Source organism: Brevibacillus fortis, assembly GCF_003013395.1.
GTDB classification, from domain to species: domain Bacteria; phylum Bacillota; class Bacilli; order Brevibacillales; family Brevibacillaceae; genus Brevibacillus; species Brevibacillus fortis.
In genome coordinates this window covers 1-114,625 of record NZ_PXZM01000033.1, presented here as the reverse complement: position 1 = coordinate 114,625, position 114,625 = coordinate 1, and the positions used below count along the sequence as shown (strand labels likewise).

Genomic DNA, 114,625 nt, shown 5'->3' with positions numbered 1-114,625 from the left:
AGGCCGAAGCGTAGACTGGAAATGCACTTCTTCCCCCTCCCCCCCCTTTTTTTCACAACTGTTGCTGCAAAGCCTCCGGCTGAAACCAGATCTTATGAAAGTCCAGCCACCCCGATGAGTTGATCGACACACCTCGCAAAGACTTGTGAAAGAACGTAAGCGTCTTTTTCTGAACCAGATACAAGACAGCATCGTTTTCCTTGATCATCACCTCGATCTTGGCGAGATGGTGTTCCCTCGCAAGTCTGTCTGGCTCCTGCAAAGTCAAACAAATCTCCTTGTTGATCGCCCGAGCCAAAGCTTCATCGAATGCGGGGAGAAAGTAATTTTTTTGCAAGTACATCTCCAGCTCACTTATTTGATCATTGCTGAACACATTTCCGAACAACTGACAGTCATGTTCGGGTAAACAATCGCGATTCGCGAATTCAGACGGGTCTCTCACATCGACTTCCATGTGAATGCCGTAAGAACTGCATCGATCTTGAATCCAAAGCGCGTCTTCTTTATGGTAGGGTGTCGTCACGAGACGCAACGTTTCTCCCTGGTAGCCGCTTTCCTGTAGCAGGGACATTATTTCAGCATGGCAGAGCTGCTCGTTTTCCCTTGCTCTCACTTCCCTTAAAACAGGGTGATACGTGCGGAACCCTTTTGCTGGGTAAATGCGGTCTCCACCCAAATCGGCAATCATTTGATCCCGATCGATTAGCTGATCAAGCGCCTGACGGAATTTGAGGTGATTGTGCGGGCCGCTTTTCCATTGGTTAAAGACGAGCAAATTACAGCAGGAAAAAAATGACTCCAAATCACACCAATCCTGAGCGTCTCGGATGACTGCTTCTTTTAATGCTTGTGCTTTCGTCTGAACACCGTGTGACACCATGACAGACGCCCAGTTTGGTTCTTTTAAGCGACCCATGTCCAACTCGGGAAAGATCAAGATTTCCACACGATCTAACTGAGGTCTCCCAAGAAAATGGCCAGGAAATGCCTCTAGAATACAGATCCCCTCGTCAAGACGGACCAGTTGAAATGGCCCTGTTCCAATTGGCTTTTCTCCGAAGACTCCCTCATCCTTTCGCACGATTTCCTCGGGAACAATGCTTGCAGGAATCGTCGCCAACAGCCGCAGTAACAAGTAATTTGGTTCTTTTAACAGGATGCGCACAGTTCTGTCGTCAATGGCTATGAGTTGTTCTATGTCACGAAACATCCAGCTTGCTTCATACTGGTCTGGATGCAAGCGAAGCCGGTTCAGGGAAAAAACCACATCATGAGCAGTCAGTTCCCGTCCGTGATGAAAAAGCACGTTCTTTTTCAAATAAAAGGTCCATTCTGTGGCATCTTGGCTGCTCTCCCACGCGTGGGCGATAGAGGGCAAAATAGACCGACTGTTCTGATCATAATGGACGAGCGTATTGAAAATTTGTCCCGCCAGATGTGCATCGAAGTGGTAGTAAACCAAGCCAGGGTCCAGCGTCACAATCGTGCGGTACACGGGAAAGCGCATGATATCTTGGGAACGGTTCGATACCGATTGGCGTAAGAAGCCCATTCCTTCCGAAAGCCAATCCATGATCTGGTCTTTGACGGCTGCTTGGCCGTAGCGATTCATGAGCTCCATTGCTTCTTTGACGTCGCCCTTGTCTATTTGCAGCTTGACCTCAGCGAGGAGGATCTCATCGTAATCAGCATGAAGCGTCATGAGCGAGGCATTCCCTCGCCCGCGTCCAGCCTTCCATTCGATCCAATTCAGCCCCGCTAGTTTACGGACAATCAGCTTGGCGTAGCGGGGTGTACAATGCCAAATCCCAGCTAATTTTTCGATGGTGACAGGGAACGGCTTCCCGATGTCTTCTTGTTGAAAAAACGAACGAAGCTCTAAAAAATGCAGAACGGTAACCATGCAGGCCCCCATTTCTCAGATGAAAATGCATTCTCTAAAAGGTGATCGGATTCGTGCAAACCGAACCCTTTTTCCCCTTTTTCTAGTTCCATATACTGAAGATAACACGAGAGATAACAAACGGGAATGAGAAAGAGAGATGGGGAGAATGAGATTTCATCCGGTGGCATGGGGTGTCATTATCGGAACATTTTTGTCACGCACAGGCTTTTTTATGACGCTTCCGTTCTTGGGCATATATTTAGGAAAGGTAAAAGGAATTGATCCGGCGATAGTGGGCTCGATCCTGGCACTCAGCTTGCTGGTTGGAACGATCAGCAGCTTTGCTGGGGGAGCACTGTCAGACCGATTGGGCAGATATCCAGTGATGATCACTGCGATGGGAGCTTGGAGCATCGTCTTGATCGGATACGTTTTCGCGACGGAGACGTGGATGTTTTTTGTTTTAAGTGCTTGCAACGGTCTTTTTCGAAACGTATTTGAGCCGACAGCCCGCGCCCTGCTGGCGGATGTCACGCCGGATGATCAGCGGGCAGCTGTTTTCAACGCTAGGTATTTCGCGATTAACCTGGGTGGAGCAATCGGTCCGTTAATCGGCTTGCAACTGGGTGCAGGGAGCACATCCTTGTTGCCATTCCTCATCACGGCCATCATTTTTGCCGTGTACGCAGTTGTATTGGTGGTATTTATGGTCATGTTCAAAGAACAGCTCAAGAAGGATGTAGTTGCTGAACCGGTCACTATGAATCAGATGGCACGCATTGTTTTTACGGACAAAGTGTTTCTTTACTTGTTGCTCGGGAATTTGTTCGTTGCTGGTGCCTACTCCCATCTGGACACCACACTCTCCCAGTACATTGGGCATGATCGAATAGAGGCGTATTCCTTTTTATTTGTAGTGAATACCATCTCTGTTTTGGCACTTCAATATCCGCTCGCCAAGTTTATGAAGCGGTACTCATCAATGACCGCGTTGAAGCTGGGCTGTCTATTGTTTGGGCTGGGGCTGTTCGGTTTTGGGCTATTTACGGATTTGTTTTGGCTCTCCGTGTCGATGGTAGTATTTACGATTGGCGAAATCTTGTGCTTTGTCGTCGGAGATATCCTGATCGGAGAGATTGCTCCCCAGCATTTGCGTGGAGCGTATTACGGCGCCAGCGGTTTTGCCTTTCTTGGACAGAGTGTTTGTGCGTGGATCGGCGGGGTGCTGCTCCAGGTACTCGGCTTTGGACAAGGGCCGCTCATCTTCGCCACTCTCATGCTGTTGACCTTTATCGCGCTTCCGTTCTATCAGCGTGGCCAGTACTTATGGGAGCAGCGGCAACATCAAACAAAAAGCTGTGAAAAATCTTCACAAGTTATCATTTGAACAGGGGTGCTAAAATGAACAACATTCAAAAATTCAACGCGCTACATCAGACGGACGATCTCTTGTTTTTAGGGAATGCCTGGGACGTACTCTCGGCGCGATCTCTAGAGAAAAGCGGCTTTCAAGCAATTGGTACGACGAGTTGGGGAATCGCGGCGTCTCTTGGGTTCGCAGATGGGGAAAAGATCGATTTTGCTCTCCATCTGGCGATTATCAAAATGATTGTAGACCACGTCCACATCCCGGTTTCAGCAGATATCGAAGCAGGCTACAGTGAAGACGCTGATACCATCGTAGAAAATGTGTTGCGAACGGCTGACTTGGGCGTTGCTGGCATCAACATCGAGGATTCGTTTAAAACCAAGCCGGGGTTAAAAGAGACACGAGTGCAGGCAGCTCTGCTGCAAAAAATGAGAGTTGCTTTGGACAACCGCGGTTTTCAAGGGTTTTATATCAATGCGCGAATCGATACGTATTTTCGGAAGGATGATCCTTTCGAGGAAACGATTTCGCGAGGAAAAGCTTATGTGGAAAGCGGTGCAAGTGGCATATTTGTCCCCGGGCTATGTGCGGAAGAAGAGACGAGAAGTATTGTGCAACAAGTGCCAGCACCGCTGAATGTCTTGTCGCGGCCGAATTTGACGGACACAAATAAGCTGGCGGAGCTGGGCGTGAAACGATTCAGTATCGGTAACGATTTCTATGACCACATAGCCGCATACGCGAGTAAAAGTGCTGAACGCCTCATTCCCGAGAAAAACAGCAGGGCGCTCTACGAGGGATAATCTATGGAACCAGCGTGAAGCGAAATCATATTGCCAGAATCCCCCATCTTTCGTTATCATTTTTTGAGAGGAAAGATAGGGGGCTATGTCATGAGGCAGGTAGAACGAGAAAGAGGTCTAAGAAAAGGCACGATCCTGCAAAAAGCCTATCGAATCAAAAAGACCATTTCCACAAGTGAGTTGTCGAATGTGTATGTGGTCTACCATATGAAAAGCAAGCGGACTCTCATTCTCAAAGAGTTTTTCCCTCAATCATTGGCTATGCGAGATTTGGATCACGTAAAGGTTATGTGTCGCATGCCGTCATTAAAAAGCAAATTCGAGATGCTACTAGAAAGCTTTTGGCAGGAGGCATCCCTGCACAAAGAACTGAAGCATGCAAATATCATCGGATATATCGACCATTTTGCCGAAAATGGCACAGGTTATCTCGTCGTGGACTATTGCAAAGGGAAGACGCTGGATGAGTATGTATTCGCCCAAGCTGAGCTTGATGTGGGAGCATTTCTTCATCAGACGGTACTTCCGTTGTTTGACGGATTGGACTACTTGCACAAAAAAGGCATCATTCACCGCGATATCAAGCCTAAGAACATCTTGGTCACCGAAGCTGGCCAGCCTGTGCTGATCGATTTTGGCTCTGCGATCTACTTCGTGAGTGATGAACCCAAGCCGATTGTGACCACAGAAGGATATTCACCGCTTGAGTTTTACTCGGGTCAATCCAAGCAGGGAGTAGTCTCGGATATTTACAGCCTGGCTGCCACGCTGTATTACTGTCTGACCAAAGAGCGCCCAGTTGATGTGGCGGCAAGAGTTATTGAGGATCACTTGCCATCGCTTCGAACGATCAATCCTGAGGTTCCGCTGCTATTGGCGAATGTCATTATGTGGGGATTGGCCGTTGACTCGAAAAAAAGATGCCCCACACTCAAGCTGTTTGCGACAGCGATTCGTGCAGAGCATCTACTATGGAAGGGGAAGACGCGCTTCTCTCTTAGGAAGCTTCCTCACTAGATGATTTCTTAAAGCGAATTTCGATCTCCGTCATCCGATCCTCGAAGGTAACATACACCTTGTCGTTGTATTGGAGGACGAGCTTTTTATGTCGGGGCATGGCTTCCTTGCCCCGCTCAACTGTGCAATGACTATGATTGACCAAGAGCAGTGTCTGATTTTTTCCTGGCTGGAAGTAAATCTTCTGTGCTTCAGGCAAATGCTCATTCACATCCAAACTGGTGAACAGCTCCTGCAACGTGATCCGCTGTTTCTTGCCAAAGGAGGCGAGAGGCCAAAACTTGACAGGGATGTCGTTGCCGCTTGCTGTATGCAGGAAATATCCCTCAAGACGACCCACAAAGGCAGGCTTGGGACGTGTAAGCAGGTAAACACCGTAGCCGATTGCCGCTACGAGCAATACAATCATGCCGATGGTGATGTAGCGATCCCAGACCGAGTGCACGGTAATGACGAGCGGCCCTGTAACGCTTGCACCTTCCGTATCCGTCGCGGTGATGGTGATTTCTGATGTACCGCTTTTCTCTGGTGACAGCTTCAGAGCCGCGTCTTGAATCGTAGCGACGAATCGCTCGTCCGGATCAGCCGTGACGATCGTATAGGTCAGCTTGTCGTTATTGGCGTCTGTGAAGAACGAGCCCAAATCGATAGCCTGCTCTCCGTTTTCCTTCTCGATCGTCAAGGTATTTACCGAAGTAGCAACTGGCGCGATATTCGTAATGTCATATACGGTTGTAGCCGTCTCACGATAAAAGTCTGGGCCGTTCATAAAAATTCTCCACTCATATTTGCCCGTATGAGGGAAGACGTAGTCGACTGTAAAACGATCGCTAAGGTTCTTCATCGGGATCTTTTCTTCTTTTTTCCCCGCGAGATCGTTTACGATCAATTCTGCTTGCATGGATGCGTACACATCCTTGTCATCCAGTCGTTTGCCCCCCTCCAGATGCTGGAGATAGGTAGTGAACGTAGCAGGATTCCCCTTGATAACAGGTTCAGGCTTGACCTCGAAACCAGCCGTCAAACTGTAATTCCCCAGTAAATTGATTTTCACCAAATCCCCGGGTTTGCCTCGAAATTTTACGAGATAGTTCCCTTTCTTCGGCTTTTCTATTTTCATCAGCGAATATTTTTTTGATTTCATAAAATGAACATTTTGCGATTGATAGTACACTTGCGATTCCAGCAGCGGATTGTTGGACAACAGGATGATGTTCGCTTCCTGCATGCTGGCGTTAGGAATGGTCACAGTCACTTCCTGCAAGCCCCCGGTAGCTGTCATGGCTGCCACCGATACGAGCTGCGATTGAATATGCTTGGCAAAAATCTGATTGAAGATTTCAGGCAAATCATCCGTACTTTGTGTGACGAAGGAAGTTCCGTCGGTAGCTTCGGCGATTTTTTTCAATTGTTCCTTTTGAACGGAGCCATCGCTATTGAGGCCAATCGTATAGATTGGATAGCCTTGCGCTTTTGCTTTCGAGATAGCTGTCTCCACGTCCCTGTTGGAGCCTGCTATACTCCTGCCACTCGCATTTTGCCGCAAATCTGTTCCCCCGTCTGATAGAAGGATCAAAAATGGCTTGCGAGCCGGGTCCTTTGCTTTTTCAATCATCTCTGCCCCTCTGCGCAAACCAAGCCCTAAATCGGAATACCCGGAGTATCGCAAACCTTGAATCGTTCGCTTGAGCTGTTCCCGATCCCTTGCTTCGGCCATGCTCGCTAGAGACTGAGCTTGTACAATCCGATCATTATAGGCGACAAAGCCAATGCGGGTACGCGTGGCTTCACTCATGTCAATAAACATGCTCATGACTTCTGCGGCTGTTTTGCCAGGGTCGGTTTTGTTCATGGAATTACTCGTATCAATGACAAAGACCGCGTCCACTCCCGCATCTGCTGTTCCATTTGCCCCCGCAGAAAGGGGAGCGGACAAGAAGAGCATGGGGAGGAGCAGTCCGATGACCACCATTCGAAAAAGTGGCGGTAGAGAGAGGGTTGACTGACGATTTTTGTACATACATTCACCTTTTTTCTGAAAAAAATTTTAAAAAAGTTCATGACTTACTAAAATGGGACGATTTACCTATAAATGTTTCTTCGTATAAAAGATCGGTATCCTATTGCCGATGTATATAAAAGTTAATTACAGCCATTTATGTAAATATGATGTGAATGCATATGTCTCCCCAGCGGCAACTAGGGAGAATGATCTATCAGTCCTTGTGCTTCTTTCCTAGTAAAAGAGTGGACAAGGCAAGGTTCATCACTATTTTTCCGAAGAACTTAGGAAAGGAGACTCGGTGTCTTCAGCATAAAACGCAAATCCAAGAAAAGGAAGATTTGTGGCATAAAATGGGTCTAAATGCTGGGAATGGTCATCTAGACATAGGAAATTTGTCGCAATTTGCGGAATGTTGACAAATAATGCGGGCTACGTTTAATTTAGAGGCAAGATTTTTTGTTTGTTTTTGGTATAAATGTCACGGATTTCGTTTTTATTCGAGAAGTAGGACTCATCATCTATCAAGTAGGACTAAGTGGTTATGCAGACAACAGAAAGGGGCCATTTATGGACATTATTAACCAGACCAACCGAACCATGCTGTTCGAAGAGATCAACCCGGAAAAATTGGACCTGATCACCATTGTTGGAGATGTAAAAGGCATCGACAGTCTCAGTGACGACAAGATCAAAGAGATTAACGAGCATCTTCTCGTACGCAGCTTCGATGAGTTTTTGGACAAGTTCTCTCCAAGTGTGTATTCGTTCTACAATGCAGCGAACCAAAAGGTCATGTACACCTTGAAAAAGCCTGATGGAATTGCAGAGGATGCGATTTCCGAAATCAAGATCGATCAGAGCAACGACTTCTTGAAAATGCTGTTTACCCTGATCGACACCAAGCGCAGCCAAGGAATCACCAATGTGGATTTCAAATTCGAGAATTTGCTCGATATGATTTCCCCGAAAAAAGTGATGGATGACATCCGTCAGGTGCGCAAAGAGATTCACTACTTGTACGGTCATTACGAAAAGCTCGATGATGGCGATCCGAAGAAGCTCGATCTCGGTGACAAGCTGAACACGATGTTCGAGGATGCCAGCAAAAACTACAACAACGTCATGGCGATGCTACCGTTGGCGATTGAAGATATCAAAACACGACTGCTCTTGGGCGGCGCACAAGAGGAGAACCAATCCGAAGCGATTCAGATCGGTATGCTGACGATTGGGGAAGACGGTGAACTGAAGATCATCGAGGCACCGAAGAGTGACAGCCGTGAGCTGATGGTTCTCGATGAAAACAGCGGAAACGGACTGATGAACGTTTTCGAAGAGGATTACGAGTCGATCACTGAGACACCATCCTCCTATGTAAAAGATCTCGTGGTGCGCACCTTCTGCCCGCTGCCGACGGTACATACCGAAGTCAACATTGAGACAGAAGTACAGAACTACAATACGTATCTGGAGTTCTACAAAAATGCCAAGGACGACTTCGTAAAAACGGTGAAGCCTTTGGTTGAGAAAATTTTGGGCGTGAAGATGTACTTCGATCAGTACGTGACCAAAAACAAAGGCATGCAGCCTGCGATGCTGATCACAAACACGAAGCTCGACATGCTCGTGAAGTCCAGCAACATTCCACGCTTGGAGACATACCTGAACACAGTCAACGCGAAAAACGACTTCACGGATACAATCTGGTTCGGAATCGTTCCATCTGTTGATATGGATTCCGCCGGAAAAGCAACAGTGACCCGCGAGCGTTTCCGTGGTAACGAAAAGGTCGTCAAACAGGACGGCAATACGATGGAATCGCTCACCATGCTGCTCCAGGTCGTCAAGGACTTCAAGGTACAAGTGTTCTTCAGCTTCAGTACAGGTGAAGAAACGACCTTCAACAGCATGGCGACTGCGGGCATTGATAAATACATCGACAAGTGCGGAATCTTGGTGCGCAAAGAATTCAGTGAATTCGCGATCCCTTGCATTCCGAACTTCACGATTATTCCGAAAGACAAATCAGGAGTTGTCATCGACAGCAGAATGCTGCAAACCGAAGACGGCGTGAAGCTGTCCCAGGAAAAAGAAGACATCCTGAAGCTCTGGATCGAGGGAGTCTATGTCGGTGCGAGCTATGTAGCCGCAGGTGTTGTAGCAGCGTACCAATGTCCGGAATACTTGCGCGAAGCATTCAAAGTGGTTAGCCGCGAATATCCGGGTGTGCGCTTTGACATCGAAGCAGGTGAAAATGGACTGCGCGCTGTCACTACAATGGCCAAAGAAATCTCCGGCTTCACGAATAACATCAAAGATTCCATCAATCGCAAAAACTTTGGATTCGTCTTCTCTTCGGAAAATGCACAAATCCAAGGCAAAGATATCAAGCGAATTACGGTGTACAAGGCACGCAGCCTCGCTATGGCAGAGGACGGCTTTGATTCCATCTACAAAACACTGGTCAGTACTTATATCGAGCGGATTCTCCGCTTCCAGACTGGTGATTTCAAACACGACAATATCGTGAAGTTCTTCAGTAACAATCCGAGCAGCCAAAAAAGCAAATGGCTCGGCACGCGCGGTTTCGTGAACTCCATCATTCACGATGGTGATGACATGAGCTACATCATCGATGACAAGAGCAACCTGTGCCATATCGATCTGGTGTTCAACGGCAATGTGAAAAACCTGGAGGTCACCATCACCAAAGGAACGACTCCGGTCAAAGCATAGCCCCCGCCCTCTGGAGAGCTGTTTATGAAACTTTTTGACACATTACGCAGGTGGTTAGAGGTGTGTTTTCCAAAACGCACCCTTACACATAAGCCTCGAAGCCAATCAGGTAATTCGAGAGCAAGATTTCATTTCAAGGAGGTTTTATTCATGGGTTTTCGACTCAAAGTAGAAGGTTCTGAAACAATTGAGCTGGGCATGGACAACATTCAGACAGTGAAGTACGACACTGACACGCCAGACGATTCCAACGCGCGCTCGACAGATGTGGGTGCAACACTGAAACTGACTGGTAAAATCATCACGGCAACAGATGGTGACAGTGCGGATGACACCATGAAGCTGGCTCTCTGGTCTTTGGTACCAGCAGAAAAAGCGGATTGCTACCGCAAAGTGACACTGGAAGTAATCGCTGCTGATCAAGTGATCCGCAAAATCTACTTCCCGAACGCATTCGTAGTAGATTACAACGAGACCTTCGGTGATACCGAGGGTGTAGGAACATTCAGCATCTTCATCAAGCAAAAGAAAGACAAAACCGAACTCACAAAAATCGAAGGCGGCTACGCTGTTTAGGTTTTGAGAGAAGTAAGGTAGGAAGAGCCGTACCTCGAAAGCCGTGTTCGAGGTACGGCTCTACAAAATAAACAAAATCATTGCCAGACAGAGGGTGCGCGCATGAAAAATTATTATGAGATTCTGGGGCTAACCAAACAAGCTTCCACGAATGACATCAAAAAAGCATACCGACAACTGGCAAAGCAGCATCATCCGGATGTCAATGCCGGGAGCAGTGAGTCAGAGCGAATCTTTAAAGAAATTACCGAGGCCTATCAGACATTGCAGGACCCAGCCTTGCGTGAGGCATACGATGCACGTTACGAAGCTTTTCAGCAGAAGAAACAACAGACAGGCCATACAAGTGGCAAGAAACAAGGGCAAAGCAAACAGCAGCAAGCACAGTCTGTACCAGGTGTGAACTTCGAAGATTTGGGAAGCACCTTTGAACGATTTTTTGGATTTAATCCGAAGACAGGCGAGATGAATGACAGCATGAAGTCCGGCAAAAAAAATCCACTGGATACGACGGATATGTTTGAACAGTTTTTCCGCATGAAGAAAAAATAAGATGGAAAAATCGGGCTTGGATGACAGCTCTTTCATGACATAGAGGTAGTAGCAACCTGCTCCTGTCTTTGGATGGATGTCTATACATACACCATTCGCCCAAAGCTCGGAGCATTTTTCTTAAAAGGAAGTTCAAAAATTCGTCTTTTGATCACGAGCATTCATAGGTAGTTGATTGGGGGTAAACATGTGGCGAAGAAAAAAGGGTACCAAAAGTCCATCAGAGTGAAGCTCATAGAGCTGCTGATTTCCATCCTTGTGATTAGTGCACTTATTTATGTCTTTAGTTATACGGACAGCAACACTCTGAAAATTTTTACAGGAATTGCCTTCGGACTCTTTTTGTTTGGAGTCATTATCGTCAAATTCGGAAGCCCCGACGAACCGGAGCCAAAGAAAGAGGATGGCGTCACCAAACTGGTTCTATTGGATGAAGAGGGAGAGAGCGTAAAGGAGTGGTTCATCCAGGGGGAGACATCCCTTTTGATTGGCAAAAGCTCTTCGCAAAACGAGGTCGACATCGACTTGGCGGACGCGGAATACGCAGCCTTGATCAGCAAGCAGCATGCGGTTCTGAATCAAGCTTCCGGGAACTGGTTCATTGAGGATATTCATTCCAAGAACGGTACAGGCATCAAGCAACCGAACAAACGCGACAAGAGCAAGCTGGAGATTGAACAACCGCATAATGTAAAGGCTGGCGACATTATTTACATAGCGAATACCCGCTTGTTGCTGAAATAGCATCGGGTAATCATCGTTTTTACACACATACATATCGTCCTTGCACGGAACGAAACGGGGGAGCAGAAGAATGAGTTTGACAAGATGCGCGAATGGTCACATGTTTAGCACCAGAAAACACGGAAGCACCTGCCCTTATTGCAGCATGGTCGTTGAGCCTGGGGCGAAACCGGATAACAAAGCACCAACGAGAGTGGCAGAAGACGATAAGACGATGCCGTACCTGGGGGAAACAGAAGGGATCGAGCCTGTTACCGGTTGGCTGGTATGTATTGAGGGGCCGCAACAAGGTCAAGATTACCGCATTATGGCGGAGAAGAACTTCATCGGTCGCGCAGAGGATATGCACATTCGAATCGTCGGAGACAACACGATCTCTCGTCGCAATCATGCAGTGATTGTCTACGATCCGAAAAAACGCAACTTTTACTTGCTCCCGGGTGACGCGTCTGGGCTTGCCTATCATAACAATGAAGCGGTTTATACGCCAGTTGAGCTCACTGCGTACGATGTGCTCCAGCTCGGAAAAAGTACCTTTATTTTCATCCCGCTGTGCGGTGTTCACTTCGAGTGGGATAACTCCAACAAGGGCAAGGAATGATGAGCATGTTTCAACAGGGCGCAATTCCGTATCTGGTCGTCCTTGGCGTGATCATTGCCATTACTCTTTTGTTTCGTCTGCGTGCAGCTTGGATCCGGCAAGAAAAGAATCCCGTCATCCAGATTGGAAATGGACAGACGATCGGCAGACGCGAAGAACAGGATGATTACTTTTCTACAGCCACATCATCACATGGGACGATTGCGGTCTTGGCGGACGGGATCAGTGGGCTGGCTAACGGCAGACTTGCATCCACGCTTGCCGTGACCACGTTTATCCGTGAGTTTACAAAGCTAGACAACCCGAAGCACATGTCCCTGTTCTTTTCCCGTGCTGCTTCCCTTGCCAATTCGGAGATTTTGCAGGCGCTAAGAGGAAGTCGGGGTGGAACCACGCTGGTTACTGGCGTCATCGTAGAGGACAAGCTGTATTGGGGAGCGGTTGGGGACAGTATCATTACCGTTTTCCGGAATGGCGAATTCATCCCGATCAATCAAAAAGACATTTATGAGTCGGTGCTTGAGGCGCGTTTTCTGTCCGGGGAGATTACGAAGGACGAGGCATTGGAGCATCCGCAGAAAAAACAGCTGATCAACTACTTGGGGTATGAAAACTTTCAAAATATTGAAATTGGCCGTGAGCCGTTTCCGCTTGAGAAGGGAGACAAGGTCATTCTGTGCAGTGACGGTGTCTACGATACGTTAACCGAGATGGAACTGGAGCAGATTTTGTTCCAAAAGATCGCTGCCTATGACGCGGCTGACCAAATCATTGAAGCGGTGGAAAGCAAGCAAAAAGCCAATCAGGACAACGCAACCATTCTCATCCTGGAAAAAGGCTGGTAACGGGGGAGCGGGTAGTACGAATGAGAAAGGACAACAGTGAATTCATTACCGGGTTTCTATCCGAATCAGGCAGCTTCGTTCGCAATAAGGATTACTTTGCCTACGCACAGCTGGATGATATCGCGTGCTGGGTAATCGCCCGCGGATTGGACAACGATCAGGAAGTAGAGAGTGCGGAGTTGGCGGCCAAAAGCGTTCTGGGCTACTTTTTGCAGAAGCCGTCCATTTCGCGTTATCGCATACGCCGCTATTTGCAGGAGGCCCATCGTGTCCTGCAAGCTGAGAGCCATCGCGTCAGACTAAAAGCGAGTTTGACCGTAATCGTAACGGACTATGCCAGAGTGAGATACGGAGTGGCTGGTAACACCAGACTGTATCATTTTCGCAATGGCCGACTGCAATGGCAGAGCAAGGATCAAAGCCTTGCCCAACAGATGGTGGATGGGGAGGAAATCGCAGAGGACGCGCTTGATCAGCATGAGGAGCGACATAATCTCTTGAGCTATTTGGGGACACCCAATGAATTTCGCCCGTTTATCTCCAAGAAGCTTCCGCTCTATGACGGTGATGTTTTTCTGCTTGCTACCCCAGGTCTGTGGGAGAAGGTAAATCCTGCTGAAATGCAGGACGGGCTTCAAGAGGCGACTGATCCTGAAACCTGGATCGATACGCTGGAAGACGTGCTTTTGAGCAAGCAAGAGCATGTCATCCAAAACTACACGGCTGCCGCTATTTTTGCAAACAAAATATTCAAAACCGACCCGCAAAAAAAATGGCGGATTATTAAACGGGTGGCACTTATCCTTCTCGTGCTCGCATTGGCTGGAGGCGGAGCTCTGCTGTTCAAAATGAAGGAAGCGGAGCGCATAGCAGATGCAGCGACAGGGATGTTCGAGCATGAAACAGCCGGAGACGCTTTCATTGCGGAGAGCGATTATCCCAAGGCACTCAAAGCGTACAGCGATGCCCGAAATGCTGCAAATATCGTCAAAAACAAAATCCAAGCCAGCCTCTTGGCTAAAAAAATCCGCATTACCCAGTTGATCGTGGATGGAGATGCGGCTGTAAAAGATGAGCAGTACGCCAAAGCATTGGATAAGTACGACAAGGCGCTCAAGGAAATGAAAGGGCGCGAAGATTTTAACGAACCGGAGATTTTGGAGAAAAAAGAAAAGACGCAATCGTATGTGCTCGTCATGCAGTGGAAAAAGGAAGGCGATCTCCTGTTTGAGGCACAGGATTACGCTGGTGCGGAAGCCTATTACCAAAAGGCACGCAAACTGGCGCTGGAAACGTCTTTTGTGACAGGAGAAAAGGAGCTTCGCACCAAGCTGGACGAGGTAGCTTCCAAAAAGACTGGCATCGATAAGGAAAAGAAGACGCTCGACGGTGACAAGCTGGAAAAGCAAGGCGACGAGAGCTATGCGGCGCAAGACTTCGAGGGAGCGATCCAATCGTATACGATGGCGCAGGAAATTTATCAGGAGATTGGTGTGTTGGAAAAAGTTTTGGCGATGGAGCGTAAGGTGACAAAGGCAGAGGAGAAGCTGAATCCGCCTGCTGCTCCAACTTCGGCAGGCCAGCCACCTGTGCAAGGAGCGAGTGCTGCGAATCAATCTCCGACAGTTCCGGTTAATCAAACGGCACCGGTTAATCAGACAGCACCAATTAACCAAACAGCTCCAATTAACCAAACAGCACCGGTCAATCAGACAGCTCCGGTCAATCCGGTGGCTCCAACATATCAGCCAGTTCCGGCGCCCCAGGTAGTGCCGAACAATCAACCAGTCCCGCCAGTTAAGACAGCTCCGGCGACTCAGCCAGTTCAGACACCGCAAGCTAATCCACCAGCTACAGCTAATCCGACACAGGAGGAGGCAGCGACAACGCCATGAAAGAGATCGTACTAGATCGTTTGAACAAAATGGAGGAGCTGGAGCAGCGCAGGTTGCTCAAGCAGATCATGAACGGTGTCTTCCTCAACCTGGTCGAGTATCAGGAGGAGATGCAAAAGAAGCTGGAGGAGCGTGTTTTTTCCGAGATCGAGGATAAGGAAGAGAAGCATGACATCTACGTGACACTCTGTCATCGTGATGACTTTGACCCGATCCACGAGTATTTGTACCCGATGATCCCTGGCGATGAGGAAAAGAAGGTATGTGATCGCAAAGAGTTGGCGGTCAAGCTCAGCAACCAGGAAGAAGCGGTCATGATGACGATTTTTTTAGAGTGTGAGTACGACAAGATTATTGCGCTCATGATGAGCAAGCGAACCTTCAAGGGCCGCCTGAACACAGCAGGTAACCACTTTCCAATCGAGGTGCGCCTCCAACAAAGTCGCGTGTATATGGATGAGATGGAAAAGCTGTACAACATGTTTCAAAAGAACGGGATGCCGTGGAAAACGGTGAATCACCCTTACGCCAGCAAGTTTTTCGATGTCATTCTGGTTGCCTGTGAGGGCACGTTTACAGAAGACGAAGAAATACTGGAAATGTCGATTACCCTCGATGAGTGGGAGCCTTACAAAAAGCTGGACGTCATCCCGCTGTGGAACATCGAGCGTTTGGCTTTAAAAAACATCGGCTTTCCTGTACCTGCCATTGATCGGGTGAACTTCGAGCATGTCCTGTCGTTACGCAAGACGGGGAGTGAGCACGGGTATTTAGTGGATGGAGATGAAGAGCTGATTCGCTATATCAAGCGGTCCCCGGAGGAGCTGACGATTGTATCTCCTCAGGAGAAGTCGGGAGTTTGGAGCGTTTGCAAAATTACGCAGCCTGTCACGACCCGTATCGGAAGACTCGACTACGAATTGGTGTCCAATCGCCGCAAGAACAGCTTCATTGGGAGCTATGCGCGGAAGCAGGCGATAACCGTACGGGCCAAAGGGGAGATTATTCGAATCGTCCATTCCTTTGAGGCAGCTGATCAGCTGGAGCTAGTGAATGTCGAGATTCGGGACAAAAACAGTCGTCCTCCTGCCACATATGGTTTGAATCCGTTCATTAGCGATAATGTCCGCGTAGAAAATGACAAGAAGATCATGGCTCTCGGCTTTCGGAGACGCGGTGCGAACAGCTTTATTCTTCAAGATATGATGAGCTTTCTCGTCTCCGAGGTTCAGATGTATTTTCCGGAATACAAGTGTGAAGGAGAATGGGCTTGAATTACATCTGGGATTTGGTTATTCGTGCAAAACGCGCCGGGATCGCCCAAAAAGACATCCAGTTCAAAGCAGCCAAGGTGTATTCGCCCTACATGGAGCTGAGTCATGAGGCCATCAACGCCAAAACGGTGGACAAAACAGTAGAGGTGAATCCGTACTACCGCTTCGACGATATTTTCCGTGACCTTTTTGATGCCAACTACTTGGACGATACAGAGCTTCGGCATACCTTGTTTGATGTCATCGTCCATTTGCTGGCCGAGATCGATCTGTCGCAAGGGATGAACAAGCGTGAATACCACATTCGCTTTGTATTGCGTGATTTGGAAGCGGGACTGTTCGGCAGTCAGGTACAGGGAAATATCCGACTTTTTACTAAAGAGGAACGAGAGATTATCGCGGGCAATATTTTGCGCTTGTACGAGACGGGCGAAGCGGTGTACCTGCTTAAGGATACGATGCGAAAAATTTTCTCTCACTCTACCATATACGCCAATTGCGAAGAAAAAGATGAGCTGCTGATTTATGTGGGGCAATCGGAGAGTGAAACCGCACATGCCAAGCTCGCATTAATCAAGGATATTTTTCTGCCGGTTCGGTTCCATACAGAGATTTATTGGCGAAACCACTTCGGCATTTTGGATGTTGAAGAAACGATGCTAATTGACAGTGTTGCACTGTACTAGAGGTTTTTGACCGATTGACCCCAACGGACATCGGGAGAGAGGAGAGTTGGGATGTCTACCTATTCATACAAGCTTCATATGCAAAAAAGCAGTGGGGATGGCAATCATCGCAATCATCCAGGCGAAGCTACCTACACACGGGACGAGCTGATGGAGATGACGACCTTTCAGCTCCGCAATATTTGTTACAAGGAAAAGCTGGTCGGCACTGTCGTGAACAATCTCGATCGGGAAGGACTGCTGCAAACGATTCTGCGTTTTCGCGGCGCAGAAGAAAACCTCCTGATTGAGCGTGTTGTTCCGGGTGGAATTGAACGCCTCGAAGCCGTACTCCACAAATATTTGAACACACCTATGCCAGGTGTAGATGCGATCAAAATCCCAGCGAAGATGACCTTGTACATGGGTCTTTCCATTGACAAGCTGGACAACTATCGGGTTGAATCTGCCAAAGACTTGTCGGAATCCAATGTGCTTTTGGTAAACGACCATATGGAGCTATGTGGCATTTTGCATCTGCGCAAAGACGATATGGGAGCGGGGCATTTTACGCTCTACGCTCACCAAGATGCCCACTTAAGAAAAACCGTCAATCAAAACTACAGTCTGTTCTTTTTCCGCAAGCAGGATTCGGAGTATTTGTACAAGGCGTATTATCAGGACCATCCATTGCCGCCTGTCAATCTCCACTACTACAAAGTACCAGTGACTGACCTCGAAATCAGGGAGTTGGAAGAGACGGATGCCGTTTTGGCCATTGATTTTGGTACTTCCTCCACGACAGCAGGTACCTTTCTCGACCATCAGTATGTCAGCTCCCCTTCCAGCAACGACTTGTTGAATGGACGCATCCGCTTGAATGCGATCAATTACGTCTCCTTCCCCGATACGACACAAAAAATAGAGGAATGGATCGAGGTGCTGCCGACGGCTGTTAGCGTGGCGGATTGCTCTTCCCCACATGATGTTCGCTTTCACATCGGCTATGAAGCACTTCGGCACATGAAAAAGAACGGATACAGCACGAACGCAACCGTGTTTCAAGGTATCAAGCGCTGGGTGAACAGCTATCACAAGATGGAAGAGGTCATGGACAGCCAAGGAAATACCGCGACTGTCAAACGAAGCGACATCCTGCGCCAGTACCTTCTTCACGTCATTCAAATGGCCGAGCATCAATTCAAATGCCGCTTTCGTCATCTGCATATCACAAGTCCGGTCAAGCTGAAAACACAATTTCTGGAGATGTTCACCGAGATTTTACCTGAGTATCGCATCGAATCAGATCACGCCCTCGATGAAGGTATGGCCGTCCTGTTTAACACGATTGCCGATCAAATTGACAAAAACAGTTTTCTGGACGGTGAGACGTATCAAGCGCTCGTCATCGACTGTGGCGGAGGAACGACCGACCTGTCATCATGCCATTTCCGGATCGAGGACGGACACATCTCCTACCGCATTGATATCGATACGACCTATGAAAACGGCGACACCAATTTTGGTGGCAACAACATTACGTATCGCATCATGCAATTTATGAAAATCGTCTTCGCGGACTATTACGGCAAAGGGCGGCAAGTGACCGACATCGACCAAATCATCGACATCCCTGGTTCGGAAATATTCCGGTACGTGGATGAATATGGCGTAGACTCCGTCTATGAACGCTTCGAGGCGAAATATCGGGAAGCTGAGACGATTTTGCCGACTCGCTACAAGGAGTATGAAAACAAGAGCCGCGATGAATATCAGCGTGTACGCAACAATTTTCACTTTTTGTGGGACCTCGCTGACCATATGAAAAAAGAGTTTTTCCGCCAGACAGGCATTCTGCGCAATCGCTTCACAGCCGATACGGAAAATCGTCAGGAGCCTGATCTAAAGCTGACGGCAGTCGAGCGATGGGTGTTGTCGATACGGGAGGACGGTCGCTTCCGGGATGTGTTTGAATTTCCCGATGTTGTCTTCAACGCTAAAGAGATCAATCACCTGATCAAGGCGGATATTTACGAGATTTTACGCGTCTTCCTGGATGATTTTTACCAGCAGGGAAGACTGGCAGAATTCTCAATCATCAAGCTGACCGGGCAGTCGTGCCGCATTGATGTTTTCCGTGAAGCGCTCAAAGAATTTGTCCCTGGACGCAGTATCGAGTTCCGGCAAAAGTCGGAGGATGCGGGCAAGGTGCCAGATCTGAAGCTGTCTTGCTTGCGTGGAGCACTGCGCTATCAAAGCGCCAAAAAAGCCGGATTCATCGAAGCGAACATTACGAATCATGCGCCGATCGTCCCTTATTCCGTGACCGCCTTCACCCATAACAAGCAAGAGAGAGTGCTCATTCACAGTCAGGAAAAGCTGAGTCTCGTGCATGGTTCCATCTCGCGTCCCTACGGCGTGAGTGAGGTTGAATTTTTTCTCAAGGAAAGCGACGGCCAACTGCGGCAGCGGTATTTGTACATGGATGATCCTGCTCAGTACAAAACGGTGCTGTATGAAGATATCGCGAGCAAGTACGGTACACATATCCCGCAGGATGAGACTGACTCGATCCAAAATGGCGAGTCGAAATACTTCGTTTTTGCGAGCGGCAGCGAGTGGGGATTCCATGTCGTGCCAGTGGCTCGGCTAAATGAACAGCTCTCCTTGGGGAAAAAGGTATTCTTTGCGTTTGAGAGTGACTTGTCTGAGCTGGATTTCTTTGACGGGCTGAAATGATCAAATAAACAGGCAGCTTAATTGAACAGGAAGGGGGAACAGCGGTGTTTTCCCATCTCTATCCCAATTTTCATAAAGGTCGAATTCTCAAGCGAGAGATGCTTGAAAATCTGCGTGATTACCCGCGGCATTTTGTAGATTTGTACTTTCAGGATGATACAGACGGCATTATTTCCGGGATGGATGTAACGATAGGCGAAGGGCACCTCACTGTCAGCAGAGGAATCGTCAAGCATCAAGGGCGGGTTTACTTGTTCGACCGCGAAGAGCGTGTCCCTTATGAGGCTACAGGTATGGAGACAGTGCTCAAGATTCGTTTTCAAGAGGAGACTTCGCTGACCGACTATTACGTTTACGAGACGTCCTATGTTCTCGAACAGGAGATAGAGTCACGCCAGAATGAAAGGGAGTTGGGGCGCTTCAAGCTCAAGCAAGGGGCAAGGCTTCGCGGAGATTATCAGGATTTATCCGATATGGCAACCGAATTCAATACGTGGAATATCGTGCATGTCGAATATGCCGGGCGAAACGAACCAACGCTTGCTCCCTGCATCCTGCGGTATTTTGCGGATGAAATGTTGAAGACTGTCACCAATCACCCGTATGATCTCGCCTTTGTCATGCAGGCCATGAATGCGGACAGAGTAGAGCGGGGGCTCATTCTTCATTATATAGGCAACAGACTGGGGACTGGTTATCGCGAGTACACGAACCTGCAGATTCTCAAATACCTCGCACGTATATTGGACGACGCCAAGAGCGGCGGAAGGTCCTCAAAAACGGAGTGGAAAACAGGCGGGCGTCAGCGGGTTATTGTCGATTAACGAGAGGATGGTGAATGGTAATGGAGCGCATGGATGAAAGCATTATCGGCATGATGAATGAGCTTTCCGATGAGGATACACAGCCAGCAGCCATACGTTTTGGTCCAAAGGGTAAAAACCGACTGGATGTGGTGAGCAAATCATTTATTACGGTCGGGGAAGAGCGAATTCCTATGGAGGATAAGCTCGTCCTTGACGATCTCGTACAGATTAGACTCCCGAAGACATTTTCCATCATGAGTCCAGAAGTAGCAGCTCTGAAGTATCCATCGGAACGTAGACCTTCACTGATTTATACAAACGAAACGGCTTCAATCAATCTGGCTTTTACTTATACCGAGAGCAAGCTGACCGAATCTCCTGAACAGCTGCGAGCTTTTATGGATGTCATGAAGCAGATCTTGCGGAGGACACAGCCTCTCGCTCGTTGGCAGGAGGAAGGCATACGCGAGATTGCGGGGAGTCACATCGGATTTTTCGAGTTTGTCGCGCCCGCACTGGATACGGACATTTACAACCTGATCAGCTTTGTTTCGCTACAGGGACGCGCGCTTCTCTGCACGTTTAACTGCACGGAGCAGGAGCTGTCAGACTGGAAGCAGGTAGGCTGGGGGATCATGGATTCCTTGTCGATCGTGTCTACAGAGTCGGATGAAAATGCGAAGGGAGAAGGGAACCTATGAGTCTTCCTGTCATTGCCTACAACAATTTGCAAATCTCTCCTTATCAATTGACGCATCTGGTGGAACTGACGATTACGAAAAAGATCAATGAGCATGCCCGCCTGACATTTACGGGGATCGTACCAGAAGAATTGAAGGACAGCTATGTAGAAATGACGGAAGCACAGACCCCTATCGAAATCAGTCAGGTAGATAATGATGGCAACGCCACGCCGCTTTTTGCCGGGATCGTGCTGGAGATTGGGGTCAAGGCCGTACGGGACGTTTATTACCTGTACGTCGAGGCTGTCTCTCCTACATACAATCTCGATGTGAAGCGCAAGAGCCGTTCCTTCCAAAACAAAGCGATGACCTACGGTGCCCTCTTGAAAACAATCGCTGGGGAATACCCGGGGATGGATATCATGGACATGGCCTCTAATGGCGGGAAGCTGGGCTCCTTTACCATGCAGTATCAGGAGACGGATTGGCAGTTTCTCAAGCGGCTTGCTTCACGTTTTCAGACTGGGCTGATGCCCGCATCTGTTTTTGAAAAGCCGAAGTTCAGCTTTGGTGTGCCAGAAGGTGCTTCCAAGGGCAAGCTGGACGATTTTCACTATCGGGTACGCAAAAATTTGAGCGAATACCGCCATTCCTCGGAAAACGGGGTTAAGGGCGTGGATGAAAATGACTACATCTTTTACGAGGTAGAGACGGATCGTGTGCTTGATTTGGGCAATGGTGTGGATTTTAAAGGGAAGAGTCTGTATGTGTATGAGGCCTATACCGAGATGAAGAAAGGCTTGCTCAAGCATAAGTATTTGCTTGCGTCCAAAAAAGGAATGAGCCAAAAGCCACTCCACAATTCGCTCATTGTAGGCGCATCGGTGCAAGGGAAAGTCATTGAGGTCTCAAAAGACAACGTCAAAATCCACCTCGATATCGATGAGAGTCAGAGCAAGAGCGAAGCGCACTGGTTCCCGTATTCCTCGGTTTATACGGCTGAAGGAAACAGTGGCTGGTATTGCATGCCGGAGCTCGATGACTACGTGCGCGTCTATTTTCCGAGCAACAAGGAAAGTGACGGAATTGCGATCAGCTCTGTCCGGAAAAATTCAGACGAAGGCGAAACGAACAAGCTCGGGAATCCCGATATCAAATACTTCCGTACGGCCAACGGCAAAGAGCTGATGTTCAGCCCGTCGGAGGTATTGCTCAGCGCAAAGGACGGGGAAATCCTCATTCGCATGACCGACGCGGACGGCATCCAGATTTTCAGCAAGAAAAATATCAAGGTCGTCTCCGAAAAGGACATTTTGATGGACTCTGCCACGAAGGTGATTATCTCGGCGAAAGAGGAGATCAGTCTCACCTGCAAGGAGAGCAACATCAAGATGGACGGAAATACAAGCATCGTCGGGCAGGAGCTTAAAACCAATTGACACACATGGTTGCCACGCGGGTAACCGTGTGTTTGGTGTATGCAAAAACGGTGAGAAGAAGGGGGGATTGGCATGGAGAGAGAGGAAGCCTTGCAGCATTTCAAGGAGCACGAGGTGCCGAAGAGAACCATCGCCAGCCTGCATGCCTTGGATGCTTATTATCAGGCCAATAAAGAGAGGCTGGCAAAAGAATTTCTCTGTTCATTTGAAGCAATATGCCAACGCGTGGTTGATAAGCAGGCGCAAGGGATAAAGGGCAAGCTGGCGTATTTGACCTACTCCATGCTGCGGACCGAGCTGCTTTTGGGAAGTAGTCATTATTTGCTGGAAGCCACGGACAGCAGTTGGTTTTTTGATCCGGTGGAGTGTCAAACCACCTATGATGCGAGCTGGGCTTTCCGCTTTTTGGATCGGCTCGCAGACGAATGGAGCGAGGCTGCCAGAGCGTATGCCGGACAGATAAGTGTTCCCGATATCGAGCGAATCAAGCTCGTGGAAGCAGAGAAATTTCATCAATATGTCGTCCACCTGATCCGTTATGCCATGGTGCAGGCTGTTTGGCTGGAGGTCTTCCAAAAGGTGGACAAGGAGCCGGAGCTGGAGGTGCGTGTCGGAGAATATATGGATCAAAGCGAGATCGTGTACGGTCTGGACACCCGCAACAAAGATCCCGAGATGATTCGTGCGTGGCTGGAAGAAAAGCAAGAGCTGGAATACGGCTACAAGGTTTTAGGTGGCCTCGACTTGGCAGAAGGACAATTCGACGGTTTGGACCTGCGCTATTCGGACTTGTCGGACAGTCAGTTAACAAATGCAACCCTTCGTGAAAGTGTACTGGTTGGAACGAGATGGCATCGTGCCCAACTGCAAGCGGTTGATTTAGGCGACAGTCTCATTCACGGAGCGGATTTTACCGGAGCGAATCTTTTAGGAGCGAGTTTTCGTGAGGCATCCGGGCCAAGGGGGCTTTTGGAACCAGATGCGTGGGAGATGCCCGGCTTTGATGGCGTCTTGTTTGTCGGAGCGAACCTGACCGGCACTGATTTTACCGGGGCTGACCTGCGTGGCGCGGACTTTTCGGATGCGAATTTGACCGGAGCGAATTTTAGCGGAGCGCTTCTGGAGGGAGCCATATTCCCGGAGGATGTCAAAGAGTCGGTTCTATTAGATGAGCTTCAGGAGCGACATGTCATTTGGCGAGAGGGGAGTAAGGCATGAATTATTTCATCTTGTCACAGGACGAGCGAATCTCGAGTGCGGTGGAGCCAACAGGCGTCTTTGACGTCATCCGGCAGGAGTGGCTCACACCTGATTATCAGGAGGAGCTGGACGAAGCGATCATTCAGTTCGACATCAAGCAAAAGAGAGAGAACGACTACTTGGATTTTATCGACAGACCGATCCCGCTTTATTCCAATCGCTTAAAGACAATCATCCACAAGTTCGCGCCGAAGCTGTTTGTCAAATCCGTTGTGCTGGTGGACATGGAGCGGATCAAGCAGGATTTGTACTGGATGATGATCCTGCCGCGTGTGAACTGCCTGTCCGAGCAAAGCGAGTTTCATAAGGACGGCTCACTCAAAAGGCTGGTTCTCAATCCAGAAAAGATTGGACGCCATACAATTTTTCAAATCGAAGGGATTCGTGAACCGTACATCATCATCGATTTGCGGCTGGCGGAAGCTTTGCTGCGAAGGGACTTTTTCGGTATCCGTTTGAAAAAAGTGGAGCAAGCGGGGAGGAGAATGAGTCATGCCCATGATTGAAGATGTCAACGTAGTGCCTTCGTCCGGACCGAAGAAAAGCTACGTCGTGGCAGGAGCCATTCTCACGTGCGACTACGGAAGCCAGAAGAACAAGCTGAAAACGCCGTTTAGTCATGGCGTGTACATTCGCAACCAGGCACAAATGAACGTGAATGACTATATGCCGCAAGTGAACATCATGCCGTTTGGCAAATGCAAATGCGAGAAAAATCCAACGGTCGCAGCTGCTACCGCGGCCAACAACGGCGTACTCAAGCCGATGCCATGCGTTCCCGTAGTTACGATGCCCTGGATCGAAGGCAAGGCAGATGTACTCGTGGAGAACCATCCCGCCCTGTTAAACACCAGCACGAACATGTGCATATATGGAGGCTGCATTCGCATCGAAGACGACGGACAGGAGCAATCGTGAGGGGGATTGTATGAATACGACAGAGAAGCTGGCTGGATACGAGAATATCCAGTTGGACTCACCCTTTGAAATCCAAAGCCTACAAGATGTCAGAATCGTGAAGAGAGTCAATGAGCACGCCAGATTGTTCGTCACCGGAATCATCCCGGAGGAGAAAAGCGACCGCTACATCGAGATGGCGACGAGCGAGGATGCCGTCGCACTGAATCTGGTGGAAAACGGTGCGCTGACGAAGACGCTGTTCAAAGGACTCGTGGATTCCGTCAGTGTGAATTTCGTTCACGGCGTGTACCATTTGGAGCTGGAAGCAGTCTCGCACACGCAGCGAATGGACGGTCAGCGCAAGCTGCGCTCTTTTCAGCATAAACAAATGACGTATGCCAGTCTGCTGGATGAAATCACGAAGGACTATCCCGGCTCGGATTATTTGGACCATGCTTCGAACGGAGCGCCGCTTGGGACCATCGCGATCCAGTATCAGGAGACAGACTGGCAGTTCTTGAAGCGACTGGCCTCTCGTTTCGGCTCCATCCTCGTCGCAGAAGCTGTCGCGGATACGCCCAAGTTCTGGTTCGGCTTGCCCGAGGGACGCACTGCCCAATTGACAGACGCCAGCTACACCGTCAGCAAAAGGCTGTCGCCCTATATGGAAACGACAGAAAACGGCTACGCGGCAGGAATGTCAGAAAACGATTTTCTCACCTATGAAGTCGAAAGCGGACAGGTCCTCCAGCTCGGAGACCGCGTGAACTACCAAGGCAAAGAGCTGGTCGTCGCCGGGGCCACCACGAGGATCGACCATGCCCTGATGATACATACCTATCAGCTCATGCCCGAAGCAGGCATCCGGCAAAATCCCATCCGCAACGACGACATCTGCGGCGCCGCACTGGAAGGCAAGATCATCGACATCCAAAAGGACACCGTCAAAATCCACCTCGACATCGATCCGAAGCAGCCCAAGGCAGAGGCGAGCTGGTTCCCGTATGCCACCGTCTACTCGGCAGAGGGCAACAGCGGCTTTCACTGCATGCCGCAAATGGGCGACTCCGTGAAGCTGTACTTCTCCACGCCAGATGAAGAAGGGGCTATGGCGGTCAGCTCCGTGCGAAAAGGTGGAGGCAGTACTGCGAAGACGGGCAATCCCAGCATTAAGTACTGGGGAACCAACTTTGGCAAAGAGCTAATGTTGGGCGGCAAGGAGCTCGTTCTCACAGCCAAGGAGAGCGAAGAAGGCAATATTTTTATCAAGCTGCATGAAGAGGATGGCATCGAGATTCACAGTATGCATCCGATCGTATTTTCCTTGGAAAAAGATATGGAGATTACGTCAGATACGAAGGTCGAGATCAAGGCCAAGGAAGCTATTTACCTCATGTGCAGCACCAGCAGCATGATTTTGGACGGGGAAGTGGATCTCCAAGCGCCGAAGATTGAGATGGTTGGGCTGACGAAGGCGCCTGTGGTTGTGGAGGATTTGCCGCAGGAGGAAGAAGAGGAAGAAGTCGTTGAGGAGGAGCAGGAGGAAGAGGATTCTGGATGGGGTGGATTTCTGGATGGTGTACAGCTAGCGTTGGATGTTGTGGGACTCATTCCGGGTCTGGGAGAAGTAGCTGACCTAGCGAATGCGGGTATTTCCCTCGCGCGTGGGGACTATGCAGGAGCGGCATTATCTCTGGCAGCGTGTATTCCCTTTGCAGGATGGGCGGCAACCGGAGCCAAGCTAGGAGCCAAAGCACATAAAGCACTAAAGGGAACGAAAGCAGGACAGAAAGTGCTTGAGGTAGCAGACTCAGCAGCGGATGTTGTGAAGAACGTAGCAAATGCCGTTGAAAGTACCGTAGGGAAGGTCTGGACGGCTGCCCGCAAAACACTAGACGAGATGGATGTGATGCAAGCCGTCCAGCGAATCAAGGAGCAGTTGCACGCCAGCATCATGGCTGCAAAAGATGCTGTCATCAACAAGGCAACACAGATGAAGGAACAGCTCATGCAAAAAGCGAGGAAGCTGCGCGATGATATGCAAGAAAGCTTGCAGAATTTAGCGGACAGTTTGGGCCCTCAGTTACAAGTGGCGGAAGGGTTTCCAGTAAAATTCTCGAATAAAAAAGATGTGGTGGAGCTTCCACGAACCGAGAATCAGCGGAAGTGGGACGAGACTTTTGGAAGGCCGAATGAGCCGAAGCCGAATCAAAAGCCACCGGAGAAGCCGCCTGAGGGGACGGGTAATGGTGGTAAGGGCGAAAAGCCTCATTTATATGATGCAGATGGGAAATATACTGGAGGAAGAACACAAGCAGAGTTGGACGATTTGGCACACGATCCAGCTCATGCTGGTTCGACAAGGCAGATTGATATTGATAAAGGAAAACATGAGGCAAGGGTTGGGTTAGAATTAGAGGAGGCAAGAAAACTAGATGGACCTATAACTAGGGATCCATCTGGAAAGGCAGAATTCATAGATGCCAAAGGGCAAGCATGGGATGTTAAGTCCTTTAATTCAAATTATCCGCCTAAAAAGGGTGGTTATAAACTTACAAGCGCCATGAGGTCAATTAATAAATCTCTAAGTGAAGGTGAAAATGTGATACTTGATGTCTCTAATTTAAGTATCGAAAACAAAGCAGAACTTTTGCAAGAAATTACAAATCAAGGCTTAATGAATAAAGTCGTTATATGGCCTTAGGCGGTGATAATGAATGGATTTATTTACAAAGTTAAAAAAATATACTGAGTTTTCAATGGGTCTATCAAAAGAAGTGTGCGAACTTATTTATCAAGATACTTCTTTTGAGGGAATAGTGTTTACGGGGTATGATTTAAACAATAGCAGTTTTTTAGAAGTAGTATTCAACAGTTGTGACTTTTCAAATGTATATTTAAGTGGAGCATCACTGTGCGGTAGTACCTTTAATAGGTGTGAATTTTTGGGGAATATATTCAGGAAAGGTAATGCTGACTATTCGAGCTTTAATTCAACAGTTCTCAAAAACTTAGATTCATTTAGAACTACTTTTTATGAATCTCAATTTTTCGATGTGAAAGTTTCTAATTCTAAACTTGAACTAACTTATATGGATGACTCAACATTTTCAGAAGTAGAATTTGAAAACACAGAGTTTTTATCATCAACATTTAATAATTCTACTTTTAAAAATGTGAAATTTATCAATTGTTGCTTTGAAAATACGAAATTCCTAAATATCACTGGTTTTGATGAGGTGCATTTTGTAAATTCAAGTATTACAATAAATGGAGAGTTGAAAATTGGTTTATCAAGTCATGAGATGAAGAATCTATTGAATTTTAGCATTTCTCAATAAGAATCAATTAATAAGTAAACATGAAGATTCTCAGCGTAGAAGAAGGGTCTGTCAAGAATTTAGTGTAAACCCATGTAACCTCCAAAAAACATGAATGTACAATACAATCAATTTACAAACAAGAAACAACTTGATTATCAAACTGTTTAACTTTCAAAGGCTGATGCCATCTTTCAACAATAAGATGGAATCAGCCTTTTTTGCATGTTCAAAATCAAATGAGCGAAGGTGCGGGTACGGCAGTGACTGCGGCAAAGCTAACGACGAAAGCATTGAAAGTCACAAAAGCGATGTCCAAGGCAACAAAAGCGGTCAAGGCAGCGGACAAAGCACTGGGTGTATCGAAAGCGGTAAAGGCGACGGCTAAAAGGCAAGGTCGTCACTGCTGCGCGGAATATTCAGGAGAGCTTGAGCAAGCTTGAGGCTGTGCAGAAGCTGAAGAAGAGTATGCTCGGCAAGTTCATGCAGGCTACACGATTACAGAAAAAGTAGAATCCATTACGAACGTCTATGGTGAAGCCACTCGTTATGAGTATGACAAGGAATGGCAAATCATTGGAGTGGTAGATCCAACCGGGGCGAAGACCAGCATCGAACGCGATGCCATGGGCAGAGTGACGTCTGTCACCGATCCTTTGGGGAACCGTCAGCGCTATGAATACGATGCGGCGGGACGTTTACTGGCTGTCTATGATGCAACCGGACAGAAAGTGAGCGGGCTCACCTATGATGGTGCAGGCAATATTCTTGCCCATATAGACGGACTCGGACGAACAACCCAATACCAATTCAACAAGCTTCATCAAGTCATTGCCACAACGAATGCGGCTGGACAAAAAAACAAGTTCTCCTATGATGCAGCCGCAAGACTGACAGAGGTATTGGAAAATGAAACAGCCGTCTACAAGCAGCAATACGACGGAGAAGGCCGCCTAATGAGCTATACTGATGCCAATGGCAATGCCACCACGCTCTCCTACGATGCCAGTGGTTTGCTTTTAGCTGAACGCAATGCTACTGGAGAAGGAACGACCTACCGCTATGACAAGCGCGGATGGTTGACCGACAAGACCAATGCGCGCGGTCAGGAAACGCACTACCGTTACGATGCAGCCGGACAGCTCATTGAGCAGCAGGACGAAGCGGGGACTGTTCGCAGGACTTTCGACGCCGAGGGTCGAGTGGTGAGAGTCAAGGAGGACGGAAAAGAAACCAAGCGCCGTACCTACGATCTTTTGGGACGAATCGTCTCCAGCACAGATCAATATGCAAATACGCTACAGTACACCTATGATGCGGGAGGCAGACTGGCAACGCTCGTCTATCCAGATGGCAAGACGGTTCGCTATACGTACGATCTCGCAGGGCAATTGACCACTGTCACAGACTGGGCAGGTCGTGTCACAAGGTACACGTACGATGAAAATTACCGCCTCATCCGTACAGAGAGACCTAACGGCACCGTAGAACAGCGTCACTATGACGCAGCCGGACAGCTTCTCCGACTTTGGGATCAAAATGCGCAAGGCGTCATGCTCCAGCAATATCGTTTTGTGTACAACGAGCTCGGGCAGATCATACAAGAGGAAGAAAAGCAGTACACCTATGATGCACTCCGGCGCCTGACGAGCGGAGCCATGGCAGGACGAAAGATTCTCTATACCTATGATCAGGGCGGGAATATTACCGCAATCGGGGATTCAGGTTCGAGTCCTGCTATGACGATGACGTACGCCAAGGACAACCGACTAGACACGGTAGATGGTCAACCCGTTCAGTATGACGAGGACGGCAACCTTCTACTGCTACCGGGCAAGCAACAGCCAGATGCGTATGTGTACGATGCCCGCAATCGTCTTGTTCGTGCCGGACAAGCTCGCTACACCTATGATGCTGAATACGTGCGCACCTCTATGACCTGGAACGGTAAGACGACACGGTATGTGGTCGACCAGAACGCTGATTTGACCCAGGTTCTCATGGAACTGGAGGAAAATGGAGCAGCCAAAGCGTATTATGTATATGGACTGGGGCTTATTGGTCGCGAGGATGCGCAAGGCGATTATTTGTCCTATCACGCGGATACGCGCGGAAGCACGACCCTGTTGACCGACGAGCATGGTCGAGTTACTGACCGTTATACCTACGGATTGTATGGAGAACTGGAAGAGCACGAGGGTAGGACAAAACAGCCGTTTTGCTATAACGGCCGCGATGGAGTCATGACCGATCCGAATGGGTTGTATTACATGCGGGCGCGGTATTACCATCCGGGGTTGAAGCGGTTCCTGAATCGAGATGTGCTCCAAGGGGATATGACGGACGGGCAGACGTTTAACCGTTTTGCATATGTGAATGGGGATCCGATTGGGTTCATTGATCCGTTGGGATTGATGAAGTGTAAAGAAGAATCAGAAGTATATTATAGAACAATGTCGGAAAAACATTATAAAAGATTGGAAAAAACAAATATAATGCCTGGTACAGGTGAAACTTTTATTTCACCTACCAAGGAGTATGCAGCACAGTACGAAGGAGTACTAGTAAGGTTTGAACTTAAACCTGGTACTACGGCAAAATTAGAGGAAATAGGTTTGAAAAACGATTCTCCAATTACAAATGTTAAGTATCCAGAAATGAAAGAAATCAGTAGCGTCTCCAAATGGAATGAGAAATATGCACACTTTAAAGGGGAGGGTCTCTCTGGTAAAAAAGGGATAGGAAAACCCCAAATAAATATAGGCCTAGGAAAAGGAAAAGCATTGGATATTTTTAATGATAATATTACTAGTTTTGAAAGGATAGAAAAATGAATCAAGAACTAAGAATACTAATAAATAAACTTATTGGCGGTGAAATAACAGATCTAGAATTTTTGGATTTGTTCAAGGGAAATATAGAAATAACTAGCTACTTTGACAAACTGTTAGAAGTGATTTGTATAGAAAAAAATAAAAATGACCTAGGATTACTATTTTATATAGGATTTACATTCGATTTGTTTGATGAAAGACATTTGGAAATGTTAAACCAGTTAATTACTGAAGCTTGGCATAAGGCACATGAGGATATTGCTGGCTTGCTTCAATATTTTCAATCAAATTCATCGGTAGAAAGTCTTTATAAAGCAGCATTAACAAAATTTGAGTATCTTCATTACACAAATGCCCTTGCCGTAAAATGTATTTGGGCTCTAGGTGATATAAATACGCCAGAGTCTAAAGAGAAATTAGAACTCTTAAGTAAATCAAAGGAAAAAGAAATTAAAAAGAATGCTTTACACCAATTAAAAAGAATCACTAATAGTATAAAATAATTACCAAAGTGAACACATTTATGAAATATTCGAAAAAGCGACAGGTGATTTAGTTACTTGTCGCTTTTTGAAATTTTTTATACGCAAGAACAACTACTTGATCGGATCGTTTTGCTTGAAATTATTGTTCCCTATGGAGATATTTTTGAAGGTCGAGATATCGGATTACTCTTCGATTGCATCTGGGACGAAGAAAATGGTCTAGGACTCCGGCTTTTAAATGAAGAAGTAACAGAAGTCGGCTACCAGGATGTTGCCATTTAAACTTTCACTTGAATAGTTTAAAAAGCTTATTCCCAATTGAATGGTAAGGTGGAATAAGCTTTCCTTGTATACTGAAAATCTGACTCAGAGGTCTAGGCCATGCTTGGAGGTTTTTGAAACATGGAAAAAATCGTCGATGAAACATTACTGGATAACGATGATGATATAAGAATGTATGAGGGCCAGCCTTTCACAAGGACTGGGTATGTAAATTATCCGAACGGCGTTATTTTTGGATCAGAATAAAAGTGGAACATGATATCATTCTGCAAGTGGATGTAGATTACACCAAGAACGGTTATATCGATTAGCTTTCAATGAATCGAAATCCAGCTCGGCCCAGGCCTTTCCTGGTTTTTTTGTGTTCTCCCAAATCCCACACTTTCCCCTTACTTTTCACGAGGTTATCCCGAACATTCCCAACGCTCGTACGGTACGATTGGTTTGTAAGAAACAAGAGAAGACAGGGAGTGTTCACACATGAAAAAAATGCTTTCCGTATCTGTAATCGCAGCGAGCTTGTTGGTAACGAGTGCCGTAGGAGCTTTTGCGGCTGAGAAAGAAGGGAAAGAAGCAGGGTGGAAGAGCCTGCCTGAAGTTCAAGCACTAAAAGCACTGCAAGTGGAGCAAAAAGCTCTCCAAGATAAACTGAAAGCTCAAACCCAAACCAACAAACAGGCATGGGACGTTCTTTGGGGCGATGTAACGCCAGAAGTACGTGAAACAGTGAAAAGCGCGCTGGCAGAGACAAAGCCGCTGCGTGAAGAGAACAAGGCGCTGTCTGCTGAATTGAAGGAAGCGAAAAAAGCAAAGGATAAAGAAAAGGTAGCGAGCATCAAGGCTGAAATCGCCGCGAACCATACGGCTATCGAAGAAAAACTCGCTCATGTCCAAACTGAATTGGCGCAGGTAAAAGAGAAAAAAGCTTCTTTCAAAGAGATGAACCAAGAATTGAAGCCAATTCGAACAGAAAAGAAAGCGAACAAAGAGCAAGCGAAAGAACTGAAAACAAATGAGAAAAACACAGTGAAAGAAGCGAAGGAAGTATTCAAGGCAGGAGACAAGGAGCAAGCAGCTGCATCCTTGCAAGAGGCTGCTGATCTGTTGAAAGAACTGATCGAGGTACAAAACGAGATTTTGGAGCAAAAGCAAGCGATTACCGAGATTATTCAATAAGGAACGTCTACCATAGTAGTGAAGGCCCGTGGCACGCAAGCGGGCTTTTTTCATTCCCCAATTCGTTAAACTCCTTTGAAACAACTAAGGCTTCTACCAACCCGAAAAGGAATGGTACGAAAGCCTTTCTCTTTGCCTCAAAATCATTCCATTCAGGACTAACGACCCATTCATAAAATCCCAAAAAATACCGATTGTTAGATAGTGTGTAAAATAATGGTCTTAATTGGAAGGGTGAATCCATTTCCCTAGAAGTATCGGAGGGATGGGGTTCATCTGGCAAGGAGGGGATACCATGAGCAATCGAACACTCACTTATGGAGATATACAAGTCTCGCCCTATGAATTTACTCATTTGCAAACCCTGAAAGTCGTGAAAAAGATGAACGAGCATGCGCGACTGACGCTCACGGGGATCATTTCTGAAGAGCGAAAAGATAGCTACGTGAACCAAACAAATGCGCAAACACTGATCAACGTGGCACTAGCGGATGAATCGGGCAAGCCGAAAACATGGTTCCAGGGCATCGTCTTGCGCGTCCAAGTCAAAGCGGTTCGCGGTATTTATTACTTGTCGCTTGAGGCAGTTTCTCATACCTATTTGCTGGATGTCAAAACGAGAAAGCGTTCGTTTCAAAACCCGGCGATGACCTATGCGGGGCTAGTGAAAACAGTTCTGTCCGGGTACGGAAAAGCTGATTTTATTGACTCTGTTACGAATGGCAAGGCTTTGAATACGTTTATCATGCAGTATGAAGAAACCGATTGGCAGTTCCTGAAGAGGATGGCGTCGCGCTTTTATACAGGTTTGATCCCGACAACGGCTTTTGACATTCCCAAGTTTTATTTCGGTTTGCCAAAGGGTCAAGATAAAGGAAAGCTTGCCGTTAGTCATTATACGGTGCACAAGCGTGTCGGGGATTTTCAGAGTGATGCAGAGAACAAGGTTCCGGGAATCGATGACCAGGACTATACCGTGTATGAAGTGCAGAGCGAACGAGTGCTAGAGGTCGGCAATGAGGTGAACTTCAAGTCCAGACCACTTGTTGTCGGAGAAGCGGTTACGGAGATGAAGGAAGGCATTGTCACGCACACGTACAAGCTTTTTCCGCGTCTAGGTCTGGCGCGTAAGAAGCAGTATAACCATGCTATCATCGGGGCGTCCATCCAGGGGCGGGTGCTGCAAGTGCAGAAGGACAATGTGCGGGCCAAGCTGGACATGGATGATCAGCAGGATCAGAGCACGGCATATTGGTTCCCTTACTCCACGATCTATGCCTCCGAGGATCAAACGGGTTGGTATGTCATGCCAGAGCTGAACGACCAGATTCGGATTTATTTCCCGAGCAAAAAAGAAGAGGACGGTATCGCGATTAGCTCTGTTCTCAAGGAAATCCCAGATGACAAGCCAGCGGCGCCCCAAAAGAAATCCACGCCGAAAAGCAATCCAGGTGGAGGTGGAGGTGGCGGGGGAGACCGAATGAAAGACCCTGCTGTAAAAACGTTTCGTACCAAGTATGGCAAAGAAATCGTGCTGGCTCCTGACAAAATTGTGATTACGACAGGAGATATGTCGATCACGATCAGTGATACGAGTGGAATCGATATCAAGAGCAGCCAGAACGTGAATATTACAGCGAATCAAGACATAAAGCTATCGGCTGCTTCTCTTCATATTAGTGCGGATAAAGTAGAGCTGAGTGGAAAAGGAAATACGATCAAACTGGAAGACAAGATCGAGATGAAAGGTTCGGAAATCAAGATGAACTAGGGGGCAATTACATCAATGAAGAAAGAGGAAGCTCTCCAGCATCTGCACGATAACACCTTCCGGTCAGCGTTGGCTGAAAGTGTAGCGGCACTTGAGCGTTATTTCCAGCAAAACAAGGACCAGCTCGTATTGGAGTTCGTGGAGTCTTTTCGGCAAATGCTCCAGCATATTGACTTCATGCAGAACAACCAGGAGCTTCCCCCTGTCGGGTTTATTCACTACTCGATGCTTCGGACATCGGTATTGGATGGCACGCACACATTTTTGATGGAGGCTTATACGGAGCAATGGTACTGGGAGCCCGTGGAATGCTATGCACGGTATGATGCAGCATGGGTTTTGCAAGAGGTGTCCACGCTCATTCAGCTACTGGACGAACGCCGAAAAATGTACATGGGGATCATACACGCTGCTGATGTGGAGCATATGGTGCTAAAGGAAATGGAACTTTTCTGTCAGTTTGTCACAGCGCTTGCCCGAGTAGCGATTCCGGAAGTCATCCAACTACCTGAGTACCAACAAATTAGGAAAGCAGATCGTCTGTACATACGAGTGGGAGAATTCAAAGACATCAGTGAAGTGGTGTACGTAGAAGAGCGAATCAAGCGGGAGGAGAAGGAGAGCAAAAGCCTGCTTGGGCAATCGAAAGGAACGTTTTGCACCCATGAAACGTTCGCCCACATGGACTTGCCGCGAAGCAATGTGGATGCAATGGATTTGCGCTATTGCGATTTTAGTGGCAGTGATTTTACAGACAGTCAGTTCCGTGAGTGTATCCTATTCGGAACAAGGTGGGTAAGGAGCAAGCTTCAACGCGCAGATTTCAGCCATTCGCTTCTTTGTGATGCCGATTTTCGTCATGCTGACTTGAGCGGAGCCATCTTTTCTTATGCCGAGGGACAAGGAGTCAGTGCGGACGAGCTGCATCGTGTACCGGGCTTACTCGGTGTCCAATTTGCATATGCTGATTTGGAAGGAGCGGATTTTCGCCATTCTCGTCTGTATCATGCGAATTTTCAAGGAGCGAATATGCAGAATGCCGTTTTTTTCGAGAAGGACCGGGAGCGCTTTTCATTGAGTGAAACGCAAATACAGCAGATTGAGTGGAAAACGGAATAAAGGAGGCGGGATGACATGCGCGATTATTATTTGCTAGCAGATGACGGTCGAATGGCTCAAAAGGTCGTACCATCGGGTCTGGGGCTGCAAAAGGAAAACAGCTTCGAGCAACTCCCGCCGATATCCGTTCTTGAGGTTAACACGGATGGGACTCATGCCTACACAGATTGGTTAGAAAAGCCTCTACCGATGATTTCGGAGCGGATGAAAACCATTACTGCCAAATACAATCCGAGTGTACAATGGAAGCGCGTCGATATGATCGACAGCGAAACCAATCAACGAAACGTCTACTGGGCCATGCAAGTACCTGCTGTAGATTGCCTTTCCATGGAGACTGCGTTTCATTTGAATGGAACGGTAAAGAGGCTTGTATTGGATACCGATAAGATAAAGGTACATCATTTCTTTAAAGTTCAAGGGATTTTGGAGCCGTATATCGTGGTGAGTCTGGATGCTGCGGAAAGCTTCCTTCGCAGAAGCTTGAACGGATTTGTTTTGCAGAAAGTGGAGCAGGTGATGCGGAGGGAGCTATGACAATCTACTGGGATGAAAAGATTTTGGATGTATGGAACAGCATCCAGACACAGCGTCAGCTCGCTGAAATGGAAGAACAGCAGATGCAATTGACGCTTGCGGAGTGTCTGGATGGCGTGCGAAAAGGCTACTTGGAGTACGAAGGACGCAGGTTCGAATTCGCGGAGAGTGTCCTCTTTGACGGGAAGCTCGGCATTCAGTTGCCCCGTTCGATGCAGCTCATGCCGAGGGGGCGCGGGTCAAATCATCAGCACGAGCAGCTTACCTATAAAGAGGAAGATAGCGCGGTCATGCTCGGTATGAATCATATGGCACATCTGTTGCCGATGAGTGGAGTGGAGTCGTTTGTGCAGGCGATGACCGCACAAGTCAAAAAGGCACAGGCAGGCTTGCAGGTCGTACATAACGAGCTTATCGAGCTGGATGGATGCAGAATTGCCTGCAGCGAGTTCATCATTCCTATCGAGGACAAGTCGTACTATCAAATCTTGTTCGCAACATCGGTAAATGGGCGTGCACTACTCGGGAGCTTTCATTTTGAGTCCGAAGAAGTGCTCGTGTGGCAGCCTTTGGCCCATGCGTTGATTCGCACGCTTCGGGTAGAGCAAAATTTGATCATGACGTAACTAGGAGGTTTCCAATTGGAACAGCAGCAACAGCAATTGCAAGTGAGCGTGCCTGAAAATGAGCGGGTGATGTCGGTCAAGGATTGGGTAATTACTTTTTTAATTATGATGGTGCCCGTGGTCAATCTCGTGATGTACTTTGTTTGGGCATTTGGCAGTGAAGGCAACTTAAACAGAAAGAACTGGGCAAAAGCGAACTTGCTGATCCTAGGTGTTTGCATCGCTTTGTACTTGAGCGTCTTCTTTTTACTTATGATCTTGGCATTCATTGGAGCAGCAGTTGAACAATAGCTGGAGCGGTGGATTGGCAAAAAACATGGAGGGTATAGAATGGATCACCAAACGTATGTGGAAGGAAGCGTAGCGGAAAACGAAAAGGTCATGACGATGAAAGATTGGATCATAGTCTCGTTGTTCATGATGATTCCGATCGCGAATATTGTTTTGTTATTTATGTGGGCTTTTGGTTCAGATGGAAATCTGAATCGTAAAAACTTTGCCAAAGCTAGCTTGTTGTTTATGGCCATTCTATTGGGTTTATACTTCGTCTTTGGAACGATAACCGCAATTATCACGTTTATTATAATCGCCATGGAAGGGCAATAAGGGACAATACTAAGATGTCTACAAGGCATATTCCAACTCGAATCACCGAGGAGGAATATGCCTTAATTTTTTGACCAGACCATTACACCAGCTTTGCTTTTTTGACGTGCTTTTTCATCAGCAAATTGCCAAAATAGCAGCCGAGCAATCCGCCGACAAACGAAATCGAGCACATGAGCAAGATCATGCTAGGGGTTTCAAAGTAATAGAGCATCGCAGAAAGCTGCTCGGGTGTATAGCTTTTTTCCAAGGTCGCGAGATACGATTCGCGGAAGAATATAAGCGGGACAACCCCGCAAAGCGAATAGCCGACATAAAAAACAGAATAGCTGATCGCATTGCGCACAGGATGAAGATAAGAGCCTTTTCCCCACAGGATCAGTTCGCAGATGAGTCCAATAACAGCTAAGGTAAGTAAGTAATTCGCGTAGCCAAAACCGACAAAGTACAATCCAGTCAAGACAGCTGTAAAAAATAGAGTCCCAGGCTTGGCGATTTTATTAGACATGACCATATAAATTGGACCATTGAGTAGTGCGGTAAAGCCACCAACCAGTAAATGAGAAACTACGGTAATAATCGGGGCAATGGTCATCAGTATCAGCATGACAACGTTAAAGATCGCGAGTGTAATAATATCGCGCATGGTCCATCTGCTGCTTTGGGCAGCTAACGACGTTTGGGCTTGCATGTAGTAACATCCTCCCTCAGACATAAGTAGCCGATCAGCTTTACTAACCTTCTCTACTTGCGAACCCCCTTTTGTAGATATACTGGAAAACAGTTTGCTAACCAAGCAGGTGTCGTACGTACGGTTGTCAGTATAAGAACACAATATTGATAATGAGAATCGTTGTCAAAGTAAGAAAAGCCCGAATTTCAATATTTTGGCATATATTTCGAGCTTTTTCGCCTATTATCTCTATATTTTTCCGTTTTTCTAGAACAATCGCCAAAATATTACAAGGAGGTGGAATTGCAAAATAATCATTCAGGTGAAGGTAGGACGAGATAAACGGGGAAAATCGCTGGAATATACCAGAAAACGGAAAAGAGAGGCCTTGTATATATTTGGCAATTATGCATGAGAATCATTATCATGTACGTTGTATCAAATCGTTTTAGCAAGAGACGCAATCGAGGAGGAACAATAAGCATGGATACGAGAACGAAATCATGGCTGCTTACTCAGCCTCAAGCAAAAGACAGCATTCGCCTGTTTTGCTTCCCTTATGCAGGGGGAGGGGCCTCTATTTACAGGGGATGGGCGCAGGCTTTTCCTAGTGATGTCGGTGTTTACCCGGTTCAACTGCCAGGGAGGGAAAATAGAATTGCCGAGCGAGCGTACGCAGATATGGGAGTGCTGGTGGAGGAGCTGGCTCAATTGATTTATCCGTATTTGGATCGCCCGTTTCTATTTTTCGGTCACAGTATGGGAACGCGTATCGCCTTTGAGCTGGCGCGTACCGTACGGAGCAAATGGGGGCGTCTTCCACTTGGCCTCATCGTTTCAGGAGGACGTGCTCCACACTTCCCGGAGCCAAAGCCTATTTACCATTTGCCTGATGATGAATTTGTTGAGGCACTGCGACGTTTTTCCGGGACACCAGAGGCGATCCTGCAAAGCAAGGAGCTTATGGAGTTGTTCATGCCACTGTTGCGTGCGGACTTTACTCTCGACGAAACATACGTGTATGCGGAGGAGCCCCCGCTTGATTGCCCGATTGCTGCGTATTGCGGGACAGAGGATCAGGAAGCCACGCAGGAAGAAATGGAGGCGTGGGCTAGTCATACAAGTGCCGGATTTACGTTGGAAATGGTAGACGGCGGGCATTTTTTCCTGACGACAAACAAAGAGGTGCTCCTGAAATCTGTAACCAGAATGATCGGACAATACCGGAGTGCGGCAGCAGGAAAAGGGGAGCGCTAAAGGGATGCAGCATATGCAACAGGTGCAAATAATCCACTTGTCTGAGAGGACAAAATCAGCGCTAGAGGAATCGTCTTCACTGTTCTTAGCTAAAGGGGAAGTACATATTTGGCTGACGTTTATGCAGGCATGGGAACACAGTATGCAGGAGCTGGAAGGCATGCTGTCTGCCGAAGAACTCGATAAACGGGCACGATATCATTTCGACGCAGACAGGAAGCGTTATGTTGTCGCACATGGACTACTGAGAAGGATGATTGGGCGTTATCAACGGATTTCTCCGCGCGCGGTTCAATGGGAGTGCGAGGAGAATGGAAAACCGTTTTTATGTGGACCAAACAGTGATTCCGAAGCACTTTATTTCAATCTGTCGCACTCGCATGAGCTTGTGGCGGTCGCTTTTTCACGCGATCGCCTTCTCGGCGTTGACGTGGAGCATTTGCGACACATCCCGGAAATGGACCAACTCATGGGCTACTTTCATCCTGCGGAGAAAGAGAGATTCTTACGATTGCCTTCTGGGGAGAGACAGCAGGCCTTTTTTGAGTACTGGACAAGCAAGGAGGCTTTTGTCAAAGCGACAGGGGAGGGCCTGAGCCGTCCTCTCGATTCTTTTTTCATGGAAAAACAGGATGGCAGCTTCAAGGTAAACGGAGATGGAATCAGGAGCGGGGATTGGAAAATTTACGGGTTTATGCCTGCCAGAGGCTATGCGGGAGCAGTTGCAATCGGGATTGGAAGATCGTAAATCTGAGTAGGTAAAATGAGAATGTTCTATTATACTGATAAACTTTATCGGGTTTAATGAGACTATATAAGTGTGTAAGAATATGGAAATCTTACAATGAGAAACGAAGAAATCGTGAGAAAACGGAAGATAATCCAACCTATTTTTCCCAAATGTAGAAAAAACAGCTTACGGATGAAATTGACAATGAGAATCACTATCAATATCTTGTTGTTAGACAAACCAACATGATGAATGCAACGACAAGGCAGTACTCTGCATGACCCGGCTTCGGGCGCAAAAAGCGACCCGCAGTTACACAGGAGGAGGACGGAATGAGAGTAAGTACGGAGTGGTATGAGCAAGCTGCAATAACTTATGAACAGCGTGGGTATTGGGAGCCGCTGACACTTGGGCAGCAATTGCGCAAATGGGCGGAACAGTACCAGAACAAAGAAGCGCTGGTGGAGGACGAGGAGAGGCTCACTTATAGCGAGCTAGACAGCAAAGTGGATGCGCTTGCTTCTGGTTTTTATCACATGGGAATTCAAAAAGGCGACAATGTAGCTGTCCAGCTTCCGAATCGAATTTCTTTCGTACTGACTTGCTTTGCCCTGTTTCGCATCGGCGCTGTGCCGATTCTCGTATTGCCTGCCCACAGAGAGGCTGAATTGGACGGGATTTTTGCACTCGCGAAGCCAGTTGCCTACATCCTTCCAACGACGTTTCTCGGTTTTGATTACACGAAGATGGCAGAACATTTAGTCAAAAAACATGCGTCTGTCAAATTTGTCATGACGGATGGCGATAGTTCGATTGGGAAGAACTTGGCAGAAATTAGCGGACCGCCAATCGAGCTGGAAGCCCCTTCGTACAAAGACACTGCGCTATTGCTGTTGTCTGGCGGTACGACAGGGATACCCAAGCTGATTCCGAGAACCCATGCGGATTACGTCTACAATGCAAAAGCAACCGCAGCTCGTTGCCAACTGACAGAACGAAGCGTCTATCTCGCAGTTTTGCCGATTGCACATAATTTCCCTCTGTGCTGCCCGGGTATCTTAGGCACACTGTCCGTTGGCGGCAAGATCGTGCTATGTAAAACAACCAGCTGCGACGAAGCTTTTCCGCTGATCGAGAAGGAGCGTGTGACGATTACCGGCCTCGTGCCTTCGATCGTGCAAGTATGGCAGGAGGTACTGGAATGGGATACATCAAGTGACTTGTCGAGTCTGGAAGTCCTTCAGGTTGGAGGCTCCATGCTGGATGATAATCTCGCCAGCCGCATCACGCGAGAATGGAAATGCAAGCTCCAGCAAGTATTTGGAATGGCCGAGGGGCTCATCTGCTGCACATCACTGGATGATCCAGAGTCGATCATTACCAGCTGCCAGGGCCGTCCGATTTCCGAAGCGGATGAAGTGCGAATCGTGGATGAGCATGGAAATGATGTCGCGCCAGGCGAATACGGAGAGCTGATTGTACGGGGACCGTATACCATTCACGGCTACTACAGAGCGGAGGAACAAAACCGCGAGAGCTTTACGCCTGATGGTTTTTACCGCTCTGGGGACAAGGCTAGGATCACGACAGAAGGAAATATTCAAATCGGTGGACGGATCAAAGAGCAAATCAACCGAGCGGGCGAAAAAATCATGCCGGCTGAAGTAGAGTCGTACCTGCGCATGCACCCAGCTGTTAAAGACGCTGCACTGATCACACTTCCCGATCCAGTGCTGGGCGAGAAAAGCTGCGCATTTTTGATCACCGACGACGAAACGATCAGCCTGGCGGTCATCCATGCCTTCTTCCAGGAAAAAGGAGTGGCGCGCTACAAAATGCCAGACCAAATCGAACTCATCGATTACTGGCCGCTGACGAGCGTCGGAAAAGTCAATAAAGCCAAGCTAAAAGAATTGGCGTTAGCGCCAAAGTCCGAGACGAAACCAGCAGAAATCGCTTATCTGGAAGAGACATTTGCTTTTGCGGGTGATCCGCATATGGCAGCGGCCCTGATTGCAGAGCGCAGTGGGTATGAAAACTACCTGCTCTATGAAAACGGAGACGAGCTGTCGCTAGGAATGGGGATTCATGCGCTTCTTTACGTAGATGGGGAGCAGACGACTTTAACTTATCGCAACGAGACTTTCCGTTTCGACAACAACGAGCTTAGTGAGACGCTGGAAAAAGCAATGGCACAGGTGCCGATTCAAAACTGGCGCGCATATGGAACCGTCAATTTTGGCATGGCGCGTTATTATCAAGGCTTGCCGCTAAAGCCTGAAGAGGATTGCTTGCTCAAGCTGTTTATTCCGGAGGTCGAGCTGCGCTTCAACAAAGGTACGGTCCTATTGCGAGCCTTGCATGAAGAGAAGCGGAGCGAATTCAGCGAACTCCTGCGCGACCTGTCGATGAATTCGCAAGGCGAGCAACAGCTGACCCAAAGAGTGGACAAACCGAAGCTGTTCGTCCCTCAAGCCGATACATACGACGCTGAAGCCTACATGCAGAATGTGGCGGAAGGTGTACGAGAGATTCAGGAACGCAAATACCACAAGGTCATCTTGTCGCGAAAAATTCCGCTTGATCACGAGCTGGATCTGGTTGCGAGCTATGTTGCTGGCAGACGAGTGAATACCCCGGCACGCTCTTTCCTCGTTAGCTTGGACGGTCTCGGTGTGGCTGGATTTAGCCCGGAGACGGTTGTAGAGGTCGATAGCGACGGATGGGTGAGTACCTTCCCACTCGCGGGAACACGGGCAAAAGGCAGCAGCGAAGAAGAGGCGAACAGGCTCAAGGAAGAGCTGCTAAATGACCCGAAGGAAATTGCGGAGCACGCTGTTTCCGTCAAGCTGGCATTCGAAGAGCTAAATAGTGTTTGCGATTCGACGACGATCGTCTTGAACGATTTTATGTCAGTAGCGAGCCGAGGAACCGTTCAGCATATCGCTTCTCGCTTGAAAGGGAAACTGAAACAAGAATGCAATTCGTGGGATGCCTTCCGCGCATTGTTCCCGGCTGTTACCGCCTCGGGAATCCCGAAAAAAGAATCGATTGAAGCGATTGGCAGATTGGAGACCGTGCCACGAAGCCTATACAGCGGGTGCGTCATGACATTTGACAGCGACGGTGCGATGGATGCGGCTCTCGTGCTGCGAACAATTTATCAAAAGGACAACCAGGCTTGGCTGCATGCTGGAGCTGGTGTCGTCGAAATGTCTTTGCCGTCCAGAGAACTGGAAGAAACGCGTGAAAAGCTGAGCAGCTTCTCCAGGCAGCTGGTTGGAAGGGAATAGGGGCTTGCACGAGAGAGGAGGGAACGAGGATGTCCAAAATGCTCAATGACAGTCAGATTGCAAGTCCCGCCGCTTCCTTGAGCTATGAGGAGATGAAGAGGCAAATTCAGGCGCTGCTACCCGCGCCTGTCGCGTTTTCCGATGATCAAAACCTGATCGAGCTGGGGCTGGATTCCTTGCAAATGATGAGGATGGCCAACAAATGGCGCAAGGAAGGCGTGAAGGTTACATTTGCCGAGTTGGTCGGTGCTCCTACCTTGCGTGATTGGCAGGCGTTGCTGCAAAAAAGCAGCGCCTCGCTTCCACGTGTGGACGAAAGGAAAGCAGATGTGGAAGTAGAGGTGAATGTACCCTTCCCGCTCACCGATGTGCAATACGCTTACTGGATTGGACGCCAGGATGATCAGCCTCTCGGAGGAGTCGGGTGCCACGCGTACTTGGAAATCGATGGTGCGGGCGTGGAGCCGGATCGATTGGAAACAGCGTGGGGCAAGCTGCTGATGCATCATCCGATGCTTCGAGCCAGATTTTTGGCGGATGGACAGCAAGAGGTGATGAGTGTCCCGATGGCCACTGGTGTACCGATCCATGATCTGCGGTCTTTTTCTGAGGACGAATTGGCAAGGGAGCTAGACCGTATACGAGATCGGCTGTCTCATCGTCGTCTGGCGGTGGAAGCGGGAGAAGTAGCCGGCTTGGAGCTGAGCTTGTTGCCAGAAGGCCGTACCCGCATCCATTTTGATCTGGATTTGCTGGTCGCTGACGTACAGAGTCTGCACATCGTATTACGCGATTTGGCGGCAGCTTATGCACGAGACATCCAGCCTGCTGCCCCGACCAATTGGAGCTTTGCCCATTATCTGGAGCAAGAGGCACAACGCCGGGCACAGGACAGACAGGAAGCAGCCCGCTATTGGCAGGAGCGCCTTTCCACATTGCCGGGAGCGCCAGGCTTGCCCCTGAAAGAAAAGCCGGAAATGATCAAGTCGCCTGTTTTTACACGACGAACGCATTTCATGAAGGCAGCCGATTGGGCCATTTTGCAAAAACGATCCGCAGCACATCGCGTCACTCCAGCGATGGTACTGTTAGCGGCTTATGCAGAGGTACTGGATCGTTGGAGCACCCAGTCGCAGTTTCTCATCAACATTCCGTTATTCGATCGCCAAACCGGAGACGCGGGAATCGAAGACGTCGTTGCCGATTTTACCAATCTGCTACTGCTAGCAGTTGACATGCGGGAGCCATCCTCTTTTCTTTCGCGTGTGCAATCTGTACAATCGCAATTTCATCAAGATGTGGCACATGCCGCTTATTCCGGGGTACAGCTACAGCGCGACCTAGCGCGTGTCCGTCGGGGAGAGCGGGATTTTGCCCCGGTGGTGTTCGCGTGCAATTTGGGTACGCCGCTGATCAATGACGAATGCCGAGACACATTGGGCAAGCTCTCTTACATGATCTCGCAAACGCCGCAAGTATGGCTCGATTTCCAGTCGTATGAAATGGACGGAGGACTCCTGCTGGCGTGGGATGCGGTTGATGAGCTGTTTCCTGACGGGATGATTGACCAAATGTTCGGCGCCTTTTGCCAGCTGATGGATTCCTTGGCGATGGAGGACAATGACTGGCAAGCTACATCCGTGCTGCTTCCCGGTTTGGAACAGAAGAGGAATGATCAGGCTGTAGACGCTTCCCAATCGCAACAGAGTCAATGCTTGCACAGCGCATTTTTTGCCTATGCAAGAGAGAATCCGCAAGAGATGGCCCTAATCGATAGTCATGCTTCCGCTACTTATTCGTATGGCGAGTTAGCGCAGTACGCACTGCAGATTGCAGCGTATCTCCAAAAGCAAGGTGTTGAAGCAGGAGACCCTGTGGCAGTCAGCCTACCGCGCGGAATCGATCAAGTGGCGGCGGTTCTCGGTATCGTGGCACGAGGAGCATGCTACGTCCCAGTCGGAATTGGGCAGCCTTCTACAAGGCGTGAGCGCATTCATCAAAAAGCGGGGATTCGCTATGTGCTTACGGATACGGAGCTGGTGCAGACGCTTGTGTGGCCGGAAGATGCTGTTGTTCTGTCCGTTACGGATGCGTTGAATGTCTCACCGCTGGCTGAACCCGTGCCGATTTCTTTTGACAGTCTTGCCTACATCATCTTTACTTCTGGCTCTACGGGTGAACCAAAAGGGGTAGAAATCAGTCATTCCGGGGCGTGGAACACCATTTCAGAAATAAACAGACGCTATGGAATTGGGCAAACGGATCGGATTTTGGCGGTTTCCTCGCTTGATTTTGACCTGTCTGTTTATGACCTGTTCGGATTGCTCAGTGTAGGCGGTTCGATTGTACTCATTGGCGAAGAGTTGCGACGGGATGCAGCTCATTGGGCGAGATTGGTCGACCAGCATCAGGTGACGCTGTGGAACTCTGTGCCTGTGCTGCTCGATATGCTCTTGATCGCTGCGGAGAGCGGACTGTACGAGAGTTTACCACTTCGGCTGGCGATGCTTTCCGGGGACTGGATCGGTCTCGATTTGCCGCAACGCCTGAACCAGCTCGCACCGAACAGCCAGCTTGTGGCGATGGGGGGAGCGACAGAAGCATCGATCTGGTCCAACTTTTTTGATGTTACGTTGCCCTTGCCCGCTCATTGGACATCGATTCCGTACGGTCGACCGCTCGCGAATCAGGCTTATCGGGTTGTCGATGCCCATGGACGTGATTGCCCTGATTGGGTAGAGGGGGAATTGTGGATTGGCGGAGCAGGTGTGGCAGTAGGCTATCGGGGTGATCCTGCGCTGACCGCAGAGCGCTTTGTCAACTGGAACGGTTCACGCTGGTATCGGACTGGTGATCTCGGACGCTACTGGCAGGATGGGACCATTGAATTTCTCGGGCGCAAGGACTTCCAGGTGAAAATTAGGGGGCATCGCATCGAGCTGGGTGAAATCGAATCGGCTATGAAGCAGCATCCGGGGATTCGTGATGCAGTTGTGACAGCAGTAGGTGATCCCCGCGAGAATAGGCAGCTGGTTGGGTATGTGGTGCCTGAACGGGAAAGTGAATCAGCGCTGTTTGATCGTGTAGAGGCAGAACCGAAAAAGAGCGAAGAACTGTGGGCAGATGTTCTGGAGACGGGGCGTGTGCAGACCTTGTCGGAGCATTTTGCAAGCATCAAACCTGAAGATTTCTCATCGTTTTGGGCGTATAAGGAGCAACTTGCCGTTCGATTCATCTACCGCGCATTGGAGATGGCGGGAGTGAATTTTGAACCACACGCCACATACTCTCTCGATGATTTGATGCAGAGCTGCAGGATTCAAGAACGTTATCGCGGGCTGGTCAGACAGTGGCTTCAATCATTGGAGGACGAAGGTTTTGTCCGTAAAGACAAATCGGATGTTTATAGCATCACGCAGGCGAGCCTGACTGAATGGCTGGAAAAGTCGCAAGTCTCTCAAGTATCGCCTGCATGGGAACAACAAGCACAAGCTCTTGTGCGTTACTTGGAGCAAGTCAATGACAAGAGTGTTGCGCTTTTGCGTAGTGAGCTTGATCCGTTAGCCCATTTCTTCTCGGAGGAATTAAGTCTGACTCCGAATGATCTGATGCAGACACTTCCTGGTGCAAAGCATCGAGACAGTGCAGCACTGGCGATGGTTGAAAGTCTTGTACATCGTTTGGGAGAAAGGTCTGAACCGATACGTGTTCTGGAAATTGGTGCGAGGAGCCTGACGCTGACGGAATCATTGCTGGCTGCGCTCCCGGCAGATGCAGCACATTTTACATGCACAGACACCTCGACTTTCTTTACGAAGGCAGCAAAAGCGAGATTCCGGGCGTATCCGTTTGTGCACTATCAGCTGCTGGATATCGATCAAAGTCCACAATCGCAAGGCTTTGAAGCACATCAGTTCGACGTTGTAATCGCCTCTGATTCCCTGCATCGTGCGAAAAACATCGGTGTGGCCCTCTCGCATGTACAAAGCCTTTTGGCTCCGGGAGGCATGCTGATTTTGCTGGAGATGACGCGCAACAGCCGATTGCAGCAAATCAGCACGGCATTTCTCGAAGATGGCTTTACGCATTTCGAAGACGAGCGGCGGAATGAACAGCGCCCCTTGTTGTCGGTGGAAGCATGGCAGCAAGCCTTGCAGCAGCAATCCTTCGCACAAATGGCAGCTTTCCCGGAACAGAACGATTTGGGTCAGCATGTACTGGTTGCGCATGCGCCACTACAAGCCAAGCGCTTCAACGCTGCACAACTATCCGGCTTCTTGAGTCAAAAGCTGCCTGATTACATGGTTCCGACCGCTTTTCTTTTGTTGAACGAACTGCCACTTTCTGCAAACGGCAAGGTAGATCGGCAAGCCCTGCCGACTCCTGACAGCCTGATGAAGGCCAAAGCAGAAAAAGGGTATACAGCTCCAACGACACCGATCGAAACAGCACTCGCGGCTATTTGGTGCCAGCTGTTTGAAGTGGAACGGGTAGGGGTCACAGACAACTATTTCGAGCTCGGCGGAGATTCGCTATTGGCAACCAGACTCAGTGCGATGGTTCGTAGCAAGCTTGCAGTAGAGCTGTCGTTAGGGCGCATTTTTGAAAAGCCGACGATTACCGGACTTGCCCAGCATGTGCAGACGCTATTGGAACAAACAGAAACAGCGTCAGGCTTGCCCGCAATTGTACTAGCACCACAAGACAGGCATCAGCCGTTCCCGCTAACAGATATCCAGCAAGCCTACTGGGTCGGGCGCAGTGGTGTTTACGCCTTGGGGCATGTCTCCACGCATTGCTATTTCGAAATCGAAGGGCAGCAATTGGACCTGGAGCGGATCAACCTGGCTTGGCAACGATTAATTGACCACCATGAAATGATGCGGGTCGTGATTTTGCCGGATGGCTGGCGTCAGCAGATTTTGGAGCAGGTTCCTGCTTACCGGATCGAGGTCACGGATTTGCGGAACCAATCGGCTGAAGAAGCTGAGTCCGAGCTGCAAGCGATTCGGAAAGAAATGTCCCATCAGGTATTGTCTACGGATGTGTGGCCGTTGTTTGACGTGCGCGCCTCCCGCTTTGGAGAGGAACGGGTTCGCCTGCATATCAGCTTTGACAACCTGATTTTTGACGGGTGGAGCATGTTCCACCTCTTGAGCGAGTGGACGAGGCTGTATCATGAGCCAGACGCGTCTTTGGCGCCACTGGACCTGAGCTTCCGCGATTATGTCCTGGCGCAAGAAGAGCTGAAATCAACCGAGCTATACCAACGCGATCTGGACTATTGGATGTCCCGCCTGCCAGATTTGCCGCCTGCGCCACAGCTGCCTTTGGCGAAAAATCCTGACACGATTACTGAGCAGCGCTTCCATCGTTTAGAAGCCAGACTCAATCGCCAAGCGTGGCAGCGACTCAAAAAGCGGACAGCAGAGGTCGGTCTGACGCCTTCCGGGATTTTGCTGACAGCGTATGCCGAAACCCTCGGTGCATGGAGCAAGAGTTCGCGTTTTACGATCAACCTGACGCAATTCAATCGACTGCCGTTGCATGAGCAGGTTAACGAAATCGTGGGGGACTTCACTACGTTGACCTTGCTGGCAGTCGAGCTGTCCGCTGGCGTGACGATATTGGAACGAGGTAGGAATTTGCAGCAGCAGCTATGGCGCGATTTGGACCATCCTTATGTGGGCGGGGTTCAAGTCCAGCGTGAATTGGCGAAGCAAACAGGGGAGCACAACGGTGTTGCCATGCCGATCGTCTTTACGAGCGCCTTGGGTGTGGAGCAATGGAGTGGGTCTGACTCCGATGGAAAATGGCTGGGCAAGCTCGTCTACAACATCACGCAGACGCCGCAGGTATGGCTGGACCATCAGGTGGTTGAGCAAGACGGAGAACTGCTGTTGATCTGGGATGCCGTAGAAGGACTGTTCCCAGAAGGACTCCTTGCCGACATGTTTACGGCTTATTGCGAACTGCTGCATCGACTGACAGAAGAGGAAGCGGTCTGGCAAGAGTCAGCACCTAGTCTGATCGCTGTCCCACGACTGGAAGAAAGAATTGCCGCAAATGATACGACAGCGCCTGTATCCACAGAAACTCTCGTCGGACTATTTGCCAAACAAGCTGCATGCCAAACGGATCAACCTGCCGTGGTCTCCACGCAGCGGACGTTGACTTATGGGGAGCTTGCAGACGCTGCTGACCAAATCGCGAAGAGGCTGCGTTCGCAAGGAGTCCAACCGAATACGTTGGTCGCTGTTGTAATGGAAAAGGGCTGGGAGCAGGTCGTAGCCACGCTCGGGATTATGAAATCCGGGGCGGCTTATCTGCCGATCGATCCGCTGCACCCAGAGGAACGACGTTCTCAGCTTTTGCATGATGGGCAAGTACAAATCGTGCTGACGCAGTCTTGGTTGGATGAGCGATTGGGCTGGCCTGCGGATGTGGAGCGGCTGATTGTGGATCAGATGACGACAAGGGATGAGGCAAGCACGGTGAATGCAGTAGTACCAGGTGCCGGGCAGCTGGAGGATTTGGCCTATGTCATCTATACATCCGGGTCAACGGGCCTGCCAAAAGGAGTTATGATCGACCATCGAGGCGCGGTCAACACGATTGAAGATATCAACCAACGATTTGCAGTGGGGCCACAAGATCGTGTGCTCGCCTTGTCCAATCTGAATTTCGATTTGTCGGTCTATGACATTTTCGGCATGCTTGCCGCGGGTGGAACAATCGTCATGCCGGATGCTGATAAAACCAAAGACCCTGCACACTGGCTAGAGTGGCTGGAAGCTGAGCAGGTGACGGTGTGGAACACAGTTCCGGCGCTGATGCAGATGCTGATCGAATACGCCGTGGGGAGAAACCTTCACTTGCCGCATTCGTTGCGTCTCGTCTTGCTGAGCGGTGATTGGATTCCACTGGATTTGCCTGACAAAATCAAGTCGTTTTTCCCTCACGTTCAGGTGATCGGTTTGGGTGGAGCAACAGAGGCCTCAATCTGGTCAAACTTTTTCGCTATCGAAGACATCGATCCTAGCTGGAAAAGCATTCCGTACGGTCGCCCGATGATCAACCAGCGCTACCATGTGCTGAACGAATCGATGGGGGATTGCCCTATTTGGGTGCCGGGACAGCTATTAATAAGTGGCATTGGGCTCGCCAAAGGCTATTGGAGAGATGAAAACAAGACGAATGAGAAATTCATCACGCATCCGCGGACAGGAGAACGACTGTACCGCACGGGGGATTTGGGCCGTTACTTACCAGATGGCACGCTGGAGTTTCTCGGTCGGGAAGATTTCCAGGTGAAAATCAGAGGGCATCGGATTGAGCTGGGCGAGATCGAGACGGCACTGAAGCGTCATGACGGGCTCAAAGACGTTGTCGTGGCTGTGCCAGATGATGGAGTGGATGAAAAGCGCTTGGTCGGGTATGTGGTGCTGGATCGCCAAAAGGATTCCACGTTATTCGAAACAGAGCAAGCCGATCCCGCTGCAAGTGCTGCTCGTTGGCAGGCAATCAACAGCATGGGTCACGCGCAGGCCGATACCATTCCCGCGACGAGTGTCGATTTGGAAGCCGTCACACAATTCCTGATGGAGGCTGACCGTGTAAGCACCGCCTACATGTGCCACACGCTTGTGCATATGGGAATGTTCTCGCAAGTAGGAGACAGCGCTTCGATCACGGAGCTCATGAATCGTTTTCAGATTCATCCGCGTTATCAGACCTTGCTTGCGCATTGGCTGGAAGTGCTAGTAGAAGAGGGCTTGCTGGAAAAACACGCTGCGGGTACGTACATAAGTCTGCGTTCCTTGCATGAAGGTGTGCCGGATGAGGTTCTGTCAGCTCCTTCGCTTCGTACGGAATCAGCACGAGAGCTCGAAGCTGTCTTCCGTCGCGACTATCCGTTGTTTATTGGTCTGTTAACCGGTGAGCTCGATCCGCTGGAGCTATTTCTAGCAGAAGATGCCTTCTTAACACCTGCGGGATTGAGCCGATTTGACCTGACGCGGGAGTTTTACAAAAGTCTTGCCGGGACGGTGCTTGGCAGCATCGTAAACCACCATCCGTCTGACAAGACACTGCGGGTGCTAGAGCTTGGCACGAGAGCCGGAAGCTTGACGCAAACGCTGGTGTCCACCTTGCCAGCAGAACGCAGTCGTTATTTGTACGTCGACGAATCTTCCTTTTTTACCGACAGGGCAAAGAAGGAGTGGGGAGAGCAGGCCCCGCTGGAATACGGTCAGCTTGACATGAACGTAGCACCGCTTGCGCAAGGCTATGAGCCGCATTCGTTTGACGTCATTGTTGCGGACAATACGCTGCATCGCGCTCGTGATATAGGGAAAACCCTTGCGAACTTGAAAGGGCTGCTCGCACCTGGGGGACTTCTGTTCCTGGTTGAGTCGACTCGCAACAGTCGTCTGCTGCTAACCACTGTCGGCTTCTTCGAGGATGGGTTTAGCCATCTGGAGGATGAGCGCAAAGCCAATCATCTTCCGCTGTTTACAGTAGAGCAATGGCGAGCGTGCTTGGAAAAACAAGGCTTCACCAACGTCCTTGCCATTCCGGATAAAGGTCAGGCCGCAGAGGCGTTCGATCGCCATCTGATTGTGGCGCAAGCACCGGAAGTAGTTCGTTTGTTCCAGCCAGAAAAGTTGTCCGAAGCCCTGCGGAATAGCTTGCCTGACTACATGGTGCCAAGCGAGTACGTGCTGCTAGATGAACTGCCTCTATCTGCCAATGGAAAAGTAGATCGAAAAGCAATCACAAAGCTTGGCAAAAGAAAGGCAAGCATGCCGAAAAAGACGCATGTAGCACCTTCCAACGAGCTCGAAGTCAAGCTCGCAAGCGTCTGGGAAGAGGTGCTTGGTGTAGGGGAAATCGGCATCCACGATAGCTTTTTTGCACGGGGTGGAGACTCATTGCGCGCGATCCAATGCCTCAATCTTTTGAGAGAGAGATACCAGATTGATTTGTCTCTGCAAAGCTTGTTTGAAGCTTCCACGATTTGCACCCTAGCTGAGCTGATCAAGACGAGCACACAGGCAACGGAGGATCTCGCAGCGGATTTTGACGAGGGTACCATTTAAATAAAGAAAAACCGCAGATGAGTAGGTGGGCTGCGACTCGGTGGCAGGCGCAGCCCCGCCTTCTCTTGGTAGAAAAAAGCGGGGAGCAGGCTAGGAGGGAGAGAACATTGGATATCAAAAAGATTGGCATTTTGGGAGCGACTGGTGTTGTAGGCCATGCAGCCTTTCAAACGATTCTGTCTAGGACGAACTATCCGATTTTGCTGGGTGGCAGAAATCCTGAAAAGCTAAGCGAGCTTTTTACTGGGACGGACGGTAGGCTGGAATGCCAGCAGGTGGATGTATTCAACGAGGAGGAACTGCATGACTTTTGCGGTCGAGTCGATCTCGTCATCAATTGTGCAGGGCCCTCCAAGCAAATCGTTGATAAAGTTGCTGTCGCATGCCTCAAGCATGAGGTTCATTACGTAGATGTGTCCGGAGATGAGCATCTGTATCAACAATTGCTCGCACGAAAGCAGGAAATTGAGGAAAAGGGACTGTTGTTTATCATCTCTGCTGGAGTTTACCCGGGACTGTCGGAAGTCTTCCCAGCTTACGTCGCTGAAAATGATTTGGACGAAATCGATTTGCTCGAAGTCTTTTTTGCAGGACAGGGCGGGTTCTCACTCAATGCGGCATATGACATCGTCTGCAGCATTGAAGAAGATACCGGGTGGGGAATGTCTTACTTCAAGCAAGGCGAAGTCAAAAAAATAGACGGGCCGTTCCATCGCAACTACACGTTTCCAAATCCCGCTGGCAAACGCGATACCTATCCGGTAGTGACCAAGGAATTTGGCCTTATGACCAAGCAGCATCAAATCGAATCCGCTTATTTTTACAACAGCTATCAAAGCAATGCCATCCTGAATCAATTTGTGATGATCAAGGCCATGCAGCAATACAAGACCGAGGAACAAAAAAGAGCGTCAGCCAAGCTGCTGCTGGAACAGTTTGAGGCGAAGAAGCCAGGCGTGAAAGATTTTACAATGTTCCACCTGCATGCGACCGGAAAGCGTGACGGCAAAAAAGTTCGGGTCTTCTCCACTCTTCTGTACCCGAGCGACTGGAATCGGATATCTGGCATCATCGCGGCCACGGTGGCCCACTTGATCGCGGAAGATCACAACAGCAAAACAGGCTGCTTTTTCGTGGCAGAAGGCGTATCGGCGACACGTTTGATTGATGCGCTTCGCGAGCAGCAGGTTGAACTTATGCATTCCATCACGGAAATGAAGTAGGGGTGACGTATGACAAAGAATCGTAAGTTGCGTACTGTGGTATGCGGTTCCCGCTTTGGACAGTTCTACTTGGAAGCGGTTAAGGCATTGCCTGAGCAGTTCGAACTGGTAGGGTTACTGGCAAAAGGAAGTGAACGCTCGCGTCAATGCGCAGAGCGAAATGGCATCCCGCTGTACACCGATGTGAATCAATTACCTCCAGATATTGATTTGGCTTGCGTCGTATTGCGTTCCACCGTGATGGGCGGTCATGGAACAGAGCTATCGATTCAACTGCTTGCAAAGGGCATTCACGTCATTTCGGAGGAGCCGATCCACCACAAAGATTTGGCGCTGTGCCTAAAGCACGCCAAGCAGAACGGTGTTCATTTTATGACGGGCGATCTCTACGTACATTTGCCTGCTGTTCGCCGCTTTATTGCTTGCGCTCGTACGATGCTGGCTGTGCAGCCTGCCTTGTACATCGATGCTGCATGCGCTACACAGGTGTCTTTCCCGCTCATGCATATTTTGCAGGAAGCCCTCCCTTCTATTCGTCCGTGGAAAATCAGTCATGTCATCAAGGATGAGGGGCCGTTTCAAGTGTTGATCGGACAGCTGGGCAAAATTCCGATCACGCTGCGCGCCCACAATGAAGTCGATCCGGAAGATCCAGACAACCATCTACATCTGCTCCATCGAGTGACGATTGGTGTGGCCGGCGGGAGTTTGTCGCTTACAGACACGCATGGTCCCGTCGTGTGGCATCCACGTCTGCACGTACCAGATATTCCCGACATTCACGGTGAGCTGACAGTGTCCCCACCAGTACACATGCTGGAAAATAGTACACACATTCTGGGGCCGCAAGAGACGCCGACCTATCGGGATATTCTCACGAAGCAGTGGCCGCGAGCTATCGGCCGCGATTTATTCATCATGCGGGAGATGATCATGGGGCAGGTCGATAAGGCTGCAATGGAAACACGTGCGCAGCAGGAGCTATTGTGCTCACGACAGTGGCAAGAATGGACGCAGGCATTGGGATATCCCGTGCTGCGCTCGAATGGCAGCCATGAGCCGCTGTCATTAGCGTCTCTCGATCAAATAGCCTGGAGCATTCCGGTCGACGAACTTGACGACACAGCATCACCCAATGAAGCGACTTTGGCGGAAAACAACGATGTCTTTGCATGCACAGCGCCTGCCGAGAGTGAGCTAAAAGGGATAGATGCCCAACAGGTAAATACGTGCATTGAACGCCTGGATGCAGCAGCGGTGGCCTCCATGCTGCTTGCGTTGCAATCCCAAGGAGCACTGACTGTTGAACAACAATCCTATACGGCGTCAGACATTTTCACTGCTGCAAGCGTAGCAGAACGTCATCAGCCAGTTATCAGGCGCTGGCTGCACATATTGACGGATCGTGGCTACCTGAAGTTTGCCGCTGGGGAGTATCAATGCGGCATTCAGATGACGCGAGAGGAAGTAGAACGACGGTGGGATTTAGCCAAAAACGCTTGGAATGGCAAGCTGGGCTCACCGCTCGTCATGGACTATCTCAAGGACAATGCGGATCGGCTGTCACAGCTGATGGATGATACCCAGCAAGCTGCTTTGCTGCTATTTCCTGAGGGGCGCATGAATGTTGCCAATGCGCTTTATCGGGACACCCTTATAGCGCGTTATTTGAACAAGTCGGTCGCAGAAGCCGTAGCGCGGATCGCGTCTACTACAAATTCGCTTCGTATCCTGGAGGTAGGCGCTGGGACTGGTGCGACTAGTGATGTAGTTGTGGACCGCCTGAAGGCGTCTGTTTCCAAAGGACTGAATGTGGAGTATGTGTACACAGATGTTTCCCACTTTTTCTTATCGTCCGCACGTGAACGGTACAAAGATTGCTTATGGATGAAATATCAGGTGGTTGATATCGACAAAAATTTGTTTGCACAAGGTCTCACAGAAGGCAGCTTCGATATCGTGATTGCAGCAGGCATGTTGAACAACGCGCGGGACACGGATGAAGTCATCCAAGGGCTGTTGAAGACCCTTGCACCGGGAGGCTGGATGATTATTACCGAGCCAACACGAGAATTCGTAGAAATGCTCATCTCCCAGGCTTTCATGATGACTCCACCTGTAGATGACCGGAAAAATACGCAATCGACCTTCATGACTGTCCAGCAGTGGCTCGATGTGTTTCAGCGGGCAGGCGTTAAGGAGCTTGCAGTCTTGCCAGAGAAGACTCACTCATTGGCACCACTTGGACAAAAGCTGTTCCTCATCAAGAACAACATCGATGTTGGCGTCAGTCAGCAGCTTTCCCCAAACGAATACGAAGCGGCCAAGCTCATTAAATAGGAGTGTGTGCATATGTCCCAAAACCTCAAGACGAATAGTATCGAGCTCTTGATGCGCCTACGCAGAGATGGAATTTTTTTATGGGAGGAAAATGGGAGCTTGCGTTACAAAGCCCCAAGAGGAACACTTGCAGCCGACGATTTACAGGCGTTAAAAGAACAGAAAGCAGACGTTCTCGCACTTTTGCGAGCCGAATCCCAACCAGTGACGGTAGTACCAGATCCAGCAGCGCGATTTGTGCCTTTTCCCCTGACAGATGTGCAGTCTGCCTATTTGCTGGGGCGGTACGAGCTGTTTGGCTATGGTGGCGTGGCGTGCCATATCTACATGGAACTGGACTATCCCGAGCTTGATCTGAAACGGGCGGAGGATGCGTGGAATCGGCTCATTGCAAGACATGACATGCTGCGAGCAACCATCGATCAGAATGGTCAGCAGCGCATCCTGGAGAATGTTCCGCATTTGACGATTACATATACGGATACAAGTTGCATGGATGAGCAGGAGGCAGGAAGAAGGCTCGATGACATACGCGAAACGATGGGACATCGCGTGTATGATACAGCCAAATGGCCGTTGTTTGATATCGGCTTGACGAAAACGAGCGACAGAGCCGTGCTCCATGTATCGATGGAATTTCTCATCGCGGATTGGGCGAGTATTTGGCTCTTGCTGGGTGAGTTTGAGGCCCTTTACAAAGAACCGGAAAAAACATTGCCTGAGCTGCCGATTACGTTTCGCGATTACGTATACGCCGAGCGCAGCCTCAGAGAGACCACGGCGTATAGCAGAGACAAAGCCTACTGGCAGCAACGGATCGATGCATTACCACAGGCTCCAGACCTGCCAATGGCGAGACAGCAGACCCAGGATGAAAACGCACGCTTTCGCCGTCGCTTTATTCGGTTAGATAACACTTCGTGGGATGCATTCAAGCAGCGTGCCCAGCAGCGAGGATTGACGCCAACCTCCGCCGTGATGACAGCCTTTGCTGCTGTGATCGAGCGCTGGAGCCGAAATCGTGCGTTTTGCCTGAATTTGACGTTGTTGAACAGACAGCCGCTGCATGAGCGAGTCCATGAGATTGTAGGGGATTTCACATCCGTCAATTTGCTTGCAGTTGATTGGGGACTGGAGCGTTCTTTTCAGGGGCGGGCGAAAACCATTCAAAGACAGTTGTTTGAAGATTTGGATCACCGTTTGTTTTCAGGCGTTGAGGTCATGCGTGAGTTAGCGCGCAGGCGCGGGCGTGAAGCTGCTCTGATGCCCATCGTATTTACGAGCGCGATTGGGTTAGTGGAACCAGCGGAAGGCGGTAAGCTACAGGGTAAAATTGCGGGGCACGGAATCAGTCAAACGCCGCAGGTTTTCATTGATTGCCAAGCCATGGACAGCCAGGCAGGATTGCAAGTGAACTGGGATGTGCGAGAGGGCGTCTTTCCACCGCATATCGTTGATGACATGTTTGATGCTTTTGCCAAATTACTGCATTCTTTGGCGGAAAGCGAGCAGATGTGGGAGGGAGCTGACGAAATTGCGTTGCCAGACTGGCAGCGGGAAGAGCGTCAGCAGGTGAATGCGACCACCGATGCTATACCAGGGTACGCCTTGCATCAGCCAATCGTAGCGCAAGCAATGACGACGCCAGATCGTCCAGCCGTGATTGATAGTGAAGGACAGCTCACGTATGCGGAGTTGGTCAAACGAGCTGCCGCAGTTGCAGGGAAGCTGAAAGAGCTGGGTTGCCGCGAGCAAGACCGCGTCGCCATCGTGATGGAAAAAGGCGCACATCAAGTCACAGCCGTACTCGGTACATTGTTTGCCGGAGCTGTCTATGTGCCCATTGATCCGAAGCAACCCGAGATGCGTCGACAAGCCATGATGGAACAGGCAGACATCCGCTATGCCTTGACGGTATCTGCCAACCAGTTGCAATGGTCCGACTCCATTCAAACGATTGCAGTGGATCAAGTAAGCCCGCAGCATGAACCGTTGATCCTGCCTGACCTAAACCCGGATTTGCCTGCGTACATCATCTATACGTCTGGCTCTACGGGACAGCCCAAAGGGGTCGTCATCAGCCACCGTGCAGCGGCAAATACGATCGAGGACATGCTTCGTCGTTTTGCGATTACGGAAAATGACCGCGTGCTTGGTCTTGCGCAGCTGAGCTTTGACTTATCTGTCTACGATATTTTTGCCACGCTCTCTGTGGGTGGTGCTATCGTGTATCCTCATCCCGACCGCCAAACGGATCCGTCCCATTGGTCAGAGCTGATAGCCAGGCATGACATCACCGTGTGGAATTCCGTGCCGGCCCTGATGCAGATGCTGATCACGTATTTGGATTCCACGCCAACTGTCAAAGTAGATAGCTTGCGACTGTCCTTGCTTTCCGGTGACTGGATTCCGCTGACGCTGCCTGATCGGATGCAAAAACATCTGCCTGCCGCAGAGATTATCAGTCTCGGTGGTGCCACGGAAGCATCGATCTGGTCGAATTACCATCAGTACAAAGGGCTGGAAGCCGACTGGAGCAGTATTCCGTATGGTCGACCGCTCGCCAATCAAGGCTTCCGCGTCCTCGATTCGCAGATGCGCGATTGCCCGGTGTGGGTGATCGGGGATCTGTATATTACCGGAGCTGGCTTGGCAAAGGGCTATGTAGGAGATCAAAGACTCACAGAGGAAAGGTTCTTCTCCCACCCTGCCGATGGAGAGAGACTTTACCGAACCGGTGATTTGGGCCGCTACACACCGGGTGGTGAAATCGAGTTTATCGGCCGCGAAGACAATCAGGTCAAAATCAGAGGTCATCGGATCGAGCTAGGTGAAATTGAATCGGCCCTGCTCAAACACCCTGCTGTAGCCGCAGCTGGTGTCGTTCTGGATGGAGCGAGTGACGAGCCTGTTTTGTTGGGGATTGTGGAGTGCGCCCGCAAGATAGACCTTGACCTTGAAGCGGAAAGAGCGGAATTCACGATGCTCGTAAATGAGATCGGCGAAGAAACGGGCATGGAGGTCAATCAACGCATTGCCATGCTTTTGCAACAGATTGCGCGACAACATATGAGCAAGCCTCTTCGGATATTGCAAGTTGGCGGAGTGAACGGGGCGTTGACAGAGGAAGTCCCACAAGCGTTGGAAGGCTATGATGCAGAGTATATTAGAATGGATATCGTAGAAGAAGAGTATCGGGCACAAGGACTGGCACCGAACTCGTTCGACGTGGTGTTAGCTGCGGGAGATATAGAAAGCTCCGACATGAGCAAGCTGAAAGAGTTGATTTGCCCGGGTGGGTGGCTCATTCTTGCAAATTGGACAGAGGCGTCATGGATAAGTGAGTGGCAGAAGGAAGAAGACAGTCTTGCATTCGTGTTGCAAAAGGATGGAGAAAATCATCTGCTTGTCCATCGCGTGAAGCTAGATAGGGTGAAAGTCAGTGCCGCAGAGCTGGAAAAATTCCTTTCCCTACACCTGCCTGCCTATATGTTGCCTGCCCACTTGCAAGTCGTAGATGCGTTGCCGCTTACTGGAAATGGAAAAATCGATCGCCGCGAACTGGCAAAATGGCGACCTGCATCGTCGTTCGGGCAACAGGCTGGTATGGACGCTACAGAGGCGGCTGAATCAGATCCGTTGGAAGCACAGCTTGCTCACATCTGGGCAGAAGCATTGGGAGTCTCGAGAATCGGTCGAACACACAGCTTTTATGAGTATGGAGCAGATTCCCTCATCATGGCGCAGGTAGCTGGAAAGCTGCGCGACAAGCTGGCGGAGGACTCGACGCACGCTGCCATCCCGTTTGATGTCTTGCTCCGACAAATGCTTAACTTCCCGACTGTGGAAGCACTGGCTGGGTTCATACACGAGCGCAATCAGGAGATGCAGCAGAGTGAGGAAGTCGCGTTGCCGAAAAAACGCAACAAATCGAGCAATGCCGTGCTGATTCCCTATGGCGGTGACGAATCTGGGCCGCTGCGGGTTGTGTTCCATGCCGTTTTGGGGACAATGGACAGTTTTCGTCCATTGATTGAACAGCTCAAAGCCCAGCAGACAGGAAGCATCGTCGGGATCGCCATTGACGATAGCGAGCGCTATTGCGCGCTAGAGCCGTCCGCGCTGATAGAAACCGTGGCCGATGACTATGCCGAATGCTTGATCGACCTCTTAGGTGATGGAGAGCAACGACCTGTACAGCTCATCGGTTATTCCTTGGGCGGATTGATTGCCATTGAAGTAGCGAGAAGACTCGGGGAGCAGGGCGTCCCTATTCTGGACCTGGTTTTGATTGACATTCCTCCGATCCTGACAGAAGTGAATGACGATCTCTTGATTGAAGCACTGTTCGTTCCGAACCTGAACATCACGCTGGAACAAGCTGATTTTGGAAAAGTGGATGAGCATGATTTTGCACGGGCAATTTTGCAACTTGTAGAAAAATACGGGGATTCCATCCCGCAAGGCTCAGCGTGCACGATCAGCGGAGACGAGGGGCTAGACCAGGTGGGAGAGATGTTCCGCAAATTATCCGTGTTTGATAGAAGAGAACGCTTTACTGCTTATGTCCAAGCGCTAGGCAAAACATCAGGAGAACAGATGCCAGTAGAAATGGCAGAGGGCTTGTGCAAAGTGTTTGGTCAGAGCTTTAAAGCAGCTCGTTATACTCCCTTGCCTTATATGGGAGACATACGTTTCCTGCTGGCTCGCGAGCCGTTTCAATTTTTGCCAAGCACAAGCGAAGAGACCATCGCTTTTTGGCAGGATATATGCATTGGAGAACTGGAAGTGACAGAAATTGCTGGCAACCACTACAGCTGCATGGTAGGAGAGAATGCGGTCAAGCTGGCAGAGCTGTTGGCAGTACCGTTTGACACCAAATAAATTTCAAAATCAAGACAGCGGTAGACATGGACGAAAAAATAGTGTCCGTAGTCTACCGCTGTCCTTTTTTCTCTACTTGTTCACAACGCTGGAATTATTTCTAAAAAATAGAAACCCGCATTTGTTCATCACGTATTACTACAGTGAAATCCAGCCACAACAAAGTGAGGTGTCGTACATTGGCAATAGAGATGTTGAAAGTAAGTACTTCACGAGGAAAGATACAATATAATATTTGCGGGAATGGCAAACCCAATATTGTCCTCATTAACGGTGGTTCAGGACCCATAGAAGGCTGGCTGAAAATACTACCTGACATTTCAGAGTCGTCATCTGTATTTTCTTATAATCGTTTGGGTGTTTCAGGTAGTGATAAGCCGCAAGACCCCCAAGATGGACTCACGATTGTAGAAACGTTACGAGAGGCATTAAAGACAGTAGGATTTGAACCCCCATTCTTGCTAGTCGGACATTCATTAGGGGGATTATATGCAAATTTATATGCTCGGCGTTACCCCAACGAAGTAGCTGGTGTCGTCTTTTTAGAATCCAGCCATCCGAAAGATGTAGGTCTTGAACAATATCAAGGTAAGGTAGTCAAAACCATTAACAAAATGCTCTCCATGTTTGATTCCTTGTCTGCCCATAAAGCATTTAATGAAGTTCATTTTGTAAAAAAAACGGTCGAACAAATCCATGCCATCGATTCTTTTCCCGACATACCTGTTTATGTGATTACAGGTGGGAAAGAAAATCGGATGATGCCAGAGGAAGTACGCCAAAAACGAATCGAGCATCAGTTGGAGCTACTTTCATTATCAAGCCACAGCAAACATATCCTCGCAGAAAAAAGCGGACATTTTCCTCAATTTACCGAGCCCAGCGTCGTCATTGATACGATCAAAGACTGTGTCGAACAAATCCAGCAAAAAACATTGTAACCTACTCGCAAATCTGCGCCTGCTGCCCATTCGTCAGCCAGTTTTCCCCCTATTCGTGTTATCCTGAAGACAGCAGCAATTCCGAGCACGAGAGAAAGGAAGAGGTCCATGCCAGCTGAAAAAGAGTCCCGGCTCTGCCAACGCTCCAAACAGATTCATAACCGAACCTTTGTCGTGACCTGCAAAGAGTTTTTGGTGAAGCAAGCAGACTTTCTGTTGGACCTATTCGCCGATGTAGAAGACGAGATCGGTCCCATCAAGAACGGTGCGAAAATTCAGGTTGGCTGGACTATTCTGCTGGTTTTCGAACGGGATGGGTACATGGAGATCGTAGCACCGGACTACGACACGAATCCTTTTACCGAAACAACTTCCGACCTGTCTGTGTATTTGGTTGTGCAAATGGCGCAAAACAACTGTTTGCAAACCGTGCGAGCAGAAGGGGAATCGGTGTTATTCCAGGATAAAATCGTGGTGGCAAAAGGTGCATTGGAACAAGAACACGTCTATTTGCAGCGTGCAGAAGATGTTCGAAAAGGTGACTCCGGGTGGTATCTCGGGCCTGTGGAAGGCGAAGTAGACAGTGACCAGTTAGAGTCATACTACGTTTACCAACTGGTACAGTTACGTCCGTCTCTTCTGCAAGTATTGGCTCTGCCTCGAGGGTATATCGTCGTTTTCCAAGGAGATCAGATCGAAGCAGTCTTGGACGAGCACGATGAAAATGTATGGCCGACACTCCATTAGCGGCTACTATTTAATTCCGCCGATACTTTATTCACGAGCTGATCCGCTTGCCGCGTCGTTTCGGGCAAACGATATTTGGGAGAGAGCTTGGTGATCCATGCGCATGCAGTTGGCAAAGAGATGCCGTGCCCGATCGAGACAAATATCGGTTTGATATTCGGTTGTGTGCGCAAGACTCCACCGATGACCTCACCCTGATCGATCAAAGGGGAATACGCGCCTCTTTCCTGCGCTGGTTCTTCATATTCACCTAGCAGTCTCGTTTTTCCACAGCCAATGGTAGGAATGCCAAATAGGACGCCCAAATGACTGGCTAGTCCGAATCTTCGCGGGTGAGCGATTCCTTGCCCATCGCAGACAACGAGCTGCGGGGTTGTTTTTAGCTCCTTGAATGCACGCACCAGTGGAGGCAGCTCTCGAAAAGAGAACAAGCCGGGAATATACGGGAACTCAACGGTGTCTTGAATGACGATAGACTCGACGACTTGCAGGGAAGTGGCGTCTATGATCACGACACCAGCGACTAACAAATCAGACTCGGCATGATACGCTACGTCTACTCCGGCGATAAAGCGTACGTCCGTTAATTGATCTTCTTTTATCACTTGCTGGGCTAGTTGTCGTTGTAGGTTAATGGCCTCTTGCTCATCAATGTTCCAAGGATGTTGGATAATCGGCTCCATCTGGTTACCTCCGGAGGATAGAAGATTTGTTCATTATATCTAATGGAAGTGCTGCGCTCCAAGTCTTAGGAGCAATCCCTTAGAAAATACGTTGACTTCTCGGATGAAAAGCACTATTTTGTAACCGACGGAATCATCATGTTCGAGATTAGCTAGGAGGGCTCGTCGTGAAAATCGCAATAGTAGGAAGTATCAATATGGATCTCGTAACCCATGTACATCATTTGCCCAAAGCAGGAGAAACGATCGCAAGTCATCACTTCGAGCTGATTCCGGGTGGAAAAGGAGCGAATCAGGCAGTAGCGGCTTCTCGCCTGGGCGCGCATGTCTCCATGATCGGAATGGTAGGAGAAGATGAGAACGGCCAGATTATGCTGGGAGGGCTTGCGGATGCGCAGGTTCACATAGAGGGGATCAAACGCTCGGGTACGACAGGTATGGCTTTTATCAATGTAAGTGATGATGGGGAAAACAACATCGTGCTCGTACCGGGAGCGAATGCGCTTGTCAGCACCGAGCATATTGCAGACAATCAGTCCATTTTAAAGGAAAGCGACGTCGTATTGCTCCAACTGGAAATCCCGATGCCCGTCGTGGAACATACAGTCAAAGAGGCTGCTCGACTCGGCAAGCTGGTCATTTTAAATCCGGCACCTGCACGCGAGCTATCCAGCGAGCTATTATCACATGTACATACCTTAACCCCAAATGAAACAGAGCTTTCTATACTCACGGGAATGCCAGTATCCACGATAGATGAAGTGCAGGCCGCAGCCAAAAAGCTTTTGTCAGGAGGCCCAAAGCGCGTCATCGTGACGTTGGGGGAAAAGGGCGCTCTCTTAGTAACCGCTGATGAAACGATCCATATCCCGGCTTTCCGCGTAGAGCCAGTGGATACAACGGCGGCAGGAGATTCCTTTACGGCAGCTTTTGCGGTTGGGATCACGCAAGGAATGACAGAAACCGAAGCGGCCACTTTCGCCAGCAAAGTAGCAGCGATTGTCGTAACAAGGAACGGTGCTCAACCATCTCTGCCTACTTTGGATGAAGTACAAGCATACTCTTTTTAATGGGGGAGATTCCATGAGCATTGGAATCCCTAAATTGCAGGAGAAATCACCAAATGCTTCATCTGGAGTTTCCTAGAACCGAGTTACCGTAACTTCTCTAAAAAGGTTCGATATTAAGCTAAATTACCAACAAAAGTAGTTAATTTAGTATCCATTTTCTTATCTGGATTTTGGGATAAGAGAATGGGTACTTTTTAATAGAGAGACACCAAAGTGGTTATTTTTTGAATGGAGCTAATGGTCTCGATTTTCTTTCCCAATAACCTATTTTGAAAAATTTATGCTAATATGGTTCGCGTAATCGAACCATTGAACAAAAGAACCGTTCATCCCAACATTTAAGACGTTGAACTTATACTGTCCACCATTCTGCACAAAATAACATTCGACATCATTATTATCAGTGAAGAGCATGTAATGGTCTTGATTTTCTATACCAATATATTTTTCGTCAAAATATATGATACGATTAAATTGTTCATTGGTTTAAGCTGTTGAACAAAAATGAGGTGAGTATTTGAAAAGTATAGAAGAGCTAGCTGCACTTGCTGTAGAATTTCGAGAATGTCAAGATGTATTAACGGCGATTGGAGATCAAACAAGGCAATCTATCATTATCGCTTTAATGGCTGCAGGATGCGAGGAAGGAATGCGAGTCGGTGAAATCACCCAAAGAACTCACTTATCTCGCCCGGCAGTATCACATCATTTGAAAATCTTAAAAGATGCAAAAGTAGTTAATTTTCATCGTGAGGGAACAAAGAATTATTATTATTTAGATCCAAATAAAAGTACAATTCGACTACTGAAAAGCTTGGTTGAACATATTGAAGCATATATGACAAACTATGGACCTTTTCAAAACAAGAACGAAAGCTAATTCTTGGGAAAACATACGCGATTTTAGTTAAAAAGATTAAACTATTAAACCTTCAAACAATTACGATCTATGCTTGAGGAGGAATAATACATGAAAAAAGAGACTATCTTGGCAAATTCATTACAACTACCAAATGGAATAATCATTAAGAATCGATTTTTTAAAGCGGCACTAAGTGAAAATTTAGCACAAGAAGATAATAATCCAACAATGTCACTCGTTACTTTATATGAAACATGGGCAAATGGTGGAGCTGGTCTTGTTATGACAGGGAATGTAATGGTTGATCGAAATGCATTAGGTGAACCAGGCAATGTTGTTGTTGATGATGAAACAAACTTAGACTTGCTAAAAAAATGGGCAAAAGCTGGCACAAAAAACGGAACACATCTTTGGATGCAGTTAAATCATCCTGGGAAGCAGTCACCGAAAGCCGTGTCTAGACAACCAGTAGCACCAAGTGCGATTCCTCTTACAGGAAATCTTGGAAACTTCTTTAATCATCCACGCGCTCTTAGTGAGACTGAAATCAAAGAAATCATTAAACGATTTGGAAATGCAGCTAGAATTGCAAAAAAAGCAGGTTTTACAGGCGTTCAAATTCATGGCGCCCACGGTTATCTGATTAATCAGTTTTTATCTTCTCATCACAATCAACGTACTGATAAATGGGGAGGAAGCCTAGATAACCGTATGAGATTTCTGATTAAAACATATTATGAAATCCGAAAGCAAGTTGGTGAAAAATTTCCTATCGGTCTTAAATTGAATTCTGCCGATTTTCAACGCGGAGGGTTTACAGAAGAGGAATCGATGCAAGTTCTTCAAAAAATGTCCGACGTTGGAATTGATCTTATTGAAATTTCGGGAGGGAATTATGAAAATCCAAAGATGTTTATAGCAAATACCAGTGAGCGTACAAAAAAACGCGAAGCATATTTCTTAGATTACGCTGATAAGGCAAGAAAAATCATTTCTACTCCACTGGTAGTAACAGGAGGATTTCATTCTGAAGAAGGCATGATAGAAGCGATTGCTAGTGGGGCAATAGATATGGTAGGGATAGGAAAAGCATTTGCATTGGTACCAGATCTTCCTAACCAAATTTTCCAAGGTAAATATAAAACCATACAGATTAAACCTATCCGGACAGGAGTGAAATGGATCGATTCGAAAGCAGCCGTGCTAGAAATTGGTTGGTATGAACAGCAATTAGAAAGAATGAGCAAAGCAAAACATCCAAATCCCAATTATAGTGTCTGGTTATCTTTAATGAAATATATGATGGCAAATGGTCTTTCTGTATTTCAAAAAAGAAGAGGTTGATATTTTTACTGTTTAGCGTCCTTATCATTTATCATCAAGCCTGTTTTGAATGACAATGTTCAAAATGGGCTTTTTCTATAGGCATGGTATACAGTTGCAGACATTTAAATTGTTGACCGAACGGTACATAATATGTAAAATTTCCATAACAGTTAGAAACGAAAGGAGGATTCCGTTGAGCAAACGCGGCAGACCTCGTGATTTTGATTATACTTCCATCGTAGATGTGGCCATGAAAACATTTTGGTCAAAAGGCTACAATGGTTGTTCTACGCATGACTTATGCAGTGATACTGGACTAGGTAAAGGAAGCTTGTACAATACGTTTGGGAGTAAACAGGAGCTTTATCTAGCAGTGGTGGAACACTATCACGAAACTGGGATTCGTGAACAGCGGGCATTGTTAGAAAGTCCGGGTTCCGTGAAAGAACGGTTGCAAAATTTTTTAGCGTGGGCATTGGTGGAAGACTTTGAATCAACGAACCCAAAGGGGTGTTTGCTGATCAATGCGGGATTGGAACGGGCTAAAGACGATCCCAAGATTGAAGAAATAGTCACAAGACATGTTGAGCTTTTGAAGCAAACTATGGAAATAGTGATGGAGGAAGGCTTGCGAACGGGCGAAATCTCCAAAAAACGATCTGCTGTGGATTTGGCTAGCCTATTTTTAAGCAGTTACTACGGCTTCCGTGTGTTGAATACATCCACACAAAATCGGACATTGGCTGAACAAATCATGAACGGCACCATGGAATCTATCTTCGGCGCGTAATGCGCTATTTTTTTGCATAACTTTTGTACCGATCGTTACAAAAATAAATAAGGAGTGTTTATTCATGCCATCGATGATTTATTTGTTAGCGGTAGCAATTTTTGCGATGACGACTTCTGAATTTATGGTTGCAGGTATGATGAACGAACTTGCCGATGATTTCGACGTGTCGATCCCGTCCATCGGGTATTTTATTACGGCGTATGCAGGAGCAATGGTGATAGGAGGCCCCATCCTAACAGCAACTCTCTTGCATATTCGCCGAAAACAAGCGTTGCTTTCATTGGTTGCCGTCTTCTTTATTGGTCAAGCGTTAGGAGCAATGGCTTGGAATTACGAGTCAATGATGCTTGCTCGTATCATAACGGGTATTGCTTCATCCGCAGCGTTTGGCATCTCCGTCAGTATTTCAGCCAGCTTGGTTCCCTCTCATTCACGCGGAAAGGCAGCCTCGATTGTTTTGGCAGGCCTAATGATTGCAACTGTCATAGGACTCCCTCTGACAACCGTGATTGCACAATATTTCGGCTGGAGAATGAGCTTTTGGGTTGTTGCAGTAGTCGTGTTGCTATCAGGGATCTTGATTCAAGGGTTGCTCCCTTCCTCCGCACAAAAAGACCAGGTGAACGTACAGGATGAGCTTGCCAGTTTTCAAAATCCGCACCTTTGGACCGCGTATGCAACGAGCATGTTGATCATTGGCGGTACCTTCGCAGCGTTTAGTTATTTTAGTCCGATTCTTACAGATGTAACGGCATTTTCGGATGCGAGTATCCCGTATTTGCTTGCCCTTTATGGCATCTCGACCGTGATCGGAAATATCGTGATTGGCAGACTTGCTGATCGTTTTACCATGCGAATCCTTGTAACGGGATTAAGCATACTCCTTGCCGCATTGGTTCTGTTTGCCGTAGGCGCCGAAAATAAATGGATCGCTGTGCTGTCCATTATTCTGATTGGGTTGACGGGCGTAGCGATGAATCCGGCCATGATCGCACGAGTTATGAATGCCGCAGGCAGTGGGACGATGGTCAACACTGTGCATACTTCTTTTATTACAATGGGTGTTGCCATTGGTTCATCATTTGGCGGGATCGGGATTAGTAGTGGCTATGGGCTTGTTTCACCATTGTGGGTAGGTGCTTGTTTAGCTGTTTTCGGGTTACTTTCAATCGTTCCCTATCTGCAAAAGAGCAAAGTGTAAAAAACCATACAATCCCTCTTGAAAGTCAAAGAAGGTCAAACTATAATAAGGTCAACGAAGGTCAGGAAAGGTCAAAGATCTTCTGAATTCCAAAACAACGCTTTTGGGGGGATTGAATATGCATTGTGAAATCTGCAAACAACGAGAAGCAACTGTGACTGTTCATATACGGGTACAAAATCAGCAACAAAAATACGATCTGTGCCAGGATTGCAAAATAAAGCTGACCAACAAAATGGGAGTGGGCATGGGCTTTAGTCCTTTCGCCTCCTTCTCTGGACTGGATGAGTTCCTGCAAGGCTTTGCCCAAGGCCGGGTGAATCCGGGCAAATCTTCCGGCCAACCGCAGCCACAAGCACCAGAGCGCGGTGGAGGCATCCTCGATGACCTAGGTCGTAATCTAAACGATGCGGCACGTGCCGGGCTGATTGACCCTGTGATTGGACGCGAACAAGAAATTGAGCGTGTCATTGAGATTTTGAATAGACGCAACAAGAACAATCCGGTTTTGATCGGAGAGCCAGGGGTTGGGAAGACGGCGATTGCGGAGGGCCTCGCCCTGCGTATTACGGAAGGGCAAGTACCGACCAAGCTGAAAAACAAGCAGGTGTACATTTTAGATGTCGCCTCTCTGGTTGCAGGGACGGGAATTCGCGGACAGTTCGAGGAAAAAATGAAGCATGTGATTGCCGAGCTACAAAAACGCAAAAACGTCATCCTGTTCGTGGATGAGATTCATCTCTTGGTAGGTGCAGGCTCTGCGGAAGGATCAATGGATGCTGGAAACATTCTGAAGCCAGCACTGGCTCGCGGCGAGTTGCAGTTGATTGGGGCAACTACGTTAAAAGAGTATCGCGTCATTGAGAAAGACGCCGCTCTAGAGCGCCGCCTGCAGCCAGTAATGGTCAAAGAACCAACTGTAGACCAAGCCATTGAGATTTTAAAAGGCTTGCGCCCGAAATACGAAGCATTCCACCAAGTCGCTTATTCGGATGATGTCATTCGTGCCTGCGTAGAATACTCCCATCGTTACCTTCAGGATCGCTTCTTGCCTGACAAGGCGATCGATCTCTTGGATGAAGTGGGCTCGCGATTGAACCTGCGATCCTCCGCTGTAGATACGGCAGACCTGCATGAGCGGCTGGCGCAAATCAATCAGGAGAAAAAGGAAGCGACAGAGCAAGAGGCATATGAAAAGGCAGCTGGTCTGCGAGATGAAGAAGTGGGCATTTTGGAGAAGCTGGATCAGATCGAGGGCAAGGAGCAGCGCGTTCAGGTTAACGTCACGGACATCCAGGCATTGATCGAGCAAAAGACTGGGATTCCTGTTATGAAGCTGCAAAGCGATGAGCAGATGAAAATGAAAAACCTGGCCGCTCATTTGGAAGCAAAAGTCATTGGTCAATCCGAGGCAGTCACACAAGTAGCGAAGGCGATTCGTCGAAGTCGTGCAGGTCTGAAACCGAAAAACAGACCAATTGCTTCCTTCCTGTTCGTCGGTCCGACGGGTGTCGGGAAAACGGAGCTGTCCAAAGCACTGGCAGAGGAGCTGTTTGGTACCCGTGATTCCATGATTCGTCTGGATATGAGCGAGTACATGGAGAAGCATTCCGTTTCCAAATTGATCGGTTCACCTCCTGGCTATGTGGGTCACGAAGAAGCAGGTCAGTTGACAGAGCGTGTACGCCGCAACCCATACAGCATTATTTTGCTGGATGAGATCGAAAAAGCTCACCCGGACGTCATGCACATGTTCCTGCAAATTCTCGAGGATGGTCGTCTGACAGACAGTCAGGGCCGCACGGTGAATTTTAAGGAGACCGTCATTATTGCGACGAGCAATGCGGGTGTGAGCGAGCGTAAGATTTCTGTAGGCTTTGGAGCAAAAGCCCCTGAGCCTGCCACCGTGCTGGACTCCCTCGGTGCGTACTTTAAGCCGGAGTTCTTGAACCGCTTCGACTCGATCATTTCCTTTGCTCATCTGGAAAAACAAGATTTGGTCAAAATCGTCGATCTGCTGCTGCAAGATGTCATGGGCAATCTGTCTGAGCAAGGAATGGAGATCAGTGTGACAGATGCCACAAAAGAAAAGCTGGCTGAGCTGGGCTACAACTCATCCTTCGGGGCGCGTCCATTGCGCCGCGTGATTCAGCAATACGTCGAGGATGGCATTGCGGATCTGATAATGGAAGAGGACAATGTGACAGCGATGCTGATTGATGTAGAAGATGACGGAATTCGAGTCAAAAAAGGATAACCAATCATAAAAAAAGAAACCCCTTCCGTTTGGGGTTTCTTTGCTATTTATTCATGGCTTTCTCATTGATGCCATTGCTGACGCCAGTACTTTCCATTTTCAGCTGGCGGCGCTTGGTGACGATTTTCTTCACCCATAATCCAACCACGATGAGCGGCACCATGATGATAAATATATAGAGAGAAACGCTATGGACCATATTTTCCGCCACTTTGCCGTAAAAATAAAACAATAATCCGACTGCATAAAATTTGACTGCCCGTCCAATTGCCGCATACCCAATCAATTTCCACAACGGGAAGTTCAAGCAACCCGACATGATTGTAAATACTTTAAACGGAATCGGTGTAAACGAACCGATGAAGATCGCGACCTCGCCCTTCTTTTGAAACATCGCTGTGGCAGCATCAATCCATTCTTTCTTGAGGAGTTTGTACAGAACGGATTTGCCTAGTACTTTCCCGATAAAATAACCGACTGGTGTCCCTAAGAGACAAGCGATGTAGCCTACCGTTGCAATCCACAATGCCTGCGAAGGATCAACGAGGCTGAGTGGTACTTGAAGAAAGAAGGCAGGAACGGGAAAGATGACTGCGTCTGCAAAAGAATGGATGAACATTCCCCAAATGCCGTATTCCATTAAGAAATCTAAAATGTTCTGAAACATCTATTTCTCCTTTGTCATTCTATCGTTAACTGCCAGTCATCAACTTTGGAGGCCTTTTTGCGCTTTATCGGAAGATTCAGCATCACATCGAGTAAGTCCAACAAATTATATGTGTATAGATGCGATTCTACTTCAAACTGGCCGACTATGGAACGAATTTTTTTGAATTGGGATTCACTTACTATACAACGATATACCGCATTCGATGCATTTTGAAACAATTTTCTCTGCATAATTTCTTTTACAAACCCGCCATCATTCTGGTAACCCATCTTCCTGTATTTGTAATACGTTGTAGATCGTTAATAGGTTACGTAACAATTATTTCACATCCGTCTGGGCTATGGATCAACTCAACAGCTTTATTATGGAGATTTTTTGGTTATCCAAAATCGCACCCTCGTCGGATTTTATCTGCGACTTAAGGCGGATAGGTTAACGGTGCATGCGGCGTAACACATCCATCAACACCTCAATCCCTTGCTCAATCACTGCTTCCTTGGCATAGGACACATTCAGCTTCAAAATATTTTCTTGCACAAAGCCCTCCAAGTAATTTTTGTCGGTTGCATCCACGAGGATCGAGTGTTTTTTTAGCTGGCTTACAACAGCAGGGAGCGAGATGGAATCGTTCAAAACAATGTGAGTATGAATCCCCGGATACGCAAGGGGGTGAAAGGTGAACAGTCTGTTTTCATTCGCCGCGAAATGGTTCAAGGACGCCATCAAGAGGTTGGATCGCTGGCGATAGGAACTGCGTATTTTTTGCTTGTGGCGCTCGAACATCCCGCTTTTTAGGTAAATCTCCAACGCAGCCTGAGACAGCATGGAGCTGTCGATATCCGAAAGTCTTTTGTGCTGATTGAAGGAATCCTTTAGTGCGTCAGGTAAAACGGCTACGCCCAAACGCAGTCCAGGAAAAATAATTTTGGAATAGCTTTTCAAATAAATGGTGCGAGAGAAGCGATCATAGGCAAAGAGGGGATCGGCTTTGCTGTCATGTTCAAGGTCTGCCATGTAATCGTCTTCCACGATATAGACGTCGTACTGTTGGGCAAGCTCCACAATACGCTGCTTGTCCCCTCGGCTGTATGTTGTACCAAGGGGGCTGTGATAGCGAGGCATCGTATAGAAAAACTTGATCTCTCCCGTTCGAAAAATAGACTCCAGCTCTTCTAAATCGATTCCCTTGGCAGTTCGCCTGATCCCGACGACGGGATACTTGCGTACTTGCAAATTTTCAATGAAAAGGTGGTAGCTAGGCTGCTCAATTAGAATCGTTTCTTTGCCATTTGGAAAAGGAAGACTACACAGCAAAGATAGAGCTTGTTGGACACCGGAGGTAATGAAAATATTACTCGGGTCGGTAAAAACCTGATGATTCCCAAGGTGCTTAGCGATGACCGCAATGAGCGACGGCAAGCCTTGTGTGGTTCCGTATATGAAAAGATCGTTCTTATAGGTTTCAATCGCTTTATTGATACAGTGTTGAAAGTCGACATAAGGAAAGAGGTCAGGATCGGGAGCAGAGGTCGCAAAATCGATCATCGATGTATCTGCGGCTTGTATCTGCCTTTGTTTTTTCACGACGTAGTAGCCGCTTCGGTCGACCGAGTAGATGAGGTGACGCTTTTCTAGTTCGTCTAAGGTGCGGATAACGGTGCTTTTGCTGCATTGGTAGCGAGAGGCGAGCTCCCGAATCGAGGGAAGTCGGTCTCCGTCTCGATAGGAAAGGCTTTCAATCAACGCTTCGAGTTCATTTTGAAGCTGCAAATATTTGTGCATCAGCAACATTCCCTTTTCACCGATTTTGTATCGGTACAGTTACTCCTTTTTTGCATTGTAGCACGATTGGTCCGCCATTACTATTAACCTAAGACGGCCGTCTGTAAAAAGTCCCCAGTAGGAGAGATACATACGATGACAGACCAACAAAAAGCAATTCTCGCGGCATTACTGAATGCAGGGATTACTGGCTTGTCGTTTTTGTTTCTGAAAATGGCACTCGCTGTAACCAATCCGGTCGATACGTTGGCACACCGTTTCACCGTAGCATTTATCGCTGCATCCATCCCGATCGTGTTTGGGTGGATCAAGCTGTCCATCAAACCAAAAGACATGCTCACGATTATACCGCTCGCCATGCTGTATCCCATTCTGTTCTTTACCCTTCAGGCGTTTGGACTGGTGTATACCACTTCATCTGAAGCGGGGATTATTCAAGCAACCGTACCGATTTTTACCATGATCATGGCGGCATTCTTTTTGGGAGAGTCTTCTACGTGGCTGCAAAAGCTGTCCACGCTTTTATCCGTAGGAGGAGTCGTGTACATTTTTGTAATGAAGGGGCTGGGTGTAAGCTCAGGCTCAGGGAGCAGTATCGGGACTATTCTCATCCTGTTATCTGCGTTTTCTTTGGCGGGGTATAGTGTTCTAGCGAGGAAAATGACAAAGTCCTTTCATTATATAGACATGACATATATGGTGGCGTTACTCGGATTTTTGTTTTTTAACGGTTGGTCAGTCATTCGCCATAGTACGGAGGGGACCCTATCAAAATATTTTACCCCTTTTGCCAGCTCGACGTTTATCATCTCGATTGTATTTTTGGGGATATTGTCCTCGCTCATGACGTCTTTTATGACCAACTTTGCCTTGTCCAAGATGGAAGCATCCAAAATCAGTGTGTTTAACAATTTGTCTACACTGGTTACCATCGTGGCAGGCGTCCTCTTTTTGCAGGAACAACTGGCATACTACCATCTTATTGGCGCAGTGATGATTATTATCGGGGTGATTGGGACGAATTTCCTAGGGGCAAAAGCGAAGAGCCAGAATCGCACTCCCCAACCGAAATCCACGTCTGTGTGAGAAAATAAAGAGGATACGCAACAAAGCGAATGTTTATTCATTCGCTTTGTTTGTTTTTGTGGAGGAATCGCTCTTCCTTGCTGGTCGCAAAAAAATCTGTCCAGACTTGGTGAAACTGTTTACAAATCGTATCATACACGATATAGTTACCTAGATTGTATGAGTATAATGACATATGGTGAGATGACGGAATGAAAAAAATTATACATCTGGATTCGATTGAAAAGAGATTTGCAGATACTGTCGTCGTCCCCTCTTTTTCTCTCTCCATTGAAGAAGGGGAGTTTTTGACGTTACTTGGCCCCAGTGGCTGTGGGAAAACGACACTGCTACGAATGATTGCTGGCTTTGAGCAGCCAACGACCGGGGAAATTTTCCTGGACGAAAAGCCACTCAGCCATGTGCCGCCTTATCAGCGCGATATGAACATGGTGTTCCAGCAATATGCTTTGTTTCCACATATGACCGTGGAGCAAAACATCCTGTTTGGTTTGAAAATGAAAAAAGTGAACGCAGCTGAACAACAAAAACGTTTGGAGGAAGTACTTCAGTACGTCCAACTGACAGAACTGCGGAAGCGCACGCCAAAGCAACTGTCTGGTGGACAACAGCAACGTGTAGCAATCGCACGGGCGATTATTAACAACCCACGCGTTCTGCTTCTGGATGAGCCTCTAGGTGCTTTGGACTATCAATTGCGAAAAAGCTTGCAGCTCGAACTGAAAAACTTGCAGAAAAACTTAGGAATCACGTTCATTTACGTTACCCATGATCAGGAAGAAGCGATGGCGATGTCTGATCGAATCGCTGTCATGAACAAGGGACGCATTGAACAAATTGCTTCTCCAGCAGAGATTTACAACTCCCCGCAAACCTTGTTTGTGGCTACCTTTATTGGGGAAAACAACATTTTCCAGGAAAACGGAACGAATGCAGCGGTACGTCCGGAAAAGATCAAGTTGTACCCGGTTGATTCCGACAAGGACAAGCATAAGAAGCTGGGCACCATTGCTGACGCGGTGTTCCTCGGCAATTTGCGCAAGGTATTTATCCGCCTCGAGGGGCAGGATATGACCGTAATGGCACACCAGTACGCAGGTGACGGTCTGGACTGGCAGGTGGGAGATCAAGTGGCCATTGGCTGGGCACAGACGGACGAGGTGATTCTTCCTTGTTAAACAAGAAGCCGGTTAAACTGCTCGCGCTTCCCGCCCTTTTGTGGATGGGTGCGCTTTTCGTCCTGCCTATGCTTATGATTGCCATTTTGTCTTTCCTCAAAAGAGGCACGTACGGGCAAGTTGTCTATGAGTTTACACTGAACAATTACATCCGTATTTTCGATCCGCTCTATGGCCAAATTTTTTGGGACACGCTGGTCGTAGCTGTTTTAACTACCTTATTTTCGATCTTGTGTGGCTATCCGTTAGCGTATTACATTTCACGACTGGAAAAATCGTCTCAGCAAATATGGCTTTTGCTCGTGATGATTCCGTTTTGGATCAACTTTTTGGTCCGTTCTTATGCGTGGGTAATCATCCTGCGTTCGCAAGGCGTGATCAATACGTTCCTGCAATCGCTGGGGATTATTTCGGAACCGCTACCGCTTCTGTACAATTCGGGTTCTGTACTGCTCGGGATGGTGTACACACTCATGCCTTTCATGGTGTTGCCGATTTATGTATCACTAGAGCAGATGGACCGCCGCAAGCTGGAAGCAGCGTACGATCTAGGCGCAACGCCTTGGAAAGCTTTTTGGCACGTGACTCTGCCGATGACCAAGACTGGTGTCGTCACCGGGTCGATCCTCGTGTTTGTTTCTTCCATCGGGATGTTTGTCGTTCCGGATGTCATGGGAGGAGCGAAATCGGCTTTGATCGGAAACGTCATTCAAAATCAATTTTTGTCTGCGCGTGACTGGCCGTTCGGTTCTGCCTTGTCGATCGTGCTGATGCTACTGTCCATGCTGTTGATTCTTCTTTATTTCCGCGCTACCAAAGCGAGTGAGACAAAGGAGGGATCAGCATGAAAACATTACGTGGAAACGCACTATCTGGATACTCGTGGCTGATGCTGGTCTTTTTGTATCTGCCAATCTTGATCCTTGTCCTTTATTCGTTCAATGATTCACGGATCAACGCTACGTGGACTGGCTTTACGTGGAAGTGGTACGTTTCTTTGTTTGAAAACAGGCAGGTCATGCAAGCGCTGATGAACAGCCTCACGATTGGCGTTATCAGCAGTGTTATTGCAACGGTTTTGGGGACGGCTGCTGCACTGGCGGTCAAGCACTATTCCCTGCGTTGGAGCAACATCTTCAACGGGCTGATGTACTTGCCGATCGTCATTCCTGAGATCATGATGGGACTGGCAATGCTCGTCTTGTTCAGTCAGATGCAAATGGAGCTTGGAAAAGTGACCCTGATCCTGGCGCACGTTACGTTTAGCATGCCATTTGTGATGGTCATCATCTCTGGCCGTTTGGCTGATATGGGCAAAGATTTGGAAGAAGCGTCTCAAGACTTGGGAGCAACTCCATGGGAGACATTGCGCTATGTGACGCTGCCTCTGATCATGCCAGGGATTATCGCAGGCTTCCTGATGGCGTTTACCCTGTCGCTGGACGATTTCATTATTTCGTTCTTCGTGGCTGGTCCGAATTCGACCACATTGCCGCTCTACATTTATGGCTTGGTGAAACGAGGCGTCTCGCCGGAAGTGAATGCACTCTCGACACTTCTGATCGTGAGTACGGTGCTGTTGGTTGTGGTGGCAGAGATTTTCCGCCGCAAAGACTCGAAAAATAATCAATCCATCTTATAGTTACATCATGGTGTTTTCATAAAAGCAATCCCATAACTGATTTGGAGGTTGAGAGGAAAAAATGAAACGTTTCAAGTCCTTGATGATCGGCGCTTTGACCGCTGTACTCGCGGTGACCGCTGTAGGCTGCTCATCGTCTTCTGAGCAAGAGCAACAAGTATTAAACATTTATAGCTGGGCAGACAACTTCGACCAAGATGTCATCAAAGATTTTGAGCAAAAGTTCAACGTCAAGGTCAACTATGATGTATACGGCAGCAACGAAGAAATGCTGGCGAAAATTCAAGCGGGTGCATCCGGCTACGACCTGATTCAACCTTCCGACTACATGGTAGGCACCATGATTCAACTGGGCCTCCTGGAAGAGCTGAACAAAGCCAACATCCCGAACATGGGCAATATCGTGTCTACGTTCAAGACACCTCCTTTTGACAAAGAAAACAAGTATTCACTCGTATATACATGGGGAATTACCGGGATCGCTTACAACAAGAAATATGTAAAAGAAACCCCGACAAGCTGGAACGATCTGTGGAATGAAGCTTACAAGGGCCGTGTCATCATGCTAAACGACCCGCGTGAGGTTATGGGAATGGCACTGATCAAGAATGGCTTCTCCAACAGCACGACCAAAACAGAGGAATTGGAAAAATCCTTTGCTGATTTGAAAAAGGTAGTGCCTAACGTTGTTGCCTTTGATACAGACAACATCAAGCAAAAGATGATTGCTGAGGAAGCATGGATTGGAACGGTTTGGTCCGGTGACGCCGCTTTCATTCACGCTCAAAATCCAGATGTGGAGTACGTCATTCCGAAAGAGGGCGCAACGATCTGGGCAGACACAATGGCAATTCCAAAAGGCGCTAAGAACAAGGAAATGGCAGAGAAATTCATCAACTACTTGATGGACCCTGAGGTCAGTGTGAAAAACTACGAGTCCATTGGCTACAGCAACCCGAACGAGAAAGCATACCCACTGCACAGTGAAGAATACCGTTCCAACAAAATGGTCTTCCTGGATACAGCAGACATTGCCCGTGCTGAGTGGCTGGTTGATGTAGGAGAAACCTTGCAGCAATACGATCGCTACTGGACTGAGATGAAGAGCGGCAGATAATTAATAGTTGTTTACGAACCGAGATGGAGTACTTCCGTCTCGGTTTTTTTGTTTTCAATGTGCCTGAGAGCTTACTCTTCGGCTTAAAAGGGGAATAGAGCAAGCGATTTGGAAAAATAATAAGGGGACACCATATATTGGGGTAAACATCAAATGACAACCAACATGATTTCTGAATCCATTAGCGAGACACGAGAAAGATTAAAGGATCACATGCGAAATCCGCGATTAGTGTTTCGCAACCTTTCTTGTGGAACCAATAGCTTGTTGTTAGCCTACCTGCCCTATCTAGTTGATACGGTAATTCTCCAGCAGGTGTTGCTTCCCTATTTCGAAAGGTTACCTGAGGAAAAGGTCGTTCCTGATACGATTTTGGGGAATGTTCCTGTTGCTCACGTCACCCAAACCATGGATTACAGACAAGTCAGCGATTATCTCGTGAGGGGATGGATTTACCTTCAAATAGAAGGAACGGCGTGTGGGATTCTTCTCTACGTAGCAAGAATACCGAGTCGTTCTTTGGGAGAGGCTCAGGTCGAAACCCAGATTTTCGGTCCCCAGGTTTCTTTTACGGAAGCCTTGGAAACCAACTTAGGGATTCTACAGGGATATCTGTCGACTGATTTGCTTACCAACGTATCCATTACGATTGGGAAACGCAGCATGACGAATGTGGAAGTATGTTTCATGGAGGAACTGGCTGCTCCAGAAAATGTTCAAACCGTCATTCAGCGTATAAGCGATCTAGATATTGACGGCGTGATTGACAGCGGAAAACTGGTTCAATTAATTGATGACAATACGTTCTCTATTTTTCCGCAGTTAATCCTAACAGAACGACCTGATCATGTAAGTGAAGCCCTGTTGGAAGGAAAGGTTGTTGTGTTTGTGGAGGGGAGCCCGTTTGCTATCGTCGGTCCCAGTTCCTTCGTTGACTTTTTCAAGTCGAATGAAGATCTCTATGTTCGGTGGCAAATGGCTTCGTTCATTCGATTGTTACGTTTTTCGGCTCTTTTTGTCTCCTTGTTTTTTACAGCTACTTATGTGGCTGCCCTTACGTTCCACTATGAAATGATTCCATCTGCTCTCCTTGTATCGCTAGTCAAGTCGCGTTCCAAGGTGCCTTTTCCTCCATTGTTTGAGGCTTTGCTGCTTGAGATGATTATTGAATTCTTGCGGGAGGCCGGAGCAAGGCTTCCTTTCAAAGTGGGGCAAACGATCGGTATCGTTGGTGGTATCGTAATTGGACAGGCCGCAGTTGCAGCGGGTTTTACCAGTAACATATTGATCATGATTGTGGCACTGAGTGCACTAGCTTCGTTTACTTTTCCTTCCTACATGATGAGTACGGCAGTACGCATCCTCCGCTTTCCGATTATCCTGTTAGCTGGAATTTGGGGAGGCTTTGGTATTATGCTTGGCGCGTCTTTTTTATTGATACACATCCTGCGTCAATCCAGTCTGGGACGTCCGTTTTTTCTACCCTTCTTTCCTTTTCGCTTGCACGATTTTAAAAACAGTCTGATCCGGTTTCCTTTTTACTCTCTTGGCAAGCGTCCGGTTATGACACGTTCTCCTGACGATACCCGTGCGCCTGATGAAGTAGAGAAAAAAAGACCAGGTCAGTAGTTAGGTGTTGAATGTGAATGTCATTGTCCACTTTTCGTCGGAATAGCCATATGGCTATCAGCGTGTCGCTTGCGCTATTCATGGTTCATGGCAATCAGGTTGGAATCGGCATAGCGGGCGTACAACGCTTTATTTATGATAGGGTGCAACAAGACGCTTGGATTGCGGTCATAATAGCAGGCATTATGACCCATATAGCAGCGTGGTTCATGCTAAAAATCTTAGCGAATTACAAAGACATGGATTTGTATGACATTCATCAAATGGTGTTTGGAAAATGGCCAGCTCGTGTTCTTAATTTCATCTTTATCGTATATATCATGGGCTCTGCCTTAACGATCTTGAGAGGGTACATCGAGATCATTCAGTCATGGATGTTTCCAGAAGTGCCTTCCTGGATATTGAATGCCTCCTTGCTTTGTTTGTCCATATATGGAGTGACGGGTGGCATTCGGGTGTTGGCTGGAATTAGCTTTTTTTCTGTCGGGTTGACGATTTTGCAGCTACTGCTATTGGTTTATCCCATGCAATACGCCGATTTTCATCTGTTGCAGCCAGTATTTCATCATGACCTTGGACAGCTAATGGACGCTGCGAAGAAGATGTCTTTTTCCACCATCGGATTTGAGGTTATTTTGTTCATCTATCCTTTTGTTAAGGAAAAGGAAATACTACCGCGGTATGTACATGGTGGGTTGTTCATGACTACCTGCTTGTATGTTGTCGTCATGTTGGTTACACTCTTGTACTTTCAAGGGGAACAGCTGAAGCAACTTATCTGGGCAACGTTTATGATGATGAAAATTGTGGAGTTTCCGTTTTTGGAGCGTTTTGAGTTTGTGTCCATCTCACTGTGGATGCTCATCCTACTGGATAATTTGCTGACGAACTTGTGGGTAGCCATGCGGGGGGTTCACCATATTAGTGGGGTCAAGGAAAGAATGGCACTGATCGGGATTGTTGGTGTCATGTTTTTTGCTAGCAATTTTTTGGAAACACGCCAGTCGATTAATCTCATCACGGATGTTTTCGGAGGAGTAGGTTTCTATATCATTTTTGTTTATCCCATCGTGCTTTATGTAGTGATTCGGCTGTTTCGGAAAGGAGCGGTCCGGACATGAAAAGGTTACGGTTGCTTGTTCACTATTTATTAATGGTCGCGTTATTGAATGGCTGTGGGGAGCAACAGGTATTAGAAAAATTGGGACTGGCGGTTGCAGTAGGGTACGATCTTAGTAAAGACGGACAGCTGTTAGGTACCACGGTATTTTATCAAATTGACCCGGAGGCACGTGAGTTGGTCACTGTGATTTCGGGCACAGCGCATACAAGCAAAGGGCTCACCCTTTCACAGAACAGGGAGTCTTCCAAAAAAATTGTAGGCGGTCAAATTCGCGTCGTGGTCTATCACGATGAGTTAGCGCGCAAAGGGATCCTTGCTCTTGTGGAAAACTTAACGCGAGATGCTTCCATTGGAAGCAATGTCTATCTAACAGTAGCCAAAGGACGAGCTTATGATATTTTGACACATCGCTATCCCGAAAATAGCAACATTGGAATATATCTCTATCAAGCCATACGACAGAACATCGACGGAGAGAATATGATCTCCTCGAAACTTCATGAGTTTATGAAAGATTATTATGCAATCGGGAAAGATCCCGTGATGCCTTATATCGAAAGAGTAAAGAATGAATTACATATTAATCAAATTGCTCTGTTTCGAGATCAACGACTGGTGGCAGAGATTACAACAAGGGAGGGATTTTTCCTCAAGGTATTACGTGAGCGTTACAATAAGGGAGAATTGGAAATAAACATTGCCCTTGATAAAAAGCGGCTTTTTACTGTAATTGAACATATCTCAAGCAAAAAGCAAATGAAAGTTCTGGATTTGGAGAAACCAAGATTTTCTGTGAAAGTCAAGATGACAGCGCAGATTCAGGAAATGGCTGAAAAAATCGATTTATCAAAGCCTGAGCAGTTGAATAAGGTACAAAAAGCAATCGAACTGGCGGTTAAAAAAGAGACGGAACAATTACTGGAAAAGTTAAGAAAACACGATGTAGACCCGGTAGGATTTGGGGAAATCTACAATATAGCCAGTCAGAAGAGCGGGAAAAAGAAATTGAGTAAAGATGAATGTCGGGAAATCATGAAAAGGGCGAAATATGATGTGGATGTCGAGATCAAGATTTTACGTACAGGCGTCATTGGGTAAATGGAACAAAAATAAATAGACAAGCAACAACCGGGGGTGAGATAGTGAGTGTGAGGTGAGAAAAAATGGAAAATAGCCAAGCTGTACAAACAGGCTTTCTCGAAGCAAATGGCGCCCGCTTTTACTATGAGGTAGCAGGGGAAGGCGAGCCGCTCCTATTGATCCACGGTTTCAATCTGGATACAAGATTATGGAATGCACAGATGCAAGAATTTGCGAAATCGTATAAGGTCGTTCGTTTTGACATCCGCGGGTTTGGTAAAACGCTTGCGACTGAGACTCCTTTTACTGTGTATGACGATGTGAAAGCAGTACTGCAAGGGATTGGTATCGATAAAGCGCATGTGGTAGGACTTTCGTTTGGGGGAATGGTCGCGCAGGAGTTCGCCCTTGCTTATCCGCAAATGGTGAGCAGCTTGATTCTGGTCTCAGCCGGTTTGTTTGATCATCCAAGAAGTGAACAGAGGCTGCACGATGTGGAGCGATTCAATCAGGTGTGTCAAACCGGGACGACTGCGGAAGCTTTGGAGATGACGGGGCAGATGTGGTTCGACGGTCCTGAACAACCGGTAAACGAGCAAGCAGCCAAAGCGCGTGAACTGTTCTTGCAAATGACCGAGCACGCCTTTTCCTTACCGGAGTTTGGTGCTGGATTTACGGCACTGTCCCCCTCTCCTCGGGAGCGATTGGAGGAAATAAAAGCACCTACACTCGTCATAGCGGGAGAGCGGGATTACATCGAATTTTTGCAAATCGCCGACGAATTGGCTGGACGCATTGCGGGCGCACAAAAGGTCATCCTGCCTGACTCCGCCCATATTCCACCGATGGATCAACCTGAGGTATTCAACAAACTCGTTCTGGAATTCCTCGCACAAAGCACTGTAAGAACATCCTAATACAGTTTGAAGTGGCATGGAATCGGAGAGATTTACCGAACATGCCTTTTTTTGTTTTCAACACTTTGCCACATCAGATAGCCCGATGGAGCCATATAGATTCTCGTACTATTTTGATAGGATTAAGGACGAAATAAGGAAGCAGGTGATAGGGTGACAGACAACATGAGACATTATGCGGTTGCGTTTTTGCTCGCCTTCTTACTTGTACTGACAACGGGTATGACGACTGCTTTCGCCCATGCTGGCTTGATGAGCAGCTCGCCGCAAGATGGTGAGGTACTAAAGGCGAACCCAGGACAAATATCTGCGCGGTTTACCGAAACGTTGGAGCCCGATCTTGTTAACGTGCGCTTATTTGACTGGGATGGCAAGGAAATAAGGATGGAGCGGCCGACATTGCAGCCGGGCGATGCCTCACAAGTGAATGCGAAGCTGCCGAGCGATTTGGCTGAAGGGACATATTCCGTAATCGTGTCGGTAGTCTCCGAGGACGGACATCCGATCGAAGAAATGCTCACGTTTTCCATCGGACAAAAAAGTGCGGTCGTGGTGCCGCCAAGTGAGCAAAAAGCAGACTCAAGCTACTTGATCATGTACCGCTATCTAGCGCAAGGAATTATTCTCGTAGGGGGCGGCTTGTATCTGGTAGCGTGGGCAGCACAGCGTCATGGCTTGCCTTCGCTTGCCCAGCTGATCGGGATTGGCAGGCAAATCGGATGGGGTTTGGCGATTATCGGACTTATCTTTCTGTGGTTCTTGTATGACGAATCGTTAACCGCTGTATCACTTACGCAAGCACTGTGGCAAATGGACGGGAATTTACTCAGTCAGTCTCCGTTTGCGATCATGCTGCTGGTGTCCTTTGCGTTACTGCTATTGGTCGCGATCCCCAATATGGTGTCCGGCTGGTATGTGGGAATCTGGATTATCCTGATCAGCGCGCAAGCTTTTGGCGGTCATGCATGGGGCATTGCTCCTGTCTGGCTGTCCATTGTGCTAAGACTGTTGCATGTTTTGACGGTCGCTGTGTGGATGGGGGCACTTGCCTACTTGCTATTTACAGTCAAAACGGCTGAACGAGGACAGGAGTCGTTCAAGAGATTCTTTTTGCAGACAGTTGCCGTGGCGGCTGTACTTGCCGTCGTGACGGGCGTTGTCATGGTCATCGTACAGACGGATGTCATGAGCATTTTCCAGAGTGCAACGGCATGGAGCTATCTGTTATACGGAAAAATGGTAAGTGTCTGCCTCATGCTTCTTCTAGCCTTTAGGCAAACGAGACGTTGGCGGACGAAAAACTCCTTGCAGGTCTCTTACTTGCGTTGGGAGATTGTATTCGGGATTGTCGCTGTTCTGGCTGGACTTTGGATGAGCCAGATCAACTACCCGACTGCTACGACAAATAATCAGGACGTAATTCAAACAGACTCAAACTAGGGAGGATCTCATACGATGAAAATGACAAAATGGATGAGCAGTGTACTGGTAGCAGGTGCAGTTTTGACGTTGGCGCAAGCAGCACAAGCACATGTGAACGTATATCCGAAAGAGACTACTACAGGCTCCTATGAAAAATACTCTGTGCGTGTCCCAGTAGAAAAAGACGTCAACACGACAAAAGTGAAGCTGGAATTCCCGGCAGGTGTGAAGGTAAATTCCGTTCAACCGATTCCGGGCTGGACCTACGAGTTCGAAAAAGATAAAGATGGTGTGAACACAGCGCTGGTGTGGACAGCAACAGAAGGCGGAATCAAGGCGCATGAGTTCCAAGAGTTCGCGTTTGTTGGGGCAAACCCGAAAGAAGAAGGACAATTGGCTTGGAAGGCTTATCAGACCTATGCAAACGGTGAAGTTGTGGAATGGACAGGAGACAAGGATTCCAAAACGCCAGCGTCTGTCACTACCATTAAGGCTGGTGTAGGCGAAGCAGGACATGAGCATGGACAAGAACAAAAGCCGGCAACTGCTCCTTCTACAGAAACTGCGAGTGCCGGCAGCAACAATACCTTGCCATTGGTACTTTCCGGTTTGGCGTTGCTGATCTCCATCGTTGGCCTGTTTAGAAAAAAAGCGTAAGTGCTTCATAATAAAGCTGTGCAGTGTGTCCAATGCTGCACAGCTTTTTTTCATTGTGTGGAAATTAAAATAATTCTATAATAGCTATAATTACTTTCGGAGGTGTATCTCATGTCAATAACACTATTCAGAGCAAGCAAGTACACAGGAAGGAAAAATATGAACGGCAGAATGACGCGTACGTATTTCGCTAAGTAGAAGACAGTAAAGGAACGATATGTACGTGAAAGCGGAACGCGTCATCTGCCTAAAAAAAGGTGGATACTGCTTCCATGTTCATGAATGCGACAAAAGTATATACGATCAAGAGTTTTTTGACTTCCCTGGCCAATACGACCATGTTCACGACCTATGCGCTTTACTATATCGTGACACTGGGTTTTAACCCGTTTGAGTTGTTATTGATCGGGACTGTATTGGAGTTATCCGTGTTGGTGTTTGAAGGGATAACAGGTGTAGTGGCGGATACGTACAGTCGCCGTCGCTCCGTCATTATCGGGATGTTTTTACTGGGAATTGGATTTGCCATGCAGGGGATCGTTCACGTGCTGGATGTTTGGGTACCCTTGATTTCTGTTTTCGGCTTAGTGCTGTTTTCGCAAGTCATCAGTGGTCTTGGCTATACGTTTATCAGTGGAGCGGATACTGCATGGATTGTGGATGAGGTCGGTGAAGAGAAGATCGGTTCGATTTTCATGAAGGCCAAGCGCTACTCCTTGCTTGGTAATCTGCTCGGGATTGCACTTAGTGTTGCATTGGCAACAATCGCTCCCTATTTGCCTTACCTTATAGGTGGCCTCATGTATCTGGGGCTTGGTGTCTTTCTGATTTTGTTCATGAAGGAGACCGGTTTTATTCGTCGCGAACGCACGGAAGGTGCTTCCCACTTGAAGGAAATGATTCAGACGTGGACTGCGGGTGCCCAAGTGATTCGCAGTCAGCCGATTCTGATGTTAATCTTGTTTGTGACGCTATTTACGGGTGCAGCTTCTGAAGGGTATGACCGTTTGTGGGAAGCGCATTTGATCGCAGAAATTGGCTTTCCAGAGCTCGCTGCTATTTCGATGCCAATGTGGTTCGGAATCATTGCCGCACTCGCAAGCTTACTCGGCCTCATCGTCGTAGGCGTTGTTGAAAAAAGGCTGGATGTGAACAATGAGCGGGTTGTCATTGTGGGCATGTTCACGTTGACGGGGCTCAAAATTGCAGCGATGATTGCTTTTGCCTTGTCCCCTAACTTTAGCTGGGCGTTAGTTGCATTGCTGTTGATCGGTGTGATCCAGTCATTAAGCAGTCCACTGTATGATACGTGGCTGAATCTGAACATTGAGAGCAGTGTGCGAGCGACGGTTTTGTCGATGATGGGCCAGTCCAATGCCTTGGGACAAACTGCAGGTGGTCCGGCTGTTGGATGGATTGGGACCCGTTTTTCGATTCGCGCTTCTTTGGTTGCGGCGGCCGTCTTGTTGGCACCGATTCTGATTGTGTTTGGACGTGCGCTGAGAAGGCGCTGAGTTGTAACAAGTATAAGGCATGTGTCCATTTTAGGGCGCATGTCTTTTTTGTTGAAACTGATATGGTAAAATAAAGAAACAAATGGTAGTAGGAGACGTGACGGGGTGTGGAGCATCGTATGGACGATAAATTAACATTGATTAAGGTTTTTGCTGGCACAAGTTCACAGGGAACAGTTTTAGAAGAGCTTCCTGCAGAATACCTAAGCGATCAAAAATTCAAATTATGTGCATCTCCAGGGCTAGCTCTAGGCCTTGCGAAAGAAGATACAATAAAACTCCATCCCAACGGAGATTTTGAATTAATAAAGCATGGTGGAAATTTCTGTATTCAAATTTACAAAGAGCAGCCTATCAAAGAAAAGATAGAAGCAGTTGAATCTATAGTCAAAAAAGAACTTTCAGGCTCTCTAGATGGATTTCATAATGGTTCACTCGCGTTTACTGCTCCAATTAGTAATGGATTTGATGCAACGAATCATACGTTCAATAAAATTAGAGACATACTAGAAGCAGAGTACTATTACTCTAATATTTACAAGGATCCATATAATTTTGAAGATGAAGAGCTAGTTAGTTGGGCTAGAGATCTGGATTAATTGTTTGAAAACGTCAGTTCTTCGGCACTACGCACTATCTCAGGGATGGCGACCACCATGTGCTGTTCATCTACACGAGCGTGTGCGAGCTTCTATTTCCAACAGTTTTGATGAGAAGACTTGCGAACAAACGTTCTCTTTTGGTATGATGATGTCAACAACAAGAAGACACATTTTGCGGTGGTGACAGCCTAATGATTCAGGAGCTGAGAAGGTACGCGGCTAGGCAGCAAGCAGTGGAGATCATCTATCTGAAGAAGGATGGAGAGGCTAGCAGGCGTACGATCCGTGTAGTGCATATCGATGAAACCAAAGGGAGCTTGAAAGCATACTGTTATATGAGGAAGGCGTATCGTGTGTTCGTGTTGGAAAACATTTTGGCAATCGCACCTATGTCAGGGCATTTTGCCGGATGAACAGGGCTCATTCACCATCCCCCAGCCTATCCCAGCTCCACTATGTTATACTAAATAGGTAAACAACTTCAAAAAGAGGAAGGGCGGGGACAACAATGGAGTTCTTCATTGTCATCGTCATCATGTTTTTGATCGTAGTATTTGTCTTGGCGTCCAAAGCCACTAAAGGCGGAAGCGGACGCTCCCATTCCTCTTCAGACGGCGGGGGCGGAGCCTTCTATGTAGACAGCAATCACAATCATCGAAATCACGACTCGAGTGATCGTTGGGATAGCTATGACAGCGATAGCGGTAGTGGTGGAGACAGTGGTGGTGGCGGAGATAGCGGAGGCGGCGGTGGGGGAGATTAACGCTGTTGCATTTTGTTTCATTATGGTACAATAATTGGGAAATATGATACCAAACCTGAATGGTAGGTTTGCTAAAGGAGAGATGTTTTATGGTAGCCATCAAATTTGTTCAGAGTGTCGTAGTCGGGGTCACAGGAATCCTCCTTTCAAGCGAACAGTAAAACCGTTCACCAAATGAGGATTCGACTGTGACTGGTTTTGGCGATAAAGCCATCTTACTTAACCAATTGCAGGGGGAATCCGCAGTGAATCAAATAACCAATCAACAAGTATTGCAATCTATGGGCTGGAATGAGTATTTTGCTAATCATTTTGCCCCTTATGCAGAGCAAGGGTACAGTGTGGGACGTATCACACTCGAACATAAACGTATTTATCGTCTGTGGAGTGAGCATGGCGAGCTCTTGGGCGAAGTAACTGGAAAGCTTCGTTATGAAGCAACTGGTCGAGAAGATTTTCCGGCTGTCGGGGACTGGGTAGTTATCAGTGCCCGCCCAGAGGAAAAGAAAGCCTCAATCCATGGACTTCTTCCACGTAAGAGCAAGTTCTCCCGCAAAGTAGCTGGGGATACTGTGGAAGAGCAGATTGTGGCCGCAAACGTCGATACAGTTTTCCTCGTGAATTCTTTAAATAATGATTTGAATCTGCGCAGGATGGAACGCTATCTCATTCTTGCGTGGGAAAGTGGAGCCAATCCGGTGATTGTACTTTCCAAAGCAGATTTGTGTGACGATCTAGATGCATGCATGGCAGAGGTAGAATCAGTCGCGATCGGAGTACCTGTTCACGTAGTCAGTGCTGAGCAGGGAGAAGGACTGGACCAGCTCGAGCCGTATCTGGGCGAGGGTCAGACGATAGCCTTGATGGGTTCATCTGGTGTTGGCAAATCCACGTTGATCAATAAATTGAGCGGAGCGGAGATGCAAAAAGTCAGTGACGTGCGTGAAGGTGATGACCGCGGCCGCCATACGACGACACATCGCGAGCTGTTCCGATTGCCGAGTGGCGCTCTGATGATCGATACACCGGGCATGAGGGAGCTGCAGCTCTGGGAGGCAGATGAAGGCTTCCGCGGTGCCTTTGACGATATCGAGTCCATTGCAGAAACATGCCGTTTCAATGATTGCAAGCATATGCGAGAGCCTGGCTGTGCTGTTCAGGCTGCCATCAGAGATGGATCATTGGAAAAGGCACGCTTTGACAGTTACCTGAAGCTCCAACGCGAATTGGCACATCTTGCACGCAAAGAAGATGCAAGGCTTGCAGCCGCTGAACGGGAAAAATGGAAGAAGATCAACGTTCAAATGAAACAGAAAAAACCGAAGAGATAAGTACGAGAGCCCTTGAGAAATCAGGGCTCTTTCCTTTAAATGGACAAGTAAGCGCTTCCTTTTTCTTTCAAAAATTAACCCTTGCTCACAACAAGGGAGTTATGATAGATTTGGTCAATACTCGTTATTACACATCAATATAAATAGATAGGTAGCTCGTATAATTTTGGGAATAAGGCCCAACCGTTTCTACCAGGTGACCGTAAATCGCCTGACTACGAGTGAAAGTGCGTCTAGGGTTCCGTCTCTTTTTTTTCTATTCCAATAATAGGATGAAAAGAAAGCTGGTCCGAGCGACGCAGGCACGAATGATGTGTCACACCTAAGGGATAAAAGCCCAGAGGGACAGTTTCACTTGGCGTGGGTTTGTTACGTAGCCCGCTTGTGACACTGTCTGCTCTGGGCTTTCTATATTTCAGCAGGCCGCATGTATAAAAGTGGCTGGAACCATATCCGAGGAGGAAGAACTGATGAAAGAATTGCAAGAGCGCATCGTACAGGACGGCAAGGTACTGTCGGCATCCGTTTTGAAGGTGGATGCGTTTTTGAACCACCAGGTAGATCCACAACTGACGATGAAGATCGGACAGCGCTTTGCCGAGCTGTTCGCTGGTGAAAAAATCACAAAAGTGGTGACGATTGAGGCAAGTGGAATCCATTTTGCTATGGCGACTTCCTTTGCATTGGGCGTTCCCTTTATCTACGCGAAAAAGAAAAAAGCTGTCACGTTGACAGAGGAAGTATACTCTGCACCGGTTCATTCCTTTACCCGTCAGGAAACGTATCAAATTAGTGTTTCCCGTCAGTATTTGTCCAAAGAAGATCGCGTACTGATTGTCGATGACTTCCTGGCTACGGGAGCCGCTCTGGTGGGGCTTACGAATATTATCAAAGATGCCGGTGCACATCTCGTCGGGGTTGGCGCTGTCATTGAAAAAAGCTTTCAGGAAGGCCGCGGTCTCTTGGAGCAAGCTGGCGTAAGAATCGAATCATTGGCACGTATTGAATCGATGTCACCAGAAGGCATTCACTTTATTCAAGAAGAGCCTGCACGCGTATAAACCAAAAATAAATAGGAGGTAAGGGTTCACTCATGCTAGCCAAACATAAGATTGTTACTTTGGGCTTACAGCACATTCTTGCCATGTATGCAGGAGCCGTCGTCGTACCGTTGATTATCGGTGGTGCTTTGAATCTGACTCCTACGCAAATCGCTTATTTGATTGCTGCCGACCTTTTCACATGCGGAATCGCGACGCTTTTACAAGTCCTTGGTACACGTTATACAGGGATTCGTCTTCCTGTAGTGCTAGGCTGTACGTTTACAGCAGTAGGACCGATTATCGCCATTGCGTCTACGAGTAATCTAGCGACTGCTTATGGGGCCATCATCATATCGGGTATATTCGTTGTCTTGGCAGCTCCACTGTTTGGCAAGCTGCTGCGGTTTTTCCCAACAGTGGTACAAGGTTCAGTCGTCACAATCATTGGATTGTCGCTTATTCCCGTTGCGATGAACAACGCGGCTGGCGGGCAAGGTATGCCTGACTTTGGACAACCGTACAATTTGCTTTTGGCTTTAGGAACGTTGGTTATTATTTTGCTTATTAATCGTTTCTTTACCGGATTTATTCGTGCGATTTCAGTATTGCTCGGCTTGATTGTCGGTACGGCTGTAGCTTACACGATGGGGATGGTCAGCTTCGCGAGCGTTGCGGAAGCCTCCTGGTTTAGCGTGGTTGAACCGTTTTACTTCGGTACGCCACAATTCAGTATTGTAGCCATTGTTACCATGATTCTCGTCAACATCATCAGCATGGCTGAGTCCACAGGCGTTTACTTTGCACTTGGTAAAGTGACCGATACAAAAGTAACGGATCAAGATGTAGTCAAAGGATTGCGCGGGGAAGGGGTCGCGATTGTTCTCGGCGGCATTTTCAACGCTTTTCCTTACACCGCTTTTTCGCAAAACGTGGGTTTGGTTTCCTTGACTGGCATTAAATCTCGCGACGTGATGATTGGTGCCGGTGGAATCCTGGTTGTTCTCGGATTACTGCCAAAGCTGGCAGCATTGACAACGGTGATTCCGAACGCGGTATTGGGTGGAGCAATGATCGCCATGTTCGGGATGGTTGTGGCATCTGGTATCAATATTCTCTCTCAGGTCGACCTGAACAAAAACGAAAATCTACTGATCGCTGCTTGCAGTATCGCTGTTGGACTGGGCTCTGCTGCGGTTCCTGCGATGTTTGATCAACTGCCTACCATGGCAAAAATGATGCTGCAAAATGGTATCGTGACAGGTTCTTTGACCGCAGTCATTTTGAACATTTTACTCGTTCATACGAATAACAAAGCATCTCAGACTGCTCCGGCAAATGTAACTGTTTCAGAAGCGTCTTAACCTTATCAAACAATGAACCGCCACTTCCTGGTTAGATAGGAGGTGGCGGTTTTGGCGTTGGAAACGTGGCTGCGGTGGAGAGAAGAATATTTCCAGTCTAGGCTCCAGGCTCCGTCCCTCGGGGAAGTGTGGACTGCACGCTCCGAAGGGATTCGCGGGGAAACGCAAAATTGGTAGCCGCTTCGTAGCTCGGGCACGGTTGCGTTTCTGTTGCCCGCGAATCCCTTCTCCGCTCGGTAGGACTCCACAAGTCGCTACGTCTGGAAATATTCTTCTCTGTCGTAACTGATTACATTCTTCAATCTTAAAAGGCTTTTGAAACCCGTATATCACGGAAGGCTCGTAGAGGAAACAGGAGAAATAAGCGAAGATCTTTGGGACACCGACCGAGGCGCAATGGAAAAAAGGGAAACAAGCTTTTAGCGTCCACCTCTGAGATGCCTCCTGAATGGACCACTTTGGACGCGGGTTTCGCTTTTTTTCATGGAGCCGTGCAGTCAATCCCACAGGGGGTGGCCCAAGAATCTGAGCGTTTTCTCCTGCTTCCTCCCCAGCACTACAGCAACAACTTAAGTTTCACTTGGTTTGTCATGTATACCTCGAATGCAATCAGTCAAATAGAGAGATGGATGGAGTCGACTTTTTATCCATTGCTTATTCTTTTCTCCTTTGGCGTCAGCGTAGTGATTGCGCTTGTACTCCTCATTCATGGTCTACTCGTTTTGTTTTCCCGAGGAAGGCGCCGATTATATTTTGACTATGTATCCGGTCTTAGACCCAGTCGAAAATAGTGCTCGCAAGTTTTGGGTAGATACAACGCAAGGAACTGGTTCGACGTGAAGTCCTTAGAAGAGCCACGGAAAAAACCATCCGCTGGTCAGGAAACAGGAGAAATAAGCGAAGATCTTTGGGACGCGGTCTCGCTTTTTCCATGGAGTCGGGCAGTCATGACATCCAGCAGGTGGCCCAAGAAGCTGGAGCGTTTTCTCCTGTTTCCTTCCATCACCATAGCTCGAACAACGATTTCTTCCAATCTATAAAAGCCCCTGTAAAAACTAACAGCTCGTCAGGAAATAGGAGAAATAAGCGAAGATCTTTGGGACGCCAACCGAGGCGCAATGGAAAAAGCGAAACACGCTCTTAAGCGTCCACCTCTGAGAGCCTCCCTGAACCTCTACTTTGGACGCGGTTTCGCTTTTTCCATGGAGCCGGGCAGTCCATGCATCCAGCAGGTGGCCCAAGAAGCTGGAGCGTTTTCTCCTGTTTCCTTCCATCACCATAGCTCGAACAACGATTTCTTCCAATCTATAAAAGCCCCTGTAAAAACCAACAGCTGGTCAGGAAACAGGAGAAATAAGCGAAGATCTTTGGGACACCAACCGAGGCGCAATGGAAAAAGGAAACACGCTCTTAAGCGTCCACCTCTGAGAAGCATCCTCAAACTTTGGACGCGGTTTCGCTTTTTCCATGGAGTCGGGCAGTCATGACATCCAGCAGGTGGCCCAAGAAGCTGGAGCGTTTTCTCCTGTTTCCTCCCACCACAACAGCCCGAACAACAGTTTTTTCCGCATAAGCAAAATAGGCGTACCCGCAATGACAAGCGTCCAACAGTGCTGGCCAAGTTTTACATACGATGACCATGTAAAACAAACTTACCTCCAGAAAGGAAGAGGTGCCATGGCAACCTTTCGGGAAGCGCTCCTGGCCAAGAAGCATTTGCTCAAAAGGTGGAAGCGAATGCCGGGCGTACTTGGCATTGGGATTGGCTACGCAAACGGAAAAAACAAAAAAGGCGGCGCCTGCATCGTGATGTATACCATCAATGCAAGTGCGGCAGTGAAAAAGAAATGCCCAAGTTGCGTTCTTGTCAAAAGTCAGGCGGCGACAGCCCACGTATCCGTTCCTGTCCGAACCGTCACTTCGGGACGGTGCCATTGTCATCCAGCTGTACGCCCCTCTGCAACGAATTATCGTAGCAGAATCAGGCCTGTGATCGCTGGATATAGCATCGGCTACCCAGGGGCGTCTGGAACGGCTGGTCTAATCGTTTCGCGAGGAGCCCAGAGGTTCGTGTTGAGCAACAATCACGTTCTGAATCGTAATAATACGAGCGGCTATACCGAGACCATCCAGCCTGGTGGAGCAGACGGCGGCCGTTCAGGAAGAGATCGAATCGGACGCTTGTATCAATATATTCGATTACGAAGAGATGCAGGTAATCGAATGGATGCAGCGATTAGTATCCCCACTTCCAATCGACTCCTTGCCCCTCGTTATGCAACAGTGGGCAGAGTGCCAGGTGTTATTCGTTCGTATGGTATCGGGCGCAGGTTGAAAAAAGTTGGCCGTTCATCGGGGCTAGCATGGGGAACGGTTGAATCGATCCACACCGATATTGATGTCAGTTACGGGAACTACGGAGGACTGGGGACCATCCGTTTTCAGAATCAGACAGTCATCAGAAGTACGGTTCCCATCTCCTTGCCTGGAGATTCCGGCTCTGTTTGGCTGACTGCGGGCAACTACGCTGCAGCTGTGAATTTTGCGGGTTCAGCCAATGGGAGGCTCTCGATTTCGTATCCGGTTGTTTGGGCCTTGCAAGCGTTTGGCGTCGGGATAGCTAGGTCAGCAGGGAGCTTTGGCAAGTCAGTTGCCAAAGCCAAAAAAGTCAGGGGAAATAACGCTCGTACGAGACCGCTGACTACCAAAGAGTTAAAGCGTATCCCAACAAAAAAAGCTGCCACAAAAAGGCAGCCTGGCAAGAAAAAGACGAATAGATAATAGCATCAGGAAACTTCTTTGGCTAACTGATCCAGTACGTGGAGAATGCGATGTGAGATATCTTCTAACACATCAAAAGCAGCTTCTGCTTCCTCTAGTTTTCCTTGATTAACGAAGTGGTAAATCCGCCGAACAGTTTCGTGGAACTGTCTATGAGGCACATCTAATTGCTTGAAAGAGGGCAAGGTGCTCATGGATGGATTGTTCAGGGCTTCGTCATACCAAATTCCCAAGCGGCATTGATGATGGTCGACGAGGTCTTTTTCTTCGATGTGGTGATACCCAAGCATGTAGTTGTACAGCCACCATTTCCATAAGAGATGGTCGGTTTTGACCATTCGCAAGTAATGCTTGGTCTTTAAGTGGCTCGTTTGCGTGATGCTCAGCTTGTGCAGGCTGTTAATGCCAGCGCCAACATCATAGACGTTTTTACCTGCATTCGAGACGTGCGAAGAGACCTGCTCCATATTCGTAAGGACTTGCGATATGCGCATCGAAATATCATCTGTGGCAGCAGACTGCTCTTGTGCCAATGCTGCGATATGGCCGGTAGAATGCCCGACAGTTTCAATATTTTGCACAATATCTCCTAATATCCCAATTGCATCACGTGTCTGATTCACTTTATCGTTAAAATGGTCGCTCATGAGAGTGGCCGTTTCTTTTACCTGGACAGCTTCATTCTGGACATTGTTGATCGTGGCTGTAATGCTTTGAACGGATTGCTTGGTCTGTTCGGCGAGCTTTCGCACTTCATCTGCCACGATAGCAAAGCCGCGTCCGTGTTCGTTAGCACGCGCTGCCTCAATCGACGCGTTCAATGCAAGAAGATTGGTTTGATCGGCAATATTGCGAATGACTTGGACGACCTGGGAAACTTCTGCAATGGACGTCATTAACTGAGAAATTTTTGTTTGCATCTCTTGGAATTCATCTGCCATGGAAAGAAAGCTGGTCAATGACTCTTGGATAATATCTTTGCCCACTGTCGCTTGCTCGATCGTACTGGAAGCACTCTCTGCGACAGAGACGGCTGATTGAGCCACTTTTTGCACAGATTCGCTTAGCTGTTCGGCAGCAGATCCCACATTGCCAGCTTCATCTGTCGTATCCTCAAGCGTGTCCAGCACATGCTTGAATTTATCGATCTGAATCACTAACTCCAGCACTTCGCCCAGGCGATCAATGACTTTATAATCATTGTCCTCCTGATACGATTGGAGGACGATTTGCGAATCAAGCGTGATGATCTTAATGAGTGCCAACAGGACAGAAGATAATTCTTGGGGACGTTTCGAATAGGTGTTGACGATTGCGGGAATCAAATATTCATAGACCCGCAAGTAAGAGCCCGTATACCATTCTGGTGCAAGTCCAATTTTGCTGTGGACCTCTCCGATTTTTTCTCGTCCGGCTACATAGGCATCGTCTAGCTTGGCATGTGGAATCGATTGCAAATAGTGACGAAAGGATACAGCCAATCGATCAACCGTCGTGTGCGTTTCGATGATTTGCATCAGATGGGAGTATTGGTGAAGCATGTGGTAATGACGCTCTGTAATGGCCTCTAGGTGTTCTGTTAGGAGTGGTTCAATTTGTTTCAACCGATCAAGGTCTGTCTGATTCATTTGCAACAAATGAACTTTCCCCTGTAGCTGATCGGGCATTTGGATATTGCTTTTTTGAATTGAGGCGGTAACGGTTTGAGCGCCGCGCTTACCAAACATAAAATCCCTCCATATTTTTACGAAAAACGGGCCTATTCATAAGAGAAATAGGCCATAAGTGCTTTTTAGATTATAGCACTCACGAATGGAGTTGAATCTTTGGAACTATTGTGATTTTGTGAAAAGTAAATTAAGAAATGGCGATGTCACCGATTACTCAAAAAATTTCATATGATGCTTTTCGTCCCGGTAATAGGCGAGACGATCCTGAAGAGTGCCTGTATGTAATTCGAACTTATGCCCATCAGGGTCTGTGAAATAAATGGAGCGCTTATCCCGTTCCGAACGGTCTCGTCCATGCAAAATGGTAACCCCGTGCTTTTCAAAATGAGCGTACCATTCATCAAACGACTCTTCTGTGATGGTGAAGGCCATGTGTGTATAGGAGTGAGCAATTTCATTGCGTGGGATGTCCGGTTCCTCATTCAGCGCCAACCAGTAGCCATTCAGGTCAAAGTAAGCTAGCTTGCGACCTCGTACAAGTGGTTTGGCAAGCAGTACATCCCGATAAAAACAAAAAGATTTCTCCAAATCAGAGACAGAGAAAAGCAAATGATTCATTCCTTGGAGTTGCGGCAATACGTCCCCCACCTTTAGCAATAATTTTGCAACTAATGCTATTGTATGGGGAAAACAGGCAAACCACCAGTCTACTGAGGGTCTGCCTGCCTTTCGTTTAGGATTGACTTTGTTGAGCTTGCGCTTGGGTTTGCAGTGTGGATTGGACTTGGGACACCATCGTTTGCGCTTGGGCAATTTCCTGAGACGCTTGCTTCAAGGCTTCTTCGGCGAGCTGTGGATTGGCTGCGGATTGCTCGATCGCTTGGGTAATCATATTTTTCGCCAGAGTGGTGGCTACCTCTGCTTTTTTAAGCGAGTCAGTGTTAATTTGGCTAGGCATGGTTGACCTCCTGCGGGTTTTGATGATGGGAACACCGTATTACTTTGCCCCCTCCCGCAACCGATTATGTATATGGATATTCGTCCAACCGTTTTTCTCGTGAGATGCATAGTCTGACAGGGGGAGGGACGTCAAATGAAAAAGCAATGGGTGCAAGTCATTCGATTGGCAGAGAGAGCTTTCTTTACGATTATTTTTTCGGCGCGTAAACGAGTGGGGGATCGCGGAATCATTTTGCCAAAACGGTTTAATTCCAAACGAAAAATTCGCCGTTTCCTGCAAAAGTTCATGACTCCTTGTCTGGCAAATCGAGTAATCGGCAATCTTGATTTGAGACGTATAAACGGACGACTGGCAATTCCTGTAGGTGATACGATAGGAGCACCACCGATTGTCAAGGCTAAAGTTTTGTCTTCCGGAAATAGATGTGCGACGCTTGCGGTATGGTTTGCTTTTGATGCGAGTGATCGGTTTTTCCGTGTGTACCAGTTGAAAAAGCTTCCGAATGGTCGCTGGATCGTAGTAGGGCGTCATCCGCTGGACTATCCGTTTAACCTACCGCAGGATTTCATGAAACGACAAATACCATGTTGCAAAAGCTGTGCACCTTGGAAAGGGAAGTGAGTGGATTATCAGGCGCATGTTCACTATCTTGTAAAAAACTAGGAACAAAAGACTATATTCCAAAAAAATACAGTATTGATATTGGTTCAATTTGCCTGTATAGTATGTAAGTGTTGCAGTACTTATCGGAATTTGTCGAATGAGAGACAGTCCGATACGGATTGGCAATCGGGAAGTAGCTCAGCTTGGTAGAGTACTTGGCTTGGGACCAAGGGGTCGCAGGTTCGAATCCTGTCTTCCCGACCATTTTTTTTGGATAGGCCGGTATGGCGGAATTGGCAGACGCGCGCGACTCAAAATCGTGAGGGAAACCGTGGGGGTTCAAGTCCCTCTACCGGCACCAGCAATCTATACATATGGTTTTCGTTATAAGGTGGGGAACAGTGAGTAGGCCTGTTTCTCACTTTTTTTCTTTTTTATCGGATGATTTGGTACTCAACGACATGGAGCAGAATACCGACAATAATTATGGCAGCATGCTTAGAATCAGCGGGACAGATAGAAATGAAAGGAGAGGACGACAGTGATTAAGGTAATGATAGTGGAAGACGAGAAACCCATCCTTGATCTCATGAAGCATGTAATCGGACAAAATGATAACTATACGATCGTTGGAGCATTCACACATCCACTAGAGGCTCTCGCTTGTCTGCCTGATCTGTGCCCGGATGTTGCGTTTTTAGATGTGGAAATGCCGAAAATGAACGGACTTGAGCTTGGAGCAAAAATGAATGAGCTGTCTGAACATACAAAGATTGTGTTTACGACCGCCTACAAAAAATATGCACTGGATGCTTTTAAGGTGTATGCATTTGATTACATATTAAAACCGGTTACACCAGCAGCTATTGAACGGGTCACGGATCGTTTGGTCAAACAGCTTCAAATCACACCACCGATTAAACAATCAGAAAAAAGTGTGTCTATCCAATGTTTTGCCGGTTTGGATATTCGCAATTCCGCTGGCGAAGTCGTGCGCTGGCCCACGCGTAAGAGCGAGGAACTTTTTGCTTACTTTCTCTGCCATCCCAAGCAAGATATCAACAAATGGCATCTGACAGATCTGTTATGGCCAGAGATGGATGAAGACAGAGCGACGCACAATTTGCATAACACCATGTACAGATTGAAAAAAATCATGAAAGAGCAAGAATTGGGCATCGATATTCAAAAAACGAACGAGGGCTACATGTTTCACCCGATCGATCAAAACTATGATGTATGGGCATTTCAGCAATATGATTTTTCCTTTTCGCAAAAGCTGCAAAGTATAAGAGCAGCCGAAGCATTATGCTCCATGTACAAGGGGCCGCTTTTGGACAGAAAGGATTATTTATGGAAAGCGCCTCTGGAGGAAGCGTACCGGAAAAAGTATACGACGCTGGTAAGCAAACTCGTGGAGCTAGACCTAGCATCACAGGAATGGCAGAAAGGCCTGCGAAAGCTGGAAGATTATTTGGCAATCTATCCCTTGCATGAAGAAATGAATATAGCATTGATGGACATTTACGCACGATGCGATCAAAAACAGAATATTATCCAGCACTATGCCAAGTTTGAAAAGGCTTATCGGCTGGAGTTGGAAATGGACCCGCCTCGACAGATCAGGAATTGGGTAGCGAGTGTGGTTGGAGAGTAAGACAGGAAGAGATCATTCTTCCTGTTTTTTTATTTGATGATCCATGTGAGAAGTTTGGGAGAATCAATTGCTATGATCTAACAAAAAAGGAAGTGGGCGAATTCATGCAATTCACTATTTTGTCTGTGGGCAAAATCAATAATGAAAGCTTATCGGGGGTGGAGGAATACAGCAGACGCCTTGCTGTTTATTGCAGGATGAACTTCGTCGAAATTCCAGAAGAAGACCGACAAGAAAACATAAATGCTTCGGAGATGGAGCAACTGAAAATAAAGGAAGGACGTAAGATTCTCACTCAAATCAAGCAGGATCAGCATGTCATTGTCCTCACTGGCGAAGGCGTGCCGTGGACTCCAAGGAAGCTATCTGTACAAATTGAACATTTGTCGGGTACAGGGCAAGATGAGATTCTCTTTGTCATTGGCGGCGCTTTTGGATTATCCGAGGCGGTTTTGGAAAGGGCAAACGAGCGACTGTCACTGCCCAAGAAAGAATATCCGCACCGAGTTCGCTATGCAGCAGCAAGCGTATGAGCTTCAGTTCCCAAAAGCCTATTACCAACTGATTGTCGCAGATACAAAACGTGTAGGTCATTTGCTGATTGATAGGACGGAGAATGAATGGCATCTCGTGGATATTGCTTTACTGCGCGAATACCGTAACAAGGGAATTGGCTCGTTTGTCATGAAGAAGCTACAAGACGAGGCTGCACTGCAGGATAAGCCGTTGAAGCTACAGGTGATGAAATTGAATATGGCCAGTCGTCTTCTCTATGAAAGACTGGGGTTTGCACGTACAGGCGAGTACGGTATGCACATCGAGATGGAATGGAGTAAACGCGGTTCGTGAATAAAACGATTGGAGGAGTCTCGTAATCGCGAGAGTCCTCTTTTTTCTTTGAAAAAACATTGTGAGTTTTTTGTGAGGAATAAATGATAGTCTTAAGCTAGATGATTGTACATATTCGAGGTTCTTCTGGAAGGGGATACATTTTTGGATCGAAGAAATTTCCTGATGCCTGCCGGGATTGGATTGGTCTTCTTACTTTCAATAGCGGTATTCATCGGGATCTACATACAAACCTTTCCTAGTCGTGACATGCCAGTCGCGAAGCGTGGAGTGCTTGATTTGTCGAACTGGAATTTTCAGAGTAAGGGCTTGGTCAATTTAGATGGGGAATGGGAGATATATCCAGGGAAACTGCTTTCACCAGAAGATTTTCGCCGAGGGCGACCCGCAGACGTCTCTTATCTGGTAGTACCTGGAACGTGGAAGGGAGAAAGTCTCATCGATAGTATCGACCGCAAAGGCTTCGCTACCTATCGATTACAAGTAAAGCTTCCGGAAGACAAGCAAATCTATGGGCTGAAAACAAAGAGCATTCGCATGTCGCATCGGCTATACATCAATGGAAAACAAGAAGGCGAGAGCGGACATCCAGCCGTAGAGAGCGAAGTCCATCAGCCTGGGAATACCCCGTATACCGTGTTTTTTTCTCCCGATGACAAGCACATGGAGATTGTCATACAAGTGGCGAATTACATGTTTTTCACTGGAGGGATTGCGAGCTCGATTCAACTGGGCTTGGACAAGGATATTGCTATTTTAAACAGTACCTTGCTCGGAACGGATATTGCTTTTGTCGTAACACTGGGGATCATGGCGGCGTACCATCTCAGCTTTTATTTTCTCCGTATGAGGGAGAGAACTTATTTGTTCAGTGGCAGCTATATGGCTGCTCTTGGTATCTATCACTTGGTTTTTGGCGAGAAAGTATTCCTGCAGCTTGTGCCTTCCATTCCGTTTGCCATCGCTTACAAGGCACAGGATGCGTCGTTATTCATCAGTTCCATTTTGCTAGCCCTGTTTTTCTGTTCGATTGATAGAAGGGTTCTATCTCGAACCTGGCTGATGAGGCTGACTGCTCCCATTTTTCTCTATACCCTAATCATTCTCGTGTTGCCCTATTCCTTTTATACGAACCTGAAAGGCCCGCTATTGATTTATGTACAAATCTTTCATTTCTTCATTATGGGCAGGCTGATTTATTTATCCAGCAAGAGTCGGAGGGAATCGTCTGACCGTAAAGAGATGTTGCTTTTCATCGGGGCCAGTATATCTATGTCGGTTTGTTTAATAGACGGTCTTTTATACGCGGAGAACCTCGTGCCAACCGATCTGGCAGGAAAAATTGGCATCTTATATTTCATTACCTTGATGAACATTCTTTTGGCGGTACGATTCACCAATGCTTTTGAAAAGACGGAAATTCTTTCCCATCAACTGAAGATATCGAATCAGATCAAAGACGAATTTCTCACACAAACGTCGCATGAGATGAAAACGCCGCTGCACGGGATTATCAATATTACATCCCATTTGCTAGATGACGAGACAAATATGCTTTCCTCGAAACAAATCCAAAATCTCTGGCTCGTCAAAGATACGTCGATCAAGCTGTCCATGCTGGTTGGTGATTTGCTTGACGTGACTCGCTTGAAGCATGGGGAGCTGCGCCTCCATCTCACCATTGTGGACATCAAGGTCATCACACAAATTGTCTTTGATGTATTGCAGTTTGAACTATTGGGGAAAGATGTCCGGCTGGAAAATCAAGTTCCCGCGAATATCTGGGTACATGCTGATGAGAATCGGCTCCGTCAAATCATGTATAATCTTGTGCACAATGCAATCAAACATACGACGGTAGGTTCGATCAAGGTAACAGCAACAGTGTTGGAGGGACATGTACGCATTTCCGTAGAGGACACAGGCACAGGGATTTCACCCGATAATCATGAAGCCATTTTTGGTTACTTTGAGCAGGCTGATCAACTATTGCCGCAAGACGGGTACACAGGCATGGGCGTAGGTCTCTACATCAACCGCAAGCTGGTTGAGCTTATGGGAGGCGAAATTTGGGTAGAAAACTCGGAGCTTGGCCAAGGCGCGCGCATGACCTTTACGCTACCGACTGTCCATCAGACAATGGCCGCGCAGGAGATTGCAGCGACGGCTCAGGAGAAATCACGTGAGGCCAGCGAAAAGATTCCCCTGGATATTTTGGATGATCACCAATATACCATCATGATTGTCGATGACGAGGCATCCAACATTCACACCTTGCTGAACATCCTGTCCAAGCATCGCTATAATGTGATTTCTGCCTTTTCAGCAAAAGAAGCCATGAAGAAAATCAAGGAACACCCACAGATTGATCTGGTGATTCTGGACGTGATGATGCCAGGAGTATCGGGGATTGAGCTGTGCCAGTTGTTGCGCGCGCAGTATTCGATTCTTGACTTGCCTATCCTGTTTGCATCCGTCCGAGATACTCCCCAAGACATTGCGCTCGGCTACAGAGCTGGGGCGAACGATTATGTGACAAAACCGTTTGATGCAGAGACACTCATTGCCCGCGTGCAGACACTGATAGCGATGAAAACCTCCATTCAAGAGGCCATACGCAATGAGCATGCGTTTCACCAGGCTCAAATCAAGCCGCATTTTCTCTATAACGCCTTGAGCAGTGTGATTTCTTTCTGTTATACCGATGGTGAAAAGGCAGCGTATCTCATCAGCATGCTCAGCCAATACTTGCGCTATATTTTGGATATGGATCGAACCACGCTGTTCGTACCGTTGTACCGGGAAATGGAGCTCATTCATGCCTATGTAGAGATCGAGAAGGCTCGTTTTGGTGAAGGATTTGATTTCGTGTGTCATGTTGACGAAGACATTCTGGATAAGCAGATACCTTCCTTGAGCATCCAACCGTTCGTAGAGAATGCGATCCGTCATGGATTGTTTGAAAAGGACGATAAAGGTCACGTGACGCTTACCATTGTGGACGGAGGTCACTACATCAAGGTCATGATCGAAGACGATGGGGTCGGGATTGCAGATGATCTCCTGTATCAAATGTCAAAAGGCGAGAATCAAAAAGGAAGTATCGGCATCCAAAACATCAGAAGGCGACTTGATACCATTTCTGGGGCTACCTTAAGTATTACCTCTGAAATGGGAAAAGGGACCAAAGTCGTCATGTACATACCTACTCCTGAGGGGATGCATGCTTGACCCATGTACCTGCTGTCTTTTCCTTTCGTACCTGCTACAATAGCGTAGTATAGAAGGAAAAGGAGGCGAGAACGTTGAGACTTGCAGGAAAACAAGTGGTTTGCTTCGTCGAAAGTGAATTTGAGGATCTCGAGCTCTGGTATCCGGTGATGAGACTGCGAGAGGAAGGCGCTACCGTCCATTTCGTCGGCCCGAAGGCGAATCACGTCTACATAGGGAAGTACGGTGTACCCTGCGAGGCTGACAAAGCGATGGCAGAAGTCAATCCTTCCGATTATGCAGGTGTACTTGTTCCAGGAGGGTGGGCACCTGACAAGCTGCGCCGCTATCCGGAGGTGCTGTCGTTTGTGGTTGCGATGCACGAGGCGAAAAAACCGATTGGACATATTTGCCATGCGGGCTGGGTGCTTGCTTCCGCAAAAATTTTGCGCGGAGTAACCACGACATCGACGCCGGGCATTAAAGATGATATGGAGAATGCAGGTGCGATTTGGGTAGATGAAGAGGTCGTGGTAGACGGTCACATTGTTGGTTCCCGTAGACCGCCTGATTTGCCTGCGTACGCCAAAGCGTTTGCTGATTTGCTGGCACAACAATAGGTTAAGGAATAAAGGGCTTGCTCGAGATGCTGAGTAAGCCCTTTTTTTGGCGTTGATAGAAGCTTTGTTACGAATGGGGATTATTCCGTTTCTTCCAGGGTGGATCGCCTATCTCGTGAATTTTGGTGTTGATTTTAAAAAAAAGATAGGGAATCAAGAATGCCAAGACTGTCCCTGTGAAGGTCAAATACGGTGGGACTACGCCTAAAAATTTTAACATGGGATCACCTGTTGTTTTGGCGTTCGGTACGGTTGATCGCACCGATATTGCGTAAATAGACCTTTGCTTGAACGGTTATCTCACTTTTTTCATACAGATGCTGCCCTGTTTCCCAATCCTGCCGAATCTTTTTCCATAGCGAAAAATGATGCTGCTTCAGATAGCTGCCAAGCTTGATGACATCCACTTTCATCTGCTTATGGACCTTCTTGATGGTGTCATTGCTCATTCGCTTGATTTCTTCGGCAAACACTTGTTCAAGCTTCTCCATCGCAGTGTGATTCAAGTAATCCGTTGTGGCGTAAGACTCGGCCAATGTACCTTCACATTCGATTATTATCGTGAATTTCATGCGCTGCCGATCTCGTAAATCTGTTTCAATGCTATGCTTGATCCCTTGGATGTTCATCGAGACGAGGTTGTTTTTGAACTTGCCTTTGACCATACCTCCACTAACTTTTCCCGTGAGAAAATTCAGTCCCTCCGTCTCTTCTTCCCCGAGAAAACCCATCAACTGATTGTCATAGGTAAAAACAGCGGCGCCTGCTAATTTTACCTCCTGCTCCTCGGGTCTGATGCGCGGAACCACAAAACTGAACGGACTGAGAAGCTCCTCGTGGACATCACCCAATCGGACCTCTGGAAGCATGCGGGAATTTTTAGTGACGTTTTCTCCAATCGAATTGACGTAAATAGCGGGCAACTTCTCTGTTTTCGGTTTGACCTCCAGTACTTCTTTGGCGGGACCATTTGAGATAAATACCTTGCTGCTTCGTCTGGAATCTGGATCACGCAGATAGAAATCGAGTGCTCTGGCAAAACCGTTTTTCGTACGGGCGACGTCTTCGGAGACGATCAGGATCTTCATATGCTGATAAAAAGGAGTTCTGCTGGTCCGGGTAGCCAATTCGCGGGAAATCTCGAAAAGAGAATCCCCCTCGGATATGAGGTTGTGGTAAGCCTCATTGGCCGTGTTTTGACCACCGCCGCTTCCTTGGCCGCCGGAGACCAATCCACCGGGGACGACGAATTGATGTGTGACGAGAAAGCGCTCTTTTACTTGAGGTTTGTCTGGAGCCTCTTGCTTGGCTTGCTGCTCGGCTTCTTTCGTACGAGGTTTATCAATCGCTACGCCCACCACAAATCCTCGTTCCTCAATTTGAACCTGATCCCAGCATCCAGCCAGCAAAGTCGAGAGAAGCAGGAAGATGCAGAAGGCAGTGGGCTGTCTATTCATGTCCCTTTACACCTCGTATGACAGCGATGAGGAGCAGCAAAATCGGACATAAATAGACGACGATCATTCCGAAATAAGTGACGCCGTCTGCAAACGTGAAGAAATCAACCAGGTTTTGCGGGAGCATCGCGACAAAATAAATCATAGGAGAAAGAATGAGCACCCAAATCGTTTTGTGCACCTTGTGGAACATGGAGGACAAATTGAGCACGGTAATATCGAGCCACATCGCACATGTGTTGAAGATCGTCATGATCCAGATGGTAAAGAAAATGGACTCTACCCGTTCAAAAAAGCCGCCGGGGATTTCGACCTCTTTTGCCAGCTCGATGGTTGGATAGGTCAAGTTCGTCGCAACCTCCGCAGAAAATACTCCGATGACGAACATGTAAATGGTCATGTAGAGCAGAATCGGGATCGAGAGCCCTAACGTGACGGCCATCGCTCCTTCCTGAGGCTTTTTCATCAGCATGGTGTAAAAAAGGATAATCTCAAAGCCGGAATAAGACAGTCCGACCTCTTTGGAGCCTTCCAAGAGAGACCGCCAGTCCGAAGAAAAGTAGGGACGTATATTTTCAATCTCTAACAACTGGGTTGTAAATAGCAAGACGATGAACAAGACGACGAGAACGACAGGTAAAAACAACAAGTTTAGCCGCAGCATGGAGACGCGTGTTCCGACTACGGCATATTGAACGATCAATAGAAAAGAGAGCGTGATCATTTCCACTGGCGTATTGTAAAACAGATACTGCTTGGCGATGTTTCCGATAGCTCGAATTTCGAACGAGACAAAAAGCATGGTGTAAATACAGACCAGAAAGGTCAAGATGTAGCTGATCGGCTTGCTCGCGATGATCGATGTGTATTCAAAGAAGCTTTGTCGGGGAAAACGAGCCGCGAGCTTGGCAAGCAACCAGCCAATCACGCACGCACACAAACCGCTCACGATTACAGAAATCCATCCATCGAAGGCCCCTGTTGCCTTGGCTAAAGCGCGGGGGAATGTCAGGATGCCGACACCGATCGTAACCGAGGCGATGTTGATCCCCATATGCGTTTTGCTGATCAGTTTTTCCGCCAAGGTCTGTGTGCTCACTTACGATCCTCCTGTCTGCATGCGATTTTCGTCTTTCGGGTGAAGGGCATCGGGCCGGGTCTTCAAAAAGGTAACCGGCGCGCGCAAGATCATGTCCTTCCAGTCTCGCGGCATCTGTGGAGCAAGAGGTGCCAAATATGGGTACCCGATGCTCGTCAGATTGGATAAGTGAATCATGATGGTAATGAAGCTTAACACCACGCCGTAAATACCAAAGATGCCAGCCATAAACATGGCGAAGAAACGAATCATCCGAAAGGCGATGGCAAGGTGATAAGAAGGGATGGCAAACGAAGCGATGGCAGTAAGGGCGACGACAATGACCATGACTGGACTGACGATGCCTGCAGAAACCGCTGCGTCACCGATGACGAGACCCCCGACGATTCCGATGGTTTGGCCGATTGGTTTCGGTAAGCGTATTCCGGCTTCCTGTAACAACTCCATCGTAGTCACCATCATGATTGCTTCTACGAATGCTGGAAACGGAACCCCATCGCGTGTGGCTGCAATTGAGAAGGCGAGATCAGACGGGATCAAGCCGGGGTGAAAGGTGACGAGAGCGATATAGAAAGCCGGCGAATAGACGGCCAGAAATGCTGCCAAATACCGCAACAGCCTGGCTAATGAACCGACAATCCAACGCTCGTAGTAATCCTCTGGTGAATGCAGGAGTAAGCCGATGGTGACAGGCAGAATGAGCACCATGGGAGTCCCGTCCACCAATACTGCAATGCGCCCTTGAAACAATGCTCCACTCACTTTGTCGGGACGCTCCGTGTTATGAATCTGAGGAAAAGGAGACAGAAAATCATCTTCAATCCATTGTTCGATAAAACCGGACTCTTCGACCTCGTCAACATCGATCGTGGAGATACGCCGTCTCACTTCATTCAGCAGCTCTGGATCAGCGATGTTGTCAATGTAGGCAATGATCACATCTGTTCGGCTGCGTCTGCCTACGATGGACCCTTCAAAGCGCAAGTTCGGGTCTTTGATACGTCTGCGTATATGAACGGTGTTGTCCCGGATACTCTCTGTAAAGCCATCCCGGGGACCTCGCACAAGCCCTTCGGAGACCGGCTCCTCGATGGAGCGGGTTTTCCATCCCTTGCTGTCGATAACAATGATTTCGGATGCTCCATCTACGATAAGGGCTGTATCCCCAGAAAGAATGCTCTCGAGTGTTTTTGTGAAATCCGTTGATTTCGATATTTCGACGACAGAAAGGACTTCCTCGTAGAGCATCCGGATGATCTCGTCTGGTTCAGTTGGCACCACTTTGGAAGCAGTCGAGATCATCAACTGGATATGTCCGAGTACTTGCATATCCAGCATATCGCAGTTCGCCAATCCATCAATTGCAATAACGGCACAGGAATGATTGGTGTTGCCGATATAAAAGGAGCGAATTAATAAATCGTGCGGGCTGCCCAGCACGGTCTTGAACGTCTCCATGTTTTGCTGCAAACTGGTCGATAGCGTAGGCGCAGGATCATTTCGCTGCTGCAAACGTTCCGCGATGAGAGAGGAAGTTTTCTTTTTGCGACGTTGGGACAAAAATCTGCGCATCATTTGAAGTTCCTCCCGTTCAAATTGCGAATATCATGTTAGTGCGATTTTTTCCAGATGAGAGGAAAATTATGCGGAAGAAAAGGCTAATGCTAAATCTTTCATAGTTTTGAATTGAACTCATCTGTGACGTATGATACATTCGGCATGGTAGAATAGAGAGAAGTAAAAGGAAGTTCAAAAATTCGTCTTTTGATCACGAAGGATTAGTAGAGAGAGTAGGAATGATGGAGAAGGGTGGAATAGAAGTGCTTGACAGTCAAGTATTGATCCGGGAAACGGACTTTTCCCGACTGGCACATACATGGGAAGAACTCGCAGAAGCAATGAAAGCGCAGGGAGACGAAACCACGCCTCACAAGCTCATTCAATTGGCCGCGAAAACAAAGCGCGCTGAGCTGAATATTGCGTTTTGCGGACATTTTTCAGCAGGAAAATCAACGATGATCAACACGCTTCTGGGAGTCAATTTGCTACCGTCCAATCCGATTCCGACCAGTGCGAATGTCGTCAAGATTCGCGGCGGAGAAAAAGCGGCTCGCGTCTTCACCATGAACAGCGGAGTCCTTACATTTGATCCAGATACGGAGATGGAGAAGCTCAAGCAGTTTGCTGTTGACGGAGATACGGTAGAATCCGTAGAGGTTTCCTATCCGGGAACATTCCTTGACGAATACGCCAGCTTGCTCGATACACCGGGCATTGACTCAACGGATGCAGCACACAAAATCGCTACGGAATCTGCGCTGCATTTGGCAGACGTCGTCATTTACATGATGGATTATAACCATGTTCAAGCTGAAGAGAACTTCAATTTTACGAAGACATTGAAGGACCGTGGCAAGCCAGTCTATCTGGTTGTGAACATGATCGATAAACATATTGATTTTGAATTGGATTTCGATAGCTATAAGGAAAGTGTCGAGGAGGCATTCGCGACCTGGAACATTCATCCGGATGGTATTTTTTACACGTCGCTTGCGGAACCAGATCATCCTGAGAACATGTATCGGGAATTTAAAGGCATGCTTGCACAGTTGATCGCAGATCGTGAAGAGCTGGTTGGCACGAGCGTTCGCAGTGCTGCCGAGCATTTGATCGAAGAACACATCCAAGTAGTAAGAACAAGTCAGGCTGATCAACGCCAGCAGTGGGAAGCCCAGCTGGACCTTTTGGAAGTGGAAGGCATCAACAGTCGTGACGCAGCGGCTGTGCAAGAATCGCTTGAGCAGGAAGAAGCGACTGCTGCTGCTCTGGAGCAGCGTGCTGAGGATGCCAGAATACAGATGGAAAAAGAACTGGGTGTACTCTTGGATAACGCCCGCCTGACCTATTTCAGTACGAACGAAGCAGCACGAAGCTATTTGGAGAGCCGCAAACCAGGCTTCAAGGTGGGCTTGTTGTTTGCAGGAAAGAAGACAGAGGAAGAACGCGCACGTCGCGAAGAAGCCCTTCTCGTCGAGTTCCGTGAAAAAGTGGCGGGAAATCTCGACTTCCATTTCAAAGAATGGCTTGGCAAGCAGCCGCAAGTGTTTGATTTGCGGAACGAAGAATATCACGCCAGCGTCCATGCGACCAAGATCGAGATTACGGGCGAGTTTCTCAGCAAGCACATCAAAGAGGGTGCTGCTTCGAGTGATTACGTCCTGAACTACTGTGCGGATATTTCCAGCGGGATGAAGCTGGAGTACAGACGAGTAGGCCTCAACTTCATTGCGCAAGTGGTTGAGATGCTGAAGGAGCAAGTGCGTGTAGAGAGTGCTGCTCAAGGCGAGCGTCTTAGTGTCTTGCGTGAAATGGCAGCGTTGCATCAAAAGCTGGCAGGACTGGCAGCGAGAGAAGAAGAAACCAAGGGTCGTCTGTTGGCGATTATGCGTGGAGGAGAACAAGTAGCATGAATCAACTACGAGACAAACTAATTGCGGCAGCAGAGCGTCTGCGGCGCGCAAGTGATGAAGTCGTTTCCGTACCAGGGATGCAAGCACAGTCACAGGCGATGCTGGATCGAGCAGATCGCCTGACAGCCAATCGTTTTACTGTCGCACTGTTTGGTGCATTCAGTGCAGGGAAATCGTCATTTGCGAACGCCTTGATGGGCGATCTCGTGCTGCCAGTGTCACCGAACCCGACAACAGCAGCTATTAACAAAATCATGCCGCCTACGGATACACACCCACATGGTACTGTTCGTGTCGTCATGAAAGAGCGTGAAGCCATTGAGCAGGACGTGATCAGTTCCCTTGCTGTCTTTGGTATGATCGCGACTGATCTCGAAGGGGCTCTGGCTGAGCTGGGCAAGATCGACATCGCCCAAATCCCTCCGACGGCTAAACCGCATTACACCTTTTTGAAAGCTGTTACAAAGGGTTTGCCAGAGATGTCGGCTCATCTGGGCGGCGAGCTGCTGGTTGATATGCAAGCGTTCAAAGGGTTTGTGGCCAAGGAAGAAAAAGCTTGTTTCGCAGAGTACATCGAGTTGTTCTATTCTTGTCCGCTGACCGATCAGGGAATTGTTCTGGTAGATACCCCTGGTGCTGACTCCATTAACGCACGTCACACAGGTGTGGCGTTCGAATACATGAAAAACGCGGATGCGGTCCTGTTCGTGACGTATTACAACCACGCCTTTGCACAGGCTGACCGCGAATTTTTGCTGCAAATGGGGCGAGTCAAAGACACATTTGAAATGGATAAAATGTTCTTTATCGTCAATGCTTGTGACCTCGCAGCGAATGAAGAAGAATTGCAGGGTGTCCTTACACACGTAGAGAAAAATCTCCTCTCGTGCGGAATTCGCCTTCCACGTATTTATCCGGTGTCCAGCCAGACTGCTCTGTTGGCACGGATGCACGAAAAAGGCAAGCTGGCAGCTTCTGCGGAGAAGGTCTACCGCCAGCGCACGAATTCGGCTGAAGGTGAGCCGCTGATGCCGGCAGATGAAGCATTCAAGTTCTCGGGAATGGCGTCGTTTGAAGCAGAGTTCCTCCGCTTTACGATTGAAGAGCTGACGCAAATTGCTGTGAATGCGGCAATCGGTGAAATCCGTCGCGCCCACGATACCTTGACAGAATTCATGCGTATGGCACAGTCCGGGGAAGACGAGCGTCAATTGCGCAAAGAAGCAGCAAGCAACGCCAAGACACAGGCTCTCTCAGCTGTTGAAGCGCTGTCTACCGCTTCGTTCGAGCGAGACTTGGCAAAAGAGCGCGAGGAGCTACTCTACTACGTTCGCCAGCGCTTGTTCTTCCGCTTTAACGAGCTGTTCAATCTCGCTTTTAACCCGGCTGTCATCAAGGACGATGGACGCAACATGAAGCAAGCGCTGCAAGGATGCTTGACTGATCTTCTGCGTTCGATCAGCTACGACTTGGCGCAGGAGCTGAGAGCGACTACCCTTCGCTTGGAGAAGTTCACGAACAAGCAGGGGAAAACACTTGTGCAGGCGTGGCAAAAGGATGTACAAGGCTACGCAGCAGGTTTGAGCCTGGCACCTTATCAGCAGCGGCAGGTGGAAACACTGTCCTTCGCGAACGAACTGCCAGTAGCTGAATCTGCATTTGCATCAGCGATTTCCTTGTTCAAAAACACCAAAGACTTTTTCGAGCAAGATGGCAAAGTGAAAATGCGTGAAGAACTGGAGAAGCGCATGCAAGAACCAGTGAGCGCGTATGTAGAAATCGGAAACAAGCAGCTGGATGAGCAGTTCTCTGCGCTGTTCCAAGAGCTGGTGGAGAGTGAGCGCAATCGCGTCATCGACCAGATCAACGAGTATTTCACAGGTCTGTTTGCGGCTCTTGAGATGAACGTCGATCTCGACGAGCTGGCGGCAAAAGTAAGTCGTGTGGCGGTTGAGTTGGAGTAATCAATTTTCCTACAAGTTAAAAGGGCAGTCCCTACGTCTTGTTCAGACCAGGGATTGCCCTTCTTCATTTCCGCATTTCCCATTCCTCGCGCAAAATCCCCATCTTAATCGCATCGAAATATTCACCGCGAACAATCCTTGCTTTGCGTACCCGCGCTTCTTCCACCATTCCCATGTGAGCAGCCAGCTTGATCATCCGTTCGTTGCCGGACCACGTACCAATGCCTAAGCGGACGGTATCCATGTGGGTAAACAAGTAGTCAATCCACATCCGAAACGCTTCTCGGCCATAGCCATTCTGCCAATAGCGAGAGTCATAAATGACGATTCCGATTTCGCACCAGTTCGTCTCCTCGGATACCCAGTAGCGACCGACACTGCCTTTTAGCTCGCCGTCGATCTCAATCATCAGCTCGGTTCTTGGTGCATCTGTCCCGACGAGAGCAAGAGACTCCTGATGGAGTGGGAGGGCACGATACTCTTCTTTTGTGTACGGATCAAGCGGTTTGTAGGGGCCATTCCAATTGAGGTGCTCACGATCTTCTGCTTCGTATTTCCAAAAGTAAATGGTATCAAGATCTTCAGCTCGAATATCTCGCAGAACGACCTTTTCTCCCTGTAAATGAATACGCATGACTTGTTCTCCTTTCGTGTGGATGAATCTGGTACAATCATTGTAAAAGAGAACTGCTCCTATACATAGTGACAGTTTTGGATAGATGAATAGGTACAGAATGGAGGGACGCTGATGGAGTACATGCCGATCATGGATGCACAGAGCAAAGAACCTCTGTATCAGCAGCTATACAAGCAATTGAGCAAACGGATTGCATCAGGAGAGATACCGTCCGGAACCAAGATGCCGTCGATTCGTCAGTTGATGAAAGCAAGCGGAGTCGGAAAAAATACGATTGAGGCAGCCTATCAGCAACTGCTCGCAGGAGGCTACATCCTGAGCCGGGAACGAAGCGGCTTTTTTGCTGCCGAGATCGAGAGATGGTCAGAACCAGTGGATCAGGAGGAGGAGATTGCCTTGTTTTCGTCCATTCTGAAAAAGAAAAAAGGGGAGCATCTCACCTGTCGGTACAACTTCCACGGTTCTGTCATCGATACGAAGCACTTTCCTTACGCTGCGTGGCGCTCTTGCATGCTGGAAGCGCTGGATGTGTATCCGGAGGACTTTTCTTTCTACGGGGATGATCAAGGGGAGTGGGAGCTACGAGAAGAGCTCAGTAAATATTTGCGTAGAGCACGTACGCTCATTTGTCGGCCTGAGCAAATCATCATCGGCACCGGATTACAGAATTTTTCGAGCGAGAAAGCCCACTCCTTTAGGTGTGGGATAATAGCGAGATTGGAACAGGCGTGTCTATAGACATGTTAATGTTCCAACGTTTCTTGTGTTTTTGTTGTAGTTGATTATTTAAACTGATACAATCCGTATATGGATAATTATAGAAGAACGACCACTACCGTATCATTCATTAACTATCATTTTGTTTTTTGTCCTCGATACAGAAAAAAGATATTCCTCAACTTAGATGTAGAAATAAGGTTTAAGGAATTAGTGAAGGATGTTTGCGATGAATTGAAAATAGAGATTATCGCAATCGAAACAGACAAAGACCATACTCATCTTTTTTTAAACGCTTTGCCAACATTCAGTCCTGCTGATATTATGGCAAAAATCAAAGGGGTCACATCTAAAAAATTAAGAGAGGAGTTCAAGCATCTAGCGCATTTGCCTTCTCTTTGGACACGTTCATATTTTGTAAGTACGGCAGGGAATATTTCCAGTGAAACGATTAAAAGATATGTGGAACAGCAAAAGACAAGGGGGTGAACACATGCAAGCGTTAACCGTTAAGATTCGTATACTTCCTGCTCAACCAGATATTCTTCGTCATTTAGGAAAGGAATATATTCGTGTAGTCAATCTGCTCACGGAACAAGCTGAACAACTTCGTTCGTTTCCGAAGACAACGACTAAAAATGTTGAAACTATTCTACCCTCAGCCGTCTGTAACCAATCCATACGTGATGCTAAGAGTGTTTTTCGTAAAAGTAAGAAACTTGGCGGTCGTCCGATTCTTAAGAAACCTGTATATTTCGTCAATAATCAAAACTACACGGTATTTGAAAATACAGTTGCTTTTCCTATCGTTGTAGATGGAAAGACGAAGAAAACGGCGTTTCGTGCTACGATGACTAGCCGAGACAGGGAATTGTTATGCAAAGGAAAATTTGGATTGATGCGTATCATGGAAAAGTCAGGGAAATGGTACGCTCAAATTTCCGTAGAAGTGCCTACAAGCGTAACCATCAACGAAAACATCATGGGTATAGATCTTGGTTTGAAAGTTCCTGCTGTTGCAGTAACTTCTACGGGCAAGACTTGTTTCTTTGGGAAAGGGAGACAGAACAAGTACATAC

General features: G+C 47.9%; 89 protein-coding genes, 2 tRNA genes, 2 pseudogenes and 1 riboswitch. Of the genes and pseudogenes, 80 read left to right on the top strand and 13 right to left on the bottom strand.

The window, feature by feature from the left end:
- Positions 1–52: 52 nt before the first annotated feature.
- The gene (locus tag C7R93_RS20225) at positions 53–1,906 is read right to left on the bottom strand and encodes an SgrR family transcriptional regulator (RefSeq protein ID WP_106840502.1); all 1,854 of its coding nucleotides are present in this window, start codon (positions 1,904–1,906) and stop codon (positions 53–55) included.
- Positions 1,907–2,054: 148 nt separating this feature from the next.
- Here C7R93_RS20225 and C7R93_RS20220 point away from each other — a divergent pair, with 148 nt between their 5' ends.
- The 3 genes from C7R93_RS20220 to C7R93_RS20210 all read left to right on the top strand — a co-directional run bounded on the left by C7R93_RS20220 (position 2,055) and on the right by C7R93_RS20210 (position 5,077).
- A complete protein-coding gene (locus C7R93_RS20220) occupies positions 2,055–3,275 on the top strand; it encodes an MDR family MFS transporter (protein WP_106840501.1) in 1,221 nt (406 codons plus the stop codon).
- A gap of 14 nt (positions 3,276–3,289) precedes the next feature.
- Positions 3,290–4,060 carry an isocitrate lyase/PEP mutase family protein gene (locus tag C7R93_RS20215; protein ID WP_106840500.1) on the top strand — a complete coding sequence of 257 codons (771 nt, stop codon included), beginning with the start codon at positions 3,290–3,292 and terminating at the stop codon, positions 4,058–4,060.
- Positions 4,061–4,150: 90 nt separating this feature from the next.
- Entirely contained in the window at positions 4,151–5,077 is a 927-nt protein-coding gene (locus C7R93_RS20210; protein ID WP_106840499.1) for a serine/threonine protein kinase, read from the top strand.
- Here the strand turns inward: C7R93_RS20210 and C7R93_RS20205 are convergent.
- Positions 5,058–7,097: a VWA domain-containing protein gene (locus C7R93_RS20205; RefSeq protein WP_106840498.1), complete on the bottom strand. Its 2,040-nt coding sequence runs from the start codon at positions 7,095–7,097 to the stop codon at positions 5,058–5,060. The genes C7R93_RS20210 and C7R93_RS20205 overlap by 20 nt on opposite strands.
- 552 nt (positions 7,098–7,649) lie before the next feature.
- Between C7R93_RS20205 and C7R93_RS20195 the strand changes: the two genes are divergently transcribed.
- The 30 genes and pseudogenes from C7R93_RS20195 (at position 7,650) to C7R93_RS20055 (ending at position 37,553) form a co-directional block, all read left to right on the top strand.
- Complete coding sequence (locus C7R93_RS20195; RefSeq protein ID WP_106840507.1) at positions 7,650–9,818, top strand: transcriptional regulator; 2,169 nt, start codon at positions 7,650–7,652, stop codon at positions 9,816–9,818.
- A gap of 150 nt (positions 9,819–9,968) precedes the next feature.
- Positions 9,969–10,394 (top strand): membrane-associated protease 1, encoded by a 426-nt coding sequence (locus C7R93_RS20190; RefSeq protein ID WP_106840496.1) that lies wholly within the window; start codon positions 9,969–9,971, stop codon positions 10,392–10,394.
- Between the two features lie 102 nt (positions 10,395–10,496).
- A complete protein-coding gene (locus tag C7R93_RS20185; protein ID WP_106840495.1) occupies positions 10,497–10,946 on the top strand; it encodes a J domain-containing protein in 450 nt (149 codons plus the stop codon).
- Between the two features lie 189 nt (positions 10,947–11,135).
- A complete protein-coding gene (locus tag C7R93_RS20180) occupies positions 11,136–11,690 on the top strand; it encodes an FHA domain-containing protein (protein WP_106840494.1) in 555 nt (184 codons plus the stop codon).
- 70 nt (positions 11,691–11,760) lie between these two features.
- Positions 11,761–12,291 (top strand): FHA domain-containing protein, encoded by a 531-nt coding sequence (locus C7R93_RS20175; protein WP_106840493.1) that lies wholly within the window; start codon positions 11,761–11,763, stop codon positions 12,289–12,291.
- A gap of 5 nt (positions 12,292–12,296) precedes the next feature.
- Complete coding sequence (locus tag C7R93_RS20170) at positions 12,297–13,136, top strand: PP2C family protein-serine/threonine phosphatase (protein ID WP_106840506.1); 840 nt, start codon at positions 12,297–12,299, stop codon at positions 13,134–13,136.
- A gap of 20 nt (positions 13,137–13,156) precedes the next feature.
- Positions 13,157–15,031: a PP2C family protein-serine/threonine phosphatase gene (locus C7R93_RS20165; RefSeq protein WP_106840492.1), complete on the top strand. Its 1,875-nt coding sequence runs from the start codon at positions 13,157–13,159 to the stop codon at positions 15,029–15,031.
- The gene (locus tag C7R93_RS20160) at positions 15,028–16,305 is read left to right on the top strand and encodes a normocyte-binding protein (protein ID WP_106840491.1); all 1,278 of its coding nucleotides are present in this window, start codon (positions 15,028–15,030) and stop codon (positions 16,303–16,305) included. Before C7R93_RS20165 ends, C7R93_RS20160 begins: the two co-directional genes overlap by 4 nt.
- On the top strand, positions 16,296–16,991 hold the full coding sequence (locus C7R93_RS20155; RefSeq protein ID WP_106840490.1) for an iron-dependent peroxidase: 696 nt from the start codon (positions 16,296–16,298) through the stop codon (positions 16,989–16,991). The genes C7R93_RS20160 and C7R93_RS20155 overlap by 10 nt, the downstream gene beginning before the upstream one ends.
- Positions 16,992–17,042: 51 nt before the next feature.
- Positions 17,043–19,709 (top strand): acetate and sugar kinases/Hsc70/actin family protein, encoded by a 2,667-nt coding sequence (locus C7R93_RS20150; RefSeq protein WP_106840489.1) that lies wholly within the window; start codon positions 17,043–17,045, stop codon positions 19,707–19,709.
- A gap of 44 nt (positions 19,710–19,753) precedes the next feature.
- On the top strand, positions 19,754–20,533 hold the full coding sequence (locus C7R93_RS20145; protein WP_106840488.1) for a DNA and RNA helicase: 780 nt from the start codon (positions 19,754–19,756) through the stop codon (positions 20,531–20,533).
- 14 nt (positions 20,534–20,547) lie between these two features.
- Complete coding sequence (locus C7R93_RS20140; RefSeq protein WP_106840487.1) at positions 20,548–21,216, top strand: hypothetical protein; 669 nt, start codon at positions 20,548–20,550, stop codon at positions 21,214–21,216.
- Positions 21,213–22,637: a contractile injection system protein, VgrG/Pvc8 family gene (locus C7R93_RS20135; protein ID WP_106840486.1), complete on the top strand. Its 1,425-nt coding sequence runs from the start codon at positions 21,213–21,215 to the stop codon at positions 22,635–22,637. Before C7R93_RS20140 ends, C7R93_RS20135 begins: the two co-directional genes overlap by 4 nt.
- Positions 22,638–22,709: 72 nt before the next feature.
- Positions 22,710–23,855 carry a pentapeptide repeat-containing protein gene (locus tag C7R93_RS20130; protein ID WP_106840485.1) on the top strand — a complete coding sequence of 382 codons (1,146 nt, stop codon included), beginning with the start codon at positions 22,710–22,712 and terminating at the stop codon, positions 23,853–23,855.
- Positions 23,852–24,403: an imm11 family protein gene (locus C7R93_RS20125; protein WP_106840484.1), complete on the top strand. Its 552-nt coding sequence runs from the start codon at positions 23,852–23,854 to the stop codon at positions 24,401–24,403. The genes C7R93_RS20130 and C7R93_RS20125 overlap by 4 nt, the downstream gene beginning before the upstream one ends.
- The gene (locus C7R93_RS20120; protein WP_106840483.1) at positions 24,390–24,815 is read left to right on the top strand and encodes a DUF4280 domain-containing protein; all 426 of its coding nucleotides are present in this window, start codon (positions 24,390–24,392) and stop codon (positions 24,813–24,815) included. The genes C7R93_RS20125 and C7R93_RS20120 overlap by 14 nt, the downstream gene beginning before the upstream one ends.
- Positions 24,816–24,825: 10 nt before the next feature.
- Positions 24,826–27,501 (top strand): contractile injection system protein, VgrG/Pvc8 family, encoded by a 2,676-nt coding sequence (locus C7R93_RS20115; protein ID WP_244191595.1) that lies wholly within the window; start codon positions 24,826–24,828, stop codon positions 27,499–27,501.
- Positions 27,502–27,514: 13 nt separating this feature from the next.
- Positions 27,515–28,138, top strand: coding sequence for a pentapeptide repeat-containing protein (locus tag C7R93_RS20110; protein ID WP_106840482.1), 624 nt, complete (start codon positions 27,515–27,517; stop codon positions 28,136–28,138).
- Between the two features lie 200 nt (positions 28,139–28,338).
- Entirely contained in the window at positions 28,339–28,560 is a 222-nt protein-coding gene (locus tag C7R93_RS20105) for a hypothetical protein (RefSeq protein WP_106840481.1), read from the top strand.
- Positions 28,561–28,698: 138 nt separating this feature from the next.
- A complete protein-coding gene (locus tag C7R93_RS20100) occupies positions 28,699–30,951 on the top strand; it encodes an RHS repeat-associated core domain-containing protein (RefSeq protein WP_244191594.1) in 2,253 nt (750 codons plus the stop codon).
- Positions 30,948–31,454, top strand: coding sequence for a hypothetical protein (locus tag C7R93_RS20095; protein WP_106840480.1), 507 nt, complete (start codon positions 30,948–30,950; stop codon positions 31,452–31,454). The genes C7R93_RS20100 and C7R93_RS20095 overlap by 4 nt, the downstream gene beginning before the upstream one ends.
- A gap of 81 nt (positions 31,455–31,535) precedes the next feature.
- Positions 31,536–31,718, top strand: a pseudogene (locus C7R93_RS20090) (DUF6985 domain-containing protein); the annotation flags it as partial.
- Positions 31,719–31,838: 120 nt separating this feature from the next.
- Positions 31,839–31,964, top strand: a complete 126-nt coding sequence (locus C7R93_RS30950) for a hypothetical protein (protein ID WP_279629454.1) — start codon at positions 31,839–31,841, stop codon at positions 31,962–31,964.
- A 234-nt stretch (positions 31,965–32,198) separates the two neighbouring features.
- On the top strand, positions 32,199–32,894 hold the full coding sequence (locus C7R93_RS20085; protein WP_106840478.1) for a hypothetical protein: 696 nt from the start codon (positions 32,199–32,201) through the stop codon (positions 32,892–32,894).
- Between the two features lie 295 nt (positions 32,895–33,189).
- Positions 33,190–34,665: a contractile injection system protein, VgrG/Pvc8 family gene (locus C7R93_RS20080; protein ID WP_106840477.1), complete on the top strand. Its 1,476-nt coding sequence runs from the start codon at positions 33,190–33,192 to the stop codon at positions 34,663–34,665.
- A 15-nt stretch (positions 34,666–34,680) separates the two neighbouring features.
- On the top strand, positions 34,681–35,784 hold the full coding sequence (locus tag C7R93_RS20075) for a pentapeptide repeat-containing protein (RefSeq protein ID WP_106840476.1): 1,104 nt from the start codon (positions 34,681–34,683) through the stop codon (positions 35,782–35,784).
- Between the two features lie 15 nt (positions 35,785–35,799).
- Positions 35,800–36,321, top strand: a complete 522-nt coding sequence (locus C7R93_RS20070; RefSeq protein WP_106840475.1) for an imm11 family protein — start codon at positions 35,800–35,802, stop codon at positions 36,319–36,321.
- Complete coding sequence (locus C7R93_RS20065) at positions 36,318–36,947, top strand: hypothetical protein (RefSeq protein ID WP_106840474.1); 630 nt, start codon at positions 36,318–36,320, stop codon at positions 36,945–36,947. Before C7R93_RS20070 ends, C7R93_RS20065 begins: the two co-directional genes overlap by 4 nt.
- Before the next feature lie 15 nt (positions 36,948–36,962).
- Positions 36,963–37,238 carry a hypothetical protein gene (locus tag C7R93_RS20060; protein ID WP_106840473.1) on the top strand — a complete coding sequence of 92 codons (276 nt, stop codon included), beginning with the start codon at positions 36,963–36,965 and terminating at the stop codon, positions 37,236–37,238.
- A gap of 39 nt (positions 37,239–37,277) precedes the next feature.
- Complete coding sequence (locus tag C7R93_RS20055; protein WP_106840472.1) at positions 37,278–37,553, top strand: hypothetical protein; 276 nt, start codon at positions 37,278–37,280, stop codon at positions 37,551–37,553.
- An 82-nt stretch (positions 37,554–37,635) separates the two neighbouring features.
- Here C7R93_RS20055 and C7R93_RS20050 read toward each other — a convergent pair whose 3' ends face one another.
- Entirely contained in the window at positions 37,636–38,244 is a 609-nt protein-coding gene (locus C7R93_RS20050) for an MptD family putative ECF transporter S component (RefSeq protein WP_106840471.1), read from the bottom strand.
- Positions 38,245–38,709: 465 nt separating this feature from the next.
- On the opposite strand from C7R93_RS20050, the gene C7R93_RS20045 reads away from it, so the two are divergent.
- From C7R93_RS20045 to C7R93_RS20005, 9 genes are all read left to right on the top strand, one after another.
- A complete protein-coding gene (locus C7R93_RS20045; protein ID WP_106840470.1) occupies positions 38,710–39,483 on the top strand; it encodes a thioesterase II family protein in 774 nt (257 codons plus the stop codon).
- Between the two features lie 4 nt (positions 39,484–39,487).
- Positions 39,488–40,231 carry a 4'-phosphopantetheinyl transferase family protein gene (locus tag C7R93_RS20040; RefSeq protein WP_167402485.1) on the top strand — a complete coding sequence of 248 codons (744 nt, stop codon included), beginning with the start codon at positions 39,488–39,490 and terminating at the stop codon, positions 40,229–40,231.
- 314 nt (positions 40,232–40,545) lie between these two features.
- On the top strand, positions 40,546–43,506 hold the full coding sequence (locus tag C7R93_RS20035) for a salicylate synthase (protein ID WP_106840469.1): 2,961 nt from the start codon (positions 40,546–40,548) through the stop codon (positions 43,504–43,506).
- A gap of 29 nt (positions 43,507–43,535) precedes the next feature.
- Positions 43,536–52,607, top strand: a complete 9,072-nt coding sequence (locus C7R93_RS20030) for a non-ribosomal peptide synthetase (RefSeq protein WP_106840468.1) — start codon at positions 43,536–43,538, stop codon at positions 52,605–52,607.
- Between the two features lie 107 nt (positions 52,608–52,714).
- On the top strand, positions 52,715–53,830 hold the full coding sequence (locus tag C7R93_RS20025; protein ID WP_106840467.1) for a saccharopine dehydrogenase family protein: 1,116 nt from the start codon (positions 52,715–52,717) through the stop codon (positions 53,828–53,830).
- A gap of 9 nt (positions 53,831–53,839) precedes the next feature.
- The gene (locus C7R93_RS20020) at positions 53,840–56,170 is read left to right on the top strand and encodes a bifunctional Gfo/Idh/MocA family oxidoreductase/class I SAM-dependent methyltransferase (RefSeq protein ID WP_106840466.1); all 2,331 of its coding nucleotides are present in this window, start codon (positions 53,840–53,842) and stop codon (positions 56,168–56,170) included.
- A 12-nt stretch (positions 56,171–56,182) separates the two neighbouring features.
- Positions 56,183–61,054 carry a non-ribosomal peptide synthetase gene (locus C7R93_RS20015; RefSeq protein WP_106840465.1) on the top strand — a complete coding sequence of 1,624 codons (4,872 nt, stop codon included), beginning with the start codon at positions 56,183–56,185 and terminating at the stop codon, positions 61,052–61,054.
- Positions 61,055–61,233: 179 nt separating this feature from the next.
- Positions 61,234–61,995, top strand: coding sequence for an alpha/beta fold hydrolase (locus C7R93_RS20010; protein ID WP_106840464.1), 762 nt, complete (start codon positions 61,234–61,236; stop codon positions 61,993–61,995).
- Positions 61,996–62,103: 108 nt separating this feature from the next.
- On the top strand, positions 62,104–62,742 hold the full coding sequence (locus C7R93_RS20005) for an immunity protein Imm33 domain-containing protein (protein ID WP_106840463.1): 639 nt from the start codon (positions 62,104–62,106) through the stop codon (positions 62,740–62,742).
- Here the strand turns inward: C7R93_RS20005 and nfi are convergent.
- Entirely contained in the window at positions 62,739–63,425 is a 687-nt protein-coding gene (gene nfi / locus C7R93_RS20000; RefSeq protein WP_106840462.1) for a deoxyribonuclease V, read from the bottom strand. The genes C7R93_RS20005 and nfi overlap by 4 nt on opposite strands.
- Before the next feature lie 167 nt (positions 63,426–63,592).
- Here nfi and rbsK point away from each other — a divergent pair, with 167 nt between their 5' ends.
- From rbsK to C7R93_RS19970, 6 genes are all read left to right on the top strand, one after another.
- Positions 63,593–64,495 (top strand): ribokinase, encoded by a 903-nt coding sequence (gene rbsK, locus C7R93_RS19995; protein WP_106840461.1) that lies wholly within the window; start codon positions 63,593–63,595, stop codon positions 64,493–64,495.
- Positions 64,496–65,012: 517 nt separating this feature from the next.
- On the top strand, positions 65,013–65,375 hold the full coding sequence (locus C7R93_RS19990) for an ArsR/SmtB family transcription factor (RefSeq protein WP_106840460.1): 363 nt from the start codon (positions 65,013–65,015) through the stop codon (positions 65,373–65,375).
- A gap of 90 nt (positions 65,376–65,465) precedes the next feature.
- Positions 65,466–66,701 carry an NADH:flavin oxidoreductase/NADH oxidase family protein gene (locus C7R93_RS19985; protein WP_106840459.1) on the top strand — a complete coding sequence of 412 codons (1,236 nt, stop codon included), beginning with the start codon at positions 65,466–65,468 and terminating at the stop codon, positions 66,699–66,701.
- A gap of 175 nt (positions 66,702–66,876) precedes the next feature.
- A complete protein-coding gene (locus C7R93_RS19980) occupies positions 66,877–67,473 on the top strand; it encodes a TetR/AcrR family transcriptional regulator (RefSeq protein WP_106840458.1) in 597 nt (198 codons plus the stop codon).
- 64 nt (positions 67,474–67,537) lie between these two features.
- Positions 67,538–68,677, top strand: a complete 1,140-nt coding sequence (locus C7R93_RS19975; protein WP_106840457.1) for an MFS transporter — start codon at positions 67,538–67,540, stop codon at positions 68,675–68,677.
- Positions 68,678–68,795: 118 nt separating this feature from the next.
- Positions 68,796–70,934 carry an ATP-dependent Clp protease ATP-binding subunit gene (locus C7R93_RS19970; RefSeq protein ID WP_106840456.1) on the top strand — a complete coding sequence of 713 codons (2,139 nt, stop codon included), beginning with the start codon at positions 68,796–68,798 and terminating at the stop codon, positions 70,932–70,934.
- 43 nt (positions 70,935–70,977) lie between these two features.
- Here the strand turns inward: C7R93_RS19970 and C7R93_RS19965 are convergent, their stop codons facing one another.
- Positions 70,978–71,601, bottom strand: a complete 624-nt coding sequence (locus tag C7R93_RS19965) for a YqaA family protein (RefSeq protein WP_106840455.1) — start codon at positions 71,599–71,601, stop codon at positions 70,978–70,980.
- Between the two features lie 435 nt (positions 71,602–72,036).
- Positions 72,037–73,386 carry an aminotransferase-like domain-containing protein gene (locus C7R93_RS19955; protein ID WP_106840504.1) on the bottom strand — a complete coding sequence of 450 codons (1,350 nt, stop codon included), beginning with the start codon at positions 73,384–73,386 and terminating at the stop codon, positions 72,037–72,039.
- A gap of 135 nt (positions 73,387–73,521) precedes the next feature.
- On the opposite strand from C7R93_RS19955, the gene C7R93_RS19950 reads away from it, so the two are divergent.
- From C7R93_RS19950 to C7R93_RS19850, 19 genes are all read left to right on the top strand, one after another.
- On the top strand, positions 73,522–74,472 hold the full coding sequence (locus C7R93_RS19950; RefSeq protein ID WP_106840453.1) for a DMT family transporter: 951 nt from the start codon (positions 73,522–73,524) through the stop codon (positions 74,470–74,472).
- Between the two features lie 191 nt (positions 74,473–74,663).
- Positions 74,664–75,650 (top strand): ABC transporter ATP-binding protein, encoded by a 987-nt coding sequence (locus C7R93_RS19945; RefSeq protein WP_106840452.1) that lies wholly within the window; start codon positions 74,664–74,666, stop codon positions 75,648–75,650.
- A gap of 44 nt (positions 75,651–75,694) precedes the next feature.
- The gene (locus C7R93_RS19940; protein ID WP_208637837.1) at positions 75,695–76,498 is read left to right on the top strand and encodes an ABC transporter permease; all 804 of its coding nucleotides are present in this window, start codon (positions 75,695–75,697) and stop codon (positions 76,496–76,498) included.
- Entirely contained in the window at positions 76,495–77,292 is a 798-nt protein-coding gene (locus C7R93_RS19935; RefSeq protein ID WP_106840450.1) for an ABC transporter permease, read from the top strand. The genes C7R93_RS19940 and C7R93_RS19935 overlap by 4 nt, the downstream gene beginning before the upstream one ends.
- Positions 77,293–77,353: 61 nt before the next feature.
- Positions 77,354–78,409: an ABC transporter substrate-binding protein gene (locus C7R93_RS19930; RefSeq protein WP_106840449.1), complete on the top strand. Its 1,056-nt coding sequence runs from the start codon at positions 77,354–77,356 to the stop codon at positions 78,407–78,409.
- 153 nt (positions 78,410–78,562) lie between these two features.
- Positions 78,563–80,038 (top strand): spore germination protein, encoded by a 1,476-nt coding sequence (locus tag C7R93_RS19925; RefSeq protein WP_106840448.1) that lies wholly within the window; start codon positions 78,563–78,565, stop codon positions 80,036–80,038.
- A gap of 17 nt (positions 80,039–80,055) precedes the next feature.
- Positions 80,056–81,159: a GerAB/ArcD/ProY family transporter gene (locus tag C7R93_RS19920; protein WP_106840447.1), complete on the top strand. Its 1,104-nt coding sequence runs from the start codon at positions 80,056–80,058 to the stop codon at positions 81,157–81,159.
- A complete protein-coding gene (locus tag C7R93_RS19915) occupies positions 81,156–82,259 on the top strand; it encodes a Ger(x)C family spore germination protein (RefSeq protein ID WP_106840446.1) in 1,104 nt (367 codons plus the stop codon). Before C7R93_RS19920 ends, C7R93_RS19915 begins: the two co-directional genes overlap by 4 nt.
- Positions 82,260–82,324: 65 nt before the next feature.
- Positions 82,325–83,158: an alpha/beta fold hydrolase gene (locus tag C7R93_RS19910; RefSeq protein WP_106840445.1), complete on the top strand. Its 834-nt coding sequence runs from the start codon at positions 82,325–82,327 to the stop codon at positions 83,156–83,158.
- Positions 83,159–83,323: 165 nt separating this feature from the next.
- Positions 83,324–84,598: a copper resistance CopC/CopD family protein gene (locus C7R93_RS19905; protein ID WP_244191593.1), complete on the top strand. Its 1,275-nt coding sequence runs from the start codon at positions 83,324–83,326 to the stop codon at positions 84,596–84,598.
- A 15-nt stretch (positions 84,599–84,613) separates the two neighbouring features.
- Positions 84,614–85,237 carry a YcnI family copper-binding membrane protein gene (locus C7R93_RS19900; RefSeq protein ID WP_106840443.1) on the top strand — a complete coding sequence of 208 codons (624 nt, stop codon included), beginning with the start codon at positions 84,614–84,616 and terminating at the stop codon, positions 85,235–85,237.
- Positions 85,238–85,509: 272 nt separating this feature from the next.
- The gene (locus C7R93_RS19895; protein WP_167402484.1) at positions 85,510–86,751 is read left to right on the top strand and encodes an MFS transporter; all 1,242 of its coding nucleotides are present in this window, start codon (positions 85,510–85,512) and stop codon (positions 86,749–86,751) included.
- Between the two features lie 107 nt (positions 86,752–86,858).
- Complete coding sequence (locus C7R93_RS19890) at positions 86,859–87,350, top strand: DUF4265 domain-containing protein (protein ID WP_244191592.1); 492 nt, start codon at positions 86,859–86,861, stop codon at positions 87,348–87,350.
- A 194-nt stretch (positions 87,351–87,544) separates the two neighbouring features.
- Positions 87,545–87,766, top strand: coding sequence for a WYL domain-containing protein (locus C7R93_RS19885; RefSeq protein WP_106840441.1), 222 nt, complete (start codon positions 87,545–87,547; stop codon positions 87,764–87,766).
- 95 nt (positions 87,767–87,861) lie between these two features.
- A complete protein-coding gene (locus C7R93_RS19880; RefSeq protein WP_106840440.1) occupies positions 87,862–88,116 on the top strand; it encodes a hypothetical protein in 255 nt (84 codons plus the stop codon).
- Positions 88,117–88,361: 245 nt separating this feature from the next.
- Positions 88,362–89,447: a ribosome small subunit-dependent GTPase A gene (rsgA, locus tag C7R93_RS19875; RefSeq protein WP_106840439.1), complete on the top strand. Its 1,086-nt coding sequence runs from the start codon at positions 88,362–88,364 to the stop codon at positions 89,445–89,447.
- Between the two features lie 136 nt (positions 89,448–89,583).
- Positions 89,584–89,685, top strand: a riboswitch (purine riboswitch).
- 232 nt (positions 89,686–89,917) lie between these two features.
- Positions 89,918–90,508 carry a xanthine phosphoribosyltransferase gene (locus tag C7R93_RS19870; RefSeq protein WP_106840438.1) on the top strand — a complete coding sequence of 197 codons (591 nt, stop codon included), beginning with the start codon at positions 89,918–89,920 and terminating at the stop codon, positions 90,506–90,508.
- Between the two features lie 32 nt (positions 90,509–90,540).
- A complete protein-coding gene (locus C7R93_RS19865; RefSeq protein ID WP_106840437.1) occupies positions 90,541–91,851 on the top strand; it encodes a nucleobase:cation symporter-2 family protein in 1,311 nt (436 codons plus the stop codon).
- A gap of 1,677 nt (positions 91,852–93,528) precedes the next feature.
- On the top strand, positions 93,529–94,632 hold the full coding sequence (locus tag C7R93_RS19850) for a chymotrypsin family serine protease (RefSeq protein WP_106840435.1): 1,104 nt from the start codon (positions 93,529–93,531) through the stop codon (positions 94,630–94,632).
- Between the two features lie 5 nt (positions 94,633–94,637).
- Here the strand turns inward: C7R93_RS19850 and C7R93_RS19845 are convergent, their stop codons facing one another.
- The 3 genes from C7R93_RS19845 to C7R93_RS19835 all read right to left on the bottom strand — a co-directional run bounded on the left by C7R93_RS19845 (position 94,638) and on the right by C7R93_RS19835 (position 97,260).
- Positions 94,638–96,359: a protoglobin domain-containing protein gene (locus C7R93_RS19845; RefSeq protein ID WP_106840434.1), complete on the bottom strand. Its 1,722-nt coding sequence runs from the start codon at positions 96,357–96,359 to the stop codon at positions 94,638–94,640.
- Between the two features lie 153 nt (positions 96,360–96,512).
- Positions 96,513–96,920 carry a metallothiol transferase FosB gene (fosB, locus tag C7R93_RS19840; protein WP_208637836.1) on the bottom strand — a complete coding sequence of 136 codons (408 nt, stop codon included), beginning with the start codon at positions 96,918–96,920 and terminating at the stop codon, positions 96,513–96,515.
- Positions 96,921–97,035: 115 nt separating this feature from the next.
- Positions 97,036–97,260: a hypothetical protein gene (locus tag C7R93_RS19835; RefSeq protein ID WP_007722024.1), complete on the bottom strand. Its 225-nt coding sequence runs from the start codon at positions 97,258–97,260 to the stop codon at positions 97,036–97,038.
- Between the two features lie 135 nt (positions 97,261–97,395).
- Between C7R93_RS19835 and C7R93_RS19830 the strand changes: the two genes are divergently transcribed.
- The 8 genes from C7R93_RS19830 to C7R93_RS19800 all read left to right on the top strand — a co-directional run bounded on the left by C7R93_RS19830 (position 97,396) and on the right by C7R93_RS19800 (position 104,202).
- Entirely contained in the window at positions 97,396–97,884 is a 489-nt protein-coding gene (locus tag C7R93_RS19830) for a hypothetical protein (RefSeq protein WP_106840432.1), read from the top strand.
- A gap of 169 nt (positions 97,885–98,053) precedes the next feature.
- A tRNA-Pro gene (locus C7R93_RS19825) sits at positions 98,054–98,130 on the top strand.
- A gap of 14 nt (positions 98,131–98,144) precedes the next feature.
- A tRNA-Leu gene (locus C7R93_RS19820) sits at positions 98,145–98,227 on the top strand.
- 180 nt (positions 98,228–98,407) lie between these two features.
- Positions 98,408–99,523 (top strand): response regulator, encoded by a 1,116-nt coding sequence (locus C7R93_RS19815; protein WP_106840431.1) that lies wholly within the window; start codon positions 98,408–98,410, stop codon positions 99,521–99,523.
- Between the two features lie 104 nt (positions 99,524–99,627).
- Complete coding sequence (locus C7R93_RS30075) at positions 99,628–100,056, top strand: 23S rRNA (pseudouridine(1915)-N(3))-methyltransferase RlmH (protein WP_158264038.1); 429 nt, start codon at positions 99,628–99,630, stop codon at positions 100,054–100,056.
- A complete protein-coding gene (locus C7R93_RS30070) occupies positions 100,037–100,372 on the top strand; it encodes a GNAT family N-acetyltransferase (RefSeq protein ID WP_158264037.1) in 336 nt (111 codons plus the stop codon). The genes C7R93_RS30075 and C7R93_RS30070 overlap by 20 nt, the downstream gene beginning before the upstream one ends.
- A 144-nt stretch (positions 100,373–100,516) precedes the next feature.
- Positions 100,517–103,603, top strand: a complete 3,087-nt coding sequence (locus tag C7R93_RS19805) for a hybrid sensor histidine kinase/response regulator (protein ID WP_482758275.1) — start codon at positions 100,517–100,519, stop codon at positions 103,601–103,603.
- Between the two features lie 74 nt (positions 103,604–103,677).
- On the top strand, positions 103,678–104,202 hold the full coding sequence (locus C7R93_RS19800) for a type 1 glutamine amidotransferase domain-containing protein (RefSeq protein WP_106840428.1): 525 nt from the start codon (positions 103,678–103,680) through the stop codon (positions 104,200–104,202).
- A 224-nt stretch (positions 104,203–104,426) separates the two neighbouring features.
- Here the strand turns inward: C7R93_RS19800 and C7R93_RS19795 are convergent, their stop codons facing one another.
- From C7R93_RS19795 to C7R93_RS19785, 3 genes are read right to left on the bottom strand one after another with little or no spacing between them, the layout of a single operon-like run.
- Positions 104,427–105,659, bottom strand: a complete 1,233-nt coding sequence (locus tag C7R93_RS19795) for a Ger(x)C family spore germination protein (protein ID WP_106840427.1) — start codon at positions 105,657–105,659, stop codon at positions 104,427–104,429.
- On the bottom strand, positions 105,652–106,758 hold the full coding sequence (locus tag C7R93_RS19790; RefSeq protein WP_106840426.1) for a GerAB/ArcD/ProY family transporter: 1,107 nt from the start codon (positions 106,756–106,758) through the stop codon (positions 105,652–105,654). The genes C7R93_RS19795 and C7R93_RS19790 overlap by 8 nt, the downstream gene beginning before the upstream one ends.
- Complete coding sequence (locus C7R93_RS19785) at positions 106,759–108,333, bottom strand: spore germination protein (protein WP_106840425.1); 1,575 nt, start codon at positions 108,331–108,333, stop codon at positions 106,759–106,761.
- Between the two features lie 221 nt (positions 108,334–108,554).
- Between C7R93_RS19785 and C7R93_RS19780 the strand changes: the two genes are divergently transcribed.
- Together C7R93_RS19780 and C7R93_RS19775 are read left to right on the top strand one after the other, a co-directional pair.
- Entirely contained in the window at positions 108,555–110,228 is a 1,674-nt protein-coding gene (locus C7R93_RS19780) for a dynamin family protein (RefSeq protein WP_106840424.1), read from the top strand.
- Entirely contained in the window at positions 110,225–112,192 is a 1,968-nt protein-coding gene (locus tag C7R93_RS19775) for a dynamin family protein (protein WP_106840423.1), read from the top strand. Before C7R93_RS19780 ends, C7R93_RS19775 begins: the two co-directional genes overlap by 4 nt.
- 64 nt (positions 112,193–112,256) lie before the next feature.
- On the opposite strand, the gene C7R93_RS19770 is transcribed toward C7R93_RS19775, so the two are convergent.
- On the bottom strand, positions 112,257–112,826 hold the full coding sequence (locus C7R93_RS19770) for a GNAT family N-acetyltransferase (protein ID WP_106840422.1): 570 nt from the start codon (positions 112,824–112,826) through the stop codon (positions 112,257–112,259).
- 114 nt (positions 112,827–112,940) lie between these two features.
- On the opposite strand from C7R93_RS19770, the gene C7R93_RS19765 reads away from it, so the two are divergent.
- From C7R93_RS19765 to C7R93_RS19755, 3 genes and pseudogenes are all read left to right on the top strand, one after another.
- Positions 112,941–113,567, top strand: coding sequence for a GntR family transcriptional regulator (locus tag C7R93_RS19765; protein ID WP_244191591.1), 627 nt, complete (start codon positions 112,941–112,943; stop codon positions 113,565–113,567).
- A 69-nt stretch (positions 113,568–113,636) separates the two neighbouring features.
- The gene (gene tnpA, locus C7R93_RS19760) at positions 113,637–114,035 is read left to right on the top strand and encodes an IS200/IS605 family transposase (RefSeq protein ID WP_106840421.1); all 399 of its coding nucleotides are present in this window, start codon (positions 113,637–113,639) and stop codon (positions 114,033–114,035) included.
- A gap of 4 nt (positions 114,036–114,039) precedes the next feature.
- Positions 114,040–114,625 (top strand): annotated as a pseudogene (locus tag C7R93_RS19755) (RNA-guided endonuclease TnpB family protein); the annotation flags it as partial.

Coding starts and splice junctions, on each gene's coding strand:
- C7R93_RS19935 (WP_106840450.1), top strand. CDS start 76,495: ATGAAAACATTACGTGGAAACGCACTATCTGGATACTCGTGGCTGATG.
- C7R93_RS19985 (WP_106840459.1), top strand. CDS start 65,466: ATGAAAAAAGAGACTATCTTGGCAAATTCATTACAACTACCAAATGGA.
- C7R93_RS19830 (WP_106840432.1), top strand. CDS start 97,396: ATGAAAAAGCAATGGGTGCAAGTCATTCGATTGGCAGAGAGAGCTTTC.
- C7R93_RS19895 (WP_167402484.1), top strand. CDS start 85,510: ATGTTCATGAATGCGACAAAAGTATATACGATCAAGAGTTTTTTGACT.
- C7R93_RS19780 (WP_106840424.1), top strand. CDS start 108,555: ATGATGGAGAAGGGTGGAATAGAAGTGCTTGACAGTCAAGTATTGATC.
- C7R93_RS19930 (WP_106840449.1), top strand. CDS start 77,354: ATGAAACGTTTCAAGTCCTTGATGATCGGCGCTTTGACCGCTGTACTC.
- C7R93_RS19870 (WP_106840438.1), top strand. CDS start 89,918: ATGAAAGAATTGCAAGAGCGCATCGTACAGGACGGCAAGGTACTGTCG.
- C7R93_RS20190 (WP_106840496.1), top strand. CDS start 9,969: ATGGGTTTTCGACTCAAAGTAGAAGGTTCTGAAACAATTGAGCTGGGC.
- nfi (WP_106840462.1), bottom strand. CDS start 63,425: ATGGAGCCGATTATCCAACATCCTTGGAACATTGATGAGCAAGAGGCC.
- C7R93_RS19910 (WP_106840445.1), top strand. CDS start 82,325: ATGGAAAATAGCCAAGCTGTACAAACAGGCTTTCTCGAAGCAAATGGC.
- C7R93_RS20070 (WP_106840475.1), top strand. CDS start 35,800: ATGCGCGATTATTATTTGCTAGCAGATGACGGTCGAATGGCTCAAAAG.
- C7R93_RS20215 (WP_106840500.1), top strand. CDS start 3,290: ATGAACAACATTCAAAAATTCAACGCGCTACATCAGACGGACGATCTC.
- C7R93_RS19925 (WP_106840448.1), top strand. CDS start 78,563: ATGACAACCAACATGATTTCTGAATCCATTAGCGAGACACGAGAAAGA.
- C7R93_RS20205 (WP_106840498.1), bottom strand. CDS start 7,097: ATGTACAAAAATCGTCAGTCAACCCTCTCTCTACCGCCACTTTTTCGA.
- C7R93_RS20155 (WP_106840490.1), top strand. CDS start 16,296: ATGGGCTTGAATTACATCTGGGATTTGGTTATTCGTGCAAAACGCGCC.
- C7R93_RS19765 (WP_244191591.1), top strand. CDS start 112,941: ATGGAGTACATGCCGATCATGGATGCACAGAGCAAAGAACCTCTGTAT.
- C7R93_RS20185 (WP_106840495.1), top strand. CDS start 10,497: ATGAAAAATTATTATGAGATTCTGGGGCTAACCAAACAAGCTTCCACG.
- C7R93_RS20210 (WP_106840499.1), top strand. CDS start 4,151: ATGAGGCAGGTAGAACGAGAAAGAGGTCTAAGAAAAGGCACGATCCTG.
- C7R93_RS19945 (WP_106840452.1), top strand. CDS start 74,664: ATGAAAAAAATTATACATCTGGATTCGATTGAAAAGAGATTTGCAGAT.
- C7R93_RS20095 (WP_106840480.1), top strand. CDS start 30,948: ATGAATCAAGAACTAAGAATACTAATAAATAAACTTATTGGCGGTGAA.
- C7R93_RS20140 (WP_106840487.1), top strand. CDS start 20,548: ATGGTAATGGAGCGCATGGATGAAAGCATTATCGGCATGATGAATGAG.
- C7R93_RS30070 (WP_158264037.1), top strand. CDS start 100,037: ATGCAGCAGCAAGCGTATGAGCTTCAGTTCCCAAAAGCCTATTACCAA.
- C7R93_RS20165 (WP_106840492.1), top strand. CDS start 13,157: ATGAGAAAGGACAACAGTGAATTCATTACCGGGTTTCTATCCGAATCA.
- C7R93_RS20085 (WP_106840478.1), top strand. CDS start 32,199: ATGAAAAAAATGCTTTCCGTATCTGTAATCGCAGCGAGCTTGTTGGTA.
- C7R93_RS19920 (WP_106840447.1), top strand. CDS start 80,056: ATGTCATTGTCCACTTTTCGTCGGAATAGCCATATGGCTATCAGCGTG.
- C7R93_RS19880 (WP_106840440.1), top strand. CDS start 87,862: ATGGAGTTCTTCATTGTCATCGTCATCATGTTTTTGATCGTAGTATTT.
- C7R93_RS20030 (WP_106840468.1), top strand. CDS start 43,536: ATGTCCAAAATGCTCAATGACAGTCAGATTGCAAGTCCCGCCGCTTCC.
- C7R93_RS19775 (WP_106840423.1), top strand. CDS start 110,225: ATGAATCAACTACGAGACAAACTAATTGCGGCAGCAGAGCGTCTGCGG.
- C7R93_RS20110 (WP_106840482.1), top strand. CDS start 27,515: ATGGATTTATTTACAAAGTTAAAAAAATATACTGAGTTTTCAATGGGT.
- C7R93_RS30075 (WP_158264038.1), top strand. CDS start 99,628: ATGCAATTCACTATTTTGTCTGTGGGCAAAATCAATAATGAAAGCTTA.
- C7R93_RS20220 (WP_106840501.1), top strand. CDS start 2,055: ATGAGATTTCATCCGGTGGCATGGGGTGTCATTATCGGAACATTTTTG.
- C7R93_RS19950 (WP_106840453.1), top strand. CDS start 73,522: ATGACAGACCAACAAAAAGCAATTCTCGCGGCATTACTGAATGCAGGG.
- C7R93_RS20135 (WP_106840486.1), top strand. CDS start 21,213: ATGAGTCTTCCTGTCATTGCCTACAACAATTTGCAAATCTCTCCTTAT.
- C7R93_RS20005 (WP_106840463.1), top strand. CDS start 62,104: ATGCCAGCTGAAAAAGAGTCCCGGCTCTGCCAACGCTCCAAACAGATT.
- C7R93_RS20160 (WP_106840491.1), top strand. CDS start 15,028: ATGAAAGAGATCGTACTAGATCGTTTGAACAAAATGGAGGAGCTGGAG.
- C7R93_RS20150 (WP_106840489.1), top strand. CDS start 17,043: ATGTCTACCTATTCATACAAGCTTCATATGCAAAAAAGCAGTGGGGAT.
- C7R93_RS20125 (WP_106840484.1), top strand. CDS start 23,852: ATGAATTATTTCATCTTGTCACAGGACGAGCGAATCTCGAGTGCGGTG.
- C7R93_RS19785 (WP_106840425.1), bottom strand. CDS start 108,333: ATGATGCGCAGATTTTTGTCCCAACGTCGCAAAAAGAAAACTTCCTCT.
- C7R93_RS20115 (WP_244191595.1), top strand. CDS start 24,826: ATGAATACGACAGAGAAGCTGGCTGGATACGAGAATATCCAGTTGGAC.
- C7R93_RS30950 (WP_279629454.1), top strand. CDS start 31,839: ATGGAAAAAATCGTCGATGAAACATTACTGGATAACGATGATGATATA.
- fosB (WP_208637836.1), bottom strand. CDS start 96,920: ATGAATCATTTGCTTTTCTCTGTCTCTGATTTGGAGAAATCTTTTTGT.
- C7R93_RS20170 (WP_106840506.1), top strand. CDS start 12,297: ATGTTTCAACAGGGCGCAATTCCGTATCTGGTCGTCCTTGGCGTGATC.
- C7R93_RS19850 (WP_106840435.1), top strand. CDS start 93,529: ATGGCAACCTTTCGGGAAGCGCTCCTGGCCAAGAAGCATTTGCTCAAA.
- C7R93_RS19845 (WP_106840434.1), bottom strand. CDS start 96,359: ATGTTTGGTAAGCGCGGCGCTCAAACCGTTACCGCCTCAATTCAAAAA.
- C7R93_RS20175 (WP_106840493.1), top strand. CDS start 11,761: ATGAGTTTGACAAGATGCGCGAATGGTCACATGTTTAGCACCAGAAAA.
- C7R93_RS20120 (WP_106840483.1), top strand. CDS start 24,390: ATGCCCATGATTGAAGATGTCAACGTAGTGCCTTCGTCCGGACCGAAG.
- C7R93_RS20195 (WP_106840507.1), top strand. CDS start 7,650: ATGGACATTATTAACCAGACCAACCGAACCATGCTGTTCGAAGAGATC.
- C7R93_RS20020 (WP_106840466.1), top strand. CDS start 53,840: ATGACAAAGAATCGTAAGTTGCGTACTGTGGTATGCGGTTCCCGCTTT.
- C7R93_RS19970 (WP_106840456.1), top strand. CDS start 68,796: ATGCATTGTGAAATCTGCAAACAACGAGAAGCAACTGTGACTGTTCAT.
- C7R93_RS19905 (WP_244191593.1), top strand. CDS start 83,324: ATGAGACATTATGCGGTTGCGTTTTTGCTCGCCTTCTTACTTGTACTG.
- C7R93_RS19865 (WP_106840437.1), top strand. CDS start 90,541: ATGCTAGCCAAACATAAGATTGTTACTTTGGGCTTACAGCACATTCTT.
- C7R93_RS20075 (WP_106840476.1), top strand. CDS start 34,681: ATGAAGAAAGAGGAAGCTCTCCAGCATCTGCACGATAACACCTTCCGG.
- C7R93_RS20015 (WP_106840465.1), top strand. CDS start 56,183: ATGTCCCAAAACCTCAAGACGAATAGTATCGAGCTCTTGATGCGCCTA.
- C7R93_RS20225 (WP_106840502.1), bottom strand. CDS start 1,906: ATGGTTACCGTTCTGCATTTTTTAGAGCTTCGTTCGTTTTTTCAACAA.
- C7R93_RS20055 (WP_106840472.1), top strand. CDS start 37,278: ATGGATCACCAAACGTATGTGGAAGGAAGCGTAGCGGAAAACGAAAAG.
- C7R93_RS19835 (WP_007722024.1), bottom strand. CDS start 97,260: ATGCCTAGCCAAATTAACACTGACTCGCTTAAAAAAGCAGAGGTAGCC.
- tnpA (WP_106840421.1), top strand. CDS start 113,637: ATGGATAATTATAGAAGAACGACCACTACCGTATCATTCATTAACTAT.
- C7R93_RS20035 (WP_106840469.1), top strand. CDS start 40,546: ATGAGAGTAAGTACGGAGTGGTATGAGCAAGCTGCAATAACTTATGAA.
- C7R93_RS19915 (WP_106840446.1), top strand. CDS start 81,156: ATGAAAAGGTTACGGTTGCTTGTTCACTATTTATTAATGGTCGCGTTA.
- C7R93_RS19885 (WP_106840441.1), top strand. CDS start 87,545: ATGATTCAGGAGCTGAGAAGGTACGCGGCTAGGCAGCAAGCAGTGGAG.
- C7R93_RS20065 (WP_106840474.1), top strand. CDS start 36,318: ATGACAATCTACTGGGATGAAAAGATTTTGGATGTATGGAACAGCATC.
- C7R93_RS20045 (WP_106840470.1), top strand. CDS start 38,710: ATGGATACGAGAACGAAATCATGGCTGCTTACTCAGCCTCAAGCAAAA.
- C7R93_RS19770 (WP_106840422.1), bottom strand. CDS start 112,826: ATGCGTATTCATTTACAGGGAGAAAAGGTCGTTCTGCGAGATATTCGA.
- C7R93_RS19955 (WP_106840504.1), bottom strand. CDS start 73,386: ATGCACAAATATTTGCAGCTTCAAAATGAACTCGAAGCGTTGATTGAA.
- C7R93_RS20080 (WP_106840477.1), top strand. CDS start 33,190: ATGAGCAATCGAACACTCACTTATGGAGATATACAAGTCTCGCCCTAT.
- C7R93_RS19965 (WP_106840455.1), bottom strand. CDS start 71,601: ATGTTTCAGAACATTTTAGATTTCTTAATGGAATACGGCATTTGGGGA.
- C7R93_RS19900 (WP_106840443.1), top strand. CDS start 84,614: ATGAAAATGACAAAATGGATGAGCAGTGTACTGGTAGCAGGTGCAGTT.
- C7R93_RS20130 (WP_106840485.1), top strand. CDS start 22,710: ATGGAGAGAGAGGAAGCCTTGCAGCATTTCAAGGAGCACGAGGTGCCG.
- C7R93_RS19975 (WP_106840457.1), top strand. CDS start 67,538: ATGCCATCGATGATTTATTTGTTAGCGGTAGCAATTTTTGCGATGACG.
- C7R93_RS20050 (WP_106840471.1), bottom strand. CDS start 38,244: ATGCAAGCCCAAACGTCGTTAGCTGCCCAAAGCAGCAGATGGACCATG.
- C7R93_RS20040 (WP_167402485.1), top strand. CDS start 39,488: ATGCAGCATATGCAACAGGTGCAAATAATCCACTTGTCTGAGAGGACA.
- C7R93_RS19795 (WP_106840427.1), bottom strand. CDS start 105,659: ATGAATAGACAGCCCACTGCCTTCTGCATCTTCCTGCTTCTCTCGACT.
- C7R93_RS19940 (WP_208637837.1), top strand. CDS start 75,695: ATGGGTGCGCTTTTCGTCCTGCCTATGCTTATGATTGCCATTTTGTCT.